The sequence below is a fragment of the Bradyrhizobium elkanii USDA 76 genome (genome assembly GCF_023278185.1).
Classification (GTDB): Bacteria; Pseudomonadota; Alphaproteobacteria; order Rhizobiales; family Xanthobacteraceae; genus Bradyrhizobium; species Bradyrhizobium elkanii.
The window spans coordinates 8,086,208-8,197,931 of record NZ_CP066356.1 but is presented as its reverse complement, the minus strand read 5'-3'; the positions used below and the strand labels follow the sequence as shown (position 1 = coordinate 8,197,931).

Annotated in this window: 108 protein-coding genes, 1 tRNA gene and 1 pseudogene (2 of these 110 cut by a window edge); 63 read left to right on the top strand and 47 right to left on the bottom strand. The window is 65.2% G+C overall.

Going from position 1 to position 111,724, the window contains the following annotated elements; translation table 11 throughout:
* Positions 1 to 178 carry the 3' end of a hypothetical protein gene (locus JEY66_RS38845; RefSeq protein WP_016842981.1) on the top strand. It extends 218 nt beyond the left edge of the window, so only the last 178 of its 396 coding nucleotides appear in the window; the start codon falls outside the window, past its left edge; the stop codon is at positions 176 to 178.
* A gap of 212 nt (positions 179 to 390) precedes the next feature.
* Here the strand turns inward: JEY66_RS38845 and JEY66_RS38840 are convergent, their stop codons facing one another.
* From JEY66_RS38840 to JEY66_RS38820, 5 genes are all read right to left on the bottom strand, one after another.
* A complete protein-coding gene (locus JEY66_RS38840) occupies positions 391 to 834 on the bottom strand; it encodes a hypothetical protein (protein ID WP_018269614.1) in 444 nt (147 codons plus the stop codon).
* Positions 812 to 958 (bottom strand): hypothetical protein, encoded by a 147-nt coding sequence (locus tag JEY66_RS38835; RefSeq protein WP_157183411.1) that lies wholly within the window; start codon positions 956 to 958, stop codon positions 812 to 814. The genes JEY66_RS38840 and JEY66_RS38835 overlap by 23 nt, the downstream gene beginning before the upstream one ends.
* Before the next feature lie 30 nt (positions 959 to 988).
* Positions 989 to 1,360 carry an ElaB/YgaM/YqjD family protein gene (locus JEY66_RS38830; RefSeq protein WP_016842979.1) on the bottom strand — a complete coding sequence of 124 codons (372 nt, stop codon included), beginning with the start codon at positions 1,358 to 1,360 and terminating at the stop codon, positions 989 to 991.
* 113 nt (positions 1,361 to 1,473) lie between these two features.
* Positions 1,474 to 2,586: an AI-2E family transporter gene (locus JEY66_RS38825; protein WP_016842978.1), complete on the bottom strand. Its 1,113-nt coding sequence runs from the start codon at positions 2,584 to 2,586 to the stop codon at positions 1,474 to 1,476.
* Positions 2,567 to 2,758: a hypothetical protein gene (locus tag JEY66_RS38820; protein ID WP_016842977.1), complete on the bottom strand. Its 192-nt coding sequence runs from the start codon at positions 2,756 to 2,758 to the stop codon at positions 2,567 to 2,569. Before JEY66_RS38820 ends, JEY66_RS38825 begins: the two co-directional genes overlap by 20 nt.
* Before the next feature lie 55 nt (positions 2,759 to 2,813).
* On the opposite strand from JEY66_RS38820, the gene JEY66_RS38815 reads away from it, so the two are divergent.
* The 3 genes from JEY66_RS38815 (at position 2,814) to JEY66_RS38805 (ending at position 4,664) form a co-directional block, all read left to right on the top strand.
* Positions 2,814 to 3,647: a L,D-transpeptidase gene (locus JEY66_RS38815; protein WP_038380215.1), complete on the top strand. Its 834-nt coding sequence runs from the start codon at positions 2,814 to 2,816 to the stop codon at positions 3,645 to 3,647.
* Between the two features lie 116 nt (positions 3,648 to 3,763).
* Positions 3,764 to 4,396, top strand: coding sequence for a DUF2865 domain-containing protein (locus tag JEY66_RS38810; RefSeq protein ID WP_018269616.1), 633 nt, complete (start codon positions 3,764 to 3,766; stop codon positions 4,394 to 4,396).
* Positions 4,397 to 4,508: 112 nt separating this feature from the next.
* Positions 4,509 to 4,664 (top strand): Thivi_2564 family membrane protein, encoded by a 156-nt coding sequence (locus JEY66_RS38805; RefSeq protein WP_016842974.1) that lies wholly within the window; start codon positions 4,509 to 4,511, stop codon positions 4,662 to 4,664.
* A gap of 537 nt (positions 4,665 to 5,201) precedes the next feature.
* Here JEY66_RS38805 and JEY66_RS38800 read toward each other — a convergent pair.
* The 3 genes from JEY66_RS38800 to JEY66_RS38790 all read right to left on the bottom strand — a co-directional run bounded on the left by JEY66_RS38800 (position 5,202) and on the right by JEY66_RS38790 (position 8,816).
* Positions 5,202 to 7,364 carry a malate synthase G gene (locus JEY66_RS38800; protein WP_018269617.1) on the bottom strand — a complete coding sequence of 721 codons (2,163 nt, stop codon included), beginning with the start codon at positions 7,362 to 7,364 and terminating at the stop codon, positions 5,202 to 5,204.
* A gap of 207 nt (positions 7,365 to 7,571) precedes the next feature.
* Entirely contained in the window at positions 7,572 to 8,171 is a 600-nt protein-coding gene (locus JEY66_RS38795; protein ID WP_018269619.1) for an MFS transporter, read from the bottom strand.
* Between the two features lie 18 nt (positions 8,172 to 8,189).
* Entirely contained in the window at positions 8,190 to 8,816 is a 627-nt protein-coding gene (locus JEY66_RS38790; RefSeq protein ID WP_018269620.1) for an MFS transporter, read from the bottom strand.
* A gap of 79 nt (positions 8,817 to 8,895) precedes the next feature.
* On the opposite strand from JEY66_RS38790, the gene JEY66_RS38785 reads away from it, so the two are divergent.
* A complete protein-coding gene (locus JEY66_RS38785; RefSeq protein ID WP_018269621.1) occupies positions 8,896 to 9,894 on the top strand; it encodes an AraC family transcriptional regulator in 999 nt (332 codons plus the stop codon).
* Between the two features lie 129 nt (positions 9,895 to 10,023).
* On the opposite strand, the gene cysC is transcribed toward JEY66_RS38785, so the two are convergent.
* Together cysC and cysD are read right to left on the bottom strand one after the other, a co-directional pair.
* A complete protein-coding gene (gene cysC / locus JEY66_RS38780) occupies positions 10,024 to 11,943 on the bottom strand; it encodes an adenylyl-sulfate kinase (RefSeq protein WP_016845217.1) in 1,920 nt (639 codons plus the stop codon).
* 63 nt (positions 11,944 to 12,006) lie between these two features.
* Entirely contained in the window at positions 12,007 to 12,801 is a 795-nt protein-coding gene (gene cysD / locus JEY66_RS38775) for a sulfate adenylyltransferase subunit CysD (protein ID WP_016845216.1), read from the bottom strand.
* A gap of 247 nt (positions 12,802 to 13,048) precedes the next feature.
* Between cysD and cysG the strand changes: the two genes are divergently transcribed.
* The 14 genes from cysG (at position 13,049) to JEY66_RS38705 (ending at position 27,417) form a co-directional block, all read left to right on the top strand.
* On the top strand, positions 13,049 to 14,500 hold the full coding sequence (gene cysG, locus JEY66_RS38770) for a siroheme synthase CysG (RefSeq protein ID WP_018269622.1): 1,452 nt from the start codon (positions 13,049 to 13,051) through the stop codon (positions 14,498 to 14,500).
* A complete protein-coding gene (locus tag JEY66_RS38765; RefSeq protein WP_016845214.1) occupies positions 14,497 to 14,814 on the top strand; it encodes a DUF2849 domain-containing protein in 318 nt (105 codons plus the stop codon). Before cysG ends, JEY66_RS38765 begins: the two co-directional genes overlap by 4 nt.
* A gap of 12 nt (positions 14,815 to 14,826) precedes the next feature.
* The gene (locus JEY66_RS38760) at positions 14,827 to 16,482 is read left to right on the top strand and encodes a nitrite/sulfite reductase (protein WP_016845213.1); all 1,656 of its coding nucleotides are present in this window, start codon (positions 14,827 to 14,829) and stop codon (positions 16,480 to 16,482) included.
* Positions 16,469 to 16,984, top strand: coding sequence for a DUF934 domain-containing protein (locus JEY66_RS38755; RefSeq protein WP_016845212.1), 516 nt, complete (start codon positions 16,469 to 16,471; stop codon positions 16,982 to 16,984). Before JEY66_RS38760 ends, JEY66_RS38755 begins: the two co-directional genes overlap by 14 nt.
* Positions 16,981 to 17,709, top strand: coding sequence for a phosphoadenylyl-sulfate reductase (locus tag JEY66_RS38750; protein WP_026192185.1), 729 nt, complete (start codon positions 16,981 to 16,983; stop codon positions 17,707 to 17,709). Before JEY66_RS38755 ends, JEY66_RS38750 begins: the two co-directional genes overlap by 4 nt.
* Positions 17,710 to 17,913: 204 nt before the next feature.
* The gene (locus JEY66_RS38745) at positions 17,914 to 18,903 is read left to right on the top strand and encodes a sulfate ABC transporter substrate-binding protein (RefSeq protein WP_018269624.1); all 990 of its coding nucleotides are present in this window, start codon (positions 17,914 to 17,916) and stop codon (positions 18,901 to 18,903) included.
* Between the two features lie 50 nt (positions 18,904 to 18,953).
* On the top strand, positions 18,954 to 19,760 hold the full coding sequence (cysT, locus tag JEY66_RS38740) for a sulfate ABC transporter permease subunit CysT (protein ID WP_026192186.1): 807 nt from the start codon (positions 18,954 to 18,956) through the stop codon (positions 19,758 to 19,760).
* Positions 19,761 to 19,770: 10 nt separating this feature from the next.
* Positions 19,771 to 20,733, top strand: a complete 963-nt coding sequence (cysW, locus tag JEY66_RS38735; RefSeq protein WP_018269625.1) for a sulfate ABC transporter permease subunit CysW — start codon at positions 19,771 to 19,773, stop codon at positions 20,731 to 20,733.
* Positions 20,723 to 21,772 carry a sulfate/molybdate ABC transporter ATP-binding protein gene (locus JEY66_RS38730; protein ID WP_018269626.1) on the top strand — a complete coding sequence of 350 codons (1,050 nt, stop codon included), beginning with the start codon at positions 20,723 to 20,725 and terminating at the stop codon, positions 21,770 to 21,772. The genes cysW and JEY66_RS38730 overlap by 11 nt, the downstream gene beginning before the upstream one ends.
* A gap of 197 nt (positions 21,773 to 21,969) precedes the next feature.
* Positions 21,970 to 22,467, top strand: a complete 498-nt coding sequence (locus JEY66_RS38725; RefSeq protein WP_016845206.1) for a CAP domain-containing protein — start codon at positions 21,970 to 21,972, stop codon at positions 22,465 to 22,467.
* Between the two features lie 163 nt (positions 22,468 to 22,630).
* Entirely contained in the window at positions 22,631 to 23,815 is a 1,185-nt protein-coding gene (locus tag JEY66_RS38720) for a DUF3734 domain-containing protein (RefSeq protein WP_016845205.1), read from the top strand.
* 12 nt (positions 23,816 to 23,827) lie between these two features.
* Positions 23,828 to 24,616, top strand: coding sequence for a 3-hydroxybutyrate dehydrogenase (locus tag JEY66_RS38715; protein ID WP_016845204.1), 789 nt, complete (start codon positions 23,828 to 23,830; stop codon positions 24,614 to 24,616).
* A gap of 203 nt (positions 24,617 to 24,819) precedes the next feature.
* Positions 24,820 to 26,211, top strand: coding sequence for an FAD-binding oxidoreductase (locus JEY66_RS38710; protein WP_018269627.1), 1,392 nt, complete (start codon positions 24,820 to 24,822; stop codon positions 26,209 to 26,211).
* Positions 26,212 to 26,235: 24 nt separating this feature from the next.
* The gene (locus tag JEY66_RS38705) at positions 26,236 to 27,417 is read left to right on the top strand and encodes an MFS transporter (RefSeq protein ID WP_018269628.1); all 1,182 of its coding nucleotides are present in this window, start codon (positions 26,236 to 26,238) and stop codon (positions 27,415 to 27,417) included.
* An 84-nt stretch (positions 27,418 to 27,501) separates the two neighbouring features.
* Here JEY66_RS38705 and JEY66_RS38700 read toward each other — a convergent pair whose 3' ends face one another.
* Positions 27,502 to 28,893, bottom strand: coding sequence for an oligosaccharide flippase family protein (locus JEY66_RS38700; RefSeq protein ID WP_026192188.1), 1,392 nt, complete (start codon positions 28,891 to 28,893; stop codon positions 27,502 to 27,504).
* A 266-nt stretch (positions 28,894 to 29,159) separates the two neighbouring features.
* A complete protein-coding gene (locus JEY66_RS38695) occupies positions 29,160 to 29,999 on the bottom strand; it encodes a protein-disulfide reductase DsbD domain-containing protein (protein WP_026192189.1) in 840 nt (279 codons plus the stop codon).
* A 136-nt stretch (positions 30,000 to 30,135) separates the two neighbouring features.
* Between JEY66_RS38695 and JEY66_RS38690 the strand changes: the two genes are divergently transcribed.
* Complete coding sequence (locus JEY66_RS38690) at positions 30,136 to 30,795, top strand: YqgE/AlgH family protein (protein ID WP_016845199.1); 660 nt, start codon at positions 30,136 to 30,138, stop codon at positions 30,793 to 30,795.
* A gap of 165 nt (positions 30,796 to 30,960) precedes the next feature.
* On the opposite strand, the gene JEY66_RS38685 is transcribed toward JEY66_RS38690, so the two are convergent.
* Together JEY66_RS38685 and JEY66_RS38680 are read right to left on the bottom strand one after the other, a co-directional pair.
* Positions 30,961 to 31,848 carry a TauD/TfdA dioxygenase family protein gene (locus JEY66_RS38685; RefSeq protein ID WP_018269631.1) on the bottom strand — a complete coding sequence of 296 codons (888 nt, stop codon included), beginning with the start codon at positions 31,846 to 31,848 and terminating at the stop codon, positions 30,961 to 30,963.
* A 101-nt stretch (positions 31,849 to 31,949) separates the two neighbouring features.
* Positions 31,950 to 32,729, bottom strand: coding sequence for an SDR family NAD(P)-dependent oxidoreductase (locus tag JEY66_RS38680; protein ID WP_016845197.1), 780 nt, complete (start codon positions 32,727 to 32,729; stop codon positions 31,950 to 31,952).
* Between the two features lie 182 nt (positions 32,730 to 32,911).
* On the opposite strand from JEY66_RS38680, the gene JEY66_RS38675 reads away from it, so the two are divergent.
* Together JEY66_RS38675 and JEY66_RS38670 are read left to right on the top strand one after the other, a co-directional pair.
* Positions 32,912 to 33,646, top strand: a complete 735-nt coding sequence (locus JEY66_RS38675; RefSeq protein WP_026192190.1) for an SDR family NAD(P)-dependent oxidoreductase — start codon at positions 32,912 to 32,914, stop codon at positions 33,644 to 33,646.
* A gap of 59 nt (positions 33,647 to 33,705) precedes the next feature.
* Positions 33,706 to 34,095, top strand: a complete 390-nt coding sequence (locus tag JEY66_RS38670) for a CsbD family protein (RefSeq protein WP_016845195.1) — start codon at positions 33,706 to 33,708, stop codon at positions 34,093 to 34,095.
* Positions 34,096 to 34,259: 164 nt separating this feature from the next.
* Here the strand turns inward: JEY66_RS38670 and JEY66_RS38665 are convergent, their stop codons facing one another.
* Together JEY66_RS38665 and JEY66_RS38660 are read right to left on the bottom strand one after the other, a co-directional pair.
* Entirely contained in the window at positions 34,260 to 35,981 is a 1,722-nt protein-coding gene (locus tag JEY66_RS38665; protein WP_026192191.1) for an SGNH/GDSL hydrolase family protein, read from the bottom strand.
* A 339-nt stretch (positions 35,982 to 36,320) separates the two neighbouring features.
* On the bottom strand, positions 36,321 to 37,700 hold the full coding sequence (locus JEY66_RS38660; protein WP_018269634.1) for a lytic murein transglycosylase: 1,380 nt from the start codon (positions 37,698 to 37,700) through the stop codon (positions 36,321 to 36,323).
* A gap of 223 nt (positions 37,701 to 37,923) precedes the next feature.
* Here JEY66_RS38660 and galU point away from each other — a divergent pair, with 223 nt between their 5' ends.
* Positions 37,924 to 38,799, top strand: a complete 876-nt coding sequence (gene galU, locus JEY66_RS38655) for a UTP--glucose-1-phosphate uridylyltransferase GalU (RefSeq protein ID WP_016845617.1) — start codon at positions 37,924 to 37,926, stop codon at positions 38,797 to 38,799.
* 164 nt (positions 38,800 to 38,963) lie between these two features.
* Here the strand turns inward: galU and JEY66_RS38650 are convergent, their stop codons facing one another.
* Entirely contained in the window at positions 38,964 to 39,920 is a 957-nt protein-coding gene (locus JEY66_RS38650) for a hydrogen peroxide-inducible genes activator (RefSeq protein ID WP_018269635.1), read from the bottom strand.
* 119 nt (positions 39,921 to 40,039) lie between these two features.
* Here JEY66_RS38650 and katG point away from each other — a divergent pair, with 119 nt between their 5' ends.
* The gene (gene katG / locus JEY66_RS38645; protein WP_018269636.1) at positions 40,040 to 42,205 is read left to right on the top strand and encodes a catalase/peroxidase HPI; all 2,166 of its coding nucleotides are present in this window, start codon (positions 40,040 to 40,042) and stop codon (positions 42,203 to 42,205) included.
* A 100-nt stretch (positions 42,206 to 42,305) separates the two neighbouring features.
* Here katG and JEY66_RS38640 read toward each other — a convergent pair whose 3' ends face one another.
* From JEY66_RS38640 to JEY66_RS38630, 3 genes are all read right to left on the bottom strand, one after another.
* The gene (locus JEY66_RS38640) at positions 42,306 to 42,506 is read right to left on the bottom strand and encodes a hypothetical protein (protein WP_016845614.1); all 201 of its coding nucleotides are present in this window, start codon (positions 42,504 to 42,506) and stop codon (positions 42,306 to 42,308) included.
* Positions 42,507 to 42,625: 119 nt separating this feature from the next.
* A complete protein-coding gene (locus tag JEY66_RS38635; RefSeq protein WP_018269637.1) occupies positions 42,626 to 43,636 on the bottom strand; it encodes an aldo/keto reductase in 1,011 nt (336 codons plus the stop codon).
* Positions 43,637 to 43,660: 24 nt separating this feature from the next.
* Complete coding sequence (locus tag JEY66_RS38630; RefSeq protein ID WP_016845608.1) at positions 43,661 to 44,086, bottom strand: PaaI family thioesterase; 426 nt, start codon at positions 44,084 to 44,086, stop codon at positions 43,661 to 43,663.
* 92 nt (positions 44,087 to 44,178) lie between these two features.
* On the opposite strand from JEY66_RS38630, the gene JEY66_RS38625 reads away from it, so the two are divergent.
* Positions 44,179 to 44,808 carry an NUDIX hydrolase gene (locus JEY66_RS38625; RefSeq protein ID WP_016845607.1) on the top strand — a complete coding sequence of 210 codons (630 nt, stop codon included), beginning with the start codon at positions 44,179 to 44,181 and terminating at the stop codon, positions 44,806 to 44,808.
* 11 nt (positions 44,809 to 44,819) lie between these two features.
* Here the strand turns inward: JEY66_RS38625 and JEY66_RS38620 are convergent, their stop codons facing one another.
* Positions 44,820 to 45,098, bottom strand: a complete 279-nt coding sequence (locus JEY66_RS38620) for a hypothetical protein (RefSeq protein ID WP_016845606.1) — start codon at positions 45,096 to 45,098, stop codon at positions 44,820 to 44,822.
* 75 nt (positions 45,099 to 45,173) lie between these two features.
* Between JEY66_RS38620 and JEY66_RS38615 the strand changes: the two genes are divergently transcribed.
* Positions 45,174 to 46,370: a hypothetical protein gene (locus JEY66_RS38615; protein ID WP_016845605.1), complete on the top strand. Its 1,197-nt coding sequence runs from the start codon at positions 45,174 to 45,176 to the stop codon at positions 46,368 to 46,370.
* 110 nt (positions 46,371 to 46,480) lie between these two features.
* On the opposite strand, the gene JEY66_RS38610 is transcribed toward JEY66_RS38615, so the two are convergent.
* Positions 46,481 to 46,780 (bottom strand): hypothetical protein, encoded by a 300-nt coding sequence (locus tag JEY66_RS38610; RefSeq protein WP_016845604.1) that lies wholly within the window; start codon positions 46,778 to 46,780, stop codon positions 46,481 to 46,483.
* A 205-nt stretch (positions 46,781 to 46,985) separates the two neighbouring features.
* Here JEY66_RS38610 and JEY66_RS38605 point away from each other — a divergent pair, with 205 nt between their 5' ends.
* Complete coding sequence (locus JEY66_RS38605; protein ID WP_026192194.1) at positions 46,986 to 47,465, top strand: hypothetical protein; 480 nt, start codon at positions 46,986 to 46,988, stop codon at positions 47,463 to 47,465.
* A gap of 7 nt (positions 47,466 to 47,472) precedes the next feature.
* Positions 47,473 to 48,369 (top strand): HpcH/HpaI aldolase/citrate lyase family protein, encoded by an 897-nt coding sequence (locus tag JEY66_RS38600; protein ID WP_016845602.1) that lies wholly within the window; start codon positions 47,473 to 47,475, stop codon positions 48,367 to 48,369.
* A gap of 20 nt (positions 48,370 to 48,389) precedes the next feature.
* Here the strand turns inward: JEY66_RS38600 and JEY66_RS38595 are convergent, their stop codons facing one another.
* Positions 48,390 to 49,604 (bottom strand): EAL domain-containing response regulator, encoded by a 1,215-nt coding sequence (locus tag JEY66_RS38595; RefSeq protein WP_018269639.1) that lies wholly within the window; start codon positions 49,602 to 49,604, stop codon positions 48,390 to 48,392.
* A 697-nt stretch (positions 49,605 to 50,301) separates the two neighbouring features.
* Between JEY66_RS38595 and JEY66_RS38585 the strand changes: the two genes are divergently transcribed.
* The 4 genes from JEY66_RS38585 (at position 50,302) to JEY66_RS38570 (ending at position 54,814) form a co-directional block, all read left to right on the top strand.
* Complete coding sequence (locus JEY66_RS38585; RefSeq protein ID WP_018269641.1) at positions 50,302 to 51,249, top strand: TAXI family TRAP transporter solute-binding subunit; 948 nt, start codon at positions 50,302 to 50,304, stop codon at positions 51,247 to 51,249.
* Positions 51,250 to 51,425: 176 nt separating this feature from the next.
* Positions 51,426 to 53,534 carry a TRAP transporter permease gene (locus JEY66_RS38580; protein WP_018269642.1) on the top strand — a complete coding sequence of 703 codons (2,109 nt, stop codon included), beginning with the start codon at positions 51,426 to 51,428 and terminating at the stop codon, positions 53,532 to 53,534.
* Positions 53,495 to 53,908: a DUF1850 domain-containing protein gene (locus tag JEY66_RS38575; RefSeq protein ID WP_018269643.1), complete on the top strand. Its 414-nt coding sequence runs from the start codon at positions 53,495 to 53,497 to the stop codon at positions 53,906 to 53,908. The genes JEY66_RS38580 and JEY66_RS38575 overlap by 40 nt, the downstream gene beginning before the upstream one ends.
* Before the next feature lie 99 nt (positions 53,909 to 54,007).
* Positions 54,008 to 54,814 carry an SDR family NAD(P)-dependent oxidoreductase gene (locus tag JEY66_RS38570; RefSeq protein WP_018269644.1) on the top strand — a complete coding sequence of 269 codons (807 nt, stop codon included), beginning with the start codon at positions 54,008 to 54,010 and terminating at the stop codon, positions 54,812 to 54,814.
* Between the two features lie 102 nt (positions 54,815 to 54,916).
* Here JEY66_RS38570 and JEY66_RS38565 read toward each other — a convergent pair whose 3' ends face one another.
* Both JEY66_RS38565 and JEY66_RS38560 read right to left on the bottom strand, forming a co-directional pair.
* Positions 54,917 to 55,687 (bottom strand): hypothetical protein, encoded by a 771-nt coding sequence (locus JEY66_RS38565; protein WP_016846863.1) that lies wholly within the window; start codon positions 55,685 to 55,687, stop codon positions 54,917 to 54,919.
* 53 nt (positions 55,688 to 55,740) lie between these two features.
* Positions 55,741 to 57,285, bottom strand: a complete 1,545-nt coding sequence (locus JEY66_RS38560; protein ID WP_018269645.1) for a cation:proton antiporter — start codon at positions 57,283 to 57,285, stop codon at positions 55,741 to 55,743.
* Between the two features lie 135 nt (positions 57,286 to 57,420).
* On the opposite strand from JEY66_RS38560, the gene JEY66_RS38555 reads away from it, so the two are divergent.
* The 3 genes from JEY66_RS38555 (at position 57,421) to JEY66_RS38545 (ending at position 61,053) form a co-directional block, all read left to right on the top strand.
* The gene (locus JEY66_RS38555) at positions 57,421 to 58,191 is read left to right on the top strand and encodes a tetratricopeptide repeat protein (RefSeq protein WP_016846865.1); all 771 of its coding nucleotides are present in this window, start codon (positions 57,421 to 57,423) and stop codon (positions 58,189 to 58,191) included.
* Positions 58,192 to 58,546: 355 nt separating this feature from the next.
* The gene (locus tag JEY66_RS38550; RefSeq protein WP_018269646.1) at positions 58,547 to 60,457 is read left to right on the top strand and encodes a propionyl-CoA synthetase; all 1,911 of its coding nucleotides are present in this window, start codon (positions 58,547 to 58,549) and stop codon (positions 60,455 to 60,457) included.
* A gap of 323 nt (positions 60,458 to 60,780) precedes the next feature.
* The gene (locus JEY66_RS38545; RefSeq protein WP_075969207.1) at positions 60,781 to 61,053 is read left to right on the top strand and encodes a hypothetical protein; all 273 of its coding nucleotides are present in this window, start codon (positions 60,781 to 60,783) and stop codon (positions 61,051 to 61,053) included.
* A 109-nt stretch (positions 61,054 to 61,162) separates the two neighbouring features.
* Here the strand turns inward: JEY66_RS38545 and JEY66_RS38540 are convergent, their stop codons facing one another.
* Positions 61,163 to 61,861, bottom strand: a complete 699-nt coding sequence (locus JEY66_RS38540; RefSeq protein WP_018269648.1) for a DUF1013 domain-containing protein — start codon at positions 61,859 to 61,861, stop codon at positions 61,163 to 61,165.
* A gap of 240 nt (positions 61,862 to 62,101) precedes the next feature.
* Here JEY66_RS38540 and ispH point away from each other — a divergent pair, with 240 nt between their 5' ends.
* Genes ispH through rnhA form a run of 3 tightly spaced genes read left to right on the top strand, consistent with a single transcriptional unit; the run spans position 62,102 to position 64,511 of the window.
* A complete protein-coding gene (gene ispH, locus JEY66_RS38535; protein WP_026192195.1) occupies positions 62,102 to 63,076 on the top strand; it encodes a 4-hydroxy-3-methylbut-2-enyl diphosphate reductase in 975 nt (324 codons plus the stop codon).
* A gap of 5 nt (positions 63,077 to 63,081) precedes the next feature.
* Positions 63,082 to 64,062 carry a homoserine kinase gene (locus tag JEY66_RS38530; protein WP_018269650.1) on the top strand — a complete coding sequence of 327 codons (981 nt, stop codon included), beginning with the start codon at positions 63,082 to 63,084 and terminating at the stop codon, positions 64,060 to 64,062.
* Positions 64,050 to 64,511 (top strand): ribonuclease HI, encoded by a 462-nt coding sequence (gene rnhA / locus JEY66_RS38525; RefSeq protein WP_018269651.1) that lies wholly within the window; start codon positions 64,050 to 64,052, stop codon positions 64,509 to 64,511. Before JEY66_RS38530 ends, rnhA begins: the two co-directional genes overlap by 13 nt.
* A 157-nt stretch (positions 64,512 to 64,668) precedes the next feature.
* Here the strand turns inward: rnhA and JEY66_RS38520 are convergent, their stop codons facing one another.
* The 6 genes from JEY66_RS38520 to JEY66_RS38495 all read right to left on the bottom strand — a co-directional run bounded on the left by JEY66_RS38520 (position 64,669) and on the right by JEY66_RS38495 (position 72,535).
* Positions 64,669 to 65,154: a peroxiredoxin gene (locus tag JEY66_RS38520; RefSeq protein WP_018269652.1), complete on the bottom strand. Its 486-nt coding sequence runs from the start codon at positions 65,152 to 65,154 to the stop codon at positions 64,669 to 64,671.
* Positions 65,155 to 65,262: 108 nt separating this feature from the next.
* The gene (locus tag JEY66_RS38515) at positions 65,263 to 65,820 is read right to left on the bottom strand and encodes a DUF924 family protein (RefSeq protein ID WP_018269653.1); all 558 of its coding nucleotides are present in this window, start codon (positions 65,818 to 65,820) and stop codon (positions 65,263 to 65,265) included.
* Between the two features lie 22 nt (positions 65,821 to 65,842).
* Positions 65,843 to 67,525: a long-chain fatty acid--CoA ligase gene (locus JEY66_RS38510; RefSeq protein WP_018269654.1), complete on the bottom strand. Its 1,683-nt coding sequence runs from the start codon at positions 67,523 to 67,525 to the stop codon at positions 65,843 to 65,845.
* A 189-nt stretch (positions 67,526 to 67,714) separates the two neighbouring features.
* The gene (locus JEY66_RS38505) at positions 67,715 to 69,199 is read right to left on the bottom strand and encodes a D-alanyl-D-alanine carboxypeptidase family protein (RefSeq protein WP_370145425.1); all 1,485 of its coding nucleotides are present in this window, start codon (positions 69,197 to 69,199) and stop codon (positions 67,715 to 67,717) included.
* 203 nt (positions 69,200 to 69,402) lie between these two features.
* Complete coding sequence (locus JEY66_RS38500; RefSeq protein ID WP_018269656.1) at positions 69,403 to 71,181, bottom strand: glucan ABC transporter ATP-binding protein/ permease; 1,779 nt, start codon at positions 71,179 to 71,181, stop codon at positions 69,403 to 69,405.
* A gap of 298 nt (positions 71,182 to 71,479) precedes the next feature.
* Complete coding sequence (locus tag JEY66_RS38495) at positions 71,480 to 72,535, bottom strand: ABC transporter substrate-binding protein (protein ID WP_026192197.1); 1,056 nt, start codon at positions 72,533 to 72,535, stop codon at positions 71,480 to 71,482.
* A 265-nt stretch (positions 72,536 to 72,800) separates the two neighbouring features.
* On the opposite strand from JEY66_RS38495, the gene JEY66_RS38490 reads away from it, so the two are divergent.
* The 7 genes from JEY66_RS38490 (at position 72,801) to JEY66_RS38460 (ending at position 79,651) form a co-directional block, all read left to right on the top strand.
* Positions 72,801 to 73,235, top strand: coding sequence for a hypothetical protein (locus JEY66_RS38490; RefSeq protein ID WP_026192198.1), 435 nt, complete (start codon positions 72,801 to 72,803; stop codon positions 73,233 to 73,235).
* A gap of 119 nt (positions 73,236 to 73,354) precedes the next feature.
* Positions 73,355 to 73,756, top strand: coding sequence for a phosphoribosyl-ATP diphosphatase (gene hisE / locus JEY66_RS38485; RefSeq protein ID WP_018269659.1), 402 nt, complete (start codon positions 73,355 to 73,357; stop codon positions 73,754 to 73,756).
* A gap of 63 nt (positions 73,757 to 73,819) precedes the next feature.
* Entirely contained in the window at positions 73,820 to 74,401 is a 582-nt protein-coding gene (locus JEY66_RS38480) for a YqaA family protein (protein ID WP_018269660.1), read from the top strand.
* 215 nt (positions 74,402 to 74,616) lie between these two features.
* Positions 74,617 to 75,210, top strand: a complete 594-nt coding sequence (locus JEY66_RS38475; protein WP_016844912.1) for a hypothetical protein — start codon at positions 74,617 to 74,619, stop codon at positions 75,208 to 75,210.
* Between the two features lie 180 nt (positions 75,211 to 75,390).
* On the top strand, positions 75,391 to 76,362 hold the full coding sequence (locus JEY66_RS38470) for an NAD(P)H-dependent flavin oxidoreductase (protein WP_016844911.1): 972 nt from the start codon (positions 75,391 to 75,393) through the stop codon (positions 76,360 to 76,362).
* Positions 76,362 to 77,135 (top strand): thioesterase family protein, encoded by a 774-nt coding sequence (locus JEY66_RS38465; RefSeq protein WP_016844910.1) that lies wholly within the window; start codon positions 76,362 to 76,364, stop codon positions 77,133 to 77,135. The genes JEY66_RS38470 and JEY66_RS38465 overlap by 1 nt, the downstream gene beginning before the upstream one ends.
* 392 nt (positions 77,136 to 77,527) lie before the next feature.
* Complete coding sequence (locus tag JEY66_RS38460; protein WP_018269661.1) at positions 77,528 to 79,651, top strand: ATP-binding protein; 2,124 nt, start codon at positions 77,528 to 77,530, stop codon at positions 79,649 to 79,651.
* Between the two features lie 177 nt (positions 79,652 to 79,828).
* Here JEY66_RS38460 and JEY66_RS38455 read toward each other — a convergent pair whose 3' ends face one another.
* Positions 79,829 to 81,391 (bottom strand): AMP-binding protein, encoded by a 1,563-nt coding sequence (locus JEY66_RS38455; protein ID WP_016844908.1) that lies wholly within the window; start codon positions 81,389 to 81,391, stop codon positions 79,829 to 79,831.
* A 66-nt stretch (positions 81,392 to 81,457) separates the two neighbouring features.
* Here JEY66_RS38455 and JEY66_RS38450 point away from each other — a divergent pair, with 66 nt between their 5' ends.
* The 3 genes from JEY66_RS38450 (at position 81,458) to JEY66_RS38440 (ending at position 83,665) form a co-directional block, all read left to right on the top strand.
* Positions 81,458 to 82,456, top strand: coding sequence for an NAD(P)H-dependent flavin oxidoreductase (locus JEY66_RS38450; protein WP_016844907.1), 999 nt, complete (start codon positions 81,458 to 81,460; stop codon positions 82,454 to 82,456).
* A 126-nt stretch (positions 82,457 to 82,582) separates the two neighbouring features.
* Complete coding sequence (locus JEY66_RS38445) at positions 82,583 to 82,825, top strand: hypothetical protein (protein WP_016844906.1); 243 nt, start codon at positions 82,583 to 82,585, stop codon at positions 82,823 to 82,825.
* Positions 82,826 to 82,933: 108 nt separating this feature from the next.
* Positions 82,934 to 83,665: a hypothetical protein gene (locus JEY66_RS38440; RefSeq protein ID WP_016844905.1), complete on the top strand. Its 732-nt coding sequence runs from the start codon at positions 82,934 to 82,936 to the stop codon at positions 83,663 to 83,665.
* Between the two features lie 41 nt (positions 83,666 to 83,706).
* Here JEY66_RS38440 and JEY66_RS38435 read toward each other — a convergent pair whose 3' ends face one another.
* A complete protein-coding gene (locus JEY66_RS38435; protein ID WP_016844904.1) occupies positions 83,707 to 85,131 on the bottom strand; it encodes a toll/interleukin-1 receptor domain-containing protein in 1,425 nt (474 codons plus the stop codon).
* Positions 85,132 to 85,516: 385 nt separating this feature from the next.
* Between JEY66_RS38435 and JEY66_RS38430 the strand changes: the two genes are divergently transcribed.
* The 3 genes from JEY66_RS38430 to JEY66_RS38420 all read left to right on the top strand — a co-directional run bounded on the left by JEY66_RS38430 (position 85,517) and on the right by JEY66_RS38420 (position 89,430).
* Positions 85,517 to 86,656 (top strand): patatin-like phospholipase family protein, encoded by a 1,140-nt coding sequence (locus tag JEY66_RS38430; RefSeq protein ID WP_016844902.1) that lies wholly within the window; start codon positions 85,517 to 85,519, stop codon positions 86,654 to 86,656.
* 56 nt (positions 86,657 to 86,712) lie between these two features.
* The gene (locus tag JEY66_RS38425) at positions 86,713 to 88,788 is read left to right on the top strand and encodes a tetratricopeptide repeat-containing protein (RefSeq protein ID WP_016844901.1); all 2,076 of its coding nucleotides are present in this window, start codon (positions 86,713 to 86,715) and stop codon (positions 88,786 to 88,788) included.
* 69 nt (positions 88,789 to 88,857) lie between these two features.
* On the top strand, positions 88,858 to 89,430 hold the full coding sequence (locus tag JEY66_RS38420; RefSeq protein WP_240537210.1) for a TetR/AcrR family transcriptional regulator: 573 nt from the start codon (positions 88,858 to 88,860) through the stop codon (positions 89,428 to 89,430).
* Positions 89,431 to 89,433: 3 nt separating this feature from the next.
* On the opposite strand, the gene JEY66_RS38415 is transcribed toward JEY66_RS38420, so the two are convergent.
* The 3 genes from JEY66_RS38415 to JEY66_RS38405 all read right to left on the bottom strand — a co-directional run bounded on the left by JEY66_RS38415 (position 89,434) and on the right by JEY66_RS38405 (position 91,580).
* Complete coding sequence (locus JEY66_RS38415; protein ID WP_016844899.1) at positions 89,434 to 89,583, bottom strand: hypothetical protein; 150 nt, start codon at positions 89,581 to 89,583, stop codon at positions 89,434 to 89,436.
* A gap of 292 nt (positions 89,584 to 89,875) precedes the next feature.
* Positions 89,876 to 90,256: a C40 family peptidase gene (locus JEY66_RS38410; RefSeq protein ID WP_240537209.1), complete on the bottom strand. Its 381-nt coding sequence runs from the start codon at positions 90,254 to 90,256 to the stop codon at positions 89,876 to 89,878.
* Between the two features lie 454 nt (positions 90,257 to 90,710).
* A complete protein-coding gene (locus tag JEY66_RS38405) occupies positions 90,711 to 91,580 on the bottom strand; it encodes a VOC family protein (RefSeq protein ID WP_240537208.1) in 870 nt (289 codons plus the stop codon).
* Positions 91,581 to 92,546: 966 nt separating this feature from the next.
* On the opposite strand from JEY66_RS38405, the gene JEY66_RS38400 reads away from it, so the two are divergent.
* On the top strand, positions 92,547 to 94,793 hold the full coding sequence (locus tag JEY66_RS38400; RefSeq protein ID WP_018269664.1) for a TOMM precursor leader peptide-binding protein: 2,247 nt from the start codon (positions 92,547 to 92,549) through the stop codon (positions 94,791 to 94,793).
* Between the two features lie 92 nt (positions 94,794 to 94,885).
* On the top strand, positions 94,886 to 96,262 hold the full coding sequence (locus tag JEY66_RS38395; RefSeq protein ID WP_016844894.1) for a SagB/ThcOx family dehydrogenase: 1,377 nt from the start codon (positions 94,886 to 94,888) through the stop codon (positions 96,260 to 96,262).
* 134 nt (positions 96,263 to 96,396) lie between these two features.
* Here the strand turns inward: JEY66_RS38395 and JEY66_RS38390 are convergent.
* Positions 96,397 to 96,481: transfer RNA gene (locus JEY66_RS38390), tRNA-Leu, on the bottom strand.
* A gap of 527 nt (positions 96,482 to 97,008) precedes the next feature.
* Here JEY66_RS38390 and JEY66_RS38385 point away from each other — a divergent pair.
* Positions 97,009 to 97,581, top strand: coding sequence for a disulfide bond formation protein B (locus tag JEY66_RS38385; RefSeq protein ID WP_016844892.1), 573 nt, complete (start codon positions 97,009 to 97,011; stop codon positions 97,579 to 97,581).
* 178 nt (positions 97,582 to 97,759) lie between these two features.
* Here JEY66_RS38385 and JEY66_RS38380 read toward each other — a convergent pair whose 3' ends face one another.
* The 3 genes from JEY66_RS38380 to JEY66_RS38370 all read right to left on the bottom strand — a co-directional run bounded on the left by JEY66_RS38380 (position 97,760) and on the right by JEY66_RS38370 (position 100,605).
* On the bottom strand, positions 97,760 to 98,845 hold the full coding sequence (locus JEY66_RS38380; RefSeq protein WP_016844891.1) for an AbrB family transcriptional regulator: 1,086 nt from the start codon (positions 98,843 to 98,845) through the stop codon (positions 97,760 to 97,762).
* 254 nt (positions 98,846 to 99,099) lie between these two features.
* Entirely contained in the window at positions 99,100 to 100,197 is a 1,098-nt protein-coding gene (locus JEY66_RS38375; protein ID WP_018269480.1) for an ISAs1 family transposase, read from the bottom strand.
* A 123-nt stretch (positions 100,198 to 100,320) separates the two neighbouring features.
* On the bottom strand, positions 100,321 to 100,605 hold the full coding sequence (locus JEY66_RS38370; protein WP_018269665.1) for a PsiF family protein: 285 nt from the start codon (positions 100,603 to 100,605) through the stop codon (positions 100,321 to 100,323).
* 222 nt (positions 100,606 to 100,827) lie between these two features.
* Here JEY66_RS38370 and JEY66_RS38365 point away from each other — a divergent pair, with 222 nt between their 5' ends.
* Complete coding sequence (locus JEY66_RS38365) at positions 100,828 to 101,313, top strand: hypothetical protein (protein ID WP_018269666.1); 486 nt, start codon at positions 100,828 to 100,830, stop codon at positions 101,311 to 101,313.
* A 78-nt stretch (positions 101,314 to 101,391) separates the two neighbouring features.
* Here the strand turns inward: JEY66_RS38365 and JEY66_RS38360 are convergent, their stop codons facing one another.
* The gene (locus tag JEY66_RS38360) at positions 101,392 to 101,949 is read right to left on the bottom strand and encodes a TetR/AcrR family transcriptional regulator (protein WP_026192202.1); all 558 of its coding nucleotides are present in this window, start codon (positions 101,947 to 101,949) and stop codon (positions 101,392 to 101,394) included.
* 204 nt (positions 101,950 to 102,153) lie between these two features.
* Here JEY66_RS38360 and JEY66_RS38355 point away from each other — a divergent pair, with 204 nt between their 5' ends.
* Together JEY66_RS38355 and JEY66_RS38350 are read left to right on the top strand one after the other, a co-directional pair.
* On the top strand, positions 102,154 to 102,588 hold the full coding sequence (locus JEY66_RS38355) for an acyl-CoA thioesterase (protein WP_018269668.1): 435 nt from the start codon (positions 102,154 to 102,156) through the stop codon (positions 102,586 to 102,588).
* Between the two features lie 5 nt (positions 102,589 to 102,593).
* Positions 102,594 to 103,040: a PaaI family thioesterase gene (locus JEY66_RS38350; RefSeq protein WP_026192203.1), complete on the top strand. Its 447-nt coding sequence runs from the start codon at positions 102,594 to 102,596 to the stop codon at positions 103,038 to 103,040.
* A 182-nt stretch (positions 103,041 to 103,222) separates the two neighbouring features.
* Here JEY66_RS38350 and JEY66_RS38345 read toward each other — a convergent pair whose 3' ends face one another.
* Positions 103,223 to 104,512 carry an IS4 family transposase gene (locus JEY66_RS38345; protein ID WP_018269112.1) on the bottom strand — a complete coding sequence of 430 codons (1,290 nt, stop codon included), beginning with the start codon at positions 104,510 to 104,512 and terminating at the stop codon, positions 103,223 to 103,225.
* 356 nt (positions 104,513 to 104,868) lie between these two features.
* On the opposite strand from JEY66_RS38345, the gene JEY66_RS38340 reads away from it, so the two are divergent.
* The 4 genes from JEY66_RS38340 to JEY66_RS38325 all read left to right on the top strand — a co-directional run bounded on the left by JEY66_RS38340 (position 104,869) and on the right by JEY66_RS38325 (position 107,663).
* A complete protein-coding gene (locus JEY66_RS38340) occupies positions 104,869 to 105,255 on the top strand; it encodes a CidA/LrgA family protein (protein ID WP_018269670.1) in 387 nt (128 codons plus the stop codon).
* Positions 105,252 to 105,974 carry an LrgB family protein gene (locus JEY66_RS38335; protein ID WP_018269671.1) on the top strand — a complete coding sequence of 241 codons (723 nt, stop codon included), beginning with the start codon at positions 105,252 to 105,254 and terminating at the stop codon, positions 105,972 to 105,974. The genes JEY66_RS38340 and JEY66_RS38335 overlap by 4 nt, the downstream gene beginning before the upstream one ends.
* Before the next feature lie 237 nt (positions 105,975 to 106,211).
* The gene (locus tag JEY66_RS38330; protein WP_016841534.1) at positions 106,212 to 106,949 is read left to right on the top strand and encodes a sulfite exporter TauE/SafE family protein; all 738 of its coding nucleotides are present in this window, start codon (positions 106,212 to 106,214) and stop codon (positions 106,947 to 106,949) included.
* Positions 106,950 to 106,985: 36 nt separating this feature from the next.
* Positions 106,986 to 107,663 (top strand): DsbA family protein, encoded by a 678-nt coding sequence (locus JEY66_RS38325; protein WP_018269672.1) that lies wholly within the window; start codon positions 106,986 to 106,988, stop codon positions 107,661 to 107,663.
* Positions 107,664 to 107,739: 76 nt separating this feature from the next.
* Here JEY66_RS38325 and JEY66_RS38320 read toward each other — a convergent pair whose 3' ends face one another.
* Positions 107,740 to 107,946, bottom strand: a complete 207-nt coding sequence (locus JEY66_RS38320) for a hypothetical protein (protein WP_016841536.1) — start codon at positions 107,944 to 107,946, stop codon at positions 107,740 to 107,742.
* Positions 107,947 to 108,009: 63 nt separating this feature from the next.
* Positions 108,010 to 108,897, bottom strand: coding sequence for a LysR family transcriptional regulator (locus JEY66_RS38315; RefSeq protein WP_016841537.1), 888 nt, complete (start codon positions 108,895 to 108,897; stop codon positions 108,010 to 108,012).
* Between the two features lie 120 nt (positions 108,898 to 109,017).
* On the opposite strand from JEY66_RS38315, the gene JEY66_RS38310 reads away from it, so the two are divergent.
* Positions 109,018 to 109,758 carry an SDR family oxidoreductase gene (locus tag JEY66_RS38310; protein ID WP_016841538.1) on the top strand — a complete coding sequence of 247 codons (741 nt, stop codon included), beginning with the start codon at positions 109,018 to 109,020 and terminating at the stop codon, positions 109,756 to 109,758.
* A gap of 56 nt (positions 109,759 to 109,814) precedes the next feature.
* A pseudogene (locus JEY66_RS38305) lies at positions 109,815 to 110,045 on the top strand (SDR family NAD(P)-dependent oxidoreductase); the annotation flags it as partial.
* A gap of 98 nt (positions 110,046 to 110,143) precedes the next feature.
* Here the strand turns inward: JEY66_RS38305 and JEY66_RS38300 are convergent.
* Positions 110,144 to 111,226, bottom strand: coding sequence for a carboxylesterase family protein (locus tag JEY66_RS38300; protein WP_016841540.1), 1,083 nt, complete (start codon positions 111,224 to 111,226; stop codon positions 110,144 to 110,146).
* A gap of 24 nt (positions 111,227 to 111,250) precedes the next feature.
* Positions 111,251 to 111,724, bottom strand: partial view of a S1C family serine protease gene (locus tag JEY66_RS38295; RefSeq protein ID WP_016841541.1) — the end only. The gene runs 498 nt beyond the window's last position; only the last 474 of its 972 coding nucleotides appear in the window; its start codon lies off the right edge, out of view; it ends in the stop codon at positions 111,251 to 111,253.

The window sequence follows — 111,724 nt, the reverse complement described above, 5'->3', positions numbered from 1 at the left end:
TCCCGATACGTCGGTGCTGGTCCGCGTCCCCGTGGCCAGGGAAGAGGCACGCCATCGCCCCGCAGCAGTGCCGGCTCGTGCCCGGCCCGGCGACACCCGAAAGGTGGCCTGCGAGCCCGTGGTCAGCGTGCTGACCGAAGTGGCCAAGCTGCTGCAGCCCGGCCGCTGCGTGACCTGAGCGGCGTCATCGCCCGGCTTGACCGGGCGATCCAGTACGCCGCGGCCCATCGGCTCAATCACAATCGTCTCTGGAATACTAGATCGCCCGGTCCCGTCTACGCCAAGGCTTCGACGAGGCCACGATCATTGGCGCGCCGAAGCTTTAGCGAAGGCGGCAAGCCGGGCGATGACATCGTTGGTTGCGGCTTGCACCTTGCCGGGCAACGCAGGCTATTCCTCCTCCTCGTCCGCCTCGCTGCTGCTGGCGGCGCTGCGGCTTGCCATCAGGCCGAGCGCGAGGCCGCCCACCGCCAGGATCGGGATCAGCCGCTTCGCGCCGATGGCCCGGACGATCTGCAGGCCGGTCGCAACCACCACCGGATCGGCGAACACATTGGCCGCGGCGGCCTTTGCCGCCTTCTCGGCGCGGCGGCGCATCTCGCGCTTGCGCACGATGTAGACGCTGGCGGCGATCAACGTGACGACAAGGAACAGCGCGGCACCGGCGAGGCACGCTTCCACCGGCCCGTAATGCTGCAGCACGTAGATGAAGGCGGCCGCGCACAGAAAGGCGATGGTGATGAACAGCGCGATCGCGGCGGCCGCGGCCAGCGACGTCAGCCGCAGCGCGTTGCCGGTGGCATCCTTGACGTCATTGATCAGCCGCTGAAGCATCGACCAGCCCTGCCTTGATACTTGCCTTGAATCTTGCCCTGAAGAGCGCATCGACAAACGCGGCGGCGGCGCGCCAGCGCCGCCATCGCATCCAGAACGGTGGTTTTCGCATGGTCGCCACCATGGGCCTCATCCCCCGGAGACCGCAATTTGCCTAGCGGCGCCAGGTGACGCCGATCAGGAAGCCGAGACCGAGCGCAAGGCCGACCGTCGCCAGCGGCCGCTGCGTGATCATATCTTCCAGCGATTCCTCGATCGAGGATGCGGCATCCTGCGCCGCGCCCATCATCGCGCTGCCGCGCTCCGACATGTCGTCGAGCGTATCTTCCGCACTGGCGCGCGCATCCTTGTAGCGGCGGCGGGCCTGCTTGCCCGCGTTGTTGGCAAACGAGTTCAGCGCGTCGGTGATCTGTTCGGTGAGGGCGGCGATATCGTTTTTCACGGCGGTGACATCCTTTTCAAGGCGTTCGTAGGTCGCTTTGTCCGTCATGTTCTTGATCCCAAATGCGCTGTCCGTGCTCGACATCGAAAAGCTCCCGGAGAACTTGCGTGCTGCCACAAAAACGCGCCGCGCGGTGCATGGTTCCAGCCGTGAAACCGGGCTCTCAACCGGTGTCGGCTTCGCTCGATAACGCCTTGTTAATCTTCCGGCAGCTGCGGCGAATTGACCGGCATCAAATGCTCCTTGACGATCAGCGCCACGATCAAGAGCGGCGACGACAGGAAGGCGCCCATCGGACCCCACAGCCAGGTCCAGAACGCCAGCGCCAGAAAGACCGCGAGCGCGTTCAGCGACAGCCTGCGGCCGACGATCGTCGGCGTCACGAAATGTCCTTCCAGGAAGGTCACGACGGCGAAACATGCCGGCGCGATCAGGCCGGCGCCGATGGTCGGAGCGGAGATGATGCCGACCGCGACCAGCACGACGAACATCGCGACCGGCCCGATGATCGGAACGAAGTTCAGCGTCGCGGCGAGCGCACCGAGCCCGGCCGGATTTGGCATGCCCGTTGCCGCGCAGATCGCGCCGGTGACGATGCCGACGCCGACATTGATCATGGTCACCATCAACAGATAATTGCCGAGATGGGTCTCGACCTCGTTGAGGATGCGCAGCGTACGCAGCCGCGCCGTGCGTTCGCTGAAGGCCATCACCAGTGCGCGGCGCAGATCCTTCCAGCTTGCGATGAACAGGATCAGGGTCGCGATGAACAGCAGGAATTCGGCGAAGGTCGGCGACAGGAATTCCAGCGTCGGCTGCACCCACTCGAATTTCGGCAGCTGGAGCGTGGCCAGCGTATCGGAGCCGCCGACCATGGTCTGCAATTCCTGCCACAGCGCGAGCGGCCGGTCGAACACATGCAGCTTCTCCCTCAGGATCGCGCCGAGCTCGGGCAGCCGCGAGCTCCACTCCATCACCGGCGAGGCAATCAGCCCGACCATGAAGCTGACGGCGGCGCCGACCGCGATCACGATGGCGACCGCGCCGAGCGCGCGCGGGATCCGATAGCGTTCGAGCATGCTCGCCGCCGGCGACAACATGGTGCCGACGATGAAAGCCATGGTGATCGGCAGGAAGAAGGCGCGTGCGAAATAGAGCACCGCCACAACGACAATGACCAGCAGGGCGATCAATGCGAAGGCGACGGCCTCGGCGCGGCTGACAACCGGCGGCAGTTCGATCTTGCTGTCGGGGACGGGCGTGCCTTCGGGCGCATTGCCAAGCAGGTCTTCACTCGCAAAGGCGCGCACCGAACTCCTCCCGCGTGAGGACGAACAAACCCGTCGCGTGGTCGCCCCGCGCGCCGAATTGCGCGATGACAACGGGCCGCTCCTCGGAAGGTTCCATCGCGGCTTCGTGAAGCGTGACGGGTTGACAATCGCGGCCTCGCGACGATTCGCGGCGGAACTGACTCGCGGCCATGCGCGTTGGCCCGGCATCGCATCACCACGATGCGCATCCCGTCCAGGGGCAGCACATGACACAGCAGTCTGTTTCCAGCCGCCGGCTTGCGTCGCGCGCCGCGCGCACTCTTGCCCGCACTCTTGCCATCGGCAGCGTCTTGTTGGTGACGCCGCTTGTCGTCAGCACGTCGGCCAGCGCCCAGGTCCGCTCTTCCGCGCTCGGCTACGCATCGACACAGCCGGGTGCATTTCCCGCCGACGAGGCGATGAACGACCCTTCGAGTGGGGCCGGCGAGGACGGCGCGCTGCCGGAGCGGCTGCGCCGGACCACCGTCGCCCTCAACACGACTGAGGCGCCCGGCACCATCATCATCGATACCGGCAACACCGCACTCTACTACGTGCTCGGCGGCGGCCGGGCGATCCGCTACGGCGTCGGCGTCGGCCGCGAAGGCTTCACCTGGGCCGGCACACAGACGATCAGCCGCAAGGCCGAATGGCCGGACTGGCATCCGCCGGCCGAGATGATCAAGCGCCAACCCTATCTGCCGCGCTTCATGGCCGGCGGCCCGGGCAACCCGCTCGGTGCGCGCGCGATGTATCTCGGGTCCAGCGAATATCGCATCCACGGCACCAACGATCCCTCGACGATCGGCAAGTTCGTCTCGTCCGGCTGCATCCGCCTGACCAATGAAGACGTTTCCGACCTGTTCAGCCGGGTCGATGTCGGCACCAGGGTCGTGGTGCTGCCGAAGAACGCGCCGCACCTCGCTGCGCGCGAGATCGGCCCGACGACCACGACGCAGATCTCGGTACGCCCGGCCGCGGCGCGGCCGCGCCCCGCGGCGATGACGCTGCCTTCCGGGCGTCAGGCGATGAACATCCCGACGGCTTCCTCGTTGTACTAGAGCGTTTTCGAGTGAAGCGGACCGGTTCGCGTGAAGAAAACGCGTCAGAACAAGACTCTAGAGCCGCGTTCCGATTCAATCGGCACGGCGCTCCAGGGATCGTACCGAGGTCGGTGATGGTGAAACGGCACGTAAGGCGCTGGGCGTTCGGGACGGCGGCATTGTTCGGCCTGTCCCTTGCGCCTGCGGCGCAAGCTCAGGATTTCTTCTCGCAACTGTTCGGCGGCTTCATGCATGGCCGCCCGCCGGTGATCCGGATGCCGTTCGACGACGGCCCGGCGCCGATGGCGCCGCGGATCGAGCGCCGTCCGCGCTATGACGTCGGCCAGGCCTATTGCGTGCGCACCTGCGACGGCCGCTATTTCCCGCTTGCGGCGACCGGCAACCAGAGCAAGGCGGAAAGCTGCAACAGCTTCTGCCCGGCGAGCGCGACCGAAGTGGTCTATGGCGGCAATATCGACAACGCCGCGACGGAAGACGGCAAGCCCTATTCCGAGCTGCCGAACGCGTTCCGCTATCGCGACGAGCTGGTCTCGGGCTGCACCTGCAACGGCAAGGACTCGGTCGGCTTGGCGGCGATCAAGATTGAAGACGACCCAACCTTGCGCAAGGGCGACATCGTCGCCGGCAAGGACGGGCTGATGTCGGTGAGCCGTCCGGACCGCCGCGGTGCACAGCTCAACTTCACGCCGGCGCCGGATCGCATCCGCGCCAAATATGGCCGGCCGGCGGTGCTGGCGCGCGAGTAGCGTCGATTACACGCGGGCGGCCGCTTTCGGTTCCTGGCGCGGAACCGGCCTGCCTCCTGCACGTTAGCAACGGGCGAACAGCACATTCACCGATGCCATCAGGGGGCCCCGCATGCTCGTCGGCGTACTCGTCACCTTCCTTGTCGTTATTCTCGTTCTTTACCTCATCAACATGCTGCCGCTCGACGGCCGCGCCAAGCAGATCGCGCGCGCCGTCGTCATCATCATCGGCATCGTCTCGCTGCTGAAGTATCTGGCGGTGTTTTAGCTTCGTCATTGCGAGCCATCGGGTCGCGCTAACGCGCGCCCGCTGACAGGCTGCGCGAAGCGATCCATCTCACCGCGCGAGCGGAGCAATGGATTGCTTCGTCGCTTCGCTCCTCGCAATGACGTAGATACACCGATACACCGCTGTCATCGCCCGGCCTGGGCGCAATTGCGCACATGGACCGGGCGATCCAGTACGCCGCGGCCTCTCGGCTCAAGCACTGCGGCCTCTGGAATACTGGATCACCCGCATGCGCGGGTGATGACGCCGAGCAAGCTGAGCAATCACCCCGTCATCCGAGGAGCCCGCCAACGGCTGGCGTCTTGAAGGATGGCTACAAGGCTGCACTATTTCGGAATAGTAGAATAATACCGCGGATGTCAAGTTGCCGCGTCCGCTTGGCAGCCGCCGGCACCTTTGCATGGGGTTGTTTTCGATAATTTGGCAGTACGCCCCTGCGACGACGGGCTCGCGGGCTCCAACAAAAAAGCCCCGGCTCGTCGCCGGGGCTTTTGCTTGTCGTCGCGACTTCGCGGATCAGCCCGCGGCCTTGGCCTCGCGGCGGCGCGCGGTGAGGATGTATTCGGTGTAGCCGTTCGGCTGCGTGCGGCCCTCGAACACGAGGTCGCAGGCCGCCTTGAAGGCAACGCCATCAAATGAAGGCGCCATCGGCTTGTAGAGGGCATCGCCGGCGTTCTGCTTGTCGACGACGACGGCCATGCGCTTCAGCGACTCCATCACCTGGTCCCGGGTGATGACGCCCTGGTGCAGCCAGTTCGCGAGGTGCTGGCTCGAGATGCGGAGCGTGGCGCGGTCCTCCATCAGGCCAACATCGTGGATGTCGGGTACCTTGGAGCAGCCGACACCCTGGTCGATCCAGCGCACGACGTAGCCGAGGATGCCCTGGCAGTTGTTGTCGATCTCCTGCTTCACGTCGTCGGGCGCCCAGTTCGACTGCGACACCGGAATGGTGAGGATGTCGGAAAGCTTTGCGCGCGGGCCGCCCTTGGCGAGCTCCTGCTGCCGGGCGATCACATTGACCTGGTGATAGTGCAGCGCATGCAGCGTGGCCGCGGTCGGCGACGGCACCCAGGCGGTGGTGGCACCGGCCTGCGGATGGCCGATCTTTTGCGCCAGCATGTCGGCCATCTTGTCGGGTGCGGCCCACATGCCCTTGCCGATCTGGGCATGGCCGGGCAGGCCGTCGATCAGGCCGTTGTCGACGTTCCAGTCCTCATAGGCCTTGATCCACGGCTGCGCTTTCATGTCGTTCTTGCGGATCATCGGACCCGCTTCCATCGAGGTGTGGATCTCGTCGCCGGTGCGATCGAGGAAGCCGGTGTTGATGAACATGATGCGCTTGGAGGCGCGCTGGATGCAGGCCTTGAGGTTGACCGTGGTGCGGCGCTCCTCGTCCATGATGCCGACCTTCAGCGTGTTCTCCGGCAGGCCGAGCATCTTCTCGACCTCGGCGAACAGGTCGCAGGTCAGCGTCACCTCGTCGGGGCCGTGCATCTTCGGCTTGACGATATAGGCCGAGCCGGTGCGGCTGTTCTTGACCTTGGAATTGCCCTTGAGGTCGTGGATCGCGAGCAGGCCGGCGACCGCGGCGTCCAGGATGCCTTCCGGGATTTCCTCACCCTTGGCGTCGAGCACGGCGTCGGTGAACATGTGGTGGCCGACGTTGCGCATCAAGAGCAGGCTGCGGCCGTGCAGCTTCAGCTCGCTGCCGTCGGGCTTCTTGTAGACGCGGTCGGCATTGAGCGAGCGGGTCAGCGTCTTGCCGCCCTTCTCGAAATCGGCCGACAGCGTGCCGTTCATCAGGCCGAGCGTGTTGCGATAGACCAGCACCTTGTCCTCGGCGTCGACGGCGGCGACCGAGTCTTCCATGTCGAGAATGGTGGAGACCGCCGATTCCAGGATCATGTCGGCGACGCCGGCCGGGTCATCCTTGCCGATCACGTTGCTGCGGTCGATCTTGACCTCGACATGCATGCCGTTGTTGACAAGCAGGATCGCGGAAGGCTGGGCGGCGTCGCCCTGATAGCCGGCGAACTGGGCGGCGTTCTTCAGCGCGGTCGAGTTGCCGCTCTTCAGCTTGACCGAGAGCTGGCCCGCGATCACGGCGTAGGAGGTGACGTCGGTGTGGCTTCCGGTCGCAAGCGGCACGGCGGCGTCGAGGAACGCCTTCGCCTTCGCGATCACCTTGTCGCCGCGGGCCTTGTTGTAACCACGGCCAGCCTCGCTCGGATCGTGCGGGATCGCATCGGTGCCGTAGAACGCGTCGTACAGCGAACCCCAGCGCGCGTTGGCGGCGTTCAGCGCGTAGCGGGCGTTGGTGAGCGGCACCACCAGCTGCGGGCCGCAGATCTTGCCGATTTCCTCGTCGACATTTGATGTCTCGACCTTGTGGGTCGCGGGCTCGGGCAGCAGGTAGCCGATGTCCTTGAGGAACGCGGTGTAGGCGTTGATGTCGAACGCCTTGCCCTTGTTGGCGCGATGCCAGTCGTCGATCTTGGCCTGCAGCGCGTCGCGGACCGCGAGCAGCTCGCGGTTCTTCGGTCCGAGCTTCTGGATGATGGCGGCAAGTCCGGCCCAGAACGCATCCGGGGCGATCCCGGTTTTCGGCGTCGCCTCCTTGGCGATGAAATCGAACAGGACAGGGGCGATCTTCAATCCATGGGCATCGACACGAGTCATGATGGGCTTTCTCAAAGAAATGGGGCGTTTAGCGGCTGTTTTCGAGAGAAATCAGCAAAAAACGCGCCAAAGGGCCGCGTTCACGGCCCTTTTAGCCCTAAAGCCACGGCTCTGAGAAGGCCCCCTTTCCAGCCCCACGCTGCACCCGTCACGCGGGCGGCCATCCTGAATTTTCCAAACGCCAGGGGCCGCTCTCGGAAAGACCCGTCAGGGCGCCCTGGTGCGTACCTTGGTGGCGATCAGCAATGCAGCGAGCACCAGGGGAATTGCGCCCGCTACGAACACAGCGGCTGCGCCCATCAGATCAAGCACCAGCCCGCCGCCGGCCGCGCCGATGGTGATGCCGAGGAAGATCGAGGCCACGGTCAGTCCGGTCCCGCTCTCGGTCTCGTCGGGCACCATGCGGGTGATCCAGGTCGTGGTCGCGACCGGTACGCCGCTAAAGGCAAATCCCCAGAGTGCGACCAGCACCAGGGCCGGAATGACGTCCTTGCCAAGGACCGAGAGCAACAGACCGATCACGCTGATCGCCAGCGGCATCGCGATCAGCGTGAGCTTGAGTTTGCGCTCGGCCCTCAGCCCGCTCGCGAACGAGCCGAGGTAGTTGGCGACGCCGAAGGCAAGCAAGGTCGCCGCCACTCCGGCAGCGCCCAGCCCGGTCACGCTCTCGAGGAATGGACGGATGTAGCCGAAATAGCCGAAGTGTCCGGTGAAGACCAACGTTGCCGCCAAGATGCCGGCGCCGATCCCCGGCCGTGTCAGGATGTCGATCAGGGTGTCGAGCCCGGCTTCTCCCCTCGGGGCCAAACGCGGCAGAGCGAGTGCCTAGATGACGAATACTGCTGCGCCCAATGCCGTCGCGAGCAGGAACACGGAGCGCCAGCTCGCCACCTCGCCGAGATAGCTGCCGAGCGGAACGGCAATGATCATCGCGGCGGGAATGCCGCTCATCACGATCGACAAGGCCCGGGCAACCAGCGACGGCGGCACCAGCCTGATCGTCGTCGCTGCCGCCATCGCCCAAAACCCGCCAATGGCAAGGCCAAGCACGATCCGTGCGGCCAGCAGGAACGTGATGCTCGGCGCCAGCGCCACCAGCAGATTGGAGATCACCAGGAGAATCGAAAAGCTGAGCAGCACCGGCTTCCGATTGAACCTGCGCGTCAATGTCGGCGTGGACAATGCTCCGACCAGCCCGGCCAGCGAGGTTGCGGTCACCGCCTGACCGGCGAGGCCCGGACTCACACCGAGATCGCGCGCCATCGGCGTCAACAGACCGGACGGCAGGAACTCCGCCGTCAGAAGTGCGGTGACGCCCAGCATCATCGCCGCGACGGCGCCCCAGGCGGGCCTTTCCGGTGAGGCCGGCTTGTCACCAACCTTGAGCGCGTCGCCCGGCATCAGCGCAACGGCATCGGCGTGCGCCAGGGCGGGGTCCACTTCTTGATCCATCGGCCGAAACTTCCATCTATGTTGCACTGCCGCAGACATAGGCTGGAGGTTTTGGACGATCTATGTCATAAACATTCCAATGTTTGATCGTTCGTCCAGATCGTCCGCCGCCGACACGACCGACGCCGCCGTCGATCTGGTGAGCGAGTTGCTGCTCGGCATGCGGCTTGAGGGCGTCCACTACCGTCGGGTCGAGACGCGGGCGCCCTTCGGGTTTCGGTTCGAAACGCCGTACGGACGCGCGCAATTCCACTTCGTTGCACATGGCACGGCACTTTTGCGCTACGCCGACGCGACGCTGCTTCCCCTTGGCTGCGGTGACGCGATTTTCCTGCCGCGTGGCGGCGCGCATGATCTTGTCTCGGCCCCGGATGAGCCGAGCTGCGACGTCGAGCGTTTCAGGACCGAGACGCTGTGCGGCAATGTCGATGTGACATCGGCCTGCCCTGAAGGATGCCCGCAGGACGAGTCGGTCCTGGTCTTCAGCGCCTGCATGAATTTCGATCTTGGCGGCATGCGCCCGCTGATCGCGCTGATGCCGGAGGTGATGCGGGCCGACACGCTGCTTGCGCGCCAGCCGGAAATCGAACCGATGCTCAAAGCCATGGAGCGGGAGACCTGCACGCCGCGGGCCGGCTCCGTCGGCGTGATGGCGCGGCTCGCCGATGTGCTCGCAGCGTCGATCGTGCGTGGCTGGGTCGAATGCGGCGGCGACAACGCCATGGGCTGGTTCGAGGCCTTGCGTGACCCGCGTCTCGGCCGCGCGATCGGCGCGCTGCATCGCGCGCCAGGCCGCAACTGGACTGTTGCTGAATTGGCGGCGGAGGCGGGGTGCTCGCGTTCGCTGTTCGCCGAGCGCTTCCAGGCCATGACCGGGCAATCGCCGCTGCGCTATCTTGCCGAGCTGCGCATGCGCCTCGCGACACAGTGGATCAAGCATGAACGCCAGCCGATCGATGTGATCGCGCAGCGGCTTGGCTATGCGTCACAGGCGGCGTTCAGCCGCGCATTCAAGCGTGTCACCGGGCAATCGCCGGGGATGATACGGCACGGGGCCGAAAGCCGCGCGGCGGAATAGGCCTCAACACCGCCGTCATGCCCCGCTTCAAGCGGGGCATCCAGTACGCCGCGGCCTATCGGCTCGATAATTGCTGTCTCTGGAATACTGGATCGCCCGGTCGAGCCGGGCGACGACAGTTGGCCAAGGTCAGATATTCGCCGCGAGATCGGTCAGTTCGTCGAACAGGATGCCGGTCGTGGCCAGCATCCGCTCGATCTCGTCGGTGGCATCGCTGACCGAGCGGTTCGAGGTGTCGATGGTCAGTTCATTGCCGGTCGGCGGCTGGTAGTCATTGGTGATGCCGGTGAAAGACGGCAATCCGCCGGAGCGGGCCTTGGCGTAATGGCCCTTGGGGTCGCGGGTCTCGCAGACCTCGGCCGGCGTCGCGACATAGATCTCGCGGAACGCGCTGTCGGCGATACGGCGCGCTGCCGCACGGTCGGCGGTCGATGGCGACACCGCGGCGACGATGGCGATATGGCCGTTGCGCGCCAGATGGGTCGCGACTTCGGCGAGGCGGCGGATGTTCTCGGCCCGATCTTGCGGCGAGAAGCCGAGATCGCTGTTCAGCCCGGCGCGGACAGTGTCGCCATCGAGCAGGATCGGCGAGCCGCCATTGCTGAACAGGCGCCGTTCCAGCGCGCGGGCCAGCGTCGACTTGCCCGAGCCGGGCAGGCCGGTCAGCCAGATCACCGCGCCGTTGTGGTGGTAGCGCGCCGAGCGCTCGTCCGGCCGCAGCGCTGATTCCACCGGCACGATATCGACCGGCACCGCGGGCCGGCCGGCGTCGACCGACAGCACGAGGCCGCCGCCGGCGATACGGCCGTTGACCTCGATCACGAGGCGGCCGGTGCGCGGATTGTCGGTGTAGGGATCGGTAGCAACCGGCTGCGCCAGCGAGATGTCGATCTCGCCGACATGGTTGCGTGCGATCGCGGTATTCTCTTCGTTGGACAGCGCGCCGGGATCGATCGCCTTCTCGATCGCGACCACGGTGGCGCGGCTTTCCTTGGTGCCGAGCCGGATCAGGATCTGCTCGCCCTTGGTCAGCGGCTTGTCGTGCAGCCAGAAGATCCGGGCGCGGATGCGGCGGGTGTCGCGCGGACTCTGCCCGCTATGTCCGATGATGTCGCCGCGCTCGAGGAACAGCTCGCGGTCGAGCGTGATGCCGACCGAGCGCCCGGCGCCCTGCGGGGCGGTGACCGGCGTCACCGGCCAGCTCTCGACGGTCTTGATCTGCGCGATCTTGCCGGTCGGCATGATGACGATCTCGTCGCCGGCCTTCAGGCTGCCGGACTCGATGCGGCCCGCCACGATGCGGCGGTCGTCGAACTTGTAGATCGCCTGCACCGGCAGCCGCAGCGGCAGCTCGGCCAGCGGGCGTGCCGGCTCGAGCGCATCGAGCGCCTCGACCACGGTCGGTCCCTGGTACCAGTCGATCCGAGCCGTGCGCTCGGCGACGCCGTCGCCGTCGCGCGCCGAGATCGGGATCACCGCCGTGGGCGTCACGCCGAGGCCGATCAGATGCGCGGAAATCTCGTCGCTGATCTCCTTGAAGCGGTCGGCGCTGAACTCGACGCGGTCCATCTTGTTGACCACGACCGCGACCTGCTTCACGCCGAGCAGATGCAGGAGATAGCCGTGCCGCCTGGTCTGGTCGCGCACGCCTTCGAGCGCATCGATGATCAGCACCGCGCCGTCGGCCTGCGAGGCGCCGGTGATCATGTTGCGCAAGAACTCTGCGTGACCGGGCGCGTCGATCAGCACGACGTCGCGCGAACGGGTGCGGAAGCGGATCTGAGTGGTGTCGATGGTGATGCCCTGGTCGCGCTCGGTCTGCAGCGCATCGAGCAGGAACGACCACTCGAACGGCATGCCGCGCCGCGCGCTCACCGCCTTCAGCATTTCCAGCTTGCCGTCCGGCAGGCTGCCGGTCTCATGCAGCAGGCGCCCGACCAGCGTCGACTTGCCGTGATCGACGTGACCGACGATGACGATGCGCACCTGCGGCCGCGTCGTGCCGTTGGGCGTTGCCGAGATCGAGGCGGTGGGAAGGATCATGTTCATCGGAACGCTCGCACGAAGTGGGAAGCCAAGTTGCTTGGAGTCAGGTGTTGCTTCGAGTGTCGATCAGAGATAGCCGGCGACGCGCAGCCGCTCGAACGCATCCTCGGTCTCGTGGTCGAGCGCGCGGCCGGCGCGCTCCGGGACCTTGGTGCCGTCGAGCTCGGTGAGGATCTCGTCGATGTTGGCGGCGGTGGAGGCGACCGGGAAGGTGATGTCGGCATCACCCAGCGAGCGGTAGCGCTTGCCATCCTTGGCGAGATAGAGCGGGATGATCGGAATGCCTTCGCGCTTGGTGTAGGCCCAGATGTCGGCCTCGGTCCAATGCAGGATCGGATGGATGCGCAAATGCGCGCCCTGCGGCGGCGAGGCGTTGAACTGGTCCCAGAACTCCGGCGGCTGGTCGCGCACGTCCCATTCGCCCTCGAGGCCGCGCGGCGAGAACACGCGCTCCTTGGCGCGCGTCGCCTCTTCGTCGCGGCGGATGCCGGCGATCAATCCGTCAAAGCCGAATTTGTTGAGCGCGAGCTTCAGCCCCTCGGTCTTGCGCGCGGCGGAACGCGCGGCCGGCGGCAGGGTCGGGTCGACGCTGTCGATCGGCGGGCAGGGTTCGACGCGCAGGTCGAGATCCCATTCCTTTCCGAAGCGGTCGCGGAACGCGTACATCTCCGGAAATTTCTTGCCGGTGTCGACGTGCAATGCCGGGAACGGGACGCGGCCGAAGAACGCCTTGCGCGCCAGCCAGATCATCACGTTGGAATCCTTGCCGAGCGACCACAGCAACGCGAGCTTCTTCAGCCGGGCGAACGCCTCGCGCAGGATGTAGATGCTCTGTGCCTCCAGCTCGTCGAGATGATCCATCGACGGAGGGGCCTGATTGGCAGGAATCCCCGGCACGGAAGATGCATTGCTAAGGGCTGCGGACCGCGTCCTGGCGGCGACGGATTCGTTGTCGAGAAGATGCATCTCTTGGCCTTGGCCTGTGGAGTTGAAAATTCTAAAGTTGCGCTGCAATAGAGAAGAAATAATTTTCTCTTTGCTGGGCTTGATCGAGAGATAAATAGAAAATAATTTCAGTCAACCCCCAAATTGGGGAAGCGAGTGTCTGATGCGATATCTGCCGGTGTTTCTGGATCTGCAAAGCGGCAACGTGCTGCTCGTTGGAGCGGGCGACCTCGTGCGCGCCAAGCTGCGGCTGCTTGCGGCCGCCGGCGCCGCAGTGCGCTGGTACGCAACCGACGGCGATCATGACATTGCCGGTCTCACGGCGGAGGACGCCGCGCGGATCGAGCGCGCCGAAGGCGATCCGCTCACCGCCGATCTCTCCGATGTCATCGCCGTCCTCTGCGCCGGCGCTGGCGAGATCGGTGTTGCGATGTCGGTGCGCGCCAAAGCGATCGGCCTGCCGGTCAACGTGATGGACGACCTCGTACACTCCACCTTCATCATGCCGGCGATCGTCGATCGCGGCGATGTCGTGGTCGCAGTCGGCACCGGCGGCACGTCGCCGGTGGTGGCGCGCCGCATTCGCGAGAAGATCGAGGCGGTGCTGCCGGCGCGGATCGGCGATCTCGCCGGCTTCATCGGCGGCGTCCGCAAATCGATCCACGCCCGCATCGAAGAGTTTCCGCTGCGCCGCCGCTTCTGGGAGCGCATCGTCGACGGCCCGATCGGCGCACTGGTGCTGGCCGGCCGCAAGGACGAGGCCGAGCGGGCGCTGAACGCGATCACCGATCCCGCCGCATTCGCCGGCGCGAGCGCGGAAGGCAAAGCCATCGGTCATGTGACGCTGGTCGGCGCCGGTCCCGGCGATCCGGATCTGCTCACGGTGAAGGCGTTGCGCGCGCTGCAGGATGCCGACGTCGTGTTCTATGACGAATTGGTGTCGCCGGAAATTCTCGACCGCATCCGGCGCGATGCCACGCGGATCCCGGTCGGCCGCCGTGTCGGCAAGCCCGGCATCGGCCAGGACGCCATCAACGCACTGATGATCGAGGCCGCGCAGTCGGGCCAGCGCGCGGTGCGGCTGAAGGGCGGCGATTCCTTTATCTTTGGCCGCGGCGGCGAGGAAATCGAGGCGCTGCGCGACGCCGGCGTCGCTTACTCCATCATTCCGGGCGTCTCCGCCGGTCTGGGCGCGGCCGCGCAATTCGAGGTGCCGCTGACCTTCAGGCACGAGGCGCTGCGCATCACCTTCCTCACCGCGCACAAGGCGCGCGATGCCGAGGTCGTCGACTGGTCGGTGCTGACAGACAAGAAGATGACCGTCGTCGTCTATATGGGCATGACCGCGGCGCCCTCGATCCGCGAAGGCATGCTTGCCGCGGGCCGCTCGCCGGAGACGCCGGTCGGCGTGTTCGCGCGCGTGACGCGGCCGGATGCCAAGGCCGCGGTCGGCACGCTGGCGCGGCTGCCCGAACTCGTCAAACAGGTCAATGGCGGTCCCGCCATTCTCATCATCGGCGACGTGGTCGCGCATTCCGCGCCGTGGAGCCGGTCCAACGTCACCCAACTCTTCTCCAACCAGATGTTCTCCGAACTGCTGAAAGCTGCCGAATGACCTCTCCGCTTGAACAGAAGAAAATCAGGATCACGGGCCCCTCGGTGGTGACCGCCAACCGCACCTGGGATGGTGCCGTGGTGTACCGAACCGCCAAGCAAGGCTGGTCCACCGAACTGTCCGATTCCGCTGTCGTCAGCACCTCCGACGCCGCGCGCGCGCTTTTGGCCGAAGCCACCGCCGACGACGTCGGCGCGGTCGGCCCCTACATCGCGCCGGTCGAGCTCAAGGACGGCGGCAAGCTTAAGCCGGGCAATCTCCGCGAACACATCCGCGCCAAGGGCGTCACGATCGATCTTCAGGTGCCGGCGTAAGGCTCATCCATCATGTATGCATATGACGAACTCGACCGCACGCTGATCAACGAGCGTGTTTCGGAATTCCGCGACCAGGTGAAACGCCGCCTTTCCGGCGAGCTCACCGAGGACGAATTCAAGATCCTGCGCTTGCAGAACGGCGTGTACCTGCAGCTGCACGCCTACATGTTCCGCGTCGCGATCCCCTACGGCACGCTGTCGTCGAAGCAGCTGCGCCGGCTCGCCCATGTGGCGCGCCGCTACGATCGCGGCTACGGCCACTTCACCACGCGGCAGAACATCCAGTTCAACTGGATCAAGCTCGCCGAGCTGCCCGACGCGCTGGCCGATCTTGCGGAAGTCGGCATCCATGCGATGCAGACCTCCGGCAACAACATGCGCAACGTCACCTCGGACCAGTGGGCCGGCGTCGCGCCCGGCGAGATCGAGGATCCGCGCATCTGGTCGGAGATCCTGCGCCAGCACACCACGCTGCATCCGGAATTCTCGTTCCTGCCGCGCAAGTTCAAGATCGCGATCACCGCCTCCGAGCACGACCGCGCCGCGATCAAGATCCACGACATCGGGTTGCGGCTGCACAAGAACGCCGACGGCGAGACCGGTTTCGAGGTGCTGGTCGGCGGCGGCCTCGGCCGCACGCCGTTCATCGCCAAGACCATCAAGTCGTTCGTGCACGGCCGCGACATCCTGAGCTATGTCGAGGCGATCCTGCGCGTCTACAACCAGTACGGTCGCCGCGACAACATCTACAAGGCGCGCATCAAGATCCTGGTGCACGAGCTCGGCATCGAGAAGTTCGCCAAGGAAGTCGAGGAGGAGTGGAAGGCGATGGGCGATGTCGGGCTGACGCTCGATCATGCCGCCATCGAGGAGGTCCGCTCGCGCTTCTCCTATCCGCCCTACGAGAAGCTGCCGCACATGCCGGACGAGCTGAAGCAGGCCGCGCATGATCCGCTGTTCGAGCGCTGGCGCAAGAACTCGGTCGCGCCGCACAAGGTGCAGGGTTATTCGATCGTGACGCTGTCGCTGAAGCCGGTCGGTGGCCCTCCGGGCGATGCCACCGCGGAGCAGATGGACGCGGTCGCCGATCTCGCCGACAAATATTCGTTCGGCGAGATCCGTGTCGGCCACGAGCAGAACCTCGCGCTGCCGCACGTCGCCAAGCGCGACCTGCCGCAGCTGTTCAAGGCGCTCGATCGCCTCGGCCTCGCGACGCCGAACGTCAACCTCGTCACCGACATCATCGCTTGCCCCGGGCTGGATTACTGCTCGCTGGCCAATGCGCGCTCGATCCCGATCGCGCAGGAGCTGACGCGGCGTTTCGCCAACCACGACACCGCCGACCTGATCGGCCGGCTGCACATCAACATCTCCGGCTGCATCAATGCCTGCGGCCATCACCATGTCGGCCACATCGGCATTCTCGGCGTCGAGAAGAACGGCGAGGAATTCTACCAGATCACGGTCGGCGGCCGCGCCGACGAGAACGCGCAGTTGGGCACGCTGATCGGCCCGGCCGTTCCCTATGCGGAAGTCGCCGATGTGATCGAAGACATTGTCGAAGCCTATCTCGCGCTGCGCGACCGTCCCGAGGAATTGTTCGTCGATACGGTGAAGCGTCTGGGCGTCGAGCCTATCAGGGAGCGGGTCTATGCCACTCGTTAAGCAGGGAAGAATCACCACCGATCTGTTCGTGCATGTCGCCGACGGCGCCGAGCTGCCGGGCGACGGCGCGGTTTTGGTGAGCGCCGAGCGCTTTCTCGCCGATCCGGAGGCGCTGCTGCGCCGTCCCGGCAAGCTAGGGGTGATCTGGCCGAACAACCGCAATCTCGACGATCTCGTGCCGCATCTCGATCGGCTGGCCTCGGTCGCGCTGGTGTTTCCGACCTTCCGCGACGGCCGCGCCTACAGCCAGGCGCGCCTGCTGCGCGAGCGTTACGGCTATGACGGCGAGCTGCGCGCCACCGGCCAGATCCTGCGCGACCAGTTCGTGTTCATGACGCGCGCCGGCTTCGACGCCTTCGAAGTGAAGAAGGATGCCGATGCCGACGCGTTCGCCGCGACCATGAAGCGCTATTCGGTGTTCTACCAGCCGACCGGCGACGGCCGCGTCACCGCACTCAACCGCCGCATGCAGCTGCGGCACTCGGAGAGCGCCGGCCAGTGAGCACGCTTGCACCAGAGCTCGCAGTGGCGCCGGCCGCATTGCCCGCGGCCGATGCGCTCGATCGCGCGCTGCGCACGGCCTCGCCCGCCGAGGTGATCGCGGCCGCGGTCAGGACGCTCGGCCGCGAGAAGGTGGCGCTGGTGTCGTCGTTCGGTACTGAATCCGCCGCGCTGCTCAAGGTGATGGCGGATGTCGATCCGGCGATCCCGGTCGTGTTTCTCGATACCGGCTGGCTGTTCGAGGAGACGCTGGCTTATCGCGACACGCTGATCAAAACGCTCGGCCTCACCGACGTGCGCTCGATCAAGCCCGATGAGGAAGCGCTGTCGCGCCAGGATCCGGACCGCGAGCTGTGGTTCACCGATCCCGACGCCTGCTGCCGCATCCGCAAGGTCGAGCCGCTGGCGCGTGCGCTGAAGCCGTTCGCCGGCTGGATCAACGGCCGCAAGCGTTTCCAGGGCGGGGCGCGCGCTGACATCCCGGTTGTCGAGGATGACGGCGTCAGGCTGAAATTCAATCCGTTCGCCAATGTCTCGCGCGAGGAGATCGAGGCGATCTACACGCTCGGCAGACTGCCGCCGCATCCACTTGTCGCATCGGGATATCAGTCGGTCGGGTGTATGCCTTGCAGCAGCCGGTCCGCTGCCGGCGAGGATGCGCGCGACGGCCGGTGGCGCGGCCGGGCCAAGACGGAATGCGGCATCCATACGATGAAGATGTCATAGGGCATGGAGCAGGGCGCTCGATCGCGATGACGGTTCATCGCGATTTGGCGACGCGACAAAGCCTTCGCAGTGCGGCGACTTCGTAGCACAAGCGCGCTGCGCCGCCGAAAACAAAGAAAACCGGTTTCGTTGACTTAAGACCACTTCGCCGTGAGTTATGTCTTGCGTGTTCCCTGACATTTCTCAGGTTGAATGGAGACAGAAATGATCCGTCGTATCCTGCCGCTGGTCGCGGGACTGTTGTGGGCGAGCTCGGCTTTTGCGGCCGACTATTCGCTGCTGAACGTGTCGTACGATCCGACGCGCGAGCTCTATATCGATTTCAACAAGGCGTTCGCCGCGGCCTACCAGAAGGAAACCGGCAAGAGCGTCGAGATCAAGCAGTCGCATGGCGGCTCCGGCTCGCAGGCGCGCTCGGTGATCGACGGATTGCAGGCCGATGTCGTCACGCTGGCGCTCGCCTATGACATCGATGCGATCGCGGGCAAGGGCCTGATCGCCGCCGACTGGCAGAAGCGGCTGCCGCTCAACGCCTCGCCCTACACCTCGACCATCGTGTTCCTGGTGCGCAAGGGCAATCCCAAGGGCATCAAGGATTGGGACGATTTGATCAAGCCCGGCGTCAGCGTCATCACGCCGAACCCGAAGACCTCGGGCGGCGCGCGCTGGAATTATCTCGCCGCCTGGGGCTATGCGCAGAAGAAGTTCGGATCAGTCGACAAGGCGAAGAAATTCGTCGCCGACCTCTATCAGAACGTGCCGGTGCTCGACACCGGCGCGCGCGGCTCGACCGTCACCTTCGTCGAGCGCGGCGTCGGCGACGTGCTGCTGGCGTGGGAGAACGAAGCTTTTCTGGCGCTGCGCGAATTCGGCGCGGACAAGTTCGAGATCGTGGCCCCGCCCCAGTCGATTCTCGCCGAGCCGCCGGTCGCCGTGGTCGACAAGGTCGCCGACAAGAAGGGCACCCGCGCCGTGGCCGAGGCCTATCTGAAGTACTGGTACACCAAGGAAGGCCAGGAGATCGCCGCGCGCAACTCCTACCGGCCGCGCGATCCCGAGATCGCCAAGGAGTACGAAAAATCCTTCGCCAAGGTTGAACTTTTCACCATCGACGACGTTTTCGGTGGTTGGACCAAGGCCCAGAAGGAGCACTTCGCCGAGGGCGGCATCTTCGATCAGATCTACAAGAACTGATCGGATTATCAGGGGGATATGTGAGCACAGCGGTTGCACGGCGCAGTACCCTGCCGGGGTTCGGTCTCACCATGGGACTGACCCTGACATGGCTCTCCGTCATCATCCTGATTCCGCTGGCCGCGCTGTTCCTCAAGACGTTCGAGCTCAGCCTCGACCAGTTCTGGGGCATCATCACCAGCCGCCGCACCCTGAACGCCCTGAAGGTTTCGTTTGGGCTTTCGTTTGCGGCCGCCTGCGTCAACCTGGTGATGGGCACCATCATCGTCTGGGCGCTGGTGCGCTACCGTTTTCCGGGCCGGCGGCTGTTCGATGCCATCGTCGATATTCCCTTTGCCTTGCCGACGGCGGTCGCTGGCGTTGCGCTGACGCAGCTGTTCGCCCAGAAGGGCTGGCTCGGCGCGCCGCTCGCCGAGCTCGGCATCAAGGTCGCGTTCACGCCGATCGGCATCTTCATCGCGATGATCTTCATCGGCATTCCGTTCGTGGTGCGCACGGTGCAGCCGGTGCTGATCGATCTCGATCCCGAGATCGAGGAGGCGGCGGCGAGCCTGGGCGCCAATCGCTGGCACACGGTGTTTCGCGTCATCCTGCCGAGTTTGATTCCGGCGCTGCTCACCGGCTTCGCGCTGGCCTTTGCCCGCGCCATCGGTGAATACGGCTCGGTGATCTTCATCGCGGGCAATCTGCCCAATGTCTCCGAGATCGCGCCGCTGTTGATCGTGATCCGGCTGTCCGAATTCCGCTATGCCGATGCCACCGCGATCGCGGTCGTGATGCTGGTGGCCTCGTTCCTGATCATCTTCCTGATCAACCGGCTGCAGCGCTGGGCGCAAGCCCGCATCCCCGTGCATTGAGGTCTCAAAGATGTCGATGCAGACGGGATTGGTGACCTCGACCACGCAACTGCGGACCTACGCACCCGCGACCGATGTCAGCGTGGCGGCGCCGGCGCCGCGGCTCGAGATCGCGCGCGCGGAGCCGGGGACGGCGCAGCGCAATCTGCGCACCGAGCCCGGCCCGGTCCGCTTCATCATCATCGCGCTGGCGATCGCCTTCCTCAGCATCTTCGTCGTGCTGCCGCTGGTCGTGGTGTTTGCGTCGGCCTTCTCGAAGGGGATCGGCGCGTATCTCGCGGCGCTGGCGGAGCCCGAGGCGCTCGCCGCCATCAAGCTGACGCTGTTGATCGCCGCGATCTCGGTCACGCTCAATCTCGTGTTCGGCGTGATCGCGGCCTGGGCGATCTCGAAGTTCGAGTTCACCGGCAAGACCTTCCTGATCACGCTGATCGACCTGCCGTTCTCGGTCTCGCCGGTGATTTCGGGCCTGGTCTTCGTGCTGCTGTTCGGCGCGCAGGGCTATTTCGGGCCGTGGCTGCAGGCGCATAACGTCCACATCCTGTTCGCGGTGCCCGGCATCGCGCTGGCGACGATCTTCGTCACTTTCCCCTTCGTGGCGCGCGCGCTGATCCCGCTGATGCAGGAGCAGGGCACCCAGGAAGAGGAGGCGGCGATCTCGCTCGGCGCCTCCGGCCTGCAGACCTTCTTCCGCGTCACGCTGCCCAACATCAAATGGGGCCTGCTGTACGGCGTCCTGCTCTGCAACGCGCGCGCGATGGGCGAGTTCGGCGCGGTGTCGGTCGTCTCCGGCCACATCCGCGGCGAGACCAACACGATGCCGCTCTTGGTCGAAATTCTCTACAACGAATACCAGTTCGTCGCCTCGTTCGCGATCGCGTCGCTGCTCGCGATGCTGGCGCTGATCACCCTGGTGGCGAAGACCGTTCTCGAGCGGCGGCTCGACGAGGCAGAGGTGCCCAATGGCGATTGAAGTCAGGAATATCGTAAAGACGTTCGGCAGCTTTGCCGCGCTCGACAATGTCGATCTCAAGGTCGCCGACGGCGAGTTGCTGGCCCTGCTCGGCCCGTCCGGTTCCGGCAAGACGACGCTGCTGCGCATCATCGCGGGCCTGGACTGGCCTGACTCGGGCGAGGTCGCGATCGACGGCGAGAATGCGCTCTCGCGCGGCGCCAGCGAGCGTCAGGTCGGCTTCGTGTTCCAGCACTACGCGCTGTTCCGCCACATGACGGTGTTCGAGAACGTCGCCTTCGGCCTGCGCGTGCAGCCGCGCGCGATCCGCAAGGACGAGGCGACGATCCGCGCCCGCGTCAAGAACCTGCTCGACCTGGTGCAGCTCGATTGGCTGGCCAACCGCTATCCCAGCCAATTGTCCGGCGGCCAGCGCCAGCGCATTGCGCTGGCGCGCGCGCTCGCGATCGAGCCGCGGATCCTGTTGCTCGACGAGCCGTTCGGCGCGCTCGATGCCAAGGTGCGCAAGGAGCTCAGGCAATGGCTGCGCTCGCTGCACAACGAGATCCACGTCACCTCGATCTTCGTCACCCATGACCAGGAAGAAGCGCTCGAAGTCGCCAACCGCGTCGTGGTGATGGACAAGGGCAAGATCGAGCAGGTCGGTTCGCCCGGCGAGGTCTATGACAATCCGGCGACCGCCTTCGTGCACGGCTTCATCGGCGAATCCATCGTGCTGCCGGTCGACGTCGCCGGCGATGCGGTGCGGCTGGACGGCCGTCCCCTGAACATTCCGGCTTTGGGCGCGGCGTCGGGCGCGGCAAAACTGTTCGTCCGCCGCCACGACATGGCGGTCGGCCCGGCTGGTACCGGCGCCCTGGAAGGCGCCATCCGACATGTCCGTTCGTTCGGTCCGATCCAGCGCGCCGAGGTGGCCCTGTCGGGGAGCGAGGGCAAGACCGTGATCGAGATCGACGCCCCCCGCGATCGCGAGCTCCAGGCCGGCGAAATCGTCTCCCTGCAGCCCCGGCGCTACCGGATCTTTGCCGCCCAGGAGTAGGGGCCGTAGCCCCTGCGTGAAGTGCCCGTAGCCCGGATGAAGCCCCAACGGGTCGCGCGAACGCACGCCAGATGGCTTCATCCGGGCTACGGGGCCCGGGGGTCGGTGGCCTTTGATGGCCAAAAGTTAGCCCCTGTTCACCATTCAGCCACGGTTGGTATGCAACAACGGCGGGCCAACCTTGGGGGTTTTCAAAAGTGAAACGGACGACGGTCGCCCTGTTCGGGCTTCTGGTGCTTGCCGGCTGCGCCGCCGACACCAAACTCCCGGAAGAACCGGCCATGTATCTCAACATGGCACAGCCCGGCGCGGTGCTGGACAGCCAGGCCGCCGCGATCATGTTCTCGCAGTACCGCCAGAACAATGGTCTTGGTACCGTGGTGGTGGATCCGGACCTGACCAAGCTCGCCGAGCAGCAATCGCAGGCGATGGCCGCCCGCAACAAGATGGACCACGACGTGAAGGCCCCGCTTGGCAAGCGGCTGCAGGCCGGGGGGTATCCAGCGACGGTGGCGGTCGAGAACATCTCGGCCGGCTATCACACGCTTGCCGAAGCCTTTTCGGGCTGGCGCGATTCACCGCCGCACAAGGCCAACATGCTGAAGGGCGGTGTCACAAAAATGGGCATCGCGGCGGTCTATGCTCCCAACACCAAGTACAAGGTGTTCTGGACGCTCATTTTGGCGGCAACCTGATCTCGATAAATTCCGCGTGATCTGGAGCATGATCCGGAAAAGTGTGAGGCGGTTTTCCGGGAAGATCATGCTCAAACAAAGAGCCCCGCATCTCGTTGATTGACGCCGCGGCGAACAGCCGCCACGGTGCGGCTCAAGTCATTTCCTGACCCAACGGTTACGAATGGATACTTCGGATTCCGCGCCGGCCTCGACGCCCGCGCAAGCGCAGCGCGTGCTGGTTCTTCAGGGCGGCGGCGCGCTCGGCTCCTATCAGGCCGGCGCCTTTCAGGCACTCTGTCACGCAGGCTTCGAGCCGGAATGGATCGCCGGCATCTCGATCGGCGCCATCAACGCCGCGATCATCGCCGGCAACGAGCCGGCCAAGCGCGTGCCGCGGCTGAAGGAATTCTGGGAGATAGTGTCGGCGCCGGTGCCGTGGAATCCGGTCTCCAACCATGAGCGCGCCCGCTCGCTGTTCAACGAGACCAGCGCCGCCATTATCGCAACCTTCGGCGTGCCTGGCTTCTTCACGCCGCGGATTCCGCCGGCACCGCTGTGGCCGCCCGGCAGCTCGCAATCGCTGAGCTACTACGACACCGCGCCGCTGAAGAAGACGCTGGAGCGCCTGGTCGATTTCGACCGCATCAACGATCTGAAGACGCGCCTGTCGGTCGGCGCGGTCAGCGTCACCTCGGGCAATTTCCGCTATTTCGACAATTACGAGTTCAGGAAGCTCGGCAAGAAGATAGGCCCCGAGCACATCATGGCCTCGGGCGCGCTGCCGCCGGGCTTTCCCGCCGTCGTCATCGAGGGCGAGCATTACTGGGACGGCGGCATCGCCTCCAACACTCCGCTCGACTTCGTGCTCGACGAGGAGATCAGCCGCGATCTCCTGATCTTCCAGGTCGATCTGTTCAGCGCGCGCGGGCCGTTGCCGGAGACGCTGCTGGAGGCCGCCGAGCGCGAGAAGGACATCCGCTATTCCAGCCGGACGCGGATGAACACCGACAAGAACAGGCAGATCCACAACGCCCGCATGGCGGTGCGCGACCTGATCGGCAAGCTGCCCGATTACCTGAAGAACGATCCGTCGGTCGAACTGCTGCGCAAGGCGTCCAAGGAGAACACCGTCACGGTGGTTCACCTGATCTACAAGAGCAAGAATTACGAGAGCTCCTCGAAGGACTACGACTTCTCCCACGTTGCGATGGTCGAGCACTGGGGCGCGGGCGTCCGCGACGTGCATTTGTCGATGCGTCACAAAGAATGGCTAGAACGGCCGCAGTCCGGGGAGACCATGGTGACTTACGACCTCACGGGGGATGAACCCACACCCCCTGAATCGAAGCCCCCTGCAAGCAGATAGGAGCGAAGAACAATGGGTACGTTGACAGGCAAGACCGCCGTGGTGACCGGCTCGACCAGCGGCATCGGATTGGCTTATGCGCGCGCCTTCGCCGGCGCCGGCGCCAATATCGTGCTCAACGGCATGGGCGTGCCGGCCGACATCGAGAAGGAGCGTTCCGGCATCGAGACCGACTTCAAGGTCAAGGCCGTGCATTCGCCGGCCGACATGACCAAGCCGGCCGAGATCGCCGACATGATCGCGCTCGGCGAAAAGACCTTCGGCTCGGTCGACATCCTCGTCAACAATGCCGGCATACAGTTCGTGTCGCCGATCGAGGAATTCCCGCCGGAGAAGTGGGAAGCGATCATCGCGATCAACCTGTCGTCGGCGTTCTACGGCATCCGCGCCGCGGTGCCCGGCATGAAGAAGCGCGGCTGGGGTCGCATCATCAACACGGCTTCCGCACACTCGCTGGTCGCTTCGCCCTTCAAGTCGGCCTATGTCTCGGCCAAGCACGGCATTGCCGGTCTCACCAAGACGGTGGCGCTGGAACTCGCGCAGCACAAGATCACCTGCAACTGCATCAGCCCGGGCTACGTCTGGACCCCGCTGGTCGAGCACCAGATCCCTGAGACCATGAAGGCGCGCAACATGACCAAGGAGCAGGTCATCAAGGACGTGCTGCTCGCCGCGCAGCCGACCAAGGAGTTCGTCACCTCCGATCAGGTCGCAGCGCTTGCGCTGTTCCTGTGCAGCGACGATGCTGCGCAGATCACCGGCTCCAACTACTCGATCGACGGCGGCTGGACCGCGGAGTAATTTTCCGGCGCGATTTGGCGGCCTCAGAACAAGCCGGCCCTGATTGGATCAGGGCCGGCTTTTGTTTTGAGGCTGCGATCGTCGCCAGCGCCTGGAGCCATCCCTTTTTCGGCGAGATTTCGCAACTTTTTCCGATCGGATTCAGGACGATTTGGCACGCCATGAGATGATGGCATGGGCATTCGTAGCGAGGAGCAAATCGGATGGAGCAGCGGCAGCCAGATGACGAGGTGATGGGCAAATCGCATTCCGAGCTTCGGCCCGCCTCCCAGCTACGGCTCAAGGGTCAGGTGGTCCTCGCCGGGAGCGCCGGTTACGACGAGGCGCGCAGGGTCTGGAACGGTGCCGTCGACAGGCGGCCGGCCATGATCGCCTACTGTGCGGATACCCGGGACGTGGTCGAGGCGGTGACGTTCGCGAGGTCCCGCACGTTCCCGGTGGCCGTTCGCAGCGGAGGCCACAACGTCGCCGGCCTCTCGGTCTGTGACGGCGGCATCGTCATCGACCTGTCGCGGATGAAGCGCATCGACGTCGATCCGGTCCGACGCACCGCGCGCGCGGAGGCCGGCCTCGATCTCGGCGAATTCGATCGTGCCACGCAGGCGCACGGCCTCGCGACCACCATGGGCGTCAACAGCGACACCGGCATCGCCGGGCTCACGCTTGGCGGCGGCTTCGGCAAGCTCGGGCGAAAATTCGGATTGACCTGCGACAACCTGATTGCCGCCGAAGTGGTGACAGCCGAGGGACAGGTCCTAAGGGCCAGCGCGACCGAACACCCCGACCTGCTCTGGGGCTTGAAAGGCGGCGGCGGCAATTTCGGCATCGTAACTGCGTTCGAATACCGGTTGCATCCGATCGGCACGTCGTTGCCGGTCGCGTCGACGCTTTATCTTTACGATCGGGCGCGCGAGGCCATGCAGTTCTACGATGAATTCGCGCGAAACGCTGCCGATGAGGTCAACGTCGATGCGGCCCTTGTGACGCTGCCGTCGGGCGACCGGTTCTTCAACATCTCCGGTTGCTACGTCGGCTCGCATCGTGACGGCGAGCGCGCCCTTTCGCCGATCGTCAAGTTCGGCTCGCCCCTCGAGACGCGCCTCGCAACCGTCCCCTATCTCGAGATTCAGTCGGGTGGCGATGCCCTGTTTCCGCGGGGACGTCGCTATTACTGGAAGGCGCAGTTCCTGCGCGAAATCGGTGCGGGCGCGATCGACGCGCTGCTCGACGCCTATGCGAGAGCCCCCAACACCTCGTCCTTGCTGGTCCTCCAGCATGTCGGCGGCGCAATTGCACGGGTTCCGGTATCGAACTCGCCTTACGCAAACCGCGATGCGGCGTTCGACTGCTTTCCGGTCGCGATCTGGGACGATCCGGCCGGTGACGAGGCGAACATGCGTTGGGCGCGCGAGCTGTGGAGTGCCGTCAGGCCCTATTCGACCGGCGGCGTCTATGCCAACAACCTGGGGGATGAGGGCGAAGACCGGGTGCGTGACGCCTATGGCGAAAATTACGCACGTCTTGTCGCGCTCAAGAACAAATACGATCCGACGAATTTCTTCCGCCTGAACCAGAATATCAAGCCGACAACATAGTTCAGGGCATCGGAGAAAATCCAAATGCGAAGCCGCTGGACCATTCTTGCCGCTCTGTTCGTCGCTCGTGCCACCATCGCCTTTCAGTTTCAGAGCGTCGCGGCCATCGCGCCGCAGCTCAGCCAGGGTCTGGGCGCGAGCCTGGCCGATATCGGCGTCCTGATCGGGCTCTACTTTGCGCCGGGCGCCTTGCTTGCCTTGCCTGGCGGCGCGATCGGCCGCCGCTATGGCGACAAGGTGGTGGTCCTTGCCGGTCTCCTGATGATGCTGGTGGGCGAATTGCTGATGACCACGTCGACGTCGTGGAGCGTGCAGATCGCGGGCCGACTGACTGCCGGCATCGGCGGCGTCCTCCTGAACGTTCTGATGACCAAGATGGTCGCGGACTGGTTTGCCGGCCGGGAAATCGCCACCGCGATGGCCATTTTCATCAACTCGTGGCCGGCCGGCATCGCAGTCGCTCTCATGCTGTTGCCGGCAATCGGAGCCACGCTCGGCCTCCATGCCGTCAATCTTGCCGTCGCCGGGGTGATCCTGATCGGTCTTGGCCTCATTGCTCTGGTTTATCGCGCGCCGGATGCGGCGGTCGCGGTTGAAGGGGAGCGCAGCAGCCTGACCGCCGACACGATCTGCGCCGTGATTGCCGCCGGCCTGATCTGGTGTCTCTACAACATCGGTTTTGCGATGATCTTCAGTTTCGGTCCGTCGATGCTTGTCGAGCAGGGCTGGTCGGGCGCCGCAGCCGGATCAACCATCAGTATCGTGCTCTGGCTCGCCGCCCTTTCGGTGCCGTTGGGCGGCTTCCTCGCCGATCGGACGAGGCGCGGCGAGGTGATCCTGGTCACGGGCTGCATCGCCTTCGCGCTCCTGACACTGCTCCTGTCGCGCAGCGGCACGGTGTTTCCCGTCGTCATTGCTCTTGGAATCCTCTGCGGCCTGCCTGCCGGTCCAATCATGAGCCTGCCTGCGCGTGTGCTCGAGCAGAAGACGCGGCCGATCGGAATGGGAATATTTTATACCGTCTTCTACGCCGGCATGCTGGCCGGACCTGCGATCGGAGGAAAGCTCTCCACCTCGGTCGGCTCCGCCAGCGCGGCGCTCGACTTCGGCGCCGCCGTGCTCCTGGCTTGCCCGGCCGTGCTGTGGTTCTTCCGCCGCATGGTTGCCGGCCACCATTGGCAGCAGGCAGACATCAGGCGCGCCTGACAGGCGCAAGGCTGAACGCGGTCAGGCAGGTTTTCCAGTCCGGCGGCGGGCATGCCATCGCATTATGCCGCGCCCGGCGGAATGCTATGACGCCGGCCGCCGCCTGCCGAACGCCAGCACGTGCAGCCCGAGGCGTGAGCGCACCACATAGAACAAGAGGATCGTCTCGAAGGTCAGCGACAGCGAGGTCGAGGCGGCGGCGCCCATGCCGCCGTAGCGGGGGACGAGGGCGATGCAGAGCCCGACATTCATCAGGAACGACACCGCATAGGCCGTGGCGCAGATGCTCTGGTGGCCGAGCATGTTCAACAGCCGCTCGACCGGCCCGATCGCCGAGCGCACCACAAGCCCGATCGCGGCGACGAACATGATGCTGTAGCCGTCGACGAATTTCGGGCCGAACAGCCACAGCAGCGGCTTGCCGAACGCCAGCAGGGCGACGGTCGCGAGCAGCGAGGGCCAGAACGTCCAGCTGATGGCGTGTGCGACATACGCCGACAGGCGGTCCTTGTCGCCGATCGCGTTGTATTCGGCGAAGCGGTGCGCCGTCGTCGCCGCCATCGCGTAGTGCACGAACGACACCAGCGCCAGCGTCTTCACCACGGCGAAATAGATGCCGACCTCCTCGGGCGAGCGGAACTGCTGCAGCATCAGCACGTCGGTGTAGCCGAGCAGGAGATAGAAGCTCTCGACCAGCATGATCGGCAGCGAGATCGCGAACCAGCCCTTGACGTCGTAGCTCTTCTCGCCCACGCCGAGATGGGCGGTGAGGCGGCGGTTGAGCACGACCATCTGGCCGATCGCCGCGATGTACACCGCGGCGGCGCTCGCGATCATCGCCGCGGTGGCGCCGAGATTGAGGCCGAGCGCCAGCGCGCCGGCGGTCAGCGCGATGATCAGCCCCTGCCGCACGATGAACTGCGGCATCAGGCCGAGCTGCATCCAGTCATGTGCGCGGGAGATGCCGTCCTGGGTGTTGGCGACGACGAAGGGCGGCAAGGTCAGGCAGCCGATGTAGAGCGGCACCACCGCGTTGGGGTCGATCCAGGGCGAGGCGAGGTGGATCAGGCCGGCGAGCAGCAGCGCGACCATGCTGGACGTCGCCAGCACCACCCAGCGGCCGCCGGAGAGGAACCCACGCAGCGCCGCGAGGTCGCCACGCGCGCGGTATTCCGGAATGATCTTCTGCGCGGAGGGCGCGATGCCGAAATCCATGGTGCTGCCGAGCAGCAGCACCCAGGTCCAGACATAGACATAGATGCCGTAGTCCGAGCCGCTCATCCAGCGCGCCAGCAGGATCTGCGCGAGATAGGCGATCGCGGCGCTGATGACGCGGATGGCGAAGATCATGCCGGCGAGGCGCTTGGTGACCGACGCCTCCTTGGTGCCGCCGAGAGCGCGCGCGGCGAGGTCACGCAGGCGTGCGACCCGGCCCAATGGCGCTGAGGTTGCGGATTGTGTCTCCATCACAGCCAAGGCGGAAAATTCCTAAAGCGCCGCACGGCGGCAATGGCCCCGATCTATCAACGAAACGTTAAGATTGGGTTCGGCGAGGCGTGTTCCCATCTTGCGTCATCCCGGCGAAAGCCGGGATCCATAACCACGGGGAACAGTTGGTGCGCACAGCCTGATACCCAGCGCGCCTCAAACTGCCGCCGCGGAGAGTGTGGGTCCCGGCCCCCGTGCGCAATGGCGCACTCGGCCGGGACGACGACGGGATACGCTGAAGCGCCGACCGACAGCTAGTTCAAATTGATATTGAATTCGTAGCTTTTGTCGCCGCCGACCAGCGTCAGCTTCAGCGCGGCGCCGTCGGCCTTGGCGCCGGGCGGCAGGCCGTCGAGCTCGAAAGAGAAGCGCTTCACGCCCGGCGGCGCGTGTTCGACGAGCTTGGGCACCGGCAGCGCCCAGTCGGGCGTCGGCCCCTCGACGAACAGGCTGAGGTCGCGGCTCTCGGGCGCGCTGACATCGACCAGCACGTTGTTCTTGCCGTCGCGCTTGACGTCGCGGATCGAAAACGGGATGGGGTCGCCGATATTGGCGGGCTTCGGCACCGCATTGAGCGCTTCCGACAGCGCGGTGTCCTCGGTCGATGCGACGCTCGCGAATGCCAGCTCGGCCTTCGCCTCCACCGGGACGCACAGCTTCTCGCACACCGCGTAGTTGATGTCGGCGCGCAGCACCAGCGGCTTGTCGGGATTCTTCGCCACGATGCGCAGCGGCAGCACCACCTGGTGCTTGTAGCCGAGCGAGGTGCCGCCGGCGCCGTCGTCGAATTGCCGCGGCGCCGGCCACATCACGGTAACCGCCTCGACGTTATCCGACCTGGAGAAATCGAACCGGGGCGGCACGCCGGAATCGCCAGGCGTCCGCCAATAGGTCTTCCAGCCGTCCTGCAACTGGAACGCAATGCCGCCGAGCAGCACCGCGCCGCTGCGCGATCCGGCGAGCAGCCGCACCGCCGAATGCGTGTCCTGTTGCCACGGCGAGGCGTCGTCGGCGCGCACCTCCGTTGCCATACATGCGACGGAAAACAGGGCGGCAACGCCAAATGCGGCCCGCAAGGGAACTATGACGATCATGAGACGTCTTTACCCGCAACTTTCGGTGCAAACCATTGAATTGCTTGTGATGCATCGCCGCACGGCGGTCGATGGTTGATTGACAGAACCGCCACCCGATATCAGGATGCCAAATCAGCAGGAAAGGCCTTTGCGGATGCGCCCTGAAGGCAAACCAGGCAAGACTCGCAAGACCGCCGCCGGCAGAAGGCCGGCCGTCGGTGCCCATGCCGCCGAAGGCGGCTATCTCGACGGCCAGATGCTGATCGCGATGCCTGTCATGGACGACCCGCGCTTCGAACGCTCCGTGATCTACATGTGCGCGCATTCCTCCGAGGGCGCGATGGGCATCATCGTCAACCGTCCCGCCGGCAGCATCGATTTCCCGGGGCTGCTGGTGCAGCTCGACATCATCGAGAAGTCGGACCAGATCCAGCTGCCCGAGAATGCCGAGATGATGAAGGTGATGAAGGGCGGGCCGGTCGACACCGGCCGCGGCTTCGTGCTGCATTCCAGCGACTTCTACATTCAGGATGCGACACTGAACATCGACGACGGCATCTCGCTCACCGCGACCGTCGATATTCTCAAGGCGATCGCCAAGGGCGCCGGGCCCAAGCACGCGATCCTCGCGCTCGGCTATGCCGGCTGGGCGCCGGGCCAGCTCGAGAACGAGATCCAGCACAATGGCTGGCTGCATTGCGACGCCGATCCGGAATTGATCTTCGGGACCGACGTCGATGAGAAATACGCGCGCGCCTTGCGCAAGATCGGCATCGAGGCCGGCATGCTGTCGAACGACGCGGGCCACGCGTAGCGCCACACCCACAGTGTCGTCCCGGCGAAAGCCGGGACCCATAACCACCGCATGCAGTTGCGCCGCCGTGCTGGGGCCACAGCGTCGTGCAATAACAGCGCCCTGCGGTTATGGGTCCCGGGTCGCGCTGGCGCTTGCCCGGGACGACACCAGTAGTAGTTCTGCTTACTCCGCCGCTTCCTGCGCGACCGTCGGCTGGGTGCCCGCGACCGTGGCGCGGCGCATGTCGCGGGGCTGCGACTGGTCGTAGCGGCGGACGCGGTGCACGGTCTGGCGGTTGTCCCACATCACGAGGTCATGCACCGTCCATTTGTGCACATAGACGAACTCGGGCTGCGTCGCGTGCTCGGTGAGGTCGCGCAGCAGCAGCCGCGCCTCCGGCATGCTTATGCCCCTGATGGCGCCGGCGTGCGACGACAGATACAGCGACTTGCGGCCGTGCACCGGATGCGTCCGCACCAGGCGCTGCAGCACCGGCCTGAACATCTGCTTCTCTTCATCGGTGTAGTCGAGGAAGCCGAGCGAGCCGCGCGAATACATCAGCGAGTGCTCGCAGATCATGTCCTCGATCTCGGCCTTGGTCTCGTCGTCGAGCGCGTCATAGGCGGCGCGCATGTCGGCGAATTCGGTGTTGCCGCCCTTCGGGTTGACCACGCGCGCCGACAGCAGCGAGAATTTCGCCGGGATCGGCCGGAACGAGCTGTCGGAGTGCCACAGGCAGTTGCCAAGGTTGAACAGGTGGGTGCGGTGCTCCTTCGGCAGCGGCTTGCCGTCCTTGCCGAGATTGCTGACGTCGTTCAGCCCGGAGGCGAGGCGGTAGTCCTCCTTCTTCGTCACGGTGCCGCCGCGCGCATCTTCGCGCTCGCCGAAATTCAGCGCGAATGCCATTTGCTGTTCGTCGGAGATGTCCTGGCCGTGGAACACGAGCACGGCGTATTTGTCCATGCCGGCCTCGATGTCGATGGCTTCCTGCTTCGTCAGCGGCTTGCGCAGATCGACGCCGGAGACCTCGCCGACGAAGTGTTTGTGAAGCTGCCGGATCAGGACCGTCATTGGCGTGTCTCCCCGTCTGTCGCGGGCGGTTTTCCCGCTTCGTTTGACGGGAAGGCTACTCACCGCGCGAGCGCTGTCAACGCTTCGCAGCGGCGCGCGGGTCAGGCATTCCGCGCCATCAACCCGCCGTCGACCGGAATCACGGCGCCGGTCAGGAACGACGCGGCGGGCAGACACAGGCTCAGCGTCATGTGCGCGACCTCTTCCGGATCGCCGTAACGGGCGAGCGCGGTGCGGCGCTTGGCGTAGAGCGTCTTGTGCTCCTCGGAGATGCGGTCGGTGATCGCGGTGCGGATCGGACCCGGGCAGATGCAGTTCACGGTGATGCCTTCGCGTCCCAGTTCCACCGCGAGCGAGCGCGTCAGGCTGGTGACGCCGCCTTTCGCCGCGGAGTAGGGACTGTGCAGCGCGGTCGCGCCGAGCGCCTCGGTTGAGGCGATGTTGACGATGCGCGGCGAGCGCGACTTGCGCAGGTATGGCAGTGCCGCGCGGATGATGCGCGGATGCGCCGTCAGCATCACCGCGATGCCCCTGGCCCAGGCGTCCTCGTAACCGGGATCGTCGATCGGCACCCGCACCGAGATGCCGGCATTGTTGACGATGATGTCGAGCCCGCCGAAATGCGCGGCGACGTCGTTGACGACTTTGGTGATGGCGTCGCGATCGCTGACGTCGAGCGTCCAGGCCTTCGCCGAGCCGCCGCTCGCCGAAATCTCCTTCGCCACCGCCTGCGTGCCTTCTTCGGTCAGGTCGGTGACCGCGACATTGGCGCCTTCATCGGCAAACACCCGCGCGGTGGCGCGGCCCATGCCGCTGGCGGCGCCGGTGACGAGAACGGTGAGGCCCTTCACCGAACGGCTGAGCTGCTTGTATTCGGACATCACGGACCCCCCGTTGATTTTCTGCGTTGTGAGAGACGGCAACGCTGGCACCGATCGCAAGATACGTCAAACCACCGACCCGATATCGGGCATGCGCGCAGCGCGTTAACGCAAGTTTCCCGGTTGGCTTTCCGAAAAGGATCATGCTCAATCAAGACAACAGCACGAGAGAGGAACGCGCGATGAACGAGCTCGATTTCGGCGGCAAGCAAATATTGGTGGTCGGAGGCTCCAGCGGCATCGGCAACGGCATCGCGCAGGCGTTCCGCGCCAAGGGCGCGCGCGTCGCGATCTGCGGCACCCGCGCGCAGGCGAGCGACTATTCCACCGAGGAAGGCTCGCATCTCGAGGGCCTCGCCTACGCGCAGCTCGATGTCAGCAACCCGCAGGCGATCGAGGCCTTCCGCCCGTCGTTCGACCGGCTCGACGTGCTGGTGCTGGCGCAGGGCGCGGTGATTTACCGCCGCGGGGAATTCGAGATGGAGGGTTTTCGCAAGGTGCTCGAGGTCAACCTGATGAGCCTGATGGCCTGCGCGACCAAATTCCAGGCGATGCTGAGCGCAGCTAAGGGCTCGCTGATCATCGTGAGCTCGACCGCGGCCTATCATTCCACCATGGGCAATCCGGCCTACAACGCCTCGAAGACCGGCGCCGTCGGGCTGACGCGCACGCTCGGCGAGGCCTGGGCGGAGAACGGCATCCGCGTCAACGGCATCGCGCCCGGCCTCGTCGACACCAAGATGACCAAGGCGACGACGGCAAATCCGAAACGTCTCGAAGGCGCGCTCGAGCGCATTCCGCTGAAGCGTCTCGGCACGCCCGCCGACATGGCTGGCGCCGCGCTGTTCCTGGCCTCGCCGCTCGCCTCCTACATCGTCGGCCAGACCATCGTCGTCGACGGCGGGCTGATCCTGTAACCACAGGAACCTGCGCGCCGTTTCCCGGTTAGCTCCCGGACAGATCAGGGAGCGTGACGATGGACAAGGATCGGATTTTCGGAACGGCGAAAGAGTTCGCGGGCAAGGCCGAAGGCGCAGTCGGCGATGCGACGGGCGATGCGCAGACCCAGGCCTCGGGCCGTGCGCGCGAAGCCGCAGGCTCGGTGCAGGATCTCTACGGCCAGGCCAAGGACGCCGCGCGCGACGCCGCCGACACCGCGGTGAACTACGCCAAGGATACCCTCAAGGACGCCTATGAGCATCGCGGCGAGACGGTTCGCAGCGGGCAAAAGGCAATGGCGCATGCGGTGCAGGAGAACCCGCTGGGATCGCTGCTGATCGCCGGCGGCATCGGCTTTGCGCTGGCGCTCCTGATGACGCGCCAGCCGCGCCGCCCGCCGCCGTCGCGCTGGCGCTATTACGGTTGAGCCATACGATGAAATCACGGGGCGGGCTGGCGACGGCGTAACCCGCCATCTCGCCGTGCAAGACGCCGCGCAAGACATCGGCGGGTTACGGCTTCGCCTGACCCGCCGTGCAAGGTTCCTGCAAATTTCCAGCCATCAGCTAGCTAGTCGCGCGTGTGCGCGGCCTACTGCCACGGACTCCCCGGCACTGCGGCCCGCTGTCCGACACCGCGCGGCGGGCGTGGCGGCGGAGCGACCAGCGGGCGCTGCTGCGGCGCGCCGAACCCGAACAGATCGCGCAGCCAGGGCTGTGTCTGCGGCTGCTGTTGCGGCTGGGCCTGCTGCGTCTGGGCCGGACGGAACACGCGCCTTGGCGGCTTCGGCGTGGTGATGATCGAGCCGTCGGGCGCGATCGCCGTGGTCGAGGGCGGCGGATTGGCCGGTCCGCCCGCCGGCGCGGCTGGCGTCGCCGCCGCAACCGGCACATCGCCCTTGGCTTGCTCGCGGCCGATCTCGCGGCGTGGCCAGACGAAATCATCGGCGCGGCCGGCGGGCGGTGCCAGCGCCTCGCCCTTCACCAGCGTGCGCGCGGCAAGCGCATCGACGGCGGCGGGCCGCGAGCCCGGTCCGCCGAGCAATTGATCGGTGCCGACCGTGGAGGCGACCAGCGGCAGCACCGGGCCGGCCAGCGGCCGCGGCGCGGGCTTGCCGGGCTCGGCGCTGGTATCCGGTGTCGCCGGTTCGCTCGGCAGCGCGATCGGCCCGGAGCGCACCGCGAGCAGGCGCGTCACCTCGCGCTCGACATAATGCGCGAGCTTGCGCGCGCCGGCCTTGGTGAAGAACACGCCGTCATCGGTACGCAGCTTGCGGGGCTGGCCTTCGAAGTCCGGGCCCTTCTGCATGAAGCGGCCGGCCTCGTCGACAAAGCCGTCCCAGACGTCGACATAGGTGATGCCGGCCTTGCCGGCGCCGTCGCGATAGAGCGCGTCGAGGAACAGCATGTCCGACGTGCCCTTCTGGCCGCGGATCGCGGGCAGGCCGACCCACAGCACCGGCACGCCCTTGCTCTTCAGCACGTTGATCAGCTCTTCGATCTTCTTGCCGTAGAGCTCGACCCAGCGGTCGTCGCGGAATTCATAGAGGCCGTTGGGCGAGCGCGCGGTCTTTTCCGGCGCGGCCTGCTGATCGTTGTCGGCGTCGTCGGCCGGCGGCTCGGGATCGGCGGGCTTGGCGTCAGCCTTGCCGTCATTCTTGGCGGCGGCATCGGGCTTGTCGCCGGGCTTGGCCTCCGGCTTGCCGCGCGCGTCCTTTTTCTCGTCCTTCTTGTCGACCCTCTTCTCCACGACAGATTCGCGGATCGCGGTGCGATCGTTGAGGCCGAGCATCACAACGATGGCGTCGGGGTTCTCGGTGGCGAGAATGCCCTTCGCGGCCGCAGCCCAATCCGCCGGATCGCCCTTGGGCTGATAGCGGATCAGGCCGGAGACCGTCTTGTGCTTGCGGATCACACCCATGTCGGGCTGGTCGGAATAGGCATCTTCCAGGCCGTAGCCGAGCCAGTCGGCCATGGCGTCGCCGATGACCAGCACGTTGCGCTCGGCGGCGGCCTCGCGCTTGGCCGGTGCCGGCGCGCGCGAGAAATCCTCGCGTGGCCGCTGCGGCTGCGATGATTGCGGCTGCTGCTGCTGGAACGGCGCGAAGAAATCGCCGCCGAACCAGCCGCCACCGCCATGCTGCGGCGGAGCGCGGCGCTGCGGTTGCGGCGGTCCGCCGCCGAAGCCGGGGAAGCCGAAGAACTGCGCCGAGGCGGGCTGGGCGATGCCGATCAACAGCGCAAGCGCCACCGTCAGCGCGACCAGCGGGCCGGCTTCGGTGAATATGCGCAAAAAGGACTTTGGCTCTCGCATCGCGTTCGGTCGCAAATGATCTGGAAGTACGTGAGCATACTAGCGGAATCGGGCCGCAAGCGGGCAGCTTTTCCACCATAAATCGGGTGCCTTCGGCTGCCGTCAAGGCAGCCGGCAACTATCGGATTTCACGGTTACTTTCGGGGGGAGCGGCGGATGTCGCCCCCGACGGAACCGTGCCCCCTCTCCCGCTTGCGGGGGAGGGCTGGGGTGGGGGTGTTTCCGCAAGTCGAATGTCGAGAGGGTCTTCAAGTGGACAGAGCCCCCACCCGGATTGCATCTCCGATGCAATCCGACCTCCCCCGCAAGCGGGAGAGGTGAAGCGAGGCCCACCGAGCCCTACCGCGCCCGCAGCCGCTCCAGCACCTCGGCGGTGGCAAAGCCGTCGGCCGGCGCCCCGATCGACACCTGGAAGCCGCGCAGCGCCTCGCGGGTCTGGCCGCCGAACTGGCCGTCGGGCGTACCCTTGTAGAAGCCGCGCTGGGCGAGCAGCTGCTGCAGTTCCAGCCGTTCGGCGCGCGACAGCACCCGTTCCTGGCGCGGCCAGGGCTGCGCGAAGGGCTGGCCGCCGCGGAGGCGGTCGGCGAAATGGCCGATGGCGAGCGCATAGGCTTCCGCCGGGTTGTACTTCATGATCACCCGGAAGTTCTGCAGCATCAGGAAGCCCGGCCCCTCGGCACCGGCCGGCGCCAGCAGATAGGCCTTGTCGGACGGTCGCGGGAACGGCTGGCCGTTCGGCCGCTTGAGGCCGAGATGCTCCCATTGCGACAGCGGCATCGCTTTGGCGCGATCGGCCAGCATGTAATTGAGGCCTTGCGGCAGCACGACCTCGTAGCCCCAGCTCGCGCCGGTCTGCCAGCCGTCCTTCTTGAGATTGTTGGCGGTCGAGGCGATCAGGTCGCTCGGATTGTCGACGACGTCGCGGCGGCCGTCGCCATCGCCGTCGACCGCATAGCGCTTGAACGCGGTCGGCATGAACTGGGTCGGGCCGAACGCGCCGGCCCAGGAGCCGCGCATCTGCTCGGGCCTGAGGTCGCCGCGGTTGAGGATTTCCAGCGCCGACAGGAACTCGTCCTTGAAATAGGCCTGACGGCGGCCGATGCAGGCGAGCGTCGCGGTCGACTGCACCACGTTGCGATCGCCCATCTGGGTCGAGTAGTTCGACTCGATGCCCCAGATCGCCGCGATGATGTAGCGGTCGACGCCATAGGCCTTCTCGGTGGCATCGAACTGCGGCTTGTATTTCGCAAGGATCTCGCGGCCCTTGGCGAGCCTGGTGTCGCTGACGAGGATGTCGAGATAATCCCAGATCGCCTTGGTGAACTCCGGCTGCGAATCCATCAGGTCCATGATGCGCAGATCGGGCGTGAGGCCGGCGGTGAAGCGCTCGAAATTCTCTTGGCTGATGTTGCGCCGTGCGGCATCTGGCCACATCGCGGCGACGCAGTTCGGGAAGTCCGACGCGGCCTGGCGGATCGCCGCAGCCGTCATCAGCGGATGGCCGGAGGCGCCGTCTTCACCGCTCCACGGCGGCGCTGCGCCATCCTGTCCGGTTGCGGCCTGCGGCGGCGTCGCATTTGGTCCGGAAAAGATGCTGTCGATCAGGTTGGTCAGGCCGTTGCCCGCCGACTGGGCTTGCGTGCTGCCGGGCAGCAGCAGGCCCAGCGCGATCAGGCTCGCGCTGAAAAGCTTGATCCTTGATGTTCCCATCGCGCGCATTTGTCGTGTGCCTGTCAAAATCGTGCTGTTCCAGAAGGCCCCGGCACGGTTTCCAATAACTTAACAAGGGCGAGATTTTGTTGCGGCCCGCATTGGCTGACGGGAACGGCGGAATTAAGCCGCACCACACATCCGCCTTTGTTGACGGCTGCAAAACGGGGTACCAAAGGCATGATTCATTTCGTGCCGCCGTCCCACCCATTTCAAGGCTTCCGATAATCCCATGAAGATCCGCAAAGCCGTATTCCCCGTCGCCGGTCTCGGTACCCGCGTGCTGCCCGCCACCAAGGCGATGCCGAAGGAGATGCTGACGATCGTCGACAAGCCCCTGATCCAGTACGTGGTCGACGAGGCCCGGGAAGCCGGCATCGAGCATTTCGTGTTCGTCACCGGCCGCAACAAGGGTGTCATCGAGGATCACTTCGACCGCATGTTCGAGCTCGACACCACGCTGGCGCAACGCGGCAAGAAGACCGAGCAGGATATCCTGGCGCAGAACCAGCCTGAGGCCGGCGCGATGAGCTTCACCCGGCAGCAGGCGCCGCTCGGGCTCGGCCACGCGGTGTGGTGCGCGCGCGATATCGTCGGCAACGAGCCGTTCGCGGTGGTGCTGCCGGACGAATTGGTGCTGAACACGCCGGGCTGCCTCAAGCAGATGATCGACGCCGCGAGCAGGCTTGGTGACAAGTCGAACCTGATCGCAGTCGAGGCGGTGCCCGACGAGCTCACCCATCAATACGGCATCTGCAGCGTCGGCAAACGCACCGGCAACATCTTCGAGGTCGACCGCATGGTCGAGAAGCCGCCGCAGGGCACCGCGCCGTCCAACCTGTCGATCACCGGCCGTTACATCCTGCAGCCGGAGATCTTCAACATCCTGGCCACGCAGGAGCGCGGCGCCGGCGGCGAGATTCAGCTCACCGATGCGATGATCGGTCTTGCCAAGACGCAGAAGTTCTACGGCGTGGAGTTCGAGGGCGAGCGTCACGATTGCGGCTCGAAGCCCGGCTTCCTCCGCGCCAACATCGCCTTCGGCCTCAAACGCCCCGAACTGCGCGACGGCCTGATCGCCGAGATGAAGAAGTATCTGGAGAAATAGGGGCGCCGCCTCATCTCGTCATTCGCCGCGAGAATGCGGGCGTATGATTCACAGACCGCGCAACATATTCGATGTCGTCCTGGCTTTCGCCAGGACGACGGTTGTGGGATGGCGAGACGTGTGCGTCAAACGAGAACTACATCTTCGCCGCAGCGTCTCGGCAATCACGCCACCTTCCTTCGCCCCGTACGCTTCGCCGGCTCCTTGGCGCCGTCCTGCTTCGGCGCGCGCAGGGCGCGGGCGGCGAGGCTGACGACTTCGGAGATCTGCTGGAGCTGCGCGGCGAGCGGAGAGGTCTTGCGCCAGACCATGCCGATGGTACGCGACGGCTGCGGGTGCTTGAAGCGCGAGACCGTGACCGGCGCCGAGCGCGTCTCCACCGTCACCGCCATCTCGGGGATCAGGGTGACGCCGATGCCGGCGCCGACCATCTGCACCAGCGTCGACAGCGAGCTCGCGTCCAGCACCTCGCGCGGCGGCGAGGACTGCATGTTGCAGAACGACAGCGCCTGGTCGCGGAAGCAGTGGCCCTCCTCGAGCAGCAAGAGCCGCATCTCGCGCAGCATCTCGGCGCTCGGCACCGGCGTCTTGGCATCCTCGCCCGGCCGCACCAGCAGGAAGTTTTCCGAAAACAGCGCGACCTCGGTCAGCGACGGTTCCGATACCGGCAGCGCCACGATCGCGGTGTCGAGCCGGCCCTCGGCGACCTCCTTGATCAGCTTCGGCGTCAGCGTCTCGCGGACATGGATGTCGAGCTCGGGATGCAGCCGCGCCAGGTTCTCGATCACCTTCGGCAGCAGATATGGCGCAATCGTCGGGATCATGCCGACCCGCAGCCGCCCGGCAAGCTTGTCGCGCGAGGCGCGCGCGAAGTCGCCGAGCTCGTCGACCGAGCGCAGGATGTCGCGCACGCGGCGCAGCAGGTCCTCGCCGAAGGTCGTCAGCGTCACCTGCCGCGCATTGCGTTCGATCAGCACGCCGCCGACCGCCTGTTCCATTTCGCGGATCTGCATCGACAGCGCCGGCTGCGACACCGCGCAGGCATCCGCGGCGCGCCCGAAATGGCGGTGGTGGGCCAGAGCATCAAAATACCTGAGTTGCCGGAGTGTGACATTTATCATCAGATAATCTTATCGACGCGATCACTAAAGTCAATTTCCTCTGATGGATTGGGTTGCGTAGAATCGTTCTTGGAAGAGCTCCCAGCGCATTCCAGAATCCATCACCTCGGAGAAGAAACATGGACGCAAAAACCGACGAAGGCGCGGGCAAATGCCCATTCACAGGCGGGCCTCGCGGGCACTCGAATCGTGACTGGTGGCCGGAGACGCTCGACGTTCAGGTGCTGCATCAGAACTCCAGCCTGTCCGACCCGATGGGCAAGGGCTTCGACTACGCCAAGGAATTCAAGAGCCTCGATCTCAACGCCGTGATCAAGGACCTCACGGCCCTGATGACGACGTCGCAGGAGTGGTGGCCGGCCGACTTCGGCCATTACGGCGGCCTGATGATCCGCATGGCCTGGCACTCGGCGGGCACCTATCGCATCACCGACGGCCGCGGCGGCGCCGGTGCCGGTCAGCAGCGTTTCGCCCCGCTCAACAGCTGGCCGGACAACGCCAACCTCGACAAGGCGCGCCGGCTGCTGTGGCCGATCAAGCAGAAGTACGGCCGCAAGATCTCGTGGGCCGACCTGATGATCCTCGCCGGCAACGTCGCGCTGGAATCGATGGGCTTCAAGACGTTCGGTTTTGCGGGCGGCCGCGCCGACGTGTGGGAGCCGGAAGAGCTGTACTGGGGTCCGGAAGGCACCTGGCTCGGTGACGAGCGCTACAGCGGCGAGCGCCAGCTCTCCGAGCCGCTCGGCGCGGTGCAGATGGGCCTGATCTACGTCAACCCGGAAGGCCCGAACGGCAATCCGGACCCGGTCGCCGCCGCGAAGGACATCCGCGAGACGTTCTTCCGCATGGCGATGAACGACGAGGAGACGGTTGCGCTGATCGCCGGTGGCCACACCTTCGGCAAGACCCACGGTGCCGGCGATCCGTCGCTGATCGGGCCGGAGCCGGAAGGTGGCGCGATCGAGGAACAGGGTCTCGGCTGGAAGAGCAAGTTCGGCACCGGCGTCGGCGCTGACGCGATCACCGGCGGTCCCGAGGTCACCTGGACCCAGACCCCGACCAAGTGGAGCAACCACTTCTTCGAGAACCTGTTCAAGTACGAATGGGAGCTGACGAAGAGCCCGGCGGGTGCGAAGCAGTGGAAGGCAAAGGGCGCGGACGCCGTCATTCCGGACGCGTTCGATCCGTCGAAGAAGCATGTCCCGACGATGCTGACCACCGACCTGTCGCTGCGCTACGACCCGGCCTATGAGAAGATCTCGCGCCGGTTCTACGAGCATCCGGATCAGTTCGCGGACGCCTTCGCCCGCGCCTGGTTCAAGCTCACGCATCGCGACATGGGTCCGATCCAGCGCTACCTCGGCCCGCTGGTGCCGAAGGAGACGCTGATCTGGCAGGATCCGGTTCCGGCGCTCGATCACGCCGTGATCGACGACAAGGATATCGAGGCGCTCAAGGCGAAGATCCTCGCCTCGGGTCTGTCGGTGTCCGAACTGGTGTCGACCGCCTGGGCCTCGGCCTCCACGTTCCGCGGCTCCGACAAGCGCGGCGGTGCCAATGGTGCACGCATCCGCCTTGCGCCGCAGAAGGACTGGGATGTCAACGAGCCGGCGCAGCTCAAGACTGTGCTGAGCAAGCTCGAAGCCATCCAGAAGGAGTTCGGCAAGAAGGTCTCGCTGGCCGATCTGATCGTGCTCGGCGGCGCGGCTGCGATCGAGAAGGCAGCCAAGGACGGCGGCACCAATGTGAAGGTCCCCTTCACGCCGGGCCGCACGGATGCGACGCAGGACCAGACCGACGTCGAATCGTTCGCTCCGCTCGAGCCGCGGGCTGACGGCTTCCGCAACTATATCGGCGGCAAGCATCAGTTCCTGCAGCCCGAGGAAGCGTTGGTCGACCGTGCACAGCTCCTGCGGCTGACCGGGCCGGAATTGACGGTCCTCGTCGGCGGCCTGCGCGTGCTCGGCGCCAATGCCAAGAAGTCGAAGCACGGCGTGTTCACCAGCAAGCCGGGGACGCTCACCAACGACTTCTTCCTCAACCTGCTCGACATGGGCACGGTGTGGAGCGATGCCGGTCAGGGCGTCTATGAGGGCCGCGACCGCAAGACCAAGGCGGTGAAGTGGACCGGCACCCGCGTCGACCTGATCTTCGGCTCGCACTCGCAGCTGCGCGCGTTCGCCGAGGTCTACGGCTCGTCCGATGCCAAGGAGCAGTTCGTGAACGACTTCGTCGCGGCCTGGGCCAAAGTGATGAACGCCGACCGCTTCGACCTCGCGAAGTAAGCGGCGAGCAAACGGCAATCAGGGCAGGGCGGCGCTTCGGCGCCGCCCTGTTTCATTTGGGGGACGACGAGGAAGGATTTTCGCGGTTTGCCGATCCCGTTCAATCATGCAGCTTCATGTCGCGGATCATCTCCTCAATCTCCGCTTGCGTCAGGGTCGCCAGTGAGACTTGCGGCGCGCTGCTTGTTGCGGTGGACACGTCGCACTGCGAGGCACCGCGCCGAGGTTCGAAGATTGCGGTCAGGCTCGCCCAGCAGACGAGGAGGGCCACGATCCAGTCCAGTACATTGGCTGCCGTCATTGCAGCACCAGCATCAGCATTTCCATGTCCTGATGCTGCAGCCGAGTCGGGCTCCGCGCAATTCGGAAGCTACGAAACGTAACTTCGGCGCTGCCGAGACGAGCGCCGAAGCCTGGGCGCTATTCGCTCCGCGCCCGGCGCCCCTCGATCGGATAGGCGGGGTCGTTGAAGCCCGGCGTCGAGGGATGGCCGGTGACGACGAGGCGGTCGATCAGGGCTTCGTCCTCGGCGGTGAAGCGGTAGTCGAGCGCGCGGATGTAGTCGTCCCATTGCGCTTCGGTGCGCGGGCCCGCGATGACCGCGCTGACGAACGACGAGTTCAGCACCCAGGACACCGCGAACTGCCCGGCGGTGATGCCGCGGCTCTCGGCGTGGCGCTTGATCTCCTGCGCGAGCTGCAGCGATTCCGGCCGCCACTCGGTCTGCATCATGCGCTTGTCGTTGCGCCCCGCACGCGTGTCCGCGGGCGGCGCCGCATCGGGCGCGTATTTGCCGGTCAAGACGCCGCGCGCCAGCGGACTATAGGGCACGATGCCGAGCCCGTAATAGGCGCAGGCCGGGAAATGCTCGACTTCGGGCATCCGGTTCATCGCATTGTAGTAGGGCTGGCTCGCGACCGGACGGTCGATGCCGAGCCGGTCGCAGATGTTGCAGATCTCGGCGACCCGCCAGGCACGGTAGTTGGAGACGCCGAAATAGCGCACCTTGCCGGCGCGGATCAGGTCGCCCATCGCGCGCACCGTCTCGTCGAGCGGCGTCGTGCGATCTTCCTTGTGCAGATAGTAGACGTCGATGTAGTCGGTGCCGAGCCGCTTCAGGCTCTCGTCGGCGGCCTGGAACACCCAGCGACGCGACAGTCCGCCATGATTGGGGTCGTCGCCGATCGGGTTGGCGAGCTTGGTCGCGAGCACCCAGTTCGACCTTCTGTTCGAGATCGCGCGTCCGACGACCTCCTCGGACTTGCCGCCATTATAGGCATCCGCGCTGTCGATGAAGTTGATGCCGGCCTCGCGCGCCTTCGCCACGATCCGCGCCGAGGTCGCCTCGTCGGTCGGTCCGCCGAACATCATGGTGCCGAGGCAGATCGGCGAAACCTTCAGGCCGCTGCGGCCAAGCTGGCGATATTGCATCGATCGTTCCTCCGGAATGACGCGTCAGCTCTCGTTCTTCAGGATTTTGAACACGCCGTTGGCCATCGCGATACAGCGCTTGTCGACGGTCACCTCGGCCGTGATGAAGATCAGGCTGCGGGTCGAGCGTACCACGCGCGGCCGCGTCGTCAGGATCTCGCCGATCTTGCCGGCCTCGACGAAATGGGTGTCGAGCTGCACCGTCGCAAGCGTCGGCTTGCCCGAGACGAAGCGTGCGGCCATGCCGCAGGCGCGATCGGCGAAGGTCATGATCACACCGCCCTGCACGAGGCCGCGGCGATTGTGGTGCTTGTCCTCGGTGATCAGCGCGAGTTCAAGCGCGCCGTCCTTCAACCGTTCCCACAGCGGGCCGATCAGCGTCAGGAATCCCGTGGTTTCGGCGATCTTCCAGCCGTCGGATTTGAGTTTGTCCGCGGCCTTGGCCGTCATGAGGTGGGGTCCGTTGCTTGCTGATGATTGATCGCAGGAGGCATGTGGTAGCAGTCATTTCATCAAACGCTGTTGTGTTGTAGTCAAGGTCGATGGCCCGCACATTTGACGATGCCACCCGGCGGAATATCGCAGAGCTCTGTGCCGCATTCGCGCGCTTGGCGCCGGCGGATGCCGCGCCGACGCTGAAGCGCGCGGCGGTCGCGATCGCGCTGACCGAAGGCGACGATGGCAGCGGCACGGCCTTCCTGCTGACCCGCCGCAGCGCGCGCCTGCGTGCCCACAGCGCGCAATGGGCGCTGCCGGGCGGGCGCTGCGATGCCGGCGAGACGCAGGCCGAGGCCGCGCTGCGCGAATTGCATGAGGAGCTCGGGCTCGCACTGTCGGAGCGCGACGTGCTCGGGATGCTCGACGATTATCCGACGCGGTCCGGCTATCTGATCACGCCGGTCGTGGTCTGGGCCGGCGCGCATGCGGCGATCACGCCGAACCCCGACGAGGTCGCCTCCGTCCACCGCATCGGCCTCGATGCGATCGAGCTGGAGGACGCGTTCAGCTTCGCCACGATTCCGGAAAGCTCGCGCCGCGTGATCCGCTTCCGCCTCGGTGGCCAGCAGATCCATGCGCCGACTGCTGCGCTGATCTATCAATTCCGCGAGGTACTGGCCGGTCGCAGCACCCGCGTCGCCGAACTGGAGCAGCCGGTATTCGCATGGAAGTAGCGACGATGACGCTATTTGTGACGCCGCTTGCGGGCGTTCATCTTCATTGATTTCCCCTGCGCACCAGGCGAATGCGCCGCGGCCTCTGGTTCCGGAGGCGCCCGCGACACATTCTCGTAACAGGTGAAGCGTGAACGCGTATCCGGAAACGATCCGCAATCCGGACGCTCGGCGCGCGCCGGTGCGGCGAGCGTCAATGCGCAGGCGGCAACCAGCCAGACGGTCATCCTCATGGCAGTCTCTCCACTGCTGCGTTCGGAAAACACCGCATTGTGGCGAATATTCTGCATTGATCGCGGCATCCGGCCGCTGCGATCCGGACAATTCCGGGCTGACTTCGCAGCCGTGCTTGCTACAACGAGGCCATGCGCCCGCAATTGATTCGCCTGTGCCCTGGATTTGTCGCGCTCGCGCTCGCCGCCAGCGCGCCGTCCGTCCTTGCCGGCGAGGCCGGCGCGTTGCCGCCTTCCGTCGCCAATGCGATGGCGCAGGCATCGCCGCAGGCGATCATGGAGTATCGCCGCAAGCTGCAGGAGTATCAGGAGGCGCGCGCCGCCTTCGAGCAGGACGCGAGCGCCTACTGGAACGCGATCGCCGAGAAGAGGCGCGGCCGCAACGCCAAGCGGCGCGACCGCGTGCAGACCTCGCTGGACGATTACGTGCTGCAGCAGCCGCCGGTCTATGAGGGTCCGAAGCGGCCGGTCAATCCGGCTCCGGAAGAGGAGGAAGGCAAGCCGCCGCGTCCGCCCAAGACGCTTCCGGTGGCCTCGGACCTGGTCAGGGCAGCGGCCGAGCAATTCCAGTTCACGCCGCAGCGGCCGGCCAGCGAGGTCGAGTTCAAGCGCGCCTATGCCCGCTACGCGCGCGCCGCGGGGCTGACGCCGGAGCAGGCGGTGCGGGTCTATTCATTCGAGACCGGTGGCACCGGCACTTACGACGTGCAGGCGGGCATCGAGCACGGCGGCAAGCGCGCCATCTCCACCGCGATGGGCTACAACCAGCTGCTCACCACCAACACCGTCGAGCTATTGGCCGAGCAGGGCCATGAATTCGTGCGGGATCTGACCGAGCGGGTTGCGAGAACGCAGGGGCCCGCGCGCAAGGCGATGGAGCACAAGCTCGCGGTGCTGAAGAAGATGGTCGCGTTCACGCGCACCGTGCCCGACGACTGGTCGGCGCATCAACGCCTCGCCGATACGCCGCAGGGCTGGGCGTGTCATGCCATGGTGCTCGACATCGATGTCGGCCCGATGCTGCAGACCCACAAGCTGCTGACCTCGGTGATCTTCGCCCGCAACAAGGGCTACAGCCGGCCGCTGACCGCGGCCGAGCTCGAGATGATGAACCTGACCGGCGACGGCACCGGGCTCGACATGGTGACCATGCCGCAGGCGATGCGCGAGCAGGTGCCGACCTCGAATTTCTTCCAGCGCTCCGGCTACGAGCGCAATCCGGTCGCCATCCGCCACAACACGGTGGCCAGGCTGCTTGCCGTCACCAATGAGCGGATGGACTTCAACAGCAACAAGCCGGGCGCGAAGGAATTGGCCGCGGCGTTCTGATGCTGCCGAAAACCGCTAGAGCTCCGGTTCTGATCGAATCAGAACCGAAGCTCCAGACCTTCCACGCGTTTTCTTCACGCGAACCGGCGTCCACTTCGCTCGAAAACGCTCTAATTCGAGCCGAACTTGAACTTGCCGTCGCCCTCGAGATAGGGCCCGGAGCGCATGTAGAGCTGGCCGTTCTGGCCGATGAAGAACAGCGTCCCCTTCGGCACCTTCTTGGCGCCCTTCAGCAGCGTGCCGGCGTTGTTGGTGCCCATCTTGTAGGACCAGGTCTTGCCGTCCTTGTCATAGGCGTAGCCCATGTCCGGCTTCAGCTCCCAGGGCGCAGCCTCCTGTGCGAATGCGCAGGTCGTCAGCGCGGCAAACGCCGCAGTCGCAATAAAAGTCTTGGTCAGAAAATGCGTCATGATCCACCTCCGGCCGAGAAAACGGCGTCGTCCCCACGTTCTTGAACAAATCACGAACGATGTTCGCGCGTCAATACGACAATCGGCGCGACCGCTCGCGCGGACCGGCGACTTTGTGATTTCCCGCATCAAGCTTGGCGACTATTTTCGCGTTACCGTTTACAAACGCTTTGATTGCCGGAAACACTACCTGGGGATGATCGGGATGAACCACGTCATGAAGATCGGAATCGGTGTCGCTCTGTCGTTCATGACGCTGGCGTCAGTTGCGCAGGCGGACGAGTTCAAGCTCTCCAACAACCAGCGGATCGCCTGCAGCCGCGGCCTGTCCGCCGGCAAGCTCAACACCGCGACCTGCAAGTCCTACGCCTATCTGTTCAACGCCAAGACCTCGGAATACTTCCGCTGCCAGGTCTCGCTGGCGCTGACGCGGGACAACAAGGAGGTCATCAACGTGCAGGCCGACGGCGGCTGCACCAAGAAGCCGCGCATCTTCGAGACCGACGGCAACTACACGTTCGACGCCACCGAGACCGAGCCGCCGAACACCAACTCGTTCTTCGGTCCGGGCGGCTATGCGATCTGGGCGAGCGACGTCAACACCCAGAAGATCCGCGGCTGCATCACCATCTCGTCCGGCCTCGGCTCCGACATCTCGAAATGCCTCGACATGACGTTCCAGTGACGGCGTGATGCGCAAGCTGCGTCCGGCCGCGCTGTGCCGCTCCTGGCTGTTTCTCGAAGGCGCCAACGAGGACGTGCTGCAGCAGGCGGCCGCCAGCGGCGCCGACGTGCTGATCCACGAGCTCGAGGATTTTACCCCGCCGCCGCTGCGCCCGAAGGCGCGGGCCCTGGCCGCCGAGCTCTACGCGGCCTGGCGCGGCCGGGGCGTGGTGGTCGCGGTCCGCGTCAATCCGCTCGACCAGGACGGCATGGACGATCTCGCCGCCGTGATGCGCGGACGTCCGGATATCGTCGCGCTGCCGAAGGTCGCCGAGCCGCACCATGTCGTCAGGCTTGACGAGGCGGTGACGCGGTTCGAGCGCGACTACGGTATCGCCGAGGGATCGACGTCGCTGCTGCCGAATATCGAGTTCGCGCGCGGTCTGGTGCAGACCGGTGCGATCGCCATGGCGAGCCGGCGCATCATCGGTTGCCTGATGGCCTCCGAAGACCTCGCCGCCGATCTTGGTGCCGAGCGCGGCAGCGATGGCCTGGAGCTGGCTTACGCGCGGCAGCGCTTCATCGTCGAATGTCGCGCCGCCGGCGTCGTCGCAGTCGATTGTCCCTACACCTGGAGCGACGCCGAAGGCGTCGAACGCGACACGATCTGGGCGCGACGACTGGGTTACACCGCAAAGAGCCTGGTCGATCCCGCGCATGCCCCGATCGTCAACGGCGTCCTGACGCCGGGCGAGGAGCAGTTGCGCCAGGCGCGCAGGATCGTCGCGGCGTTCGAAGCGGCGCGGACGCAGGGCTTTGGGCGCGTCGAACTTGACGGCTCGTTGCTGGAGGTCCCGACCTATTCCAATGCGAAACGCCTGATCGCGCGCGGCGAAGCGCTGCGCGCGATCGATCGTGACGCATGAGCCTGACCAGAGGCCATGCCTCAGGAGGCCGGCTCTTTCTCCGAGAAGTGCATGCGTGAGCGGGCGAACTTCTTGACGCCCATCGGCTTGCCGAACAGGTAGCCCTGGACCTGATCGAAATCCATTTCGTGCGCGGCGAGAAAGTCCGCGCGCGTCTCGACCCCCTGGGCCACGACCTGCGCGCTATTATCGTGGGCCAGCTCCACGACACGCCGGCATACCGTCTGCTTCAGGCGCTGATCCGCGCAGCCGGTGACGAATTGATGGTCGACCTTGAGCTGGACGAACGGAAAGTTCGGCAGTCCCAGCAAAGACGGCCAGTTCGCGCCGACATTGTCGATCGAGATGCCGATATTGTGCAGCCGAACGCGGCGGGCGACATCGATCGCCAGATCCAGATTATCGACCACCTCGGTGCTGTCGATCTCGATCAAGAGGCCCGCGAAGGCCGCATGATCCGGCATCCGGTAACAGAGCTCGCGTACGGCACGATCGTCGGCGAGGAAGGAGATCGGCAGGTTGATCGAGAGATTGACCGGCCCGATCTGCTCGACGAGATAGCGCCAGTCGTCGATTGCACGCTCGATCACGAACTCGGACAGCGCATGAAAATGCGGATCGCTCTCGTCCGGGATGAAGTAGGCCGGCGGCACGACGCCCCAGGCCGGATGGCGCATCCGGATCAGCGCCTCGGCGCCGCTCGGCACCAGCGTCCGGAGATGAATTTTCTGCTGATACCACAGCTCGAGCCAGCCGGCCTTCAGCGCTTCGGGCACGTCCACCGCCGGGCTCGGCGCGGGTTCAAGCGGCATCAATGACGCAAGACTGTCGCGAAGGGTTCCGGCGCTGAACGGCGTCGACAGCGCCGGCAGCATGGCGATGCCGTACTCATCGCCGATTTGCCGGACCGCCTTGACGATGATCGAGTCCGGCTGCCCGATGACGAGGACCTTGCCGCCATAGTCCTTTCTCACCAAAGTCTCGAGAATTTTACTGACTTCGATGCCGTCCACGGACACGCCGAGCACCAAAAGATCGGGCCGTTCCGCGTCCAGAACGGTGTCGAGCTCCAAAGCCTGGCTGCATTCACTGGTGATGAAGCCGAGGTCTTCCAGCGCCTCGGCGAGGAAGGTCCGAAGGTGTTTTTTGCTGTCCGCAATGCATGCGCGTGGGGTCAGCTTGCGATGTCCGAACCAGCCGGCTCGCGTGCGTTCGATGTGACTGATGTGATTCATGCCCCGCCTTGTCCGTAGTTACCCCGGCTTGACTCGTACATCCTAGAGCGGCGGCAATCATGGAAATTTCTGGTTCATACATTGATTGCCCCGCTAACCTTAAAGGATTCAATTCGATTCAAATGACGCTGGAATCGCGACGTCTCACCGCTGTTACACGTGCAACAAATGCGTCATCTGACATTCATAAGCGCGATCGCGTCCGACTTTGCACATCGGCAGAAGCACTGTGCGCGTGTGTCATCGAGAGACGGCGTTAATGACTGTGTTGTCGCGTCGACGCAGACGCGGAACTGCGTCATTGTCGGACATCGGATCGCATCATGCAGCGTGCTCCCAAGAGCGCCGATGGCGAATCAGATCACCCGTCTTGCGTTGCCGCTCGCAACGTCTCCGGCATCAGCGCGCAGTAGCCGATCAGGCCGGCGCAAGCGACGGCTGCAAGGAACAGAAATGCGGCGTTGTAACCGGCGTTGACGACAATGAATCCGGCGACGGCCGTGCTCAGGCCGCCATCTGGGGCTGCAAGCCGATCTTCGCGGGTTCGTTGCGCATCTCAACCCGCCCGCGCAGGTTCCCGCGCAGGTAAAGTGGTGTTGCTATCAGGGATTTCCGCCGCGCATGCGTCATTTGGATGGGTTGACCCGGCGGGGGTGTCCGGCCAATTTCCGGCCGGCTTAAGGGGAGAATAATACTCATGAATTCCAAGTTGATGGCTGCTGCGATCGTGGCAGCCAGCGTTTTGTCCGCGCCTGTCGCACAGGCCGAGCAGTTCATTAACGTGCTCACCGGCGGCACCTCCGGCGTCTACTATCCGCTCGGCGTCGCGATGGGGAAGATCTACGGCGACAAGATCCCCGGCGTGAAAACCCAGGTGCAGGCGACCAAGGCCTCGGTCGAGAACCTGGTGCTGCTGCAGCAGGGCCGCGGCGAGATCGCCTTCACGCTCGGCGATTCGCTGAAGGCGGCCTGGGAAGGCGACGCCGAGGCCGGCTTCAAGAACAAGCTCGACAAGCTGCGCACCATCGGCGCGATCTATCCGAACTACATCCAGATCGTCGCGACCGCCGAGAGCGGCATCAAGACGCTGGCCGATCTCAAGGGCAAGAGCCTGTCGGTCGGCGCGCCGAAATCCGGCACCGAGCTCAACTCGCGCGCAATCCTCGCGGCCGCCGGCATGAGCTACAAGGATCTCGGCAAGGTCGAGTACCTGCCGTTCGCCGAATCGGTGGATCTGATGAAGAACCGCCAGCTCAACGCCACGCTGCAGTCCGCCGGCCTCGGCGTCGCCTCGCTGAAGGACCTCTCGACCTCGAGCGAGATCACCGTGGTCGCCGTGCCGAAGGAGACCGTCGACAAGATCGGTCCGCCCTTCGTCTCCGTGATCATCCCGGCCAACACCTACACCGGCCAGGACAAGGACGTGCCGACCGCTGCGGTCGTGAACTACCTCGTGACCTCGAGCGCGGTGTCGGACGATCTCGCCTATCAGATGACCAAGCTGGTCTACGAATCGCTGCCGGAACTCGCCAACGCCCACGCCGCGGGCAAGGAGATCAAGCTCGAGGCCGCCGCGACCGGCAGCCCGGTGCCGCTGCATCCCGGCGCGATCCGCTATTACAAGGAGAAGGGCCTGATCAAGTAGGGCCGGTTGCTTCGAGGATGTTGTGGCCGGGCGCCCGTCCCCGACTTGATCGGGGATGACCCGGCCATCCATCTTTCCAGAGACGGTGATTTTTCGATGGATGCGCGGGTCGAGCCCGCGCATGACGTGCGATGGGGCGCTATAAGCGCCGTAAGCACGGCGGGGGACTTAATTCGATGCAGCAGCAGGCTGAGGGCGAGCAGCCCATCAAGGTTGAATTCGACAATTTCGAGCATGGCTTTCCGGAAGGCTTCGGCCCGGGCGCTTGGGGGTATCTGGCCTATGCCATCGGTCTCGCCTTTGCGGTGTTCCAGCTCTATGTCGCGGCCTTCAACTACCTGCCGAGCCAGGTGGTGCGCGGCGTCCATGTCGGCTTCCTGATCCTCCTGACCTTCGGCCTGATCGGCAATTTCACCGCCAAGACCGATTTCGGCCGCGCGGTGAGCTGGATCGTCGGCGCCGCCGGCTTCCTCTGCGGGCTCTATCAGTGGATCTTCTATGCCGACCTGATCGCCCGCGACGGCGATCCGACCAACATGGATCTCGCGGTCGGCACGCTGCTCGCGGTCCTGATCTTCGAGGGCACGCGGCGGCTGATGGGGGCGGCGCTGCCGCTGATGTGCGGCGCCTGTCTGCTCTACTGGTTCTTCGGCCAATATCTGCCGTCGCCGTTCAATCACCGCGGCTATGACTTCGACCAGATCGTCACCCATCTCTCGTTCGGCACCGAAGGCTTCTACGGCGTGCCGATCTACGTCTCGGCGACCTACATCTTCCTGTTCATCCTGTTCGGCTCGTTCCTGGAACGCGCCGGCATGATCCAGCTGTTCACCGACGTCTCGCTCGGCCTGTTCGGCCGCACCCGCGGCGGGCCCGCCAAGGTCGCGGTGTTCGCTTCGGGCATGATGGGCACGATCTCGGGGTCGGGCGTCGCCAACGTCGTTACCGTCGGCCAGTTCACGATCCCCCTGATGATCAAGTTCGGCTATCGCCGCGCCTTCGCCGCGGGCGTCGAGGCCACCGCTTCGATGGGCGGCCAGATCATGCCGCCCGTGATGGGCGCGGTCGCCTTCATCATGGCCGAGACGCTCGGCGTGCCCTATTCGGAGATCGTCAAGGCCGCGGTGATCCCGGCGGTCCTCTACTTCGCCTCGGCGTTCTGGATGGTGCATCTGGAAGCCGGCAAGCATGGCCTCGTCGGCATGAAGCGCGCGGAGATCCCGAGCGCCTGGAAGGCGCTGGTGGCGCGCTGGTATCTCGTGCTGCCGCTCGCGGCGCTGGTCTACATGCTGTTCGAGGGCTTCACGCCGCTCTATGCCGGCAGCATGGGACTTGCGCTCACGGTCGCGCTGATCCTCGGCGCCAGCATCACGCTCGGCTTCTCCAACACCGTCTTGCGCTACATCTTCTGGATCGGCCTCGCGCTGGTGGTCGCCGCGGTCTCGCGCCACGGCATCGAGATCGTTCCGGTCGCCGGCGTCGTCGCCGGGCTGATCGTGATCGCGGCGATCACTCGCGGCGGCCGCGCCACGCTGAAAGCCTGCCGCGACTCGCTCGCCGACAGCGCCAAGTCGGCGCTGACCGTCGGCATGGCCTGCGCCATCGTCGGCACCATCATCGGCATGATGACGCAGACCGGCGTCGGCACCATCTTCGGCAGCTGGATCATCGGACTCGGCGCCAAGAGCCTGTTCCTGGCGCTGATCATGACCATGCTGCTGTCGATCCTGCTCGGCACCGGCATCCCGACGATCCCGACCTACATCATCACCGCGGCGCTGGCCGCGCCGGCGCTCGCCAAGCTCGGCGTGCCGCTGATCGCAAGCCACATGTTTGCGTTCTACTACGGCATCATGGCCGACCTCTCGCCGCCGGTCGCGCTCGCCGCCCTGGCGGCGGCGCCGATCGCCAAGGAGAATCCGGACAAGATCGGCTGGGAGGCGATGCGGATCGCGCTGGCCGGCTACGTCATTCCGTTCATCTTCGTCTATTCGCCGGCGCTGATGCTGCAGGCCGGGGATCCGATGCAGGCGCAGCTCGGCTTCTACGGCGCGGTGGCGCTGGCGGCCTTCAAGGCGCTGGTGGCGATCGGATTGTTCGGCATCGTCGCGATCGGCTTCCTGTTCACGCGGTTGACCTTCATCGAGATCCTGGTCGCCTTCGGCGCCGCGCTCTGCCTGCTCGGCGATTTCCCGTTCTCGGATACGGCGGGCTTCACGCTCGCCGCTGCTGTCGTGCTGTGGCAATGGCGGCAGCGTCCGCGCAATGCGGTGGCGGCGGCTTGAGCCTCTGCCTCGCTTCCGCGGGTATCGTGAAGGTGCTGTCGATCGCGGCCTTCACGCTCGCCTGGACGCATTCGATCGAGAAGAGCGCCTGGCAGGAGGACTGGCTGGTCACGCCGGCCGGGCTCACGCTGCAACGGGCGCGCGTCAAGGGCACGGGCGCCGGCATGGAGCCGCCGCCGGCGGCGCGCCTTGTCGATGGCTGGTTTCAATGGTCGCCCCCGCCGGTGCCACGGCCGGAGGTCGTGCTCGGCAATTCCGGCGCCGCGGGTGAATGGCGCCTGTGCCAGAAGGGACGCTGCCAGACGCTATCGGAGATTTTCGGCCATCCGATCGGTGCTAATGTCACGACGATGAGTGTTTGCAAAAATCCGTAGCCCGCATGAGCGCAGCGATATGCGGGGGTAGCGCCCCGGATATCGCTTCGCTCATCCGGGCTACGGTCCGGCAGCAAGAACAACAAGGGAGAAAGACCGATGGATCGGCTCAAGGGCAAGGTTGCGATGGTGGTCGGCGCGGGGTCGATCGGGCCCGGCTGGGGCAATGGCAAGGCGACCGCCGTCACCTTTGCGCGCGAGGGCGCCAGCGTATTCTGCGTCGATCGCAATGGCGCCGCGGCGGAGGAGACCGTCGGCATCATCACCGGCGAGGGCGGCAAGGCGGTCGCATTCACCGCCGATGTCTCGCGCGCCGGCGAGGTCGAGGCGATGGTCGCGGCCTGCCTGAAGGCCTATGGCCGCATCGACGTGCTCGACAACAATGTCGGCATCGCCGAGGTCGGCAGCGTGGTGGAAGTAGGGGAAGCCGAATGGGACCGCGTCTTCGCGGTCAACCTCAAGAGCGCCTATCTGTCGATGAAGCACGTCATTCCCGTCATGATCAAGCAGGGCGGCGGCTCGATCATCAACATCTCCTCGATCGCCTCGATCCGCCATGTCGGCATTTCCTATGTCAGCTACAACGCGAGCAAAGCCGCGATGAACCAGATGACACGGTCGACCGCGGTCGAGTTCGCCTCGAAGCATGTCCGCGTCAACGCGATCCTGCCCGGACTGATGAAGACGCCGATGGTCGCGCACTCGGCCGGGCTGGCGCAGAGCTACGCCAAGGGCGATGTCGAGGCGATGTGGCGCGCGCGCGACGCGCAGGTGCCGATGGGGCATATGGGCGACGCCTGGGACGTCGCCAATGCCGCGCTGTTCCTGGCGTCGGATGAATCGAAGTACGTCACCGGCATCGAGCTCGTGGTCGACGGCGGCATCACCTCCAAGTCGGGGGCGTGAAGGCGATCATGATGCGATCGGATGGGACCGCATCATGATCCCACATTCTTGATCGAGCATGGTCTCTTCGGAAAACCGGTTCCCACTCTTCCGGGTCATGCGCTATTGCGCCAGCGCCAGGATGCCGCCGGCAACGGAATGCCACGCCGCCGAGGTGCTGATCGGCCAGTTCAACAGCTTCACCGCGACCAGTGCCAGCCCGCCATAGACGTAGACCGGGTGGGGGCGGCCGCGGGTGCGCCAGTCGAACACGATCGCGACGACCAGCAGCAGATAGGCGACGAGCGCCGGTGCGATCGTGACCGGGACCGGCGGTGGGCCGGGCGGTCCCGGCGGCGCGAGGAAGGTCAGGAACCAGCGCGCGACCGCTGCATCGAGGATGGAGATCGACGCCAGCAGCATCAGCCGCTTGTGGGTTTCGCGGTCGCGCAGGCAGATGATCGCGAGCGCGAACACGACAGCGAAGAACAGGATGCCGCTGAGCGGAACGATCGCAAACGCAAGGCCCTCATTGGCTTGTCCGATCGCAGCCGAACGCTTCATGACGCTGATCGAGGCCACGATGCCCATCATGGTCATCGCGGTCGCCAGCGAGATGCCGATCAATCCGACGCTGCGATGCCGTGCAATCCGCCCCGAGGCGGCAAGCCAGCTCTGGAACACGAAATAGAGCGTCCAGGCGAAGAACAGCAGCCCGTGCAGGTGCACCACGGGAGGCGAAGAGAGCGAGCCTCTCGCCATCGGCATCCAATAGGTCGGGGCAAAGCCGAGAAAGGCGACCGCCATGCAGGACAGCGCCATATAGAAATAGAAGAACTTCGCCTCGACTTTCGCCGAGGCGCGCGGGGAATTGCGATCAATGAGGATTGTCATGATGTTAGGTCTGACAAACCCTGTGATGGTTCAAAGGATATTGCGGCCCGGCGCTACGCCTCCACGCTGAGCTCGGCGCGGTCGAGTTCTTCCTCGACCAGATGGAATGCGTCGTCGCCGATCGCCTCGGTGCGGCGCAGATTGAGCAAGGCCTGACGCGCCGCGGAGATGGCGCGGCGGCGCAGCGGATCCGACGGCAGCTCGCGCGAGGTCAGGCCGCCATCGGGATCATTCTCGGCGCGCAGCAGCACGGCGCGATATTCGAGCCGGAGGATCTCGGCCTCTTCCGACGGGTCGGCGTCGATCTCGTCGAGCGCGGCGCGAAACACCACGCCGCGGGCACGGGCCGCCTCGCGCCCGACCGGATCGTCGTCGGCGAAATTCAACGCCAGGATCAACGGCCGCAGCGTCAGCCCCTGGATCACAAGCGAACCGAGCACCACGGCAAACGCCGTCAGCAGGATCAGATCGCGATACGGAAACCATTCCGGCAGCGCAAACGCCGCCGCCAGCGTGACGATGCCGCGCATGCCGCACCAGGACACGATGAAGCCGCGCTTCAAGGTCGGCACGGCGTCCACCACATGGGCGGGCAGCAGGTTGCGCGCCTTCAGCGTGCGCAGCAGCGCGCCGTAAGGCATCACCCAGAGGATGCGGGCGAGGATCACGACGGCGAGGATCGCGGCGGCAAAGCTGCAATACTTCCACCGCACCTCGTCGTCGAGGCCGGACCAGATCGGGCGCAACTGCAGGCCGATCAGCATGAAGGCGAGCACGTTGAGCACGAACACCACGGTTTCCCACACCGCGTAGGACGACACGCGCAGCCGCGCCGAGGTGCGGGCCGGCGCGGTGCGCGAGATGGTGATCGCATAGGCGATGATGGTGAGAATGCCGGACAGCCCGAGATGCTCGGCGATGATCCACACCATGAAGGTGCCGCCGAACTGCGTGATGATCGCGCTCGGCGCCTCGGTGATGCGGCGCGTGATCATCATCCAGACCTGCGCGAACAGGAAGCCGGCGGCGAGGCTGCCGACCAGCGCGATCGTGATGGACGGCACGAACTCGCGGATCTTCATATGCTCGGCGGCGACGAGGCCGACCGCGACGCGATAGATCAGCAGCGCGCTGGCATCGTTGAGCAGGCTTTCGCCTTCGAGGATCTTCTGGATCCGGTAGGGCAGGTTGACCTGGCGCAGGATCGCGGTGGCCGCGGCCGCATCCGGCGGCGCCACGATGGCGCCGAGCGCGATCGCGACCGCCCACGGCATGTCCGGGCGCAGCCAATGCGCGACCACGGCGACCGCCGCCGTCGTGACGCCGACCGCGACCACCACCAGCGTCGAGACCGGCAGCCAGTTGTTGCGGAGATCGCGCAGCGAGGTGTCGAACGCGGCATCGAGCAGCACCGGCGCGACGAACAGCGCCAGCGCCAGTTTGGGTTCCAGCGCCCAGGTCGGGGCCCACGGCAGCAGCGTCAGCAGCACGCCGCCGAGCGCCAGGAAGGTCGGGTAGGGCACTTTGATCCGCCGCGCCAGCGCCGACAGCGCCACCGCTGCGAGCAACAGGCCGATGATCCATTCGAATGTGAGCAAGCCGAACCCCCGATGCAGCCGATCGTCGCAATTGACGTATAATCCAGCGTGTGGTTTTGCGGCAAATGGCGCGCTGCCGGGCATCAGGGGCCGGCGGTTCGGGAGCAAGAGAGGGATGACTTGTCGGCGACCGGGATGCGACACAAACGCGCAAATCTGGCCGTGATGCTGATCTGCGTTGGCCTGTCGGGCGGGCTGATGTCGGGCGTTGCGCGCGCCACCGGCAGCGAGCCGGGCGAGGATGTGCAGGCCAATGCCGGCCCCTGCATCGCGGCGGCAGCGGCGGCCGATAACGACAAGATCATCGACGTCTGCGGCGCGCTGATCGACAATGAGAAGGCGGCGCGGCCCGATCGCGTCAAGGCGCTGATGGCGCGGGCGGCCGCCTATGACCGCAAGCAGATGATCGATCGCGCGATCGCGGACTACGACACCGTGCTCAAGCTCGATCCATCGCTTGCCGATGCGCATAATGCGCGCGGCGAGCTGTGGCGCCGCAAGGGCGACCGGCCGAAGGCGATCATGGATTTCGGCGCCGCCGTCAAGCTCGCTCCCAATCACGCCGCCGCCAAGTCCAATTACAAATCGCTGTCGCTGGAGCTGGAGCGGATCGGCGCCATGATGGCGGTCGCCGGCAAGCCGAGCTTCGATTGCCGCAAGGCGCGCCGGCCGGTGGAGAAGGCGATCTGCGCCAATCCCACGCTTGCCGATCTCGATCGCGAGATCGGCGCGTCGACCTTCCGCGCGGTGCGCGAAGCGCAGAACCCGGGCCAGGCGCGTGAGCTGCAGCGCGAGCAGGATCAGTTCATCGCCCGCCGCAATGCCGAGTTCGGCAAGCCGGGCTACGACCTGCAAAAGGCGATGCGCGAGCGGCTGCAGCGGATCAACGGGGTCGACGGCTACTAGTGTGCTGAATGCGAAGTTCGTGCGATTTCGCGGCAACCACTTTCACGAACTTCGCATTCATAAAGCACACTAGAATCATAAGTTTGCTAGTGTCCTTATCGAATCCGAAGTTCGCTCCGAAGGTGCGGCAAATGATGCGAACTTCGGATTCGGGACACTAGTGCTAACGTCGGTCAGTTTACGGCTTGAATTATCGGTCGGGCCCGTGACAATGGCCGTTAACTAGAGCTAGCCATTTCAGGTTCGTCATGCCCGGCCTTGTGCCGGGCATCCACGTCTTGCTTTGTCGCCCCAAAGACGTGGATGGCCGGGACAGGCCCGGCCATGACGCGAGAGATGAGCCGGGAGAGACGCTATGAATATACAAGGCAAGAGCCGGTATCATGAGGTGTATGCCCGCTCGCTTCGGGACCCCGAGGGCTTTTGGGCGGAAGCGGCGCGCGAGATCGACTGGATCGAGCCGGCCAAGAAGATCCTCGATCCCTCGGTGGGCGCCTATGGGCGCTGGTTCGCCGGCGCCGTGGTCAACACCTGCTACAACGCGCTGGATCGCCATGTCGCCGGCGGCCGCGCCAGCCAGGTCGCGCTGATCCACGATTCGCCGCTCACCAACACGACCACCAAATTCACCTATTCCGAATTGTTGGCGGAGGTGCAGACGCTGGCCGCGGTGATGCAGGATTTCGGCGTCACCAAGGGCGATCGCGTCATCCTCTATATGCCGATGGTGCCGGAGGCCGTCGTCGCGATGCTCGCCTGCGCGCGGATCGGCGCGGTGCACAGCGTGGTGTTCGGCGGCTTCGCGGCCAAGGAGCTTGCGACCCGCATCGACGACGCCAAGCCGAAGCTGATCTTCTCGGCGAGCTGCGGCATCGAGCCCGGGCGCATCGTGCAATACAAGCCGCTGCTCGACGAGGCGATCCGCCTCGCCGGCAGCAAGCCCGAGACCTGCATCATCCTGCAGCGGCCGCAGCAGGCTTGCGAGCTCACCGCGGGCCGCGATCATGATTGGGCGACGCTGCGCCAGGCCGCGTTCGACGCCGGCAAGGCCGCGCCGTGCGTGCCGGTAGCCGCCACCGATCCGCTCTACATCCTCTACACGTCGGGCACGACCGGAATCCCGAAGGGCGTAGTGCGCGACAATGGCGGTCATCTCGTCGCGCTGAAATGGTCGATGCACAATCTCTACGGCGTGAAGCCCGGCGAGATCTGGTGGTGCGGCTCGGACATCGGCTGGGTGGTCGGCCATTCCTATATCGTCTACGGCCCGCTGATCCACGGCGCGACCACCATCATGTATGAGGGCAAGCCGGTCGGCACGCCGGATGCCGGCGCGTTCTGGCGCGTGATCTCAGAGCACAAGGCGGTCGCCTTCTTCACCGCGCCGACCGCGTTCCGCGCGATCAAGAAGGAAGACCCCGAGGGCAAGTTCATCCGGAATTACGATCTCTCGAGCTTCCGCACCCTGTTCCTCGCCGGCGAGCGCGCCGATCCGCCGACGGTGGAGTGGGCCGAGCAGCAGCTGAAGGTGCCGGTCATCGACCACTGGTGGCAGACCGAGACCGGATGGTGCATCGCCGGCAATCCGGTCGGGCTCGGCCAGCTGCCGGTCAAGCACGGCTCGCCCACGGTGCCGATGCCGGGCTATCAGGTCGACATCGTCGACGAGGCGGCAAAGCCGGTCGGGGCCGGCACGATGGGCTCGATCGTGATCAAGCTGCCGATGCCGCCGGGCTGCCTGCCGACGCTGTGGCAGCAGGACGATCGCTTCAGGGACGCCTATCTCTCGGAATTCCCCGGCTACTACAAGACCTCGGATGCCGGCTACAAGGACGAGGACGGCTATGTCTGGGTGATGGGCCGCACCGACGACATCATCAATGTCGCCGGCCACCGGCTCTCCACCGGCGGCATGGAGGAGATCCTCGCCTCGCATCCCGATGTCGCCGAATGCGCCGTGCTCGGCGTCAAGGACGCGATCAAGGGCGAGGTGCCCTGCGGCTTCCTGGTGCTGAAGGCCGGCGTGACCAATGCGCCCGCCGAGGTCGAGAAGGAGGTCGTGGCGCTGGTACGCGACAAGCTCGGGCCGGTCGCAGCCTTCAAGCTCGCGATCACGGTGGCGCGGCTGCCGAAGACCCGTTCCGGCAAGATCCTGCGCGGCACCATCAAGAAGATCGCCGATGGCGAGTCCTGGACCATGCCGGCGACGATCGAGGACCCGAAAGTGCTCGACGAAATCGGCGAGGCGCTGAAGGGGAAGGCGTAGCTCGACGTCGTGTTGCTGGCTCGCTGTTGAGACAGCACGTCGTGTGGCACCCCTCTCCCCAGCCCTCCCCCGCAAGGGGGGAGGGAACCCTTCCGCCGGTGGCTCCCTAACGTCAGGTGAGCACGGTCGTCAGGCTCCCTCCCCCCTTGCGGGGGAGGGCTGGGGAGAGGGGTGGCCCCGGGCGCGATGGACGATGAGGGCACCATCGCGCAATCCGGCCGCGTACCCTCGAAACCCATCGGAAGCAAAACGGCCTTGATTTTGATGGATTGCCGGGTCATCCCGGCCTTCCCTGTCATATGCCACGAGATACGGACCCCCGGATGCGATCCATTTCCGCACGCGCGCCACTCGCCTTGCTGCTCGCCCTGCCGCTACTTGCAGGCTGTCTCGAGCGCGGCCGATCGCCGATCGCGGAGAGCATGGGTGACGACGATCAGTATTGCCAGGCTGGCGGCAAGGTTGCGGTCGGCTCGCCTGATTACGTCGCCTGCCGCAAGAACCGCGACGTGCAGCGCCAGAACGCCGAAGCCCGCACCGATCGGCGGCAGCGCGATCTCGGCGAATACATGATGAACAATCCCGACCGGCATTGAGCCGCGCCGACGGTGGCCGTCACGCCCATTGCGTGCGCTTCCAAGCAAAAACGCGGCAGGTTGCCCTGCCGCGTTTCGTGTTCTGCTCTTCGCGTCGCGCGATCCGCGCTTACTCTTCCTCGTCGTCGGGCTTCTTGCCGCCGATCGTCTTCAGCTTGGCGAACACGGCGTCGACGTTGAGATCGTCGTGGCGCTCGATCGGCTGGTCGTCCAGCTCGTCCTTGCGCGTGGTCTCGGAGGCCGGCAGCAGCGTGGCGCCGCCGTAGACGGTGGTGGTCGGCTTCTCCTTGGCGGCGCGCTGCACCTCGAAATCGAGCTCGATCTGCGAGCACAGGCCGAGCGTCACCGGGTCCATCGGGGTCAGGGTCGAGGCGTTCCAGTGGGTGCGGTCGCGCACGCTGGCGATCGTGGTCTTGGTGGTGCCGACCAGACGCATGATCTGGGCGTCCTTCAGCTCGGGATGGTTGCGCACCAGCCAGAGGATCGCGCTCGGCCGCTCATGGCGGCGCGACACCGGGGTGTAGCGCGGGCCCTTCTTCTTGGCGGCGGAAGGCAGCACCACCTTGCTCTCCTGCAGCTTGAGGCGGTAGTTCTGGTCGCGCTCGCCGCGCTCGATCTCCTCGCGGGTCAGCTGGCCGTTGGAAATCGGGTCCATGCCCTTGATGCCCTGGGCGGCGTCGCCGTCGGCGATGGCGCGGACCTCTAAGGGGTGCATTTTGGTAAAATCGGCCACCTGATCGAAGGTCAGGGCGGTATTGTCGACCAACCACACGGCAGTCGCCTTCGGCATCAGCGGTGCGTTGCTCATGGCAAATCTCCTTTGTGCTTCGCCCACCTCTGTCGAGGCGAAGCTGGTAGTCATCGGCGATGACGGGAATTATAAGGCCTATATAAGCCCTCCGGGGGGAATGGCGCAATGGGCGAGCAAAATCGCCTTGACAGCGCCCGAAAGCAGTCCCAAGTCGTTACCGTAACTGGCCGTTCCCCGCCCGCCGGCGAGGGGTGATTCGGTCCCGAGATTGCCCCGAGACAGCCCCAAGACAGCCCTATGTCAGCGAAAAAACCCGACCTTAGAATCGTGCTTTGTTCCCCCCGCGGCTTCTGCGCCGGGGTGGTTCGCGCCATCGACACGGTCGAACGTGCCCTCACCATTTATGGCGCGCCGGTCTATGTCCGGCACGAAATCGTCCATAACAAGTATGTGGTCGACAGCCTGAAGACCAAAGGCGCCATTTTCGTCGAGGAATTGGCCGAAATCCCCGACGATACCAATGCGCCGGTGGTGTTTTCCGCCCACGGCGTTCCGAAATCGGTTCCCGCCGAGGCCAAATCCCGCAATTTCTTCTCGCTGGACGCGACCTGCCCGCTGGTGACCAAGGTCCACCGCGAGGCGGCGATCCATTTCAAGCGCGGCCGCGAGATCCTGCTGATCGGACATTCCCATCACCCTGAGGTGGTCGGCACCTTGGGCCAGTTGCCGGCCGGCGCCGTGACCCTGATCGAGACCGCCGAGGATGCCAAGACCTTCGTCCCCAAGGACCCCGACAACCTCGCCTTCGTGACCCAGACGACGCTGTCGATCGACGACACCGCGGAGATCGTGGCGCTGCTCAAGCAGCGCTTCCCGAACGTCAACGGTCCGCACAAGGAAGACATCTGCTACGCGACCACCAACCGCCAGCTCGCGGTGAAGAAGGTGGCGCCGGTGGTCGATGCCCTGATCGTGGTCGGCGCGCCGAACTCGTCGAACTCGCAGCGCCTGCGCGAGGTCGCCGAGCGCGAGGGCTGCCCGATCGCCGTGCTCGCCCAGCGCGCCAGCGACATCGACTGGCAGCGCTTCGATGGCATCAGGAGCCTCGGCATCACCGCGGGCGCCTCGGCGCCGGAGGTGATCGTCGAGGAGATCATGGGCGCGTTTGCCGAGCGCTATGAACTGCACGTGGAGACGGTCTCGGCCGCGGAAGAGAACGAGTTCTTCCCGCTGCCGCGTTCGCTGCGGCCTGACGCTGCCGCGGCGGAATAGACCATATGGCGGTCTACACCGACGTTGCCGCCGAAGACCTCGCGGAATTCCTCAAAAGCTACGACATCGGCGAACTGCTCTCCTACAAGGGCATCGCCGAGGGCGTCGAGAATTCGAACTTCCTGCTGCACACCAGCCAGGGCGCCTACATCCTCACGCTCTATGAGAAGCGCGTGGCGGAGGACGACCTGCCGTATTTCCTGTCGCTGATGGCGCATCTCGCCGAGCGCGGCGTGTCGTGCCCGCAGCCGGCGCGCAACCGCAAGGGCGAGGTCACCAGCCGGCTCGCCGGCCGGCCCGCGGCGATCATCAACTTCCTCGAGGGCGTGTGGCCGCGGCGGCCGAACGTGGCGCATTGCGCCGGCGTCGGCGGGGCGCTGGCCAAAATGCACGTCGCCGGCCGCGATTTCCCGCTGGTCCGCAACAACCCGCTGTCGGTCGCCGGCTGGCGGCCGCTGTTCGATCTCGCCGCCGCGCGGGCCGACAGCGTGCAGGCCGGATTGCACGACTTCATCGCGCGTGAGCTCGATCATCTCGAAGCCTCGTGGCCGGCGGATCTGCCGGTCGGCGTCATCCATGCCGACCTGTTTCCCGACAACGTCTTTTTTCTGGGCGACAAGCTCTCGGGCCTGATCGACTTCCCGTTCGCCTGCAACGACATCCTGGCCTACGACGTCGCGATCTGCCTCAACGCCTGGTGCTTCGAGCCGGATCATGCCTTCAACGTCACCAAGGCGCGCGCATTGCTCAATGCCTATGGCCGCGAGCGCCCGCTGTCGGCGGCGGAAGAGGCCGCGCTGCCGCTGCTCGCGCGCGGTGCCGCGATGCGCTTCCTGCTGACGCGGCTGGTCGATTTCCTCAACGTGCCCGAAGGCGCGCTGGTGCAGCCGAAGGACCCGCTGGAATATGTCCGCAAGCTGCGCTTCCAGCAGAATGTCGCGAGCCTGCGCGATTACGGCATCACGCCGGCCGGATGCGCGGCGTGAGCGACAAGCCGCATGTGATTGTCTTCACCGATGGTGCCTGCTCCGGAAATCCGGGGCCGGGCGGCTGGGGCGCGATCCTCAGATTCGGCGAGGCCGAGAAGGAATTGAAGGGCGGCGAGCCGCACACCACCAACAACCGCATGGAGCTGATGGCGGCGATCTCGGCGCTGGAAGCGCTGAAGAAGCCCTGTGTGGTCGATCTCACCACCGACAGCCAGTATGTCCGCCAGGGCATCACCGGCTGGATCCACGGCTGGAAGCGCAACGGCTGGCGCACCGCCGACAAGAAGCCGGTCAAGAATGTCGAGCTGTGGCAGCGCCTCGATGCCGCGCTGAAGCCGCATGAGGTGCGCTGGCACTGGATCAAGGGCCACGCCGGCCACGCCGAGAACGAACGCGCCGACGAGCTGGCGCGCGAGGGCGTGGCGATGGCGAGGTTGAAGAGTTAGGGCGCGCCGCTTTCTGCTATCGCCATGCCCATAATCGTCATCGCCCGCGAAAGCGGGCGATCCAGTATTCCAGAGACGATGGTGATGAAGCGAGAGGCCGCGGCGTACTGGATCGCCCGGTCAAGCCGGGCGATGACAGTGTGCGTGGGGCGTCGGCTTACAGCTGCCCGAGCAGCGTGTCGCCGCCGGAGACCTCGACCTTGCCCGGGGCGGGCTCGAGGTTGAGCTTCTTCACCACGCCGTCCTCGACCAGCATCGAGTAGCGCTTGGAGCGGATGCCGAGGCCGTTGCCGGAGGCGTCGAGCTCCATGCCGATCGCCTTGGCGAAGTCGGCATTGCCGTCGGCGAGGAAGACGGCTTCGTCGCGCTGGTCGGTGTCGCGCTTCCACGCGTTCATCACGAAGGCGTCGTTGACCGAAACGATCGCGATGGTGTCGACGCCCTTGTTCTTCATGGCATAGGCGTTGAGGAAGATGCTCGGAAGATGCATCTTGTGGCAGGTGCCGGTGTAGGCGCCGGGCACGGCGAACAGGGCGACCTTCTTGCCCTTGAAAATATCGTCGGTGGTTTTGACCTGCGGACCCTCGGCGGTCATCACGCGAAACTTGGCTTCCGGCAGCTTGTCGCCAACATTGATCGTCATCGTTGTTCTCCCTCGGTGAAGCGGAACTGTCTTAGACCCGGCTACAGCACGGCACAATACGGGCTCGCCGAAGAACGGCAATGCCCGACCATCGTCACCGTTCCGTCATCAGCCGGAAAACCCGCCGGTGTCGAGAAAGGCCTGCTCCTCGGCCGTGGTCTGCCGGCCCAGCACGCGATTCCGGTGCGGGAAGCGGCCGAACCGGCGGATGATGTCGGCGTGGTCCTCGGCATATTTCAGGTTGTCGGGATGGCAGTCATATTGCCGGAACATCGTCACGCAGCGCTGCTGGTCGGCGAGGTCCTCCGAATGCTCGAAAGGCAGATAGAGGAATTCGCGCAGCGCGGGGCCGGTCCGCGCATCGACGCCGCGGTCGATGGCGCGCCTTGCCACGTCACGCGCCAGCGCATCGCTTGAAAAGGTCCTGGCGTCGCCTCGAAACAGGTTTCGCGGAAACTGGTCGAGCACGATGGTTAGCGCCAGCGCGCCGTCGTCGCTGGCCTCCCACGACGACAATTCGCCGGCAGCCGCCTTCTGCCAGGTGGCGAGGAAGCGGCTGCGGATCTCGGCATCGAAGGCGTCGTCGTGCTTGTACCAGCGGTCGCGGCCGGCATTCCGCCAGAAGCCAAGCACGTCGGCCGGCGTCGCGAGGCTTGCGTCAGACATCGAAGGTCAGTCCACTCACGCCTTAAGCCGCAGCCTTCTTCTCGTCGCGCAATTGGCGGCGCAGGATCTTGCCGACATTGGTCTTCGGCAGGTCGGTCCTGAACTCGATCTGCTTCGGCACCTTGTAGGCGGTGAGCTGGGTGGCACTGAACTTGATGATGTCCTCGGCGGTGACGTTCGGGTCCTTCTTGACCACGAAGGCCTTCACCGCTTCGCCGGACTTCGCATCGGGCACGCCGATCACGGCGCATTCGAGCACGCCCGGATGGCTTGCGATCACTTCCTCGATCTCGTTCGGATAGACGTTGAAGCCGGAGACCAGGATCATGTCCTTCTTGCGGTCGACGATCTTGGTGTAGCCCTTCTCGTCCATCACGCCGATGTCGCCGGTGCGGAAGTAACCGTCCGCGGTCATCACGCGCGCGGTTTCGTCAGGCCTGTTCCAGTAGCCCGCCATCACCTGCGGACCCTTGGCGCAGATCTCGCCGGCTTCGCCGAGCGGCAACTCATTGCCGTCGTCGTCGCGGATCGAGAGCCAGGTCGACGGGACGGGAAGTCCGATCGTCCCGGAGAACTCCTCGATCGTCGCAGGATTGCACGTCAGGGTCGGCGAGGTCTCCGACAGGCCATAGCCTTCCGACAACGAGATGCCCGTGACCTTCAACCATTTCTCGGCGACCGACCTTTGCGTCGCCATGCCGCCGCCGTTGGCGATCTTCAGCTTGGAGAAGTCGAGCTTGTCGAAACCGGGCGTGTTCAGCAGGCCGTTGTAGAGGGTGTTGACCGCCGGGAAGAAGCTGACCTGGTACTTCGACAGCTCCTTGACGAAGCCCGCCATGTCGCGCGGATTCGGAATCAGCAGGTTGGTGCCGCCGGCCCGCATGCCCAGCAGATAGCAGGCGGTGAGCGCGAAGACGTGATAGAGCGGCAGCGCGCAGACGATGACCATCTGTTCGACGATCGGCGGCTTCGCCAGCGCCGGCTGCAGCCAGGCGTCGTTCTGCAGCACGTTGGCCAGGATGTTGCGGTGGAGCAGGGTCGCGCCCTTGGAGACGCCGGTGGTGCCGCCGGTATATTGCAGGAAGGCGACGTCATCGAGCGTCAGCGTCGGTTTGTTGAGCTTGCCGGCGCGGCCGGCTGACAGCGCCTCGTTGAAGCCGACGGCGCCCGGGATCGACCAGGCCGGCACCATCTTCTTCACCCGGCGCACCACCAGATTGACGATCACGCCCTTGAGGCCGAGCAGGTCGCCCATGCTGCCGACGATCACGTGCTTGACCGCGGTATTGGGAAGTACCTTCTGCACGGTGGTGGCAAAGTTCTCCAGCACGATGATCGCCTCCGCGCCCGAATCCTTGAGCTGGTGCTCGAGCTCGCGCGGCGTGTAGAGCGGGTTGACGTTGACCACGGCATAGCCGGCGCGCAGCACGGCGGCGGTCGCGATCGGATATTGCAGCACGTTCGGCATCATCAGCGCGACCCGCGCGCCCTTCTGCAGGCCCTTGCTCTGCAGGTAGCCGCCGAGCGCCGTCGACATCTCGTCGAGCTCGCGATAGGTGATCGCCTTGTCCATGCAGATGAACGCCTTGCGATCGGCGAATTTCTTGAAGCTCTCTTCCAGCAATTCGACCAGCGACGAATATTGCGTGACGTCGATATCCGCGGGCACGCCGGCCGGATAATGCTTGAGCCAGATGCGCTCCATGATGGTCAATCCCCTCTCTCAAATTTGGCTGATGCCCCGGATTGCTTCCGGGTTTTCCGACCTTTGGCCGCGTTATTTCAGGCAGTATTGAGCGATGCCGCGGCCGATGGCAAGCCGCTGCGCGTTATCGACGCATTGGAGGAAATGACGGTCGGAAATGACGGTCGGAAATGACGGGCGGGCGTTCTGCTAGCCGGCAGGCTTGGCGTCGGCTTTCGGCTTGTCGGCAGCCTTGGGTTTGTCGGCCGCAGTCTTGGGCTTGTCAGCCGAAGTCTTGGGCTTGGCAGCCGGCTTTGCCGCCGCCGGCTTGCCGGCAGGCTTTGCGGCGGCGGGCTTGTCCGCCGCGGCCGTCTTCGCAGCTGCGGCATCCGGCTTGGCATTGGCGTGACGCGCGGGCTTGGCCGCCGCCGGCTTGCTGTCCGACTTGCTGTCCGACTTGGAGGCGCTCTTGGTGTCGGCCTTCGCGTCATCGGCCGCATCGGGCTTCTTGCCCGCGACGCGGCTGTGCTTGCCCTTGGCCCGCTTGACCGGCTGCATCTTCTCGGTGTCGGCCTCGACCGCGGCGATCAGCGCAGCCCCGGTCTTGGTCGGCCCCGTATAAACCACGACCGGTTCGGAGGCCGCGGCCGGCTGCGCCAGCATGTCGGCCGGCTTGGCCGGCATCGCGGCCTGCAGGCCCGAGGCGAAGAAGCTGACGCCGCCGTCGCCATTGGTGCTGGAGCTTCCGGCGCTGGCAATGGTGTCTTCTGCGTCCTCGTCGCTGGCGGGCCGCTTGTGCTTGGGGCCGCACATCTCCTCGCGCAGGTTCGGCGGCGTGGAATCGATCGGCACCAGATTGTCGACGGTGCCGAGCGAGGGCCGCAGCCACGCCAGCCCGTTATTGGCAAAGCCGCGATCCAGAAGCTGCGCGGCGCGGATCGCGCGCATGCGGCCTGACGAGGCGCCGAGCACCACGGCGATCAGCCGCTTGCCGTCGCGCGTCGCCGACGCCACGAGATTGTAGCCGGAGGCGCAGATGAAGCCGGTCTTGAAGCCGTCGGCGCCGGGATAGCGGCCGATCAGCTTGTTGAAGTTCTGGGTGATGCGGCGGCCGAAGCGGATCGAGGGGATGTGGACGAAATACTCGTATTCCGGCAGGTCGCGGATGATGGCGCGGGCGAGGATCGCCATGTCGCGCGCCGAGGTGATCTGGCCATCGGCGGGCAGGCCGTTCGGATTGACGTAGCTGGTTTGCGTCATGCCGAGCTTTTGCGCGGTCTGGTTCATGATTCCGGCAAAGCCGTCGATCGAACCGCCGATGCCCTCGGCCAGCACCACGGCCATGTCGTTGGCCGACTTCACCAGCATCATCTTCAGCGCGTTGTCGACGGTGACCTGGGTGCCGGGCCGGAAGCCCATCTTCGAGGGCGACTGCGAAGCTGCGGTCGGCGACACCGTGAGCAGCGTGTCGAGCGAGACGCGGCCGTCCTTGACCGCCTTCAGCGTCACATAGGCCGTCATCATCTTGCTGAGCGAAGCCGGGTACCACGGCATCGTCGCATTGTCGGCCTGCAGCACCTTTCCGGAATCGGCCTCGACAACCAGCAGCGCCTCGGCTTGCGCCATTTGCGGCGCGGCGACGGCGAGCATCGCGACGGCCAGAATCCATTTCAATGACGGGCGAGGAAGGTGCACGAATCCGGTTCCGGTCCTTTGAGACCCGCCTTGAAAAAAGGAGGTCTTGCGATTGTGACGTACGGGTTTCAAGCGTGTCCGGCGCCGCATTGCGGCGATGCAAACCCTATACCGGCTTGCCAGCAGAGAACAGAGGCCGGGGAATTATATCGTGGACGAAATCGGCTGAATTTCGGCAGCCGCCTCAATTGGAAAGGCGGGAATTATGGTGTCTCGATGCCGGCGCGCGCCTGTTCCTGGACCATGAACTGGGCCCGCGCCAGCTCGGCAAAACGCCCGCCTTTCGCCACCAGTTCATCGAAAGTTCCGCTTTCGATCACCCGCCCCTGGTCGAACAGCAGGATGCGGGTGGCGTGGCGGATGGTGGAGAGGCGGTGCGCGATCACGAAGGTGGTGCGGCCCTTCATCACTTCATCGAGAGCGGCATTCACCTTGGCCTCGGTGACGGCGTCGAGGGCGCTGGTGGCCTCGTCGAGGATCAGGATCGGCGGATCCTTCAGCAGCGCACGCGCGATCGACAGCCGCTGGCGTTCGCCGCCGGACAGCATGCGGCCGCGCTCGCCGGCATGGGTATCGAACTTCTTTTCGCTGCGCTCGATGAAATCCAGCGCCTGGGCGCGCGCCGCCGCGGTACGCAGCTCCTCATCGGTCGCGTCGGGCTTGCCGACGCGCAGATTGTCGGCGAGCGAGCGGTTGAACAGCAGCGCCTCCTGGAACACCACGCCGATGTTTCGCCGCAGCGCCGTCAGCTTCAGCGCGCGTATGTCCATACCGTCGATCCTGATGATGCCCGATTGCGGATCGAACGCGCGATGCAGCAGTGCGATCGCGGTGGATTTGCCGGCGCCGGTCGAGCCGACCAGCGCGATGGTCTGGCCCGGCAGGGCGGTGAAGCTGAGATCCTCGATCGCCGGCCGCTTGCCGTCATAGGAGAACGAGACGTCGTCGAACTCGACGAGGCCGGACAGCCGTCCGGGATCGACCGCGCCGGGCCGGTCGCGCACCGCCGGCACCGCATCGAGCACGTCGAAGAACTCCTGCAGGCGCGGCGCTTCCATGAACACGTTGTTGATGAAGCTCACCACCTGCTCGAGCTTCTGGATCAGCATGGTGGCGAACGAGACGAACATCACGATCTCGCCGACCGTGGTGAGGTTCTGGTTATGCAGCGCGATGCCGACGGTGAAGATCGCGAGCACCGTGATCGTGGTCGAGGCGCGCGTGATCACGGTGACCAGTGCCCACCATGACAGCACCGGCATCTGCACCGCGAGCAGCTTGTCGGCGACGTAGCGCAGGCCCTGCACCTCGGAATCGATCCGCACGAAGCTCTGCACCAGCGCGACATTGCCGAGCGCGTCCGAGGCGCGCGCCGAGAGGTCGCTGTAATAGGCCTCGACCTCGCTCTGCATGCCGTAGGTCTTGCGCACCACCAGCGTGGTCAGCACGGTGAACACGACGCAGAGCCCGAACAGCAGGAGCGCCAGCCGCCAGTTGATGTAGAGCGAAAGCGGCAACAGCACGATCAGCGACATGATCGCGGCGAAATGCTCGCGGAAGAAACCGAGCCAGAGCCGCCACAGCGCGTCGGTGCCGTTCAGCATCACCTTCATCAGCCGGCCGGAATGGGTGCCGGAATGGAAGGTCAGCGGCAGCTGCAGGATGTGCTCGAAATAATCGGTCAGCACCGCCTGGCGCTGGCGGTGCGCCAGCCGGTCGGCCTGCAGCGCCACGATCGCGCTGCAGCCGATCGTGAACAGGCCGAACGCCGCCCAGGCGACGAGCAGCGGCCATGCCGAGGACGTCGCGAACAGTCCGGTGACCGGCCGGCCCGACAGCACGTCGACGATCTTGCCGAACAGCACCGGCTCGGCGAATTGCGCGCCGGCGAGCAGCACGTTGGCGATGGCCAGGATCCAGCCGAGCCGCGCCTCCTTGCCGAGCAGTTCGAGGACGCGGGTATAGAGGCGAAGCATGGACATGCCGGCGGGACTCGCAAGCGGTGGGCGCCCGATCAGGCGGGATGCAATTTAATCAGGGTTCGCGATGCAGGGCCAGCGGGTGAGCGCGTCATCCTCAGGGTGACGGTGATTGTGGCGAGCGGCTCCCCACGCCATCGTCCTGGCGAAAGCCAGGACCCATAGCCACCGAATTTGATTGAGAGCGGGATAGTGGCCCCAGCGTCGCGCAACAATAAACGGCTGGGGTAATGGGTCCTGGCTTTCGCCAGGACGACGCTGAACATTTGGTGCCGCTCATCAGTGATGCATTCGCATGCTCTCAGTTCACCAGCCGGGCGTCGATCGGCGGCAGGAAAGCCTCGTCGAAGATGTCGGCGGCGTGCGGCCGCTTCTGGAATTTGAAGTCCTCCGCGAGCTGGTCGACCGAGCGCTCGAAGCGCTCCGCCTCGATGCCGCCGATGCCGTCGCGCTTCACCTCGCTGGTCAGGATGTTGTCGCGGATGATGGCGTTCAGCCGCTCCAGCTCCAGATCGCGCGAGCCGCCATCCATCCGGCTCGCGACCTCGCCGGCGGCGCGGGCCGGATCCTTGACCGCGAGGTTGGTGCCGCCGATCGCCGCGCGCACGAATCCCTTCACCGCATCCGGCTTCGCGGCGGCAAGGCGCGGGCTGACGATCACGGCAAAGCCGTAGGCCTCGCAGCCATAGTCGGCGAAGCGCAGCACCGCGAGATCGTCGGCGGGCACGCCGCGATCGCGCAAATTGATCGCCGAGAGATAGGAGAAGCCGGTAACGGCATCGACCTGGCCGGCGGAGAGCATCGGCTCGCGCACCGCGGCGCTGATCGTGCTCTGCTTCACGCTCGACAGCTTGATGCCGTTCTGCTTCGCGACCGCGGGCCACAGCCGGATCGAGAGATCGCCCTCGGCGACACCGAGGCTCTTGCCCTGCATGTCGCTCAGCGTCCTGATGCCGCGGCTCTTGCGCGCGATGATCGCATAAGGCGCCTGGTTGAACAGCACGAACACCGCCTTGACGGGCGCAGCACCGGTCTTGTCGCGAAAGCGGATCAGCGAGTTGATGTCGACGAGGGCGAAATCGCTCGAGCCGTCGGCGACGCGCGCGATGGCATCCGCCGAACTGGTCGCGACGTTGGTGCCGACCGCAAGGCCCTCGGCGCTGAACAGGCCGCCGGTCGACGCCATCACGAATGGCGCTGCGGCGGCATCAAGCGGACGGTCGAGCGTGAACTGGATGGTGAGCGGCGGCGGCAGGTCGCTGGCGCGCAGCGGCGCCAATGCCGGCCACACGCCCTCCGCGAGGCCGATCATGCCGGCCAGTATCCAGCGGAGAACGGTGGTCCGACTTACCTGCATCATGACATCCGGGAGGCGAGACAAAGTGCCGCGCCGGCGCGCCTGCTTCATGACATCGAATGCGCCAGAGCAAGCGTCAATTTCAAGCGTTAATTGCAGGCATTTTGCCCCAGGCAAGGTGAACGGTCGATGACTGCCAGGCTTCGGCTTGCCATGTTTTCACCTCAGGTCGTTCAGCTTGCATTCGGTTTGGGGAACCTAATCTGGAGGCAGTGGGTTAGCTAACCAAGGCCCGTCGGGCCGGCTTCCACAAAGGATGACTGCAATGTTTGCGCGAAAAGGTGTTTTTTCGTCCATTGGCCGCGCAGCCACATTGGCAACGGTTGCCGCGGTGGCGTTGACGGCCGTCGAGCCGACGATGGCGTTCGCAGGCTCTGCTTCGGCAGGCAAGGCGACCGCTGTGACGACGTCACAAGGCACGAGCGGCGCGACCGACATCAGTGCCCGCCGTCGCTACTATGGCGGTGGTGGCGCAGCGGCTGCGGCTGCGTTCGCCGGGATCGTCGGTACGGGTCTCGCGATCGCCGCAGCCCAGAGCCGCCGCGACTACTACGACTCCTACGGCTACTATGGCGGCCCGGGCTACTACGGTGGTCCCGTCTACTATGGTGGCGGCCCGGTCTATTACGGCGGCGGACCGTACTATGGTTACCGCGGCTATTACGGGCGGCGGTCGCAACTGCCGTATCAGCCGTACTGACCGCCGTCGGCGGTTCTCAGAATTGTCACAAAGCATCCAATCCACCGGCCGCGGCGCCGGTGGATTTTTTCGTCGTCGCCGTTAACACGCTGGCGACGCGTTTCGACTAGGCTCGAAGCATGAGTGATTCGATCGAGCGGCTTTACCAGGCGGTGATCGCGGCCAAGGATCTTGATCCGGCTACGTCGCGCACGGCACGGCTGTTCCAGCGCGGGCCGGCCAAGATGGCCAAGAAGCTCGCCGAGGAAGCGATCGAAGTCGTGATCGACGCCGTCAGCGGCAAGTCGGACGCCGTCATCCGCGAAAGCGCCGACCTGTTCTACAACCTTGCCGTTCTCTGGGCGTCGGCCGGCGTGAAGCCGGAGGATGTCTGGCGCGAGATGGAGCGGCGCGAACGGCTGCTCGGGATCGCCGAGAAGCTGCCGAAGTCGCCGGTCAAGCTGCCCAAAACGGCGCCGGTCCCGGTGGCTCGGCGCCGAATTGTCGCGCTGGAGAGCCGGCTGCGCAAACGGCAGCCGTAAATCAACCAAATTCGGCCCAATCCCGGCATGGACAAATCCGCTCCATGATGGTTCATCGCGCCCATGTTGAAACGGACTTACGATTGGTGCGTCGACGCGGCCGACAAGCCCTATGCGCTGTGGATTCTCGCGGCCGTCTCCTTCGCTGAGAGCTCCTTTTTCCCGATCCCTCCCGACATCATGCTGCTGCCGATGTCGCTGGCGCGGCCGAAGCGGGCGTGGTGGTTCGCGGCGGTCTGCACGGCGGCGTCAGTTGCCGGCGGCGTGCTCGGCTATGCGATCGGCGCACTGCTCTACGACTCGCTCGGGCAGTGGCTGATCCATCTCTACGGCCTCTCCGACAAGGTCGACGCGTTCCGCGCCTCCTACGCCGAATGGGGCGCCGTGATCATCTTGCTGAAGGGACTGACGCCGATCCCCTACAAGCTCGTGACGATCACCTCGGGCTTTGCCGGTTACAACATCTGGCTGTTCATCCTGTGCTCGATCGTCGCACGCGGCGGCCGCTTCTTCTTCGTCGCGGTGCTGCTCAACCGCTATGGCGATTTCGTCCGCGCCGAGCTCGAAAGGCGGCTCGGCCTGTGGGTCGCGATCGGCGCGATCGTGCTGGTGCTGGGCTTTGTTGTCGCGTTCAAGCTGATCTAGTGTGCTGAATGCGAAGTTCGTGCGATTTCGCGGCAGCCACTTTCACGAACTTCGCATTCATAAAGCACACTAGAATCATAAGTTTGCTAGTGTCCTTGTCGAATCCGAAGTTCGCTCCGAAAGTGCGGCAAATGATGCGAACTTCGGATTCGGGACACTAGCGACGGACCGCTTGCAGCTTTGTCTGCGAGCGGCTTCGGGTTACGCTCGCCGCGATGGCTGATGGAATCGCGGACCTGCTCGATCCTGCCGGGCTCACGCTCGTCAGGCTTACGCGTGCAAAGGCGCGCATTGTGCTGGCGGGTCTTGCGCTGTCGGGTCTTGCGCTGTCGATGACACTGACGACCCTCGACCGCAGCTGGGCCCAGACAGCACCGCCGGCGCTTGGCGTGCAGTCGCCGGCGCAGCAGCCGATCCCGCCTCAGCAGCAGCAGATCGAGCTGCCGCCGGCGCCGGTCGAGCGCGAGAATCCCGGGCTGATCAACGAGATCGGAAAGCTGTTCGAGAAGTCGAAATCGGCGCTGCCGCCGCTGAAGAGCCCCGGCGAGACCATCAACGACCTGTCGAACATCGCGCGCCCTTCGACGGTGGTGACCGGACGCGCGGCCTGCGTGGTGGCCTCGAACGGTGCGCCGGACTGCAAGATCGGCGCCGACCGGCTGTGCCAGAGCAAGGGGTTTCGGGAAGGCAAGGGCATCGATACCGACGCCTCCGAGAAATGCTCGCCGCTGGTCTATCTGCGGGGCCACAAGCGCGGCCCGAACGACTGCAGGACGGAAAATTTCGTGACACGGGCCGTCTGCCAATAGCGGCGGCCAGGCTTTGCGTCTGGGATGCCAGGCACCTGCGAAAACGCGGTTTCAGGATGAGGATTTGTCATCCTTTTGCAGCGCCAAAACGCAATCCTTGACACTGGAAAGATTGCCTTGTTGGTATGACGATCAGCATTCGAGACCAACCAACGACCAACGCTTGAGGATCCGCTTCCAATGTCCATGCCTGCTCTGTTCAAGGGCCGCCTGTCTCTTCCCGTGATCGGGGCGCCGCTGTTCATCATCTCCGTGCCCGACCTCGTTATCGCGCAGTGCAAGGCCGGCGTGGTCGGCTCGTTTCCGGCGTTGAACGCGCGGCCGCCGGAGCTGCTCGACGAATGGCTGTACCGGATCAAGGAAGAGCTCGCCGCCTATGACAAGGCGCATCCGGAGCGGCCGTCGGCGCCGTTCGCGGTGAACCAGATCGTGCACAAGTCGAACAACCGGCTCGATCACGACATGGCGCTTTGCGAGAAGCACAAGGTGCCGATGATCATCTCCTCGCTCGGCGCGCGCGAGGAGCTCAACCAGGCGGTCCATGGCTGGGGCGGCATCGTCTTCCACGACGTGATCAACCAGAAGTTCGCGCACAAGGCGATCGAGAAGGGCGCCGACGGCCTGATCCTGGTCGCGGCCGGCGCCGGCGGTCATGCCGGCACGCTGTCGCCGTTTCCGTTCGTGGCGGAGACGCGACAATGGTTCGATGGGCCGATCGCGCTGTCGGGCACCATCTCCAACGGCCGCGCCATCCGCGCGGCCCGCATCATCGGTGCCGACTTCGCCTATATCGGCTCGGCCTTCATCGCGACCAAGGAGGCGAACGCGGTCGAGGGCTACAAGAGCATGATCACCAATTCGTCCGCCGAGGACATCGTCTACTCCAACCTGTTCACCGGCGTGCACGGCAATTATCTGAAGCCGTCAATCGTCGCAGCCGGCATGGATCCGGAAAACCTGCCGACCTCCGATCCCTCGAAGATGAGCTTCGGCACCGATGCATCCGGCGAGCGCGCCAAGCCGAAGGCCTGGAAGGAGATCTGGGGTTCGGGCCAGGGCGTCGGCAGCATCTCCAAGGTGGTGCCTGCAGCCGAGCTGATCGCCCGGTTCAGAAAAGAGTATGAAGACGCGGTCGATCCGGCGCTTGCCTGATGGAGCCGATCTTTCGCGTCGACGGCGACCGCGTCGTCACCAGTCCCGATGCCGCGGGTCCTTGGGACCCGCGAATGCAGCATGGTTCCGCGCCGGCGGCGCTGGTGGTGTGGGCGGCCGAGGCCATTCCGACGCCGGTGCCGATGCGGATCGCGCGCGTCACCATCGACCTGATGCGCCCGGTGCCGGTGGCGCCGCTGACCGTGCAGAGCGAGATCCTGCGCGACGGCCGCAAGATCCAGCTCTGCGGCGTCAGGCTGCTTGCCGACGGCGTTCTCGTGGTTTCGGCCAGCGTGCTCAAGATCAAGCAACAGACGGCCGAATTGCCGCCTGACATCACAGCGCTTGCCGTCGATCTGCCGGGCCCCGACGAAAGTATGATCGAGCCAGGCAACCTTGCGAACAGTCCGTTCGTGAAATGCATCTCGATGCGGGCCGCGCGCGGCCGCTTCGGCGTGATGGGACCCGGCGCGATCTGGTTCCGCGTCGACCGCCCGCTGATCGCGGGCGCCGCCGTCTCGCAGGCGATGCGGGCAGTGGTTGCCTCGGACTTCTCCAACGGCACCTCGCCGGCGCTCGATTTCAGCCAATGGACCTTCATCAACGCCGATCTCTCGGTGAGTCTCGCGCGCGAGCCGGTCGGCGACTGGATCCTGCTCGACGGCCAGTCCTGGATCGGGCCCGACGGCGCCGGGCTTGCAATGTCGCGGCTCGCCGATCAGCGCGGCTATTTCGGCCAGGCGGTCCAGAGCCTCGTCATCGAGCGGCGCTAGCTCGGGCTATGTTTCTTCGATCTCCCCTGAAAAAGGGGGGGGTCTTTGCCGGCCAGAGCAAAGCGGCTGGGATCAGCTCTCTCGACTTGCAGCATCGCCTGGGCTGCCCCCATCCCGACCTTCTCCCTTTCAGGGGGAAGACGAAGTCCCGTCACGTCTACTGTGCATGGGGTTGTTTCACCGATTCGCGGTGCAGGAGCGCCAAGCGACTGCCCCTGCGGCAAAATAACTCCGCTTCCCGGGAACGGTTGGCGGCACGTGCGAGTTTCGCTCCCGTTAGGGGGTCCCATGATGCGTATTGATCCCGCCGCCGGCATCGTGGCCATGGCCGTCCGGCGATTGTGTGATGTGCCGGCCGGTGTCGACGCCCGGCCGCCGCAGGGACAGACGCGATGAAGCCTGGTCCGTCCTCGGAACGCGCGGTCATTCTCGCCGCGAGCGAGCGGGACGCCGTCAAGACTGCCCACCTGATCAAGGAAGCCGGCTATTACGCCAACATCTGCGCTGACCTCGCCGAGCTCGAACGTCAGATCGCAAACGGGGCGGGCCTTGCCATCATTGCCGACGAGGTGATCAAGGCCGCCGACCTCGCCGGCCTGACGCACTGGCTGAACGAGCAGCCGTCATGGTCGGATTTTCCCATCGTGCTGATCAGCGAGAAGGGGGGACCCGAACGCAATCCCGAAGCCGCGCGGCTCGGACGGGCGCTCGGCAATGTCACCTTCATCGAGCGGCCGTTCCATCCGACCACGCTGGTAAGCCTGGTCGCCGCGACGGTGCGCGGCCGCCGCCGCCAATACCAGACCCGTCAGATCCTCGAGGATCTGACCGAGAGCGAAGGTCTGCTGCAGACTGCGCTCAATGCCGGTCATCTCGGCGCGCTCGAGCTTCATCTGCCGGATTTCGAGCTCGAGGCGTCGCCGACCTGCAAGGCGTTCTTCGGCCGCGGGCCCGGCGATCGCTTCACCTATCAGGATCTGCTCGATGCGGTGCATCCCGACGACCGCGCCCGCCGCAACGAAATCGTCGAGCAGACGCTGCGCAGCGGTGCCGACTACCGGATCGAATACCGCAACATCTGGCCCGACGGCACCCAGCACTGGGTCGATGTGCGCGCCCGCGCGGTGCGCCGGGTGGACGGCAGCATCCGCTCGCTGGTCGGGGTCTGCTCCGACATCACCGCGCGCAAGACCGCGGAGATCGAGCGCGAGGCGCTGCTGGCGCAGCTCGCCGCCGAGCGCACCGCGCTTGCCGAACTCACCGCGACGCTGGAGCAGCGGGTCGAGCAGCGCACCGCCGACCTGATGAAGGAGGTCGCCGCGCGCGAGCGGGCCCAGGAACAGCTCCGCCATGCGCAGAAGATGGAGGCGATCGGCCAGCTCACCGGCGGCGTCGCGCACGACTTCAACAATCTGCTGATGGCGGTGATGGGCAATCTCGATCTGCTGCGCAAGCGCATGCCGGAGGATCCGCGCCTGCGTCGCCTGGTCGACGGCGCATTGCAGGGCGCCGAGCGCGGCGCGTCGTTGACGCAGCGGCTGCTGGCATTCGCGCGGCAGCAGGATCTGCGCGCGGTGCCGGTCGATCTCGGCGCGCTGGTGCGCGATATGAGCAATCTGCTCGAGCGCTCGCTCGGACCGCGCATCATGCTGCGGCTCGACATTCCCGAGGGGCTGCCGCTGGCCTGCGTCGATAGCAACCAGCTCGAGCTTGCGGTTCTCAACCTTGCGATCAATGCACGCGACGCGATGCCGGATGGCGGCCTGATCGAGATCCGCCTCGCGGCCTGGCAGGCGAAGAATGATCCGACGCTGCAGCCTGGCGACTATTTGAAGCTCTCGGTGATCGACAGCGGCACCGGGATGTCGCCGGACGTGCTGAAGCGCGCGATCGAGCCGTTTTTCTCGTCGAAGCCGGTGGGCAAGGGCACCGGGCTCGGCCTGTCGATGGTGCATGGGCTCGCCGTGCAGCTCGGCGGCGAGCTGCAGCTGTCGAGCGCGGTCGGCAAGGGCACCACGGCTGCGCTGGTGCTGCCGGTTGCAACGGCGGTGCCGGAAGTCGAGAGCCCGGCGCCTGCGGCGCAGACGGTCAAGCGCTCGGCGGTGATCCTGCTGGTGGACGATGATCCGTTGATCGCGATGTCCACCATGGAAATGCTGGAGGACCTCGGTCACCGCGTGATCGGCGTCAATTCCGGACCGCAGGCGCTCGAAATCCTCAGGAGCGACCAGGAGATCGACCTGATGATGACCGATCACGTGATGCCCGGCATGACCGGCATCGAACTCGCCGCGGCTTCGCGCAAGGTGCGGCCGCAGCTCCTGGTGCTGCTCGCCACCGGCTATGCCGAACTGCCCGACGGCACCCAGGTCGACCTGCCGCGGCTGGCCAAGCCCTATCACCAGGATCAGCTGCGCGACCGGCTCGATCGGTTGCTCGGGCAGGGGGTGCAGCGGCCGGAGGCGGCTGGCACCGACAGTCCCGCCACACCTTCCGCGCTGTCCCCGTCACCCTGAGGTGCGAGCGGAGCGAGCCTCGAAGGGCGCCGGCCCACTGGTGCCGCAAGCGGAGATAGCGCGCGCTGACACATCGGGCCGTGCATCCTTCGAGGCGCGCGAGAGCGCGCACCTCCAGCGACAAAGGCGAAGCCTTTGCGCGGGGATGACGGGACCAGCAATCGTCGTGCGAGCATCTCATCCCACCATGCGGTCGCGGCCGGTCCAGAAGCGCGCCTTCAGCACTTTCTTGTCGACCTTGCCGACGCCGGTCATCGGCAGCTCCTTGACGAACTGGATCTGCTTCGGCGCGTGTGCCGAGCCCTTCTTCGCCTTCACCAGTCCGATCAGCTCGTCGGCGTCGGGCGTCGTGCCCTCGCGCGCGACCACGACGGCGGTGACGGCCTCACCCCATTTGTCGTCGGGCACGCCGACCACGGCGACCATCGCGACGTCGGCATGTTGCGACAAGACATCTTCGACTTCGCGCGGAAAAATGTTGAAGCCGCCGGAGACGATCATATCCTTCTTGCGGTCGAGGATGAACATGTAGCCGCGCTCGTCCATGCGCGCGATGTCGCCGGTGTGTAGCCAGCCGCTCCTCAGCGTCTCCGCCGTGATGTCCGGCCGCTTCCAGTATTCGGCCATCACATGCGTGGCGCGCACGCAGATCTCGCCGGGCTCACCGGTCGCGACCTCCTGGTCGTCCTGATCGAGGATCTTAACCTGGCAGGCGGCGATCGGGAAGCCGCAGGACAGGAACAGGTCCGGCGTATTCGGGTCATGATCGGCCTTGCGCAGCACCGAGACCGGATAGCATTCGGTCTGGCCATAAAGCTGCGAGAACACCGGGCCGATCCGTTCGATGCCTTCGACCAGCCGGCTCGGCGACATCGCCGATGCGCCGTAGAGCAGGAGCTCAAGCGAGGAGAGGTCGGTCTTGTCGAGCGCGGGATGATCCAGCATCACATAGATCATGGTTGGCACGAACAGCGTGAAGTTGATCCTCTCGCGCGCGATGGTCGTGAACACGGCCTCCGGATCGAACCCTTTCAGCATGTGCACGGTGCCGCCGCGCATCAGCGTCGGCAGCACCTTGGTGCCGGCGACATGGCTGATCGGCGCCACCGTGAGGTAGCGCGGCGTCTCCGGGATCTCGAAATCGGCGAGGACGGCGGCGGCGAAGCCGCCATATTCGCGGTGATAACGCAGCGCGCCCTTGGATTTGCCGGTCGTGCCGCCGGTGTAGTTCAAGGTCGAGATGTCGTCCTCGCGGGCGAAACTCTTCGCGCTCGCGCTGCCGGCATCCTCGGCCACCTGCAACAGGTCGGCGCCGTAATCCGCCGGGCCGAGCGTGAACACGGTCTTGAGGCCCTGTGCCTTCGCAGCGAGCTCGCCGCCGCGATCGCGAAACGTGATGCCGTCGACGATCAGCATCTGCGCTTCGGAATCCTCGATCTGGAACAGCTGGTCGTCGAGCGAGCCCAGCGGATGCAGCCAGGTGATCGCGAGCCGCGACAATTGCGCGGCGACGCCGGCGCACCAGCTGTCGGCGCGGTTGGCGGTGAGCAGCGCGACGCGGGTGCCTGGCGCAAAGCCGAGCCGCATGAACACGCCCTGCATTCGTCCGATCAGGTCGGTCGCGCCCTGATAGCTGAGCGAGCCGCCCGGCCATGCGAAGGCGGTGCGCGACGGATAGCGCGCCAGCGCCCGCAAGGTCTGTTCGCACACCGCCGGAAATGCATAGAGCGGATTGCTCATCTCGTTGTCCCTCCCGCCTTTGTCTTTGGCTTTTGTCGTGCCAATGTTGGCGGCAACGCTAACACAATGATGATGGGAAGAAACAACTTGTCCGCCGATCCTCTCGCGCGTTTTCGCGATCGCCTGCGGCTGCCGCTGATTGCAGCACCAATGTTCTTGGTCTCCGGTGTCGAGCTGGTGGTAGCCGCCTGCCGCAACGGCGTGATCGGTTCGTTTCCGACGGTGAATTGCCGTGAGACGGAACAGCTCGATGCCTGGCTCGGCGACATCGCGCGCCGCCTGCAGGCGCATGCCGATGCAACGGGCCAAGCAGCCGCGCCGATCTGCCCGAACCTGATCGTGCATCGCTCCAACACGCGGCTGGCCCAGGATCTCGCCGTGCTGCTGCGGCACAAGCCGGAGCTTGTGATCACCTCGGTCGGCTCGCCCGCGCCGGTGCTTGGCCCTCTGCACGATGCCGGCGCGCTTGTTTTCGCCGACGTCGCCTCGATCCGCCATGCCGAGCGCGCGGCAGCAGTCGGCGCCGACGGGCTCGTGCTGCTCACCGCGGGTGCGGGCGGGCAGACCGGCTGGCTCAATCCGTTCGTGTTCGTCCGCGCGGTGCGCGGCTTCTTCGACGGCCCGATCGTGCTTGCCGGCGGCATCAGCGACGGCCACGCACTCCGCGCCGCCGAGGCGCTCGGCTGCGACCTCGCCTATATGGGCACCAAGTTCATCGCGACGCGCGAGAGCATGGCGGACGGCAGATACAAGCAGATGCTGGTCGACTCCACCGCCGACGACATCCTGCTCACGACGGCGTTCACCGGCTTGCAGACCAACATGCTGCGGCCCTCGATCGAGGCCGCCGGTCTCGATCCCGACGACCTGCCGGCACGCGGCGCGATCGACATCGGCAAGGACATCGACATCGGCGCCCGCGAAAGCCGCCCCAAACGCTGGCGCGATATCTGGAGCGGCGGTCACTCCACCTCCGGGGTCACCGGGGTGCTCGGCGTCGATGAGCTCGTGGCCCAGACGATCGCGGAGTATGAGGCGGCGAGCGGACGGGTGCGGCTCGCCTGATCCGCCGCGAAACAGCAGCCGCTCAAATCCCGCTCGCCCGCTTAACGCGGCATTAACCATGCCAGCCCCAACAATAGAGCCACGGGCCGCCACGGCTGGCCGCCCGGCAGTTTGTGGGAATGCGACATGGCCCTTGAGGCGCTCTCCAAGACCCCGGCAACGCTCGACGAGCTCCGGACCCGGGTGTTCTACGCCCTGCAGCGGCATCCGCTGTGCCGTCAGGTCGAATTCGACATCGTCAGCACGCCGCGGACCCGCCGCACCAACTGGACGGTCAGCATGCACGCGGTCCAGCCCGGGGCGCTCTGGACGGCGCACGAGATCGTGGCCGACATCCAGGAGGCCTATGAGCTTGATGCCGCGGCCTGATTTTCCGGCCGTTTCGGGACAATTTCACCCATTTGGCGTCGTCACGGCACGGTACCGCCGCATTTCACGCGCAGTTTGCAGCGACACCGGCCGGCAATGGAGTAGTTTTTGACCAGAGCCATCACCCTCGCCGCGCTGACATGCTTCCTCCTCGCCGGCGCCGCGATAACAGCCATTTTGGGCCGTGACAGCCTGCCGGCGGCGCAGGCCGACATTGGCCCGGTCGCCAACCGTGCCAGCAAGCAGGACAAGCTCGCCGTCACGACGCTTGCCGCGGCCTCGTTTGAGGCGCCCCAGCCGATCGAGCCTCCCGCCAATCCGTCTCCTCTCCTGTTGCGGGCGCAAGCCGCGATTCCGGGCGCCACCGACACCGTGCGCCAGGCCTATGCCTCGGTCGAGCCCGCCGACATCGGCCTGCCGAAGATCACCGACCCCGTCGATGCGGCTCAGCCGAAGATCGCCGAGCCCGCACCCGCGCCGGTCGCCCCCGCGCCGCCGAAGCCCAAGGCTGCGGCCAAGCCGGCGCCGCAGAAGAGCTACGCGCTGCTCAGCGACGCCCAGATCGCCGGCATCAAGGACCGGCTGAAGCTGTCGTCGTCGCAGGAATATTACTGGCCGGCGGTCGAGACCGCACTCCGCGCCGTCGCCCGCAAGATCCACGCCAAGCGCCAGGGCGATCCCGCCGTGGGCAACATACCGATCGATCCGGACTCCGAGGAGGTCCAGCAGCTGAAGTCGGCGGCGATGCCGCTGCTGTTCCAGCTCCGCGAGGATCAGAAGAACGAGGTCCGTTCGCTGGCGCGCCTGATCGGCCTGGAACGCGTCGCTGCGATGATCTGAGCGGCAGGGTCCGGCCGAGCCGGTTCTGCGCTCCTTGTGCTCTAGCGGGCCTCCAGCGGCCGCAGCTTGTCCACCTTGCCCTGGGTTTCGACGAGCAGCTGTTTCATGAAGTCCTTGTTGCGCTTCAGCCAGGGCTCGAGCGTCTGCCTGACGTCGCCTGGCGACTTCTTCTCGATCGCCTGCGCCAGCCGGGTCTGGAACGTCCCCCAATCCTTGAACATCTCCTTCAGCAGCGCATCGTCGGAGATGTTGATCGCCGACTTAATGTCGCCGACGGTTTCGAGCTCGCGCATATTGCCCTGTCGCAGGATCGAATCGAGGTTTTCCAGGCATTCGTGGTAGCGCTCAAGCAGATCGTCCCATCGCTTGGCGCTGAAGTCATCGTCCAGGCCCTCGACGGCGTTGTATAGCGGCTCGAGAAACGACCACCGGAAGCGCCGCGCCAGCCGCAGCAGGATCGACAGGAAGACGATGTCCTTCGGCATGTTCTGCGCGACCATCAGGCGAGGATCCTCGCTGAATGGCGGCATCGGCACGAAGATGATGACGATCGAGAACCGCGTGCTGTCGAGATATTCGAGCCGGGCGATGACCGGTTGATACAGCTTCAGATCGCGGAAGATCGGACTGAGAACCTGCTCGCGGCTGCGCCGGCTGGCGATATCCACGTCGGCGAACGAGTTCGCGACATAGCTCGTCAGCTCGTCGAGCCAGGCCCCGCTGTCGTAGCGGTTTTGCGCGCGGAGCAGATCCTCCCAGTCGAGCTCCGCCGTATCGGGACCGGACAACAGCGTGGTGGTGCCGGCATCCGCCTCCAGCACGGCATCCTTCAGGAAGCCGCGCGCGCGATCGGCGGGGGGCAATGGCCTGAGCGTTTCGGCCTTTTGCCGGAACGACAATTCGTCGCTGAACACGATGCGAAGCCGCAGGCGGAACAGCTCTTCCGGGCGGGTGATCTGCAGGAACTGCGCGTGGATGTCTTTCGCCGCCTCATTGAACTTGGGCGCGTAGTTGGCGTTCAGTCGCGGCCGCAGCGGCGCGGGACCGAAGGTCGGCTTCACGAACAGGTCTTCGAGGAATCGCCGGACGTCGTCTTCGCCGATTCCGTAGAACTCGTTCTCCGCCAGCATTGGAAACGAAGGCGAAGAATCGACCGAGAACCACAGCACCTTGGAGATGAGCTTCAGCGCGCGCTTGTAACCGTCGAACTGGGCAATCTCGGATGCGCACCAGGTCCAATTGTGCTCGGCATTGGTGTGGATGAAGATCAGGCAATCGGCCTTCGCCGTGTTGTCGATCATCCATTGCCGCCATTCCGAGCCGCCGGGAATTTCCTCGCAGACGAAGCATTCCACCGGACGCTGGCCGTCCAGGCTGCTGAGATATTCGAGCCGCGCCTTAAGCAGGCGCGCGAGAAATCTGTCTTCGGCGCGATGGCTGATAAAGACCGAGAAATCGTTTGGCATGGCAAAACCCGATCTGCATGAACTTTATGCGACGGTTGGCCGGGTCGGCCGAATTGCGCAGCTGCATCTCTCGCCGCGGCGTGAATGATAGCGCGTCTTTGCAGCTTGCAATCGCCAGGCGCGAAAAAGAAAATCCGCTCGCCAGTGAAATATCTCACTATACCTAAGGGTGTATGACGTGCAAGATGCTTGCCGGAACCGGCGCGCGAGCGTGCTCCGGCATTGAACGAATGAATTGTCAGCAAGCCGATGTGCCGACCCCGGCGCGTCGGTTCATTTTGAAGATGGTGCCGTTCGCGCTTGAACGCGCGGCCAATTGAGGCCTCGGCCGGGATTGATCGGCCGTCTCGAAATCAGCGAAAGTCATCGTTCCGCGGGGGCAGTTATGCCGAAGACCAAGCAGCAGCATCTCGATCGTGCACTCGGGCCGAAGCGGATACTGGCGCTCGATGGCGGCGGCATCCGCGGCATCCTGACGCTCGAATATGTCAGCGCCATCGAGGCGATGTTGCGCAAGCGGTTCGACAACAGCGATCTCCTGCTTTGCGATTATTTCGATCTGATCGGCGGCACCTCGACCGGATCGATCATCGCTGCCGGACTGGCGTGCGGAATGACGGCCGACGCGTTGAAGCAGCTCTATCGCGGCATCGGCACCGACATCTTCCAGGGCTCGTTCTGGCGGCGCGGGCTGCTGGCGCCGAAATTCAAGTCGGATGCCTTGCAGCACGCACTCGACGCACAGCTCGGCGCCGACACCTCGCTCGGCAGCGATCGCATCCGCACCGGCCTGATGATCATGACCAAGCGGCTCGATACCGGCAGCCTGTGGCCGCTGCACAACCATCCGGACAGCCGATATGCCCGTCAGGACGGCGGGTTGCGGCTGACCGAGGTGGTTCGCGCCAGCACGGCGGCGCCGACCTATTTCAGTCCCCAGAAGATCACGATCTCGGCGCGCGACGGCAGCACCGTCAGCGGCGCTTTCGTCGACGGCGGGGTCAGCCCGTTCAACGATCCGGCGCTGCAAATGCTGATGCTCGCGGCGCTCCAGGGCCACGGCTTCCAGTGGCGAACCGGCAAGGACGATCTGCTGCTGATCTCGGCCGGCACCGGCGTGTTCAAGTCGACCTACACGACCGACGAGATCGTCCGCATGCCTGCGGCCGAGCAGGGCCTGCGGTCGCTGCAGTCGCTGATGGACGATTGCGGGCAGCACAATCACGCCATGCTGCAATGGCTGACCAACTGCCTGACGCCATGGACGATCAACCGTGCGGTAGAGGACATGGCGACCGATGGTCGGAGCGGACCGCAACTGGCGACCTATGCGCGCTATAACGTGTTGCTGGAATCTGCCTGGTTGAAGGATACGGTCGCGATCGAGCGGACGCCGGAGGTGCTCGCAAAGATCGCCGCGATGGACGATCCGAACAACATGGACGAGCTCGCCAGGATCGGGGAGCTGGCGGCGGCCCGGCAGGTCAAGTCGGAACACTTCCCGCCGGACTTCGATCTCATGTGATGAGCGGACAGGGTTTCTCATCACGTCAACGCTTCGCCCATCAGGGGACATGAGTCATGGCAGCCACGCGCGCCTTTATCGTGCGACCGTTCGGTACGAAGGATGGCATCGACTTTGATCGGGTGGAACGGGAGCTGATCGCTCCTGCGCTGCAGAAGGCAGGCATCGAGGGACGCACGACCGGCGAGATCACGCGGCAGGGCAACATCCGTGAAGACATGTTTCGGCTGCTGGTGCTTTCGGATCTCGTGATCGCCGACGTCTCGATCTACAACGCCAATGTGTTCTACGAGCTTGGCATTCGCCACGGCTTGCGGGATCAGCACACCCTGCTGATCCGGGCCGAGGGAACGAAGGACAAATATCCCTTCGACCTGCAAACCGATCGCTATGGCTCGTATGATGCCGCGAATCCCGCCGCCGCGCTGCCGGGCTTTGCGGCGGCGTTAAGGGCTACGCTGTCCTCCACCATCAAGGATAGCCCGGTCTTCCAATTGTTGCCTCGCCTGGTGCCGCACGATCGCGCGGCCCTGATGGTCGTGCCATTTGATTTCCAGGAGGACGTCGCGGTCGCACGACGGGCGGCGCGTGCCGGCGACCTGCGCCTCTTCGCGGAGGAAGTGCGCGGCCTCGAATGGGGCAGCGGCGGGCTGCGGGTTGTCGGCGATGCGCAGTTCCAGATCAAGGCGTTTGGCGGCGCGAGAGAGACCTTTGAGGGACTTCGCGAGCTCGATCCGGTCGATCTTCAGGCCAATTACCGTCTCGGGACGGTCTACCAGAAGCTGGCGGGATCGGCTGTCGGTCCCGGCGCAAAGCTCGACTACCTGACCCGTTCCGAGCAGGCGATCCAGCGCGTCCTCGACCGCACCATGCCGCCGACCGATCACGTCGAGACGCCCGCGGAAGCGGCGGAGCGGCGATTCAATCGCGCGGAAGGCCATTCCCTGCTCGGAAGCAATGCCAAGACACGATGGATCGACGACTGGTCCGCCGCCGCGACGGACGCGCGGCGGACCGCCGCGCTGCGTTCGCCGAGGCTTGCGGACTCCATTCAGCACTATCTCGACGGCTTCGCCGAGGATCTCGACAGCTTCTATCCGGCGGTCAACGCGCTCGCGATGCTGACGATCCAGATCACCCTCGCCAAGGCGCTCCCGGATGTCTGGGCCGAGAGCTTCGACGACACCGAGGCGGCATTGGCCGATCTCAAGGCGAGCGAGCGCCGCGCCGGCCGCATCGCCGCCACGCTGCAACTTGCGCTCGGCAATGACGACAAGGTGGTTCGGGACGGCGAGCAACCCAACACCTGGAGGGATGTCAGCCGCGCCGATCTGCTGTTCCTGACGTCCGACCGGCCGGCCCAGGTCGGGGCCGCGTATCGGAAGGCGCTTGCCAACGCGCGGCCGCTGGAAGTGGATTCGGTCCGGCGCAATGTCCTGATCTGTCGCGATCTGGCGGTGCTGTCGGCGAACGCCGACGCCGCGCTACGCGAGATGGGGCCGCAGATGGACGGAGCGCCGCCGACGCCGGCGCGCGTCATCCTGTTCACCGGTCACATGCTGGACGCACCTGGTCGCCCCGGCAATGAAGCGCGCTTTCCTGCCACGCCCGAGGCCGTCGCGGAGGCGCGCCGGTTGATCATGGAGGCGGTGAAGAACGAACTCGGCGAGGCTGGCGGCGTCGCGGTCGGCATCGCAGGCGGCGCCTGCGGCGGCGATATCCTGTTCCACGAGGTCTGCGAGACGCTCAATGTCCCGACGCGGCTTTTCCTGGCCCTGCCGGAGGCACAATTCCAGGAGGAATCGGTCAATCGCGGCGGGCTGGAATGGGTGACGCGTTATCAGCAGCTCTGCCAGAGCATCCCGCCGCGTATCCTCGCCGATTCCAGCGAATTACCGCGCTGGCTGCGCGAAAAGAAGGATTACGACATCTGGAAGCGCAACAATCTATGGATGCTGTTTAACGCCCTTGCCGAAGGCGCGCGCAGTCTCACGCTCATTGCCCTCAACAACCGCGACGTCGACCCCGACGGCGCCGGAGGCACGGCCCATCTGATCGGCGTGGCGGCGAGCAAGGGCTTCAAGATCGTGGAACTCGACGCCCGGCGGTTGCTCCACGTCGGTCGTCCCTGAGGCGCGATCCGTCTCCGCCATCCATGGGGGTTGCCGAGCTTCAGCCGCAGCCAGGGGTATCGTAGTTAGATCGCGGCCATCACGGCTCCATTCCGGTCCAGACGTCATGCTGTTCAGGTTTTGACGAAGGAGGGCGCGCAGCGCTTCACCACGGCGCGCGTGGCCGAGAAGGCCGGCGTCAGCGTCGGTTCGCTGTACCAGTATTTCCCGAACAAGGCCTCGATCCTGTTCCGGTTGCAGAGCGACGAGTGGCGGCAGACCACCCGCCTGCTGCGTGGCATTCTTGAAGACGCCACGCGGCCGCCGTTGGACCGGCTGCGCTCGTTGGTGTACGCCTTCATCCGCTCCGAATGCGAGGAGGCCGCGGTGCGCGTCGCACTCAGCGACGCCGCGCCGCTCTGCCGCGATGCGCCCGAGGCGCGGGCATCCGGCGAGCGCATCGCCGAGGCCTTCATGCGCGAGGCATTGCCGAAGACGTCAGACGCCGTACGCGCGACGGCGGGCGACCTGATCACAACGACGCTGAGCACGGTGGGCAAGGATTTTTCGGAGAGCCCGCGAGCGCCCGCCGAGATCGCGACCTACGCCGACGCCATGGCCGACATGTTCGGCGCATATCTGAAGAGTCTCGGAAAGCGCTGAGGTTCACAGATAGTGCTTGGCGACCAGCAGAAACCCGAGCACGCCGCCGGTCACGGCGAAAACCGTCACGCCGTTGCGGAAACTCACGTAAGCGGCCGACCAGTAAGAAACCGTATGGGAGGTCGTCGCGACTTTTTTCGACTTCTGGGGCAAGCCAATTCGCTCCTGAAAAAAGGCGCCGCCACCTGGTCAACACAGATGACGGCGCCCGTCTGAGGGCTTCAGGGCGAAACCCCGCTTCAGCGTAAGCTGCGATCATGAACGGTTCGTATACCGCCGGGTGTCGCAAGCTCGCATGTCAGCTGAAGCGTCGAGGTTCCCTAAAGCATCATCCGGAAAAGTGCGCAGCGGTTTTCCCTCGCGACAAACGCGCAGCGTTTGCGCGGAGATCATGCTCAAACAAGAAGCTAAAGCGCGATGACGATTCGACCCAATCTCATCGCGCTTAGAACGAAGCATAAGCATTTCGAAATGCGATGGCGCCAGCCAGCGAGCGCGGCCGCGTGCGCACGGCGTGCCCGTCGTTGCCGCTCTGCACGATCCACTGGCCGTTCTCTTGACCCACGATCTTGCCGACGTGGTGACGCCAAACGACGATGGTGCCGACCGAGGGGCCGCCGGCATTGCTGCCGTAGCTTGCCCAGGATCGGGCCAGATTGAATTGCGGACCGGGATCGCTGCCGACCTGGGTGCGCATGAACCAGCCGCACCACGCAGCTGGGCGACCGGAATGTGCATAGTGCCGATGGTGATGGTGACGGCCGCGGGCTTCGGCAGTTGAAGCGAACGCCAAAAGAACCGCCACAGCGGCGAGAAGTTTACGCATTACAAAGTCCTTCTTGCTGTTGGCAGACCATCCATGTTGTGGGAGGAAGCGCAGCGATGATCTGCGATTGGCTTGCGAAGCGACCGCATCGGTCAGGCGACGCAAAACGAAGGCGGGGCATGGCCCGCGCAGGCGTTTAAGAAACGGGCTATGGCCAAAATATGGCCGGTACGTCCCGTCCGGCGGCCGCGACACTGCCGAAGACTTCAGGCGTGGTCCGCGCAATGGCTGCTAATTTGATCACCGCGGTTGTGTGGTGATTGTAAACGTCCGTCTTCGCTTTCGCGTTGCTCAAGCTTCGCCGGACACGCTTCGCCCTTGCAGGCTTCGCGGCCGCGCCATGCGAAGCCTGCAAGGCGAAGCGTGGTGCACCATTCAGAATACAATTGCGCACCACTACCTAATTTAAACACCTATATAATTCTGCTGCGGACAAGGTCGAAACGTTTCCGACCTATCGCTTCGTCTTGCGAAGGATCAATTTGCCCTGTGAAGCGACATCACCCCACCTCGCGGACCAATTGAGTTCCGAGGCGGAGGGTCGCTCAGTGCCTTTCTGATCCCAGGCTCCCTGTAGCGCAAATAGAGCCCCTTGGGGATCGGCACATCGCAAGATCCAGCAACCGTCGGGCAACTCGATTGGACCTTGGAGGACCCGGCCCCCGCCAGCATCAACGCGCTTGGCAGCCGCACCGATGTCGTCGACATTGAAGTAATAGAGCCAGCAGGGTTGCGATACGCTCGGAAGTTTGGTGAGCATTCCGCCGATCGTCTGGCCGGCCGCCGAAAACAATTCGTACAGGTCGGCCGGCCCGGTTTCAGCGTGAGCCTTCTGCCAGCCAAGAAGCTCGCCGTAAAACGGGAAAATCTTGTTCCGGTCTTCAGCCAGCAACTCGTGCCAGCCCACGCGTCCAGGCTCGTCCAATCCGCTGGACTGCCGTTGGCCATATGTCAGCCCGGAAACCAGTGCAAACGTCGCTCCTTGCGGATCGGCGACCACCGAAATTCGGCCAATATTGCTGGCGGTTGGTGTTACCAGAATGGCGCCCCCACGACGGCGGATCTGCACGGCTTTCGCATCCACGTCATCGACGGCGATGTAGCCGACCCATCTCGGCCTCGCTCCCAATCGCAGCCCTTCTTCCGGGAGATGCATGAGTCCAACTGCCGGGGCGTCGCCTGCAGTAAGCAGCGTGTAGGCGAATTCCGGAGTGGACGCATCTTCCACCGCCCAGCCGATGACCTTGCCATAAAATGCGGCTGCTGCCGACATGTTCGTCGTCAGCAACTCATACCAAGCGAAGCGTCCGAGTTGATCGACCAAGCTAATTTCCCCGTTCAAGCGGGCCGACGATTGCGCACTGCATCATGTTGCACCCGTTGCAATCCGCTCCACGGGCGCGGATTCTCGATTTAATCGACCAAATCGCGCGATATCGTTCACGAAGATGAATGCAATCTGAACGAGCTCTATTACATTTTGTGTATACCGTAATTCTTGTCTGCCTCGTTCGCTCGGCGTAAGATCGTGCTTCGGAAGTCCCTCTTCCAAACTGGGAGGATGCGGCCATGCAGCGAGCGAAGCAAGCTTCGAGAAAGAAGCGAACGACCAATGCCGCGGTACCGGCGCTGGGATTAGCCGGTCTGACTTTTTCGCTGGCGGGCAGCGCATATGCCTCCGCCGTGCCCACCGGCGACGTTCAACACAAGCCGAGCTTCGCGCCGGGCCATATGACGACGCTCAGTGAGGAAGAACTCGCCGACGTCAGTCTCGCCACCTTCCACCTCAATCTCATCGACGATGAAAGCGTCGGAGGCCGCGTGCTGCTCGCGCGGGGATGCGGTGGTTGCCGTGGCTGCGGAGGCGCCAGAGCTTGCGGAGGCTGCAGGGGTTGCGGAGGATGCAGGGCCTGCAGAGGCTGCCGCTGCGGTGTCGGTTGCGGTGGATGTGGCGGCTGCGGCGTTGGTTGGATCGGCGTAGGCGTGCCATTGGTCTCATGCGCAGGCTGCTGTGCATCCTGGGGCCGCTGCCGCTGGTGCTAGTGCTCACTGACTGGGCGTCGACACGTCGCGATTTCATTGGCCGGGCGCCCGAACGACCCGGCCAATTTTTTGCTTTCGTTATACATTCGCCGCGCCTGGCTGATCAGCTTGCCGACGGTGGGCGAGTGTGATCCAAATTGCTCGCAGAATGCCGGTGGCCGAACGCGGCGCACAAGTCGCGCAATGCCATGGTTTGCCGCGCTCCGGCGATCGGAAGTGACTGCAACAGGATCAGCGTGCCGCCCCGATGACAGTCAATGGCAAGAGCCGCACCGCGAGGCAGAGCCGCAAGGGCATTTTGCGATTCGCGCCGAACTTTACCGCTTATGTGATTCCTCCCGATGTGGTCTGCCTCTACTCCGAGAACCGCAAATTCTTCCTGCATGGTGATCTCTATTGTGCGGTGGCCGCGGCGATCGGCAAAAATGGTAAGGCTGCACGAGAGATCGTTCGGCAGCTCTCAAAGAATTTTCCCGCCGACAAGATCGAGGAAGCGATCAGGCGGCTGCTAGAGCGCCGATATGTCGTAAGCGGCGCGCCGCACGCGTTCGCAAGCGCCGTCGATGGATATTGGGCGAGTCTCGGCCTCCCCCCCGAGGTCGCAGAACAGAATCTCCGCGATTGCCCCGTGCGGGTCGAAGCCATCGATGTCAAAGGCGCCAACGAACTTGCCGCGGCCTTGAGCAAGCTCGGTGTTCGGATCACCAAGCGGTCGCCCAAGCTCACGATCACACTGGCGAACGACTATCTTGACCGGCGGCTCGTCGAATTGAACGGAAAGCGCTTTGGCGATGGGACGCCCTGGCTGCTGGCGCAGCCGTCCGGCGTGTTTCCGCTGGTGGGACCCGTGTTCAAGCCGGGCGAGAGCGCCTGCTGGACTTGCCTGTTCGATCGCATGATACGCAATCGGGAGATCAAGGGATTTCTCGATCGCAGAGCGGCGCAGGTGGTCGCCGTATCGCCCCTGGTCGGCGACGCCGTCGGACAGATCGGCATCCACTTCGCTGCTGTTGAAATTGCAAAAGCGATTGCCTCGGGATTTCGTACCGATCTGCGCGATCACATCGCAAGCTTCGACCTGACCGGTGCCGTCATTGCCAAGCATTACGTCGCGCGACGCCCGCAGTGTCCTACCTGCGGCAGCAGGAAGCTGCAGAGTCCGCGCCGGGCGGCAGCGCCGATCGAGATCGCAGAGGGCGGAAAGCTCGTCATGACCAGCGGCGGTTACCGCGCCGTGACGTCGCGAGCCACCGTAGCACGGTTCCGCAAGCACGTCAGTCCGCTGACCGGCGTCGTCTCGCGGCTCGAGCGGATCGAGGCCGATCTGCCGATGAACACGAATTTTTTCGCCTACCACAATTTCTCGGCGCCGGCCTGGAACGTCGACCAGCTCAGATCCGGATTGAGCGGCGGCAGCTTCGGCAAGGGCTCCACAGCCGAGCAGGGCGAGGCCAGCGCGTTGATGGAGGCGATCGAGCGCTATTCGGGCATTTTCCAGGGCGACGAGATCAGGACGAAGCGCCGCTTTGTCGATTTCGCTCCCGGCGACGCTCTTCTTCCCAACGAAGTACAGCTTTTCAGCGACGCGCAGTTTCAAAACAGACATACCTCGCAGCCGGACGATTCACATCTGGTGCCTGAGCCGCTCGATCCCTCGACCAAGACGGAGTGGTCGCCGGTCTGGTCGTTACGGGACAAGCGTTTCAAACATCTTCCAACGGGCCTCTTGTACTTCTTCTATGGCGGCTTCCACACGGATTCCAACGGATGCGCGGCCGGCAACACCCGGGAGGAAGCCATCGTTCAAGGCTTCCTCGAACTGGTCGAACGCGACGCCTACGCGATCTGGTGGTACAACCGGCTGCAACGTGCAGAAGTCGACCTCGCGCAATTCGAAGATCCCTATGTGCGGGATCTGCAAGCCCAGCTTGCCGATGCGGGGCGCAGGCTTTGGGTGCTCGACATCACCAGCGATCTCGGCATTCCCTCTTACGTGGCGATCATCCATTGGACGCAGAACGGGCACGAAAATATCGAATTCGGTTCCGGCTCGCATTTCGATCGCCGCATAGCCCTGCTGCGTTCCCTCACCGAGCTGACCCAGTTCATGTCGATTGGCATGATGGGCGGCGGAAGTGGCGAGAAGCCGACGCTGGACGGTGTCACGCCGCTGCGACTGGACGATTATCCGTTCCTGATCCCCAGCGAGAATCCGATCGTGCCGTCGGCGCCGAGCCTCAAGGTTCACGACAACGCGCGCGACCAAGTCAATGCCTGCATCGAGATTGCCACCGGCGCGGGATTTGATTTCCTCGTGCTCGACCAGACGCGGCCCGATGTCCAGGTGCCCGTCGTCAGAGTGCTCGTTCCGGGGTTGCGACATTTCTATCGCCGCTTCGCGCCCGGCCGACTTTACGATGTTCCGATGAAGCTCGGATTGCTGAATCGTCCGCGACTGGAAAGCGAGCTCACGCCATTCCTTCCGCACACCTGAAGGCTGGCTCGTTGCGCAACTTCCGGAAAACGAAGCTCAGGAAGATCGCACCCGTCATCGTCGCCCGATTGAACGGTCGTTGCTCCCTTCACATGCAGGCGGACGGAAGCATCGCTGCAGGCTTGGGCGGCTACTCGATCAATCTGGGACAATTCAGTGCAGCAGCGGTCGACCGTGCGGGACATCTCACCAGCGGCCTGCCGCTCGCCTCCTTTGCGGGCAAAGGCGTCCTCGCGAGGCAGGTTCATGCCCTCGTGCGGCGACTGGCAGGGCATGGATTTCTCGAATACCGCTTATACTCTCCGCGTGACGAGCAAGACCTCGTGGTCATCGAGCCGCAGGTCGCCGAATACTGGCCACAACGCGCAAAGCTGGGGAACGGTGATACCATTGTGTTGTCGCGCTTCGCCTATCTGCGCCGGCGCGGCAGCGAGATGGTGTTGGAATCGCCGCGCGCCGGCGCGCTGTTTCGGATTTTCGATCCCGCCATCGCTGCCACCCTCGCTGCCCTGTCGCGGCCTCAGAAGATCAGTAACCTTCGCCGCCATGCGGCCTCCGCGAACCTCGATCTGCTCGGATTGCTGATCGACAGCAAGATGCTGATCAAGCTCAATGCGAAAGACGGCGACGGCCTTCGGGTGAATGAAGGCGACGGCAATCTCGTTCTCTGGGACTTCCACGATCTGGTGTTTCATACGAGGAGCACGGAGGGCCGGCACACCAATCCAGTTGGCGGCGCGTTCACCCATGCGGGCGTCGTTCCACCGCTACCCGCGGTGCGTCCGCCTTGGCCCGGCAAGAAGATCGACCTCGGCAAATTCTCCACGTCGGGGTCCGTCTCGCACTTCGCGAAGCTGTTGCGCGAACGCCATTCAATACGAGATTTTGACGACCAGCATCCGGTCACGCTCGCCGAGCTCGCGCAGTTTCTCGACACGACAGCCCGCGTGCTGTCGGAATGGAAGATCGGCGCAGATTTTGACGGCGTTCCCGAGGCCACCTACAGCGCAAGACCCTATCCGTCGGCAGGCGGCGCGTACGAGCTGGAACTATACTTGGCGGTCTTGAACTGCGGGGAGCTTGCACGTGGACTTTACCACTATGACGCGGGCAGCCACGCGCTTGTCGCGATCGACACCTCCGCCCAACAACTCCAAGCGCTTTCTACGGCGGCCGAGTTTGCCATGGACGCATCCGGTCCACCGCAGGTCTTGATCACGATCGCCGCGCGCTTTGGGCGGATCTCCTGGAAATACAGCTCAATCGCATATTCGCTGATCCTGAAGGACGTCGGCAACCTGATGCAGACGTTCTATCTGACGGCGACCGACATGGGCCTTGGTGGCTGCGCAATCGGCACCTGCAACATCGATCTGTTCGCAAAAATGACGGGGCTTGAATTCCACGTGGAGAGCCCGGTCGGTCAATTCGCGCTCGGGCGCGGCAGGAAACCGGCCTCCTCTAGCTAGAGCGGAGGTCTTTCGAATGTTTACGGCCTGGATCGCACGCGAATGGCGCCCAGGGGCGGAATTGGGCTTCGCCCTTCGGGCTACGCCGGGACGAGCCTTCGTGCGGATGGCTTGTCGGCTACGGCCGCGCTGAATGGTGCCCCTGGCCGGAATCGAACCAGCACTCCTTGCGGAACTCGATTTTGAGTCGAGCGCGTCTACCAGTTCCGCCACAGGGGCATTCGCAATGGTCCCGGCCGGGAAGGCCGGGGTCGCGAAGCGCGGCGGACTATAGCGGGCGGCCCGTCACGGTCAACCCGCGCGGACCGGATGTCCCGCGCCCCGGCAGCGGAATTTCCGGCGGGTGTGATCCCAGGGACGACGCAACGCCGTCGCCCGTCCGCATGGCGGTCACGGAAGAGTTTGCCCGGCGGCGGCCTCCGCTGCCACCGTCCCCAAGCCTAGCCACGGCTGCGGCAACCTACTTCTGGGCGGAGGCGCGAGCGTAACGGTATTGTCCGGTTCGTCGATCTCGATGACGCACATGAACGCAGGCTGCTCAATCCGAGTCTTCTCTTTTCCGATGAGTTGCAGGCGGCGATGACCCAGTGGGGCCTGCGCGTTCCCACGCATCATCGACTGAACGCGATCTGACCGCGGCGGACGGCGGCCGTCACGGTCAACCCGCGCGGAAGTGATTGTCCCGCGCCTCGACAGCGGTATTTTCACGCGATACGACCGCAATCGACGATCTTGGAGCAGGGCCCATGACCCTCCCGAACGATGCCCGCAGGAGGACCGACGTGACGATTGCCACTGCCCATCCGTCGCATGCTTCCGCCGCCGGCAATCCGGCGCTGACCTCGGCGCTGGCGATTGCGGTGATCGCGGCGGCGACCCTGGCCGGCGCCTGGTTCTTCCAGCTCGTGCTGGAGATCATGCCCTGTCCGCTCTGCCTCGAGCAGCGCTATGCCTATTACCTTGCGGTGCCGCTCGGCGCCGTGGTGGCGCTCGCGGCCGCCCGCGGCGCGCCGCGGCCGGTGCTGCTCGCGGGCCTCGTGATCCTCGGCCTCGCCGCGTTCGCCAATGCCGGGCTCGGCACCTATCACGCCGGTGTCGAATGGGGGTTCTGGCCGGGACCGACCGATTGCACCGGCCCGATGGTGGATTTCGGCAAGGCCGGCTCGCTGTTGGACCAGCTCGACAAGGTCAAGGTGGTCCGCTGCGACGAGGTGCAGTGGCGCTTCCTCGGCATTTCGCTGGCCGGCTACAACGTGCTGATCTCGCTCGTGATGGCCGCGATCGCCGGTTGGGGCGTGATGAAGGCCGTGAGGGCCTGAGGTCGAAAGGCACGCTTCCCGTGATCCGTCATGCCCGCGCAAAGGCTTCGCCTTTGTCGCTGGAGGAGGCCGCCTTGCGGCCGTCTCGAAGCATGCACGGCCACCAGCGGGGCCGTTGATCCTTCGAGACGCGCTTCGCGCTCCTCAGGATGACGGGATCAACAGATTCGCCATCGAGTTAATCGTCGACGTCGTCCTGCGGGCGGCCGAACAGATGGATGATGCCCGGCGTCGAGATGGTGACGAATAGGAAGCGCGACAGATGATGCGCGCCGACGAAGATCGGGTCGATGTGCAGCGTCAACGCCAGCGCCAGCATCGCGTCCATCGCGCCGGGGGCAAAGGCGACCACGACGTCGGCGAGCCGCACATGGGTGGTGAAGCCGATCACCGCGACGAACACGGCCGAGATCAGGATGGCAATCGCAAACGAGCCGAGCCCGGCATTGACATGACTGAGCAGGGTCGAGGTTTTCATCCGCGCGAAGCGGGTGCCGATGATGGCGCCGATGCCGACCAGCGCGACATTGCGCAGCCAGGGCGGCAGGCCGCCATCGACCAGCCCGGAGCCGTGCAGCAGGCTGGAGGCGAGCATCGCGCCGAACATCCAGCTGGCGGGGAATTTGATCCAGCGCAGCAGCAGCGAGACGCCGATCGATAGGGCGACCAGCGCGACGAGGCCGAACGGCGAGGCGACCGAGGTCGGCAATGGCGGCGGTGCGGCATGCGTCACCCCGGTCAGCGCCAGCACCAGCGGCAGCGCCGCGGTCAGGATGATGACGCGCATGGTCTGCACCACGGCGATCGCCGCGACGTCGGCGCCCTTTTCCGCGGCCAGGATCGTGATCTGCGACAGCGCGCCGGGGCTGCCGGCGAGGAAGGCCGAGGTCTGGTCCCAGCCATGGATGCGTTGCAGATAGAGGCTCGAGCCGAAGGTCGAGCAGAACGTCGCCAGTGCCAGCAGGCCGATGGTGAGCGGATAGGAGCTCATGTGCTGCAGCAATTGCTGCGACATCAGCGATCCCAGAGAGATGCCGAGCAGCAGCAGCACCGACTGCGTCAGCACCGCCGGCACCGCGAGCGGCCGTCCGGCCAATGCGGCGATCGCGACCGCGACCATCGCTCCCGAGATCAGGCCGCCCGGCAATTCTGCCCACAGAAACAGCAAGCCGCCGACGGTGCCGATGACGAGGGTCTCGAGCCCGTTCAGGACTTTGCTGCGGTCGGGAATGGCCGTTGCCATCGAAGCGCGGATCAGGGTCACGCCGCCTTATGGCAAATTCGCGTGAACGCGACAAATGCATCTCGCGATTGCAGCATTGCACCGGAAAACGCGACGAATCCTGCTTCACCCTCCCCTGGAGGGGGAGGGTCGCTTCGCATGAAGCGAAGCGAATGCGAGGCGGGGTGGGGTGATCTCTCAGCACGGGCAGCACCAGATGCGAGAGACCGTCACCCCACCCCGCCAAGCATCTTGCTTCGCGCGATGCTTGCCGACCCTCCCCCTCCAGGGCAGGGCTATCGCATGTGACCGAGGAGTTCGAAGAGGAACGCATCGTTCCATCCGGCGCGTTTGAGCTTGCCGCGCAGGGAGCTTGTCGTGTCCGGGTGGGCTTGGGCGACGTTGAGGGCCAGGCGCCTGAGCACGGCCAGGTTGGCCGGCCCGTTGTCCTTGCGGTTGCGGGCGAGGTCCTCGTCGAGGGTGACGTCGAGCGGCCAGTGCAGGTTATTTTCGATGCCCCAATGAGCGCGGACGATACGCAGGACGTCTTTGCGGCTGTAGGGGCGGCTCATCAGGAAGTAGCGCTCGACCGTGTCGTCCTGTCCACGCTTGCTGGTGATGCGGGCGACGGCTTTGAGGCCCGGGAAGTCGTGCTTCTTGGCCATGCCGGGAGCCGGCGCAACGAGAGCAACACGCTTGTCGGTGCGTCCATGGTCCGCATCGGTGGTAGTGAGCGAAGTCTTGCCCTTGCGTTTGACGGCGCAGATTGCGGCTTTGGCATCCTCCAACAGAGCGGGCTGGTTCGCCTTCACCGCCAGCACGTAGTCACCGCCCCGTGCCACGATCGCTTTGGCCATCGCGCGGTGGCAATGCAGGGCATCGGCCGTGACTACGCAGCCCTTGAGCTGCAGGAGCTCAAGCAACTGCAGGGCGCCATCGACTTCGTTGTTGTTCGGCGCCAGCACATTGGCAAGCGCCATGCGCGTCTGCGCCGCCCAGGCGGTCACCATCACCGGCGGCATGTGGCTCCTGCCGCGTTCGTAGCCGCGTCGCAACGCTTTGCCGTCGAGCGCGATCACACCGCGCGGCCGCTTGATCTTCGCGCCTTGCGCAAAATCCTTCATAAAACGCCGGAACGCGACCTCAAACGCCTTCGGGTCGAGCATCCGGAACACCCGACTGAACGTGTCGTGGCTCGGCAGGCCGTTCCTGAGCACCAGAACATCCTGCCAAAGGTAGGCCTTCATCCGGGCAAACAGCGCCATATCCGTGCAACTCGTCGCCCCACACAGCGTCGCCATCAGCGCGATGAACAAGATCTCGGTCAGGTCATGCAGCGCGTTGTCGGCCCGCGGGTCCGGCAAATCCTCAAAGCACTCGGCAAATCGTTGCATCGGCCGCTCCCTTCAGATCAGGAGCTGCCTTCAGAATCCCTTTCCTTCGATTTGGCAACTACTTGCATGCGCACCACATGCGATTCCCCTGCCCTCCAGGGGAGGGTGGCCAGAGCGTGCGTATTACTTCGTCGCCGCGGGCGCAGCGGCGCCGCCGCCGCCCGACTTCTCCTTCTTGCACTCGGCGCGGAATTTTTTGCGCTCCTTGCCGTGCAGCCCCTTGGCGTCCGCTTCCTTCGAGCATTCCAGCGATTCGGCGGTGCGCGGCTTCTTCTCGGCCGGCGCCTTGGTCTCGGCCTTCGGAGCGGCGTCCTTGGCGGCGGGCGCGGCCGTTTGCGCGAAAGCGCCGCCCATCAGCAGCAGGGAGGCAAGGGCGGTTGCGGACGCGAGCGTGGAAATCGTCTTCATGGGGCACCTCGTGAGGGAAAGAGGGCCGAAACGTCGCGCGACGATGCTGAACCGTGGATGAACATGCAGCGGTCCCGCCGCCACAATATTTTAACGCGCAGGCGCGCTGGTGCGTTGTCGCAAGTCGGGGTTGCGCTAGGATAATGGTCTTACGCCAATGCCCCCCAAGGGAAACCAACCAAGGGAAACCAAGGGGAAACCAGGGATGACGGGAGACCAGGGATGACCATTCAGACCAGATTGTTGTGCGTGATTGCGGTGTCGGGCTTTGCAGCCTTTGCGGCGAGCGCGCCGGCGCAGGCCCTGACCGCGCAGGAATGCAGCGCCAAGTACCAGGCGGCCAAGTCGGCCGGCACCCTCGGCGGCCAGAAGTGGAATGATTTCCGCAAGGCGCAGTGCGGCGCCGACGCGACCCCGGCCGCAGCGCCCGCTGCTCCGCCGCCGGCAGCCGCCGCGCCCGCTCCGGCCGCGCCGAAGGAAGCCAAGCAGGCGCCCGCCGCGGCACCGGCGGCGCCGTCAGGACCCGCCGTGTTTCCGAATGCTATCGATCCCAAATACGCCAAGGAGTCCGAAGGCAAGGGACGCATGCACACCTGCGTCGACCAGTACAATGCCAACAAGGCCACCGGCGGCAATGGCGGCCTGAAGTGGATCCAGAAGGGCGGCGGCTATTACAGCGAATGCAACAAGCGCCTGAAGGGCGCCTGAGTCGGCCTCCGGGTTCGGCGAGCGGCCGGCGTTAGCCGGCCGCTTTCCGTTTGCACCGGCTCTATCGGCTGCAGCCCTTTACTGCTTTTCCGCCAGCAGCTTGTCCGCCGACTGCGCCAGCAATTGCGCGCGCTTGCGCGGGCCGCGCTCGAGGAACAGCAGGCTCTGGCCGAAGATGAAGCAGTAGAACAGGAAGGCTTGCGCATCGGCCTCTTCAGTCGGCAGCCCGGTGGCGCGATAGAGCTGGGCGACATTCTTCAGCCGCGCGGCATCGACGCTCGCGGCGGCGGCGGCAGCGGCCCCATCGGTGCGCGCCCATTGCCGGATCGCGAGCTCGACCGCCATCGCCTCGGTGTTCATGCGCTCCGAATACAGTGTGATGATCGCCTTCAGCCGCTCGCGCGCGCTGGCGCCGTCGAGTGCGGTCTGCTTCTCGATCGATGCGATGCGGCCGTCGCGCCAGCGCGTCAGCATGGCCTCGAGCAGCGCGGCGCGATCCCTGAAGCGGCGGTAGAAGCCGCCCTTGGTGACGCCGAGATTCTTCGCCAGCACCTCGACCCGTACGCCGTCGACCCCGCTATGCGCGAGTTCGGCAAAGCCCGCCGCGACCCAGACGTCGCCCTTGCTTTCAGTCATGTGATCTCCGCGTACCTGGTGCGCGATCGGATCGTTATCGCGCACTAGTCGCTTGTTTGAGCATGATCTCCGCGCAAACGCGTTGCGCTTGTCGCGAGGGAAAACCGCTTCGCACCTTTCCGGATCATGCTTTGATACGGTACCGTATTGCTAGCCTGCCTCGATCTTGATACGCTACCGTATCAGCAATCGAGGAGCGGCAGGATGGAAGGCGAGGCGACCTATCGCGGCACGGTCTATCCCTGGCACTGCGACCACATCGGCCACATGAACGTCATGTGGTATGTCGGCAAGTTCGATGAGGCGAGCTGGAACATGTTCGCGCGGCTCGGCCTGACGCCGAGCTATCTGCGCGAGTCCGGCCGCGGCATGGCCGCCGTGCAGCAGAACATCTCCTACAAGCGCGAACTGCTCGCCGGCGACCTCGTCGAGGTCAAGAGCCGGCTGGTCGAGTTCCGCGACAAGTCGATCCGCATCCTGCACGAGATGCGCAATGCGGAGACCGGCGAAATTGCCGCGACCTGCGAGATCGCGGCCGTGCATATCGATCGCGCCGCGCGCAAGGCGGCGCCGTTTGCGCCGGCGATCCGCTACGCCGCGATGCCGCATCTCGTCCCGTCAGAACCCGTGAGTGCGTGACCGCGATGCCCCGCTTCGAGCCGAAGAATCCCGATTATCACGCGGTCGCGACCGATACGTTCGCGCGCCAGCGCGCGATGCAGACGCTTGGTATCTCGATCGCGCGCATGGAGCCCGGTGAAGTCGATCTCGCGATGCCCTATGCACCGGAGTTCTGCCAGCAGAACGGCTTCGTGCATGCCGGGATCATCACCGCGGGCCTCGACAATGCCTGCGGCATCGCCGCCTTCACGCTGATGCCCGAAGGCTCCGACATCCTCACCGTGGAGTTCAAGACCAACCTCTTGGCGCCGGCCCGCGGCGAGCGGTTCGTGTTCCGCGGCGTCGTGGTCAAGCCCGGCCGCACGCTGACGGTCTGCGACGGCCGAGCCTATGCGATCCAGGACGGCGTCGAGACGCTGGTCGCGACCATGAGCGGCACGCTGATGGCGCTGGCACGGCGGGAAGGGTAGAAGCCTAACTCTGCGCGCGTTGCTTTCGCAGGGACGACGATTGTGAATGCAGGTCGCGCCACACACCCCGTGTCGTCCTGGCGAAGGCCGGACCCATTACCCCGAATCTCAATTGTTGCGCTTGCTGGGGCCACGATCCCGGTCATCACCGAATGCGGTGGTTATGGGTCCCTGCTTTCGCACTAGGGCATGCACATATCTCTGAGGCTCCATCCTGCTGCGACGGCCAGGAAGTATTCGAGGCCATTTTTGAAGGTGATGGGGCCTGGAGGTTTAGACGACGGGTAGCCGTCCCAACCGCCAAGGCGGCCGATGATCCAGGCTGCCCAGGTGAGGCTGTCGGGCGGATGTGGGTTTTTCAGTCGCTTGCTCCTGGCCTCGAGTTGCCGGTTGAGGGCGGCAAGCGCGTTGATCTCGTTGTCGTTGAAGGCAACGCGAATGGGCTGCTGACCGCCATCGCGCGCTTGCAGAAGCTGGATGGTGATGACGGCTGCCTTGGCGGCGATAGCGACCAGTTTGAGGAGACGATCGGCGGTTCCGATCTGGCTGTCTTCGAGCTTGAGGCCCTGCGTCTTCAGGACGCGGAAGAACTGCTCGATGATCCAGCGCTGCTTGTACCATTCGACGATACGCCAGGCGTCGTCGACGGTGGCGATCTCGTGAGAGGTGATCAGACGCCAGTGCAGCGGCTCTGCGCCGGGCCCGGCATTGATCTCGCACACGTCGACCACCGCCAGCGGCAAGCTTTTCGGCAAATGGCGCAGGAACTTGCTCTGCGGGCGGGCAAGCTCGATTGCGCCAAAGCGGAGTTCGAGATGGGCCTGACGTGCCGGTCGCGCCGCGCGCGCAGGCAGTTGGATCGCCCTCCGATCCACCACAGGCATGGCGTCGGTGGCCTCATACAGGCCGGTGCGGTCGGCAAGCTTGCGATCATGCATGCTGCGCGCGATGACATGGAAGTGCTGCTCGGCCGAGCTGGCATAAAGGGCAAAGATATCGCTCTCGCGATCACCGAGGACCGTCACCGTTCCGGCAGCGGTGAGCAGCGGCTTGGCCGCAATGGCGGTGGATATCCAGCGTTGCGATTCCTTGTCAGACAAGTCACGTGCGTCATGCGTCGTGGTGCGACGCCCCTGGCGCGTCCATACCTGCCCACTCAAAAGTCCAAGACAGCTGCCATCGTCGGCATCCACGGCCAGCAGCGGATGCAGCAGCACGCCGTGGTTATTGCCCTTGCCGATTTCGCCGAGCCCGCGCCGGCGTTGCGGCGTGGTGTTGAAGTGGATCTCGCTGGTGTCCTGGATCGCCAGCACATGGCGGCCCTCTACCGCGGCAACCGTGCTGTCGCCCCAGCTTTCGATGATCCGCTCCGCCGTCACCTTGTCGTGGCCGAGAAAGCGGTTGAACCGCACCTCCAGCGCACGATCACCCCTGGAAAGCCGCCGCAGGCAGACCGTCTTGCCCGCAACCATGCGTTCGACGAGCGCCGCCCCCCTTTATCGAGACGACGATCCCCGAACCGTCCTAACGTCCAGTCAATTCGTAACAACACCCGACACCCCCGTCCAACCTGGAGCGTCGCAATAGAAATCACACGGATCGCCGATTCTGGAATCCCCTGTCTCCATCCCGAGTCAATCCGCCGCACCAAATATGTGCATGCCCTAGTGCGAAAGCAGGGACGACAAGCGGGGATGATGGTCTGAGAAGGTGTGACGGATTTGAAAGCAGCGGCGCCCAAGATCTGCGCACGCATCCAAGACCGGCGCATTGACAAGCCATCGCCACACCGACCTGATAGGCGGATGTGTCGCGTGAGCTTCCTGCCATGATCGCCAGCCTCAGCCTGATCCTGCTCTGCCAGCTGGTCGGCGAGGTCGCCGTGCGCGCGCTGGCGGTGCCGGTGCCGGGTCCGGTGGTCGGCCTCGTGCTGCTGCTGTTGCTGCTGTTGGCGCGCGACCGCTTTCCGGCGCTGGCGCGCGGGCCGCTCGGCGATGACGGCGTCGAGAGCGCGAGTCGCGGCATGCTCGCCAATCTCTCGCTGCTGTTCATCCCGGCCGGCGTCGGCGTGGTGCAGAAGCTCGATCTGCTCGCCGAGCACGGCATCGCCGTCCTGGTGATCCTCGCGGTGTCGGTCATCGTCACCCTGCTGGCGACGGTTGCGACCTTCGTTGCGGCGAGCAGCCTGCTTTCGCGCGAGGAGGAGCGGCCGTGAGCGACAATCCGTTCTCGCTCTGGGTCTACCTCTCGCAGTCGCCGCTGCTCTGGCTGACGGTGACGCTGTTGACCTATGCGGTGGCCGACGCGGTGTCGCTGAAGACAAGGCGGCACCCGCTCGCCAATCCCGTGCTGCATTCGGTATGGATCATCGGCGTGTTCCTGCTGCTGACCGGGACCACCTACACCACCTATTTTGCCGGCGCGCAGTTCGTGCACTTCCTGCTCGGGCCGGCGACGGTGGCGCTCGCGGTGCCGCTCTACGAGAACCGCAGGCGGGTCGCGGCGGCGATCCTGCCGATGCTGGTTGCGCTCGCGATCGGCTCGCTGACGGCGATCGTCTCGGTGGTGCTGCTGGCGCAGGCGTTCGGGCTGCCGCGCCACGTCATCCTGTCGTTGGCGCCGAAATCGGTCACGGCCGGCGTTGCGATGGGCATCAGCGAATCCCTGCATGCCGATCCCTCGCTGACCGCGGTGTCGGTGATCCTCACCGGCATCATGGGAGCGATCATCGTCACGCCCCTGATGAACTTCACCGGCATCACCGACTTTCGCGCCCGCGGCTTTGCGGCGGGCATCGCCGCCCATGGCATCGGCACCGCGCGCGCCTTCCAGGTCGATGAGGTCGCTGGCGTGTTTGCCGGGATCGCGATGAGCCTGAATGCGCTGGTCACCTCGCTGCTGGTGCCGCTGGCTGTGACTTATCTGCTGCGCTGAGCATGATCCGGACCCGGAGGGCCGCGTTAGCGCAAAGTGGGAACCGGTTTTCCCTCGCGACAAACGCAACGCGTTTGCGCGGAGATCATGCTGATATAGAGAGTCCGGCTGCAGGGCAGTTTTGTGCTATTGGTATGGCGTTGAGCAGCAAATCCTTCTAGGGTCGCCGCCTCAAACGCGAGTCTGTTCCCCTTGGTCTTCACCGCAACTCAAAGCATGCTTGGGCTGGCATCGGGCATGCTGGTCGGTTTTTCGCTGGGCCTGGTCGGCGGCGGCGGCTCGATCCTTGCCGTGCCGCTGATGGTCTATGTGGTCGGCGTGCCGGAGCCGCATGTCGCGATCGGCACCTCGGCGATCGCGGTCGCTGCCAACGCCGCAGTCAATCTCTCCAACCACGCCCGTGGCGGCACCGTGATCTGGTCCTGCGCGCTGGTGTTCGCGCTGTCAGGCATGCTGGGCGCATTCGGCGGCTCGATCCTCGGCAAGATGCTGGAGGGGCAGAAGCTGCTCGCGCTGTTCTCGCTGGTGATGCTGGTCATCGCGGGCCTGATGCTGAAGAGCCGCGCGCGGGTCGGGCTGACCGACGTCAAGATCTCGATGTCCAACATGCCCGCGATCATCGGCCTCGGGCTTGCCACCGGAACCATGTCCGGCTTCTTCGGCATCGGCGGCGGCTTCCTGATCGTGCCGGCCCTGATGCTGGCGACCGGGATGCCGATCATGAACGCGGTCAGTTCCTCGCTGGTGGCCGTCACCGCCTTCGGCATGACCACGGCCCTGAGCTATGCGTGGTCCGGGCTGGTGTCGTGGGGCCTGGCGGGGCTATTCGTCGCCGGCGGCATCGCGGGCGGTCTGCTCGGCACACGCAGCGCCCGCCACCTGTCGGAACGGCGCGGCGCCCTTAATATCGTGTTTGCGACTGTGATTATCGTGGTGGCGATCTATATGCTGCTGCGTAACATCGATGTGTCCTGAACGTAGGAGGGCGAGGAGCCCTTGCGAAAGCCAGCCATGACCCAACTGACGAAATCGCCTCGGATCAACGCCGGTGCCACCCGCCGCGGCGCGCTCGGCCTGATCGGTGCCGGCATCGCGCTCATGGCTGCGGGCGCCGCGCGCGCCGAGGATGACAATGTCCTGACCGAGGAACAGGTGCTGCGCGATCCGGACATTCCGGTGATCGGCAACCCGAAGGGCGACATCACCATCGTCGAATGGTTCGACTACAACTGCCCGTATTGCCGCAAGCTCGCGCCGGAGCTGCGCCAGGTGGTGCAGGACGACGGCAAGGTCCGCCTCGTGCTGAAGGATTGGCCGATCCTCGGGCCGGTCTCCAAGGTCGCGGCGCGGATGGCGCTGGCGGCGAAGTACCAGAACAAGTTCGACGTCGCGCATGAGGCGATGATCTCGGTCAATTCGCGCATCACCGAGCCGCGCATCGCCGAGCTGCTCTCGGGCGCCGGCCTTGACATGGACCGCCTGAAGAAGGATCACGACGCCAACGCCAAGGCGATCGACGCGATCCTTTCGCGCAACAACGAGCAGGCGCTGGCATTCGGCTTCAACGGCACGCCGTCATTCATCGTCGGCAAGTACCGCGTGCCGGGCGTGCTCAGCATGGATCAGTTCGAGCAGGTGATCGCCGACGCCCGCAAGGCCAATATGGGCCGCAAGACCGAGCAGAATTGATCGCGCGTCCTGCGACGAAAATGGCCCCTCCGGCGCCGGAGAGGCCATTTGTTTTGTGTCGGCTTGAAAACAATCGTTACTTCGCCGCGATCTTGTCCCACTGCTCGCGGGTGCGCGTCTTCAGCAGGTTCCAGTCATGCGCCGCGACGTCCCAATTGACGATGGTGCGCGTGTCCTGCGCCACCTCGCCATTGGCGACGCTCGACGTCCGCATCGAGTCATAGACATAAACGCCGCATATCAGCAGCAGCGCGCCCAAAATCATGCCGAAAAAGGTCCGCATCGCCTAATCCCTCCGGTGTCGGAAGCATAACGTTGTGGGGCTCGCTGTGGTTCCGGCGATCGATCAGCTTCGCGCGAACGCCCGCATCACGTAATCGATGAACACGCGCACGCGCGGCGAGAGCTGGCGGTTGCGCGGATAGAGCAGGTTTACCGGCACCGATGGCGGCGGACATTGCTGCAGCACCGCGACCAGCGTTCCATTGGCAAGATCGGTTTCGGCATGGAAGCGCGGCACCTGCACGAGGCCGAGACCGAGTTTGGCGCTCGCCAGATAACTCTCGGGGCCGGTCACCGACATCGGCGCCGGCAGCGGAAACTGCTTCAGCGCGCCGTCGATCACGAATTCCATCGGCCGCAGGCGTCCCGTGGTCAGCGAGCGGATGCCGATCATGCGATGGCCGTCGAGTGCGAACGGGTCGACCGGCGTGCCGAAGCGCGCAAGATAATCCGGCGTCGCGCAGGTCAACCGCTCCAGCATCGTGACCTGCCGCGCGATCATGTCGCTGTCGGGCAGCTTGCCAAAACGCAGCACGCAGTCGACGCCTTCGCGGATCAGATCGACCCAGCGGTCGCTCTCGCTCATGTTGATCTCGATGTCGGGATATTCGGCGAGGAAGCCCGGCAGGTTCGGCAGCAGGAAGTGCCGCGCCAGCGTGCCCTGCACCTCGAGCCGCAGCAGTCCCTTCGGCCGCGCGCCGCCGAACGCGCCCTCGGCGTCCTCGAGGTCCGCGATCAGCGACAGGCAGCGGCGGTAGTGCGCCTCGCCGTCGAGCGTCGCGCGCACCGTGCGCGTGGTGCGCTCGAGCAGCCGCACGCCGAGCCGCGCCTCCAGCCCCTTCACCGCGTCCGTCACCGTCGAGCGCGGCAGCCCCAGATCCTCGGCGGCCAGCGAAAAGCTGCGCCGCTCGACCACCCGGGTGAACACGCGCATCGCGTCGAAACGGTCCATCTATTATCCGGATGTAACGAATAGTGATGCCAGAAGATGCATGATTATCCGGCATACGCCAAGGCATAGTGTCCTGCCATCGAACGCGGCGCGGCCGCACCACCAGATGGGAGACTGAAAATGACCAACCAAACCAACAAGGTGGCCCTGGTGACGGGCGCCTCGCGCGGGATCGGCGCGGCGGTTGCCGAACGCCTTGCCAGGGACGGCTTCACCGTCGTCATCAACTACTCCGGCGACGCCAAGTCCGCGCAGGCGGTGGCCGACAGGATCGAGGCCGCCGGCGGCCGGGCACTGACCGCGAAGGCCGATGTCAGCGATGCCAGCGCGGTGCGCGGCATGTTCGACGCGGCGGAAGCCGCCTTCGGCGGCGTCGACGTGCTGGTCAACAATGCCGGCATCATGAAGCTCGGCAAGATCGCCGACAGCGACGATGCCGCGTTCGACCAGCAGGTCGCGGTCAATTTGAAGGGCAGCTTCAACACCATGCGCGAGGCGGCGCGCCGGCTGCGCAACGGCGGACGCATCGTCAACTTCTCGACCAGCGTGGTCGGCACCAGGCTCGAGACCTACGGCATCTATGTCGCGACCAAGGCCGCGATCGAGTCGTTGACCGCGATCCTGTCCAAGGAGTTGCGCGGCCGCGGCATCACGGTGAATGCGGTCGCGCCCGGGCCGACCGCGACCGATCTGTTCCTGCACGGCAAGTCGGACGAGCTGATCGACCGCTTCGCCAAGATGGTGCCGCTGGAGCGGCTCGGCACGCCCGACGACATCGCCTCTGTCGTGTCGTTCCTCGCCGGGCCCGACGGGTCCTGGATCAACGGCCAGACGCTGCGCGCCAATGGCGGCCTGGTCTGACGCCCGCACATCTCCAACCCAACGCGCATTCAACCGATTTCACAGGGATATTTGTCATGAAACAGGTCATCGTCATCACCGGCGCTTCGAGCGGCTTCGGCCGCCTCACCGCCAACGCGCTCGCCAGGGCCGGCCACACCGTCTACGCCTCGATGCGTCACACCACCGGCCGCAACGCCGCCGCGGTCGCCGATATCGAGGAGTTCGCGCGCGACAACACGGTCGACCTGCGCGCGCTCGAGTTCGATGTCGGATCGCAGGCGTCGGTCGATGCGGCGATTGCGCAGAAGCGCGTCTCGGCCCCGATGCAGCCGCGCGGCCGCAGCCGGGCCGTCGACCCTTCGAGACGCGCTTCGCGCTCCTCAGGGTGACGGAAGAGATTTCCTCAGGTGTCGCCAGTAGCTGCTCCATTCAGCCACTGCATGATCTCCGCATTGATCTCGCGCGGGTAGGTGTGGCTGAGATCGTCGATCTCGCGATAGGTCACCCTGGCGCCGGCGGCCGACAGCAGGCCTTGGGTCTGCCGCGCGGTCTGCACCGGAAACATCCAGTCGAGCCGGCCATGGGTGATGAAGATCGGCAAGCCGCGCAGCCGCTCCGCGTCGGCCATCTCCGCCATCAGCGGATGGAAGGTCGCCGCAACCGGCGCCAGATGCGTGAAGCGCGAGGCGCCGTCGAGCCCGCTCACATAGCTGAAGGTGCCGCCGTCGCTCATGCCGGTCAGCAGCAGGCGCGTCTCGTCGATCGTCCAGCGCGCCCGCACCTGGTCGAGGATGCGGTTGAGGTTTGGCGTGTCGGTGTCCTCGCCCATCAGTGCCCAGGTCTGGCCGGTCGCGGTCGGCGCCACCAGGATGGCGCCGCGGCTGCGCGCATCGCGCAGCCAGCTCCACAGGAAGCCGCGGCCGTTGCCGCTGCCGCCATGCAGCGCCATCACCAGCGGCCAGGCGCGATCGGGCGTGTAGTATTCCGGCACGTACATCGAGAAGCCGCCGCGGCTGCCCGGCTCGTTGCGCTCATGGAAGATGCCGGTGTCGGCGTTGGGCTTGGCCGCGAGCTTCGCCTGCAACTCGGTATTCTCGCGCAGATCGGGCGCGATGAAGAAACCGCTGACCGGCGGCAGCTCGGTCAAGGGATAGAGCGCCTCCTGCGCCCGCGGCAGATAGCGCAGCGCGCGGAACACGCTGACCAGGTCGCCTTCGCCGTTCTGCACTGCGCGCAGGCCCGCATAGCCGGACAGCGCCGGTTCGATCGCAGCTTCCAGCGCGGTCTTGATGTGCGCGAATTTCTCCGGCCATGCGGCAAGCCGCGGCCGCACCGCCTGCAAGGCCTCCTCCGGCTCGCCCGCGATCTGCATCACCCGATCGAAGTCCGGCGGATTGAGGTTGCGCGCGACAAAGGACAGCGACTCCAGCGTCTGCAGCAGCGTCTGCAGCACGGCCACGATGTCGTCAACCACGGCCTCGCTCATCGCTGCTGCCTCTTCTGTTTTGTATTAGTGTAGCCGCGGCGCCTTCAACAGCTTCATGCGGTCGATCGAGGTCAGCGTGACGTCGAAGGTGACGCCCTCGTGATAGATGGTCAGCGGCACGTCGACGCCGGCCGCGCCGAGCGACCAGAGCTTGCGGTAGAAGCCGGCCTGGCTCGTCACCTTGTCGCCGTCGACCGCGAGGATCACGTCGCCGGTCTTCAGTTCGGCGCGCGCCGCGGGTCCCTTGCTGGCGACGCCGACCACCACGAGGCGATTGTCGATCTCGGTCGTGTACATGCCGAGCCACGGCCGTGCCGGCTTGTCGACCCGGCCGTACTTGCGCAAATCGTCCAGCACCGGATTGAGCAGATCGATCGGCACGATCATGTTGACGTGCTCGGCGTGGCCCGAGCGCTCGCGTTCGAGCTGCAGCGAGCCGATGCCGATCAGCTCGCCGGCATTGTTGATCAGCCCGGTGCCGCCCCAGTTCGGATGCGA

Coding starts and splice junctions, on each gene's coding strand:
- JEY66_RS38840 (WP_018269614.1), bottom strand. CDS start 834: ATGCTTCAGCGGCTGATCAATGACGTCAAGGATGCCACCGGCAACGCG.
- JEY66_RS38835 (WP_157183411.1), bottom strand. CDS start 958: ATGGTGGCGACCATGCGAAAACCACCGTTCTGGATGCGATGGCGGCGC.
- JEY66_RS38830 (WP_016842979.1), bottom strand. CDS start 1,360: ATGTCGAGCACGGACAGCGCATTTGGGATCAAGAACATGACGGACAAA.
- JEY66_RS38820 (WP_016842977.1), bottom strand. CDS start 2,758: ATGGCCGCGAGTCAGTTCCGCCGCGAATCGTCGCGAGGCCGCGATTGT.
- JEY66_RS38815 (WP_038380215.1), top strand. CDS start 2,814: ATGACACAGCAGTCTGTTTCCAGCCGCCGGCTTGCGTCGCGCGCCGCG.
- JEY66_RS38810 (WP_018269616.1), top strand. CDS start 3,764: ATGGTGAAACGGCACGTAAGGCGCTGGGCGTTCGGGACGGCGGCATTG.
- JEY66_RS38805 (WP_016842974.1), top strand. CDS start 4,509: ATGCTCGTCGGCGTACTCGTCACCTTCCTTGTCGTTATTCTCGTTCTT.
- JEY66_RS38800 (WP_018269617.1), bottom strand. CDS start 7,364: ATGACTCGTGTCGATGCCCATGGATTGAAGATCGCCCCTGTCCTGTTC.
- JEY66_RS38790 (WP_018269620.1), bottom strand. CDS start 8,816: ATGGATCAAGAAGTGGACCCCGCCCTGGCGCACGCCGATGCCGTTGCG.
- JEY66_RS38785 (WP_018269621.1), top strand. CDS start 8,896: ATGTTTGATCGTTCGTCCAGATCGTCCGCCGCCGACACGACCGACGCC.
- cysC (WP_016845217.1), bottom strand. CDS start 11,943: ATGAACATGATCCTTCCCACCGCCTCGATCTCGGCAACGCCCAACGGC.
- cysD (WP_016845216.1), bottom strand. CDS start 12,801: ATGGATCATCTCGACGAGCTGGAGGCACAGAGCATCTACATCCTGCGC.
- cysG (WP_018269622.1), top strand. CDS start 13,049: ATGCGATATCTGCCGGTGTTTCTGGATCTGCAAAGCGGCAACGTGCTG.
- JEY66_RS38765 (WP_016845214.1), top strand. CDS start 14,497: ATGACCTCTCCGCTTGAACAGAAGAAAATCAGGATCACGGGCCCCTCG.
- JEY66_RS38760 (WP_016845213.1), top strand. CDS start 14,827: ATGTATGCATATGACGAACTCGACCGCACGCTGATCAACGAGCGTGTT.
- JEY66_RS38755 (WP_016845212.1), top strand. CDS start 16,469: ATGCCACTCGTTAAGCAGGGAAGAATCACCACCGATCTGTTCGTGCAT.
- JEY66_RS38745 (WP_018269624.1), top strand. CDS start 17,914: ATGATCCGTCGTATCCTGCCGCTGGTCGCGGGACTGTTGTGGGCGAGC.
- cysW (WP_018269625.1), top strand. CDS start 19,771: ATGTCGATGCAGACGGGATTGGTGACCTCGACCACGCAACTGCGGACC.
- JEY66_RS38730 (WP_018269626.1), top strand. CDS start 20,723: ATGGCGATTGAAGTCAGGAATATCGTAAAGACGTTCGGCAGCTTTGCC.
- JEY66_RS38720 (WP_016845205.1), top strand. CDS start 22,631: ATGGATACTTCGGATTCCGCGCCGGCCTCGACGCCCGCGCAAGCGCAG.
- JEY66_RS38715 (WP_016845204.1), top strand. CDS start 23,828: ATGGGTACGTTGACAGGCAAGACCGCCGTGGTGACCGGCTCGACCAGC.
- JEY66_RS38710 (WP_018269627.1), top strand. CDS start 24,820: ATGGAGCAGCGGCAGCCAGATGACGAGGTGATGGGCAAATCGCATTCC.
- JEY66_RS38705 (WP_018269628.1), top strand. CDS start 26,236: ATGCGAAGCCGCTGGACCATTCTTGCCGCTCTGTTCGTCGCTCGTGCC.
- JEY66_RS38695 (WP_026192189.1), bottom strand. CDS start 29,999: ATGATCGTCATAGTTCCCTTGCGGGCCGCATTTGGCGTTGCCGCCCTG.
- JEY66_RS38690 (WP_016845199.1), top strand. CDS start 30,136: ATGCGCCCTGAAGGCAAACCAGGCAAGACTCGCAAGACCGCCGCCGGC.
- JEY66_RS38685 (WP_018269631.1), bottom strand. CDS start 31,848: ATGACGGTCCTGATCCGGCAGCTTCACAAACACTTCGTCGGCGAGGTC.
- JEY66_RS38680 (WP_016845197.1), bottom strand. CDS start 32,729: ATGTCCGAATACAAGCAGCTCAGCCGTTCGGTGAAGGGCCTCACCGTT.
- JEY66_RS38675 (WP_026192190.1), top strand. CDS start 32,912: ATGAACGAGCTCGATTTCGGCGGCAAGCAAATATTGGTGGTCGGAGGC.
- JEY66_RS38670 (WP_016845195.1), top strand. CDS start 33,706: ATGGACAAGGATCGGATTTTCGGAACGGCGAAAGAGTTCGCGGGCAAG.
- JEY66_RS38665 (WP_026192191.1), bottom strand. CDS start 35,981: ATGCGAGAGCCAAAGTCCTTTTTGCGCATATTCACCGAAGCCGGCCCG.
- JEY66_RS38660 (WP_018269634.1), bottom strand. CDS start 37,700: ATGCGCGCGATGGGAACATCAAGGATCAAGCTTTTCAGCGCGAGCCTG.
- galU (WP_016845617.1), top strand. CDS start 37,924: ATGAAGATCCGCAAAGCCGTATTCCCCGTCGCCGGTCTCGGTACCCGC.
- JEY66_RS38650 (WP_018269635.1), bottom strand. CDS start 39,920: ATGATAAATGTCACACTCCGGCAACTCAGGTATTTTGATGCTCTGGCC.
- katG (WP_018269636.1), top strand. CDS start 40,040: ATGGACGCAAAAACCGACGAAGGCGCGGGCAAATGCCCATTCACAGGC.
- JEY66_RS38640 (WP_016845614.1), bottom strand. CDS start 42,506: ATGACGGCAGCCAATGTACTGGACTGGATCGTGGCCCTCCTCGTCTGC.
- JEY66_RS38635 (WP_018269637.1), bottom strand. CDS start 43,636: ATGCAATATCGCCAGCTTGGCCGCAGCGGCCTGAAGGTTTCGCCGATC.
- JEY66_RS38630 (WP_016845608.1), bottom strand. CDS start 44,086: ATGACGGCCAAGGCCGCGGACAAACTCAAATCCGACGGCTGGAAGATC.
- JEY66_RS38625 (WP_016845607.1), top strand. CDS start 44,179: ATGGCCCGCACATTTGACGATGCCACCCGGCGGAATATCGCAGAGCTC.
- JEY66_RS38620 (WP_016845606.1), bottom strand. CDS start 45,098: ATGCAGAATATTCGCCACAATGCGGTGTTTTCCGAACGCAGCAGTGGA.
- JEY66_RS38615 (WP_016845605.1), top strand. CDS start 45,174: ATGCGCCCGCAATTGATTCGCCTGTGCCCTGGATTTGTCGCGCTCGCG.
- JEY66_RS38610 (WP_016845604.1), bottom strand. CDS start 46,780: ATGACGCATTTTCTGACCAAGACTTTTATTGCGACTGCGGCGTTTGCC.
- JEY66_RS38605 (WP_026192194.1), top strand. CDS start 46,986: ATGAACCACGTCATGAAGATCGGAATCGGTGTCGCTCTGTCGTTCATG.
- JEY66_RS38600 (WP_016845602.1), top strand. CDS start 47,473: ATGCGCAAGCTGCGTCCGGCCGCGCTGTGCCGCTCCTGGCTGTTTCTC.
- JEY66_RS38595 (WP_018269639.1), bottom strand. CDS start 49,604: ATGAATCACATCAGTCACATCGAACGCACGCGAGCCGGCTGGTTCGGA.
- JEY66_RS38585 (WP_018269641.1), top strand. CDS start 50,302: ATGAATTCCAAGTTGATGGCTGCTGCGATCGTGGCAGCCAGCGTTTTG.
- JEY66_RS38580 (WP_018269642.1), top strand. CDS start 51,426: ATGCAGCAGCAGGCTGAGGGCGAGCAGCCCATCAAGGTTGAATTCGAC.
- JEY66_RS38575 (WP_018269643.1), top strand. CDS start 53,495: ATGGCGGCAGCGTCCGCGCAATGCGGTGGCGGCGGCTTGAGCCTCTGC.
- JEY66_RS38570 (WP_018269644.1), top strand. CDS start 54,008: ATGGATCGGCTCAAGGGCAAGGTTGCGATGGTGGTCGGCGCGGGGTCG.
- JEY66_RS38565 (WP_016846863.1), bottom strand. CDS start 55,687: ATGACAATCCTCATTGATCGCAATTCCCCGCGCGCCTCGGCGAAAGTC.
- JEY66_RS38555 (WP_016846865.1), top strand. CDS start 57,421: ATGCGACACAAACGCGCAAATCTGGCCGTGATGCTGATCTGCGTTGGC.
- JEY66_RS38550 (WP_018269646.1), top strand. CDS start 58,547: ATGAATATACAAGGCAAGAGCCGGTATCATGAGGTGTATGCCCGCTCG.
- JEY66_RS38545 (WP_075969207.1), top strand. CDS start 60,781: ATGCGATCCATTTCCGCACGCGCGCCACTCGCCTTGCTGCTCGCCCTG.
- JEY66_RS38540 (WP_018269648.1), bottom strand. CDS start 61,861: ATGAGCAACGCACCGCTGATGCCGAAGGCGACTGCCGTGTGGTTGGTC.
- ispH (WP_026192195.1), top strand. CDS start 62,102: ATGTCAGCGAAAAAACCCGACCTTAGAATCGTGCTTTGTTCCCCCCGC.
- JEY66_RS38530 (WP_018269650.1), top strand. CDS start 63,082: ATGGCGGTCTACACCGACGTTGCCGCCGAAGACCTCGCGGAATTCCTC.
- rnhA (WP_018269651.1), top strand. CDS start 64,050: ATGCGCGGCGTGAGCGACAAGCCGCATGTGATTGTCTTCACCGATGGT.
- JEY66_RS38520 (WP_018269652.1), bottom strand. CDS start 65,154: ATGACGATCAATGTTGGCGACAAGCTGCCGGAAGCCAAGTTTCGCGTG.
- JEY66_RS38515 (WP_018269653.1), bottom strand. CDS start 65,820: ATGTCTGACGCAAGCCTCGCGACGCCGGCCGACGTGCTTGGCTTCTGG.
- JEY66_RS38510 (WP_018269654.1), bottom strand. CDS start 67,525: ATGGAGCGCATCTGGCTCAAGCATTATCCGGCCGGCGTGCCCGCGGAT.
- JEY66_RS38500 (WP_018269656.1), bottom strand. CDS start 71,181: ATGTCCATGCTTCGCCTCTATACCCGCGTCCTCGAACTGCTCGGCAAG.
- JEY66_RS38495 (WP_026192197.1), bottom strand. CDS start 72,535: ATGCAGGTAAGTCGGACCACCGTTCTCCGCTGGATACTGGCCGGCATG.
- JEY66_RS38490 (WP_026192198.1), top strand. CDS start 72,801: ATGTTTGCGCGAAAAGGTGTTTTTTCGTCCATTGGCCGCGCAGCCACA.
- hisE (WP_018269659.1), top strand. CDS start 73,355: ATGAGTGATTCGATCGAGCGGCTTTACCAGGCGGTGATCGCGGCCAAG.
- JEY66_RS38480 (WP_018269660.1), top strand. CDS start 73,820: ATGTTGAAACGGACTTACGATTGGTGCGTCGACGCGGCCGACAAGCCC.
- JEY66_RS38475 (WP_016844912.1), top strand. CDS start 74,617: ATGGCTGATGGAATCGCGGACCTGCTCGATCCTGCCGGGCTCACGCTC.
- JEY66_RS38470 (WP_016844911.1), top strand. CDS start 75,391: ATGTCCATGCCTGCTCTGTTCAAGGGCCGCCTGTCTCTTCCCGTGATC.
- JEY66_RS38465 (WP_016844910.1), top strand. CDS start 76,362: ATGGAGCCGATCTTTCGCGTCGACGGCGACCGCGTCGTCACCAGTCCC.
- JEY66_RS38460 (WP_018269661.1), top strand. CDS start 77,528: ATGAAGCCTGGTCCGTCCTCGGAACGCGCGGTCATTCTCGCCGCGAGC.
- JEY66_RS38455 (WP_016844908.1), bottom strand. CDS start 81,391: ATGAGCAATCCGCTCTATGCATTTCCGGCGGTGTGCGAACAGACCTTG.
- JEY66_RS38450 (WP_016844907.1), top strand. CDS start 81,458: ATGATGATGGGAAGAAACAACTTGTCCGCCGATCCTCTCGCGCGTTTT.
- JEY66_RS38445 (WP_016844906.1), top strand. CDS start 82,583: ATGGCCCTTGAGGCGCTCTCCAAGACCCCGGCAACGCTCGACGAGCTC.
- JEY66_RS38435 (WP_016844904.1), bottom strand. CDS start 85,131: ATGCCAAACGATTTCTCGGTCTTTATCAGCCATCGCGCCGAAGACAGA.
- JEY66_RS38430 (WP_016844902.1), top strand. CDS start 85,517: ATGCCGAAGACCAAGCAGCAGCATCTCGATCGTGCACTCGGGCCGAAG.
- JEY66_RS38425 (WP_016844901.1), top strand. CDS start 86,713: ATGGCAGCCACGCGCGCCTTTATCGTGCGACCGTTCGGTACGAAGGAT.
- JEY66_RS38410 (WP_240537209.1), bottom strand. CDS start 90,256: ATGCGTAAACTTCTCGCCGCTGTGGCGGTTCTTTTGGCGTTCGCTTCA.
- JEY66_RS38400 (WP_018269664.1), top strand. CDS start 92,547: ATGACAGTCAATGGCAAGAGCCGCACCGCGAGGCAGAGCCGCAAGGGC.
- JEY66_RS38395 (WP_016844894.1), top strand. CDS start 94,886: ATGCAGGCGGACGGAAGCATCGCTGCAGGCTTGGGCGGCTACTCGATC.
- JEY66_RS38385 (WP_016844892.1), top strand. CDS start 97,009: ATGACCCTCCCGAACGATGCCCGCAGGAGGACCGACGTGACGATTGCC.
- JEY66_RS38375 (WP_018269480.1), bottom strand. CDS start 100,197: ATGCAACGATTTGCCGAGTGCTTTGAGGATTTGCCGGACCCGCGGGCC.
- JEY66_RS38370 (WP_018269665.1), bottom strand. CDS start 100,605: ATGAAGACGATTTCCACGCTCGCGTCCGCAACCGCCCTTGCCTCCCTG.
- JEY66_RS38365 (WP_018269666.1), top strand. CDS start 100,828: ATGACCATTCAGACCAGATTGTTGTGCGTGATTGCGGTGTCGGGCTTT.
- JEY66_RS38360 (WP_026192202.1), bottom strand. CDS start 101,949: ATGACTGAAAGCAAGGGCGACGTCTGGGTCGCGGCGGGCTTTGCCGAA.
- JEY66_RS38355 (WP_018269668.1), top strand. CDS start 102,154: ATGGAAGGCGAGGCGACCTATCGCGGCACGGTCTATCCCTGGCACTGC.
- JEY66_RS38350 (WP_026192203.1), top strand. CDS start 102,594: ATGCCCCGCTTCGAGCCGAAGAATCCCGATTATCACGCGGTCGCGACC.
- JEY66_RS38345 (WP_018269112.1), bottom strand. CDS start 104,512: ATGGTTGCGGGCAAGACGGTCTGCCTGCGGCGGCTTTCCAGGGGTGAT.
- JEY66_RS38340 (WP_018269670.1), top strand. CDS start 104,869: ATGATCGCCAGCCTCAGCCTGATCCTGCTCTGCCAGCTGGTCGGCGAG.
- JEY66_RS38330 (WP_016841534.1), top strand. CDS start 106,212: ATGCTGGTCGGTTTTTCGCTGGGCCTGGTCGGCGGCGGCGGCTCGATC.
- JEY66_RS38325 (WP_018269672.1), top strand. CDS start 106,986: ATGACCCAACTGACGAAATCGCCTCGGATCAACGCCGGTGCCACCCGC.
- JEY66_RS38320 (WP_016841536.1), bottom strand. CDS start 107,946: ATGCGGACCTTTTTCGGCATGATTTTGGGCGCGCTGCTGCTGATATGC.
- JEY66_RS38315 (WP_016841537.1), bottom strand. CDS start 108,897: ATGGACCGTTTCGACGCGATGCGCGTGTTCACCCGGGTGGTCGAGCGG.
- JEY66_RS38310 (WP_016841538.1), top strand. CDS start 109,018: ATGACCAACCAAACCAACAAGGTGGCCCTGGTGACGGGCGCCTCGCGC.
- JEY66_RS38300 (WP_016841540.1), bottom strand. CDS start 111,226: ATGAGCGAGGCCGTGGTTGACGACATCGTGGCCGTGCTGCAGACGCTG.